This window comes from Enterovirga sp. CN4-39 (assembly GCF_049446235.1).
In the GTDB taxonomy this organism is placed as follows: Bacteria; Pseudomonadota; Alphaproteobacteria; order Rhizobiales; family Beijerinckiaceae; genus Enterovirga.
The window spans coordinates 1-114,020 of the sequence record NZ_JBMSEF010000016.1 but is presented as its reverse complement, the minus strand read 5'-3'; the positions used below and the strand labels follow the sequence as shown (position 1 = coordinate 114,020).

Sequence of the window (114,020 nt, the reverse complement as noted above, 5' to 3'; positions counted from 1 at the left end):
AGCCGAGGATCGCGCCCGGGCCAACCGTTTCACCGTCCTTCGCCACGATGTCGCCGAGCGTACCGGAAGCCGGCGCATTGACCTCGAGCGTGACCTTGTCCGTCTCGAGTTCGACGAGCGGCTCGTCCGCCTTCACGGGATCGCCCGGCTTCTTGAACCAGCGGCCGATCGTGGCTTCGGTGACGGATTCGCCGAGCGTCGGGACTGTGATGTCGGTTGGCATGTGGTTGCGCCTGAAGCGGCGTCCTTCTCGAGGGCGGCCTTGGCCTGGCCTGGGGGAAGCCGCGAGACGACCCCGCGACGTGGAACTGGTCCGTATCTAGAGCCGTAGCCGTCCCGCGTCACGGGCCTTCTTCAAAAACGCGGGACAGCCATACGAGGTGAGCCGGGGTTGCGGATCACCCCGGCGAGGCATCACTTGCCGATGGCGTCATCCAGGAACGCCTTCAGCTGCTCCTGGTGCTTCGACATGAGGCCGGTCGCGGTCGCGGCCGAGGCTGCCCGTCCAGCGTAGCGGGGGCGGCTGACCTTCGACTTCGCCTGAGCCAGGACCCACTCGAGATAGGGCTCGATGAAGGTCCATGACCCCATGTTCTTGGGCTCCTCCTGGCACCAGACGACGTCCGCGTTGGGGAAGCGGGACATCTCCGACGCGAGCGCCTTGAGCGGCACCGGATAGAGCTGCTCGACGCGCAGGAGATAGACGTCGTCCACGCCGCGCTTCTCGACCTCCTCGAGCAGGTCGAAATAGACCTTGCCGGTGCAGATCACCACGCGCCGGATCTTGTCGTCCGCAACCCGCGTGCCGTCGTCCCAGAGCACGCGATGGAAGCTCGACCCCGTCGCCAGCTCGTCCAGCCGCGAGACGCAGCGCTTGTGCCGCAGCAGCGACTTCGGCGTCATCAGGATGAGCGGCTTGCGGAACTCGCGCTTCAGCTGCCGGCGCAGGATGTGGAAGTAGTTCGCAGGCGTCGAGCAATAGGCGACCTGCATGTTGTCCTCGGCGCACATCTGGAGATAGCGCTCCAGGCGCGCGGAGGAATGCTCCGGCCCCTGTCCCTCGTAGCCGTGCGGCAGCAGGCAGACGAGGCCGGACATGCGCAGCCACTTGCGCTCGCCCGAGGAGACGAACTGGTCGAACACGACCTGGGCGCCGTTGGCGAAGTCGCCGAACTGCGCCTCCCAGAGCACGAGGGCGTTGGGCTCGGACAGCGAGTAGCCGTACTCGAAGCCGAGCACCGCCTCCTCCGAGAGCATCGAATTGATGACCTCGTAGCGGGACTGGCCTGCCCGGAGGTGGTTGAGCGGCGTCAGGCGCTCCTCGGTCTCCTGGTCGATCAGCACCGAATGGCGCTGGGAGAAGGTGCCGCGTTCGACATCCTGGCCCGACAGGCGGACGGGATGCCCCTCGATGAGCAGCGACCCGAAGGCCAGCGCCTCGGCCGTGGCCCAGTCGATGCCCTCCCCGGTCTCGATCATCTTGCGGCGGTTTTCGAGAAAGCGCCCGATGGTCCGGTGGACCTGGAAGCCTTCCGGAACGCTGCAGAGCTTCCCGCCGATCTCCCGGAGGAGGTCCGCATCGATGCCCGTCTCGCCACGGCGCGCGTCGTCGTCATGCTCGCGGACTGCCTTGAGGCCCGCCCAGCGCCCGTCCAGCCAGTCGGCCTTGTTCGGCTTGTAGCCCTGAGCGGTCTCGAACTCGGCATCGAGCTTCGTCCGGAACGCGGCGCGCATGCCGTCGAAATCGCTCTCGCCGACGACGCCTTCGCTGATGAGCTTCTTGGAGTAGAGCTCGAGCGTGCTCGGATGCGACCGGATCATCCGGTACATCTTCGGCTGGGTGAAGGCCGGCTCGTCGCCCTCGTTGTGGCCGAACCGCCGGTAGCAGAACATGTCGATGACGACCGGCTTGTGGAACTTCTGCCGGTACTCGGTCGCGACCTTGGCGGCGAAGACCACAGCTTCGGGATCGTCGCCGTTCACGTGGAAGATCGGGGCCTCGACCATCTTGGCGACATCAGACGGATAGGGCGACGAACGCGAGAAGCGCGGATTCGTCGTGAAGCCGATCTGGTTGTTGATGATGAAGTGGATCGAACCGCCGGTGCGGTGGCCCTTCAGGCCCGAAAGGCCCAGGCACTCGGCCACGACGCCCTGCCCCGCGAAGGCAGCATCGCCGTGGATCAGGAGCGGGATGACGGAGGTCCGGCTCTCGGGAGCGTCGTTGTGCTGGTCCTGCTTCGCGCGGACCTTACCCAGCACGACGGGATCGACGATCTCGAGGTGGGACGGGTTCGCCGTCAGGGACAGGTGGACGTTGTTGCTGTCGAAGGTCCGGTCCGACGAGGCACCCAGGTGGTACTTCACGTCGCCGGAGCCCTCCACGTCCTCAGGCGCGTAGGAGCCGCCCTTGAACTCGTGGAAGATCGCCCGGAAGGGCTTCGACATCACGTTGGAGAGCACGTTCAGGCGGCCGCGATGGGCCATGCCGATGACGATCTCCTTGGCGCCGAGAGCGCCGCCCCGCTTGATGATCTGCTCGAGCGCCGGGATCATCGCCTCCGAGCCGTCCAGCCCGAAGCGCTTGGTGCCCGTGTACTTCAGGTCGAGGAACTTCTCGAAGCCCTCGGCCTCCACGAGCTTGTTCAGGATCGCCCGCTTCCCCTCCGGCGTGAAGGTGATCTCCTTGTGGGGACCCTCGATGCGCTCCTGAATCCAGGCCTTCTCGGCCGGATCGGAGATGTGCATGAACTCGACGCCGAGCGTCTGGCAGTAGGTCCGCTCGAGGATCGCGACGATCTCGCGGATCGTGCCGAATTCCAGGCCGAGGACGTTGTCGAGGAAGATGGGGCGATCCCAGTCCGCTTCCGTGAAGCCGTAATGGGACGGATGGAGTTCCTCGTCGGCCCCGCGCCGCTCCAGGTGAAGCGGGTCGAGATCGGCCTTGAGATGCCCGCGCATCCGGTATGCGCGAATCATCATGATGGCGCGGACGGAGTCCCGGGCGGCCTGGTACACCTCCTCCGAGGTGAGCACCTTGCCCTTGGCTTCCGACTTGGCCCGGATCTTCTCGCCGACGGCGCCTTCGATCTGGGCCCAATTCCCGTCGAGCGCCGAGACGAGCTCGCCGTTCATCGGCACCGGCCAGTTCGGCTTCTGCCAGGAGGCGCCACGCGCGTTCTTCTCGACGAGCGCCGGATCCTCGTTCATCCCGGCGAAGAGCGTCGCCCATTCCGGGTCGACCGAGCCCGGGTCCTGCTCGTAGCGGGCGTAGAGCTCGTCGATGTAGGTGGCATTGCCTCCGTAGAGGAACGCGGTTTGCAGCAGCTTCTGATTGGCTTCCTGACGAGACATGCTTTCACGCGTCCTGGTGGCCCGGAAGGGGCCACCGCTGGCGGGAATCAAGCTCGGCGCACAGGCGTGCAGTCCGACGAGACCCCGAGGAGTTTTCCGGTCCGGACTGAGCCTTTAGCAGCACTATCTGAACCCGACTATAACATCGGGTCAGATACCCGACATTTCACCCCTTGAGGACCTCGACGAGGGTTTTTCCGAGGCGGGCCGGCGACGGGGAGACGCGGATCCCTGCCGCTTCCATGGCGGCGATCTTGTCCTCTGCCCCACCCTTGCCGCCGGAGATGATCGCGCCGGCATGGCCCATGCGGCGGCCGGGAGGGGCCGTCCGGCCGGCGATGAAGCCGACCATGGGCTTCTTGCGGCCGCGCTTCGCCTCGTCCTTGATGAACTGCGCGGCATCCTCCTCGGCCGAGCCGCCGATCTCGCCGATCATGACGATCGACTCGGTCTTGGGGTCGGCGAGGAACATCTCCAGCATGTCGATGAACTCGGTGCCCTTCACGGGGTCGCCGCCGATGCCGACCGCGGTCGTCTGGCCAAGGCCCTCGTTCGAGGTCTGGAACACGGCCTCATAGGTCAGCGTGCCCGAGCGGGACACGATGCCGACATTGCCGGGCTTGAAGATGTTGGCCGGCATGATGCCGATCTTGGACTGGCCGGCCGTCACGATGCCGGGGCAGTTCGGCCCGATCAGGCGCGACTTGGAGCCGGACAGCGAGCGCTTGACGCGCACCATGTCGAGCACCGGGATGCCCTCGGTGATGCAGACGATGAGCGGGATCTCCGCATCGATCGCCTCGCAGATGGCATCGGCCGCGCCCGGCGGCGGAACGTAGACGACCGAGGCATCGGCGCCCGTCTTCTCGCGCGCTTCCTTGACGGTGTCGAAGACCGGCAGGCCGAGATGGCTCGAGCCGCCCTTGCCCGGCGAGGTGCCGCCGACGACCTTCGTGCCGTAGGCGATCGCCTGCTCGGTGTGGAAGGTGCCGTTCTTGCCGGTGAAGCCCTGCGTGATGACGCGGGTGTTGGAGTCGATCAGGATGGACATCGATATTCCCCTCAGCCCGCCTTCTTGACCGCTGCGACGATCTTCTGCGCCGCGTCGTCGAGGTCGTCCGCCGGGATCACGTTCAGCCCGGACTCGCGGATGATCTGCTTGCCGAGTTCGACATTCGTGCCCTCGAGCCGGACGACGAGCGGCACCTCAAGGCCGACGGTCTTCACGGCCGCGATGACGCCCTTGGCGATCACGTCGCACTTCATGATCCCGCCGAAGATGTTGACGAGGATGCCCTTCACGTTCGGGTCGGCCGTGATGATCTTGAAGGCCGCCGTGACCTTCTCCTCCGTGGCGCCGCCGCCGACATCGAGGAAGTTCGCCGGCTCCTCGCCGTAGAGCTTGATGATGTCGAGCGTCGCCATGGCGAGGCCCGCGCCGTTGACCATGCAGCCGATCGTGCCGTCGAGCGCGATATAGGCGAGGTCGTACTTGGAGGCCTCGATCTCCTTCTCGTCCTCCTCCGTCAGGTCGCGGAGCTCGACGATGTCCTTGTGCCGGTAGAGCGCGTTCGAATCGAACGAGATCTTCGCGTCGAGCACCCGCAGGTGGCCGTCCTTGGTGACGATCAGCGGGTTGATCTCCAGCATCGACATGTCCTTGGCCAGGAACGCCGTGTAGAGCTTGGAGACGACGTCGGCGGCCTCCTTGGCGAGGTCGCCCGTGAGGCCCAGGGCCTTGGCGACCACGCGGCCGTGATGCGGCATCACGCCGGTCGCGGGGTCGACCGCGAAGGTCAGGATCTTCTCGGGCGTGTCGTGCGCGACCTGCTCGATGTCCATGCCGCCCTCGGTCGAGACCACGAAGGCCACGCGGCCCGTCTCACGGTCGACCAGGAGGGAGAGGTAGAACTCGGACGCGATGTCCGAGCCGTCCTCGATGTAGAGGCGGTTGACCTGCTTGCCGGCCGCCCCGGTCTGGAGCGTGACGAGCGTCGAGCCGAGCATCTGCTTGGCGAATTCCTTCACCTCGTCGATCGACTTGGCGAGCCGGACGCCGCCCTTCTCGCCCGCGGCGGCTTCCTTGAACTTGCCCTTGCCGCGTCCGCCGGCATGGATCTGGCTCTTCACCACCCAGAGCGGGCCGCCGAGCTCGCGCGCGGCCGCCTCGGCCTCATCCGGCGAAAAGATCGCCCGTCCTTTCGAGACCGGAAGCCCGAACTCCTTCAGGACCGCCTTGCCCTGGTACTCGTGGATATTCATCCGCCCTACCTCGCGTCATCCCGCCCGGACGTGACCTCCGGTTGGCATTATGTATACCACCAACCGGAGCCGGGCGTAAGTAGCTCGGCCGCAGGATTATGCGGCCGCATGGATCCCGTCCGGCTTTAGGCCAGCGACGGGTTGATGCCCTTGCAGGCCTCGACAAGGCCCTGCACCGAGGCCACGGACTTGGCGAACATCTCGCGCTCTTCCTTGGTCATCTCGACCTCGAGCACGCGCTCCATTCCGCCCTCGCCGATGACGACCGGCACGCCGATGAACATGCCGTCGATGTCGTACTCGCCCTTCAGATAGGCGGCGCAGGGGAGAACCCGCTTCTGGTCCTTCAGGTAGCTCTCGGCCATGGCGATGGCGGAGGCCGCCGGCGCGTAGAAGGCGGAGCCGGTCTTCAGCAGGTTCACGATCTCGCCGCCGCCCTTGCGGGTGCGCTCGACCATGGCGGCGATCTTGTCGTGCGTCGTCCAGCCCATCTTCACGAGGTCCGGCAGCGGGATGCCGGCGACAGTGGAGTAGCGGACCAGCGGGACCATGTCGTCGCCGTGGCCGCCGAGCACGAAGGCAGTCACGTCCTTGACGGAGACCTTGAACTCGTCGGCCAGGAAGTGCCGGAAGCGGGCGGAATCGAGCACGCCGGCCATTCCCACGATCTTGTTCGTCGGCAGTCCGGAGAACTTCTGCAGCGCCCAGACCATCGCGTCGAGCGGGTTGGTGATGCAGATCACGAAGGCGTTGGGGGCGTATTGCTTGATGCCGTTGCCGACGGCTTCCATGACCTTGAGGTTGATCCCGAGAAGGTCGTCGCGGCTCATGCCCGGCTTCCGCGGCACGCCGGCCGTGACGATGACGACATCGGCGCCCTCTATGGCGGCGTAGTCGTTGGCGCCGGCATACTTCGCATCGAAGCCGTCGACCGGGGCGGATTCCGCGATGTCGAGACCTTTGCCCTGGGGAATGCCCTCGGCGATATCGAAGAGGACGACGTCCCCGAGCTCCTTCAGGCCGGCGAGATGGGCGAGCGTGCCGCCGATCTGTCCAGCGCCGATGAGCGCGATCTTCTTGCGTGCCATGACGGGTTCCTTGGGAAAGCGATGCGCTTCGAAAGCGCCCAGAGCCGGGCTTCTCTGACTCAGAACCGGCGGGTCATCAAGCAAGGAGTACGGGCACGGCCGCCAGGGACCGGAACCGACCTCCGGTCACGCACCGGCGCGGGCCCGACCCGCGCAGCCTCGATGAAGCGGGACCGGCATAAGCTTCAGCATTCGCAAGTGAAGCAAAGCTACTTTGAAGTCCACGCAGACCGGAACGGAAATGGGGGCTTGGCGATTGACGGTACATAAGGGGCTAGACCTTCTACCCCTCGACCTTCAACTCGGGAGTTTATCATGCGATTGAAGATCCTGGCGGCTGCGATGCTGTTTGCAGCCCCGGCCTTGGCGCAGACATCCACGACCGCGCCGAGCACGACGGCGCCGAGCGTCGTCAATCCGGGCGGGCCTGGCGCGGTGAATTCCGGCCCCGGCGCAACCGGAAGCGTACGGACCGAAGGCACCGGCGCCGGTACCGTCTCGAACAATCCCGCGGGCGCGGGCAACGCCTCCCAGCCGGCGAAATCCAGCTCGACGCCGAGCGGCTCGAACTCCGGCGGCAGCGGCTCTCCGTAAGCTTCCGACGCTCACGCCAGCGGCCGCGGGTCCCAACGGGCTCGCGGCCGTTTTCGTTTCTATGTCTCGACGAGGCCCGTCGTGTCGCCGGAAACGGCGTGGCCGCGCCCACGCGGCAGCGCGAGGTAGTCGCGCGAGCGCATCTCGTGCAGGCGCGACGCGGTCCGGGCGAATTCGAAAGCCTCCGTTCCGCTCTCCCCGCCGAACAACTCGTCCGGCTCGACGGCCGCCGAGGCGAAGAGCTTCACGTGGCGCTCATAGAGCACGTCGATCAGGTTGATGAACCGCTTCGCCTCGTTGCGCTGTTCCCAGCTCAGTTGCGGGATGCCGTCCACGAGAACCGTGTGGTAGGCGCGGGCGATCGCGATGTAGTCGGCGGCACCGAGCGGGCGCCGGCACAGATCCGCGAAATCGAACCGCGCCACGCCCATCGCCTGGGCGGGCACTTCCACGGGATGGCCCTGCACGGTCAGGGTGGCGGGCTTCGGCCTGACGCCGCCCGTCAGGCGGGCGAACAGTCCATCGAGCTCCGCCCTGGACCGCTCGTCGGCGGGCGTGAAGTAGACCGGCGTCTCGCCGATCTTCTCCATGCGGAAATCGGTTCGCGACGCGAGTTCGCGCACCGCCATCCGCTCCTCCACGAGCGAGATGAAGGGCAGGAAGAGCGCGCGGTTCAGGCCGTCCCTGTAGAGATCCGCAGGCGGAACGTTCGACGTGGCCACGACCACGATCCCGGCTTCGAACATCGCCTTGAAGAGCCTGGAGAGGATCATCGCATCGGCGATGTCCGTCACGGCGAACTCGTCGAAGCAGAGGACCCAGGCTTCCTTCGCGAGCGCCGCCGCCACGGGCCGGATCGGGTCGTCCCCTTCCACCTCGCCCCGCTTCAGCTTCTGGCGCCAGTCGTGGATGCGCGCATGCACCTCCGCCATGTAGGCGTGGAAATGGGTGCGACGCTTCGCCGGGATGGTGAGGCTCTCGTAGAAGAGGTCCATCAACATCGTCTTGCCGCGGCCGACAGAGCCCCAGAGATAGAGGCCGCGCGGCAGCGGCTCGGCCTTCTGGCCGAACAGCCATCCCAGCGAGCTCGACTTCCGGGCGAGGCGCCGGCTGTTGAGCGTGGCGCTCAGGCGATCGAGCGCCCGCACGACCTCGCGCTGAGCGGGATCGCTCTCGATCGAGCCAGAAGAGACAAGGGAGTCGTAGCGGGCCGCGACCGCGCCCGATGCGAGAGGTAGTGTCATGGAAGGTCCCGGATCGGATTAGCTTCCCCCACGCCGCGGCGCAAACCCGCCCGATGCGACAAACGGGATCTCGCTCCCCGAATGCGGATGTGCGGAAGCGCACATGCAAGAGCTGCAGAGCTCCATATCTCAGCTCCATCAGCGAAGCGCGAAGCGCATAGCTCGCGTGGCCCTTTGGAGATGACGATGCGGAGAGTTGTCTTAGCCTTCGGGGTGGCCTTGATGCTCGCCCCGGCGGCAGCCTCGGCGCAGAGCGCAGCCGAGAACTTCAGCTACAAGGCCCCGTCCGGCATGTTCGGCGAAGGCACGGCCAAGTGGCAGATGTACAAGTTCATGCACGAGGACCGGGAACGCCGCGAGGCGCTTCAGCGCGACAACAATCTCGCCACCGGCTCGGTCGCCAAGGGACGCCCCGCACAGGGCACCGCCATCAACGACGAGCAGGTCGCCCGTCCCGGCGAACGCGGCGCCCGTCGCACCCGCTGAACGAGATCGGTCCGCCGCCCCCCGGACCGTACCCGGGGCCTCGGTCAACGCGACAGCGTGAGCGGGGCCCCGGATTTTGCCAGAACGCCCGTGAGCTCGCCGCCCGCTCCCCTAAGCCGCGCCGCAACCGCTCCGCCGGGCTGATAGAGATAGACCTCCCCTTCCCGGTAATCCCAGGCCGTCACCCGTCCGAGGTCCTTGTTCGTGCATCCGCTCGAAGACGCCTTGTAGAGGTCGAGCGAGGGCGAACTGGAGAGGCTGATCCGGCAATTGGCGCCCGAGGCGTCCCGCACCCTGTAGGAGCCGACCGCAGCCGAGCGCCCCGCACCCGCTGACGGCGCCACGCTCGGCGAGCTCCGGGGAGCCGACGGCTCGGCCGGAACACTCGGCATCGACGGTACGTCCGCCACGACCGCGCCGGCTCCAGACCCGGGCGGAGGCGCGAGCGGCTCCGAAAAGACCGAGCCCGACGGCACCGCCTCGACGGGCGGCGGCTCGTTGGCCTGGACGGGTGCCGGGCGTGCCCGGCTGCCGCTCGGCCCGAGTTCGCCCAATCGCGCGGAGCCGCAACCCGCGACGCTGCCCGCCACCGCCAGAACGAATGCGATCTGCCCGACCCGAACCATCATGCGTGAACCGCCATCAGGGCGCCCGCGAATCCCACGGGCCCGACCCTGAGCGTGCATAGCGGATTCCGGCAAAAGCGACACTGCTGGGGACGGCCGGCTCAAATCGCCCTTGCGATCATCATCTTCTTGATTTCGGCGATCGCCTTGGCCGGGTTCAGGCCCTTCGGACAGGTATTCGAGCAATTCATGATCGTGTGGCAGCGGTAGAGCCGGAACGGATCATGGAGATCGTCCAGGCGCTCGCCCGTGGCCTCGTCACGCGAATCGGCGAGCCACCGGTACGACTGAAGCAGCGCCGCCGGGCCGAGATAGCGGTCACCGTTCCACCAGTAGCTCGGGCATGACGTCGTGCAGCAGGCGCAAAGGATGCACTCGTACAGCCCGTCGAGCTTCGAGCGCTCCTCCGGCGTCTGCCGCCACTCCTTCTCCGGCGCCGGGGTTTCGGTCTGGAGATACGGCTTGATGAGCGCGTGCTGGGCGTAGAACGTCGACAGGTCCGGCACGAGATCCTTGATCACCGGCATGTGCGGCAGCGGGTAGATCTTGATGACGTCCGACTTGCAGTCGTCGATGCCGAGCGTGCAGGCCAGGGTGTTCTCGCCCATGATGTTCATGGCGCAGGAGCCGCAGATGCCCTCGCGGCACGACCGGCGGAGCGTCAGCGTCGGATCGACCTTGTTCTTGATCCACAGAAGCGCGTCGAGGACCATCGGGCCGCAATCGTCCCGGTCGACATAGAAGGTGTCGATGGTCGGATTCTTCCCGTCATCCGGGTTCCAGCGATAGATCCGGAATTCCGTGACGCGCTTCGCGCCCTGCGGGCGAGGCCAAGTCTTGCCTTCGGTGTAGCGCGAATTCTTCGGAAGCTGAAACTGGGCCATATCAGTAAACCCGCGCCTTCGGCTCGATATAGGCGATGTCGTTGGACATCGTGTAGGTGTGGACCGGACGATAGTCGATGTTCACTTCGCGCTTGTCCTCGTCGACCCAGGACAGCGTGTGCTTCATCCAGTTCTGGTCGTCCCGATCCGGGAAGTCCTCGCGGGCATGCGCACCGCGCGATTCCTTGCGGTTCGCGGCGCTTTCCATCGTCACGACCGCCTGGACGATCAGGTTCTGGAACTCGAGCGTCTCGATCAGGTCCGAGTTCCAGACGAGCGAGCGGTCGGTGACGCGGATGTCGTCGGACCCTCTCCAGACTTCCTTGATCAGGCCCCTGCCCTCTTCCAGCACCTCGCCGGTGCGGAACACGGCGCAGTTGTTCTGCATCGTGCGCTGCATCTTGTCCCGCAGCACCGCGGTCGGCGTGCTGCCGTTCGCATAGCGCGCCCGGTCGAGCCGCGAGAGCGCCTTGTCGGCCGAATCCTTCGGCAGGTCGGGGAGCTTGCCGTTCGCCTCGACGATCTCGGCGCAGCGCAGGCCCGCCGCGCGGCCGAACACGACCAGATCGATCAGCGAGTTCGAGCCCAGCCGGTTCGCGCCGTGCACGGACACGCAGGCCGCCTCGCCGATGGCCATCAGGCCGGGCACCACATGGTCGGGATTGTTGCCCTGCAGGGTCACGACCTCGCCGTGGTAGTTCGTCTGGATGCCGCCCATGTTGTAGTGGACGGTCGGGATGACCGGGATCGGCTCCTTCGTCACGTCCACGCCCGCGAAGATCTTCGCGCTTTCCGAAATGCCGGGCAGGCGCTCGTGCAGGATCTTCGGGTCGAGATGGTCGAGATGAAGGAAGATGTGATCCTTGTCCTTGCCGACGCCGCGGCCGGCCCGGATCTCCATCGTCATCGAGCGCGAGACGACGTCGCGCGAGGCGAGGTCCTTCGCCGAAGGCGCGTAGCGCTCCATGAAGCGCTCGCCCTCGGAGTTGGTGAGGTAGCCGCCCTCGCCGCGCGAGCCCTCGGTGATCAGGCAGCCCGAGCCGTAGATGCCGGTCGGGTGGAACTGCACGAATTCCATGTCCTCGAGCGGCAGGCCGGCGCGCAGCACCATGCCGCCGCCATCGCCCGTGCAGGTATGGGCTGAGGTCGCCGAGAAATAGGCGCGTCCATAGCCGCCCGTCGCCAGGATCGTCATGGCGGCCCGGAAGCGGTGGATCTGGCCGGTCGCCATGTCGATGGTGACCACGCCCCGGCAGCGGCCCTCCTCATCGATGATGAGGTCGATGGCGAAGTACTCGATGAAGAAGTTCGTCTCGTTCTTCACCGCCTGGCCGTAGAGCGTGTGAAGCATCGCGTGGCCGGTGCGGTCGGCGGCCGCGCAGGTGCGCTGGGCGATGCCCTTGCCGAAATGCGTGGTCATGCCGCCGAAGGGGCGCTGGTAGATCTTGCCGTCCTCCGTGCGGGAGAAGGGCACGCCCCAGTGCTCGAGCTCGTAGACGGCGGCAGGCGCGTTGCGGACGAGGTACTCGATCGCATCCTGGTCGCCGAGCCAGTCCGACCCCTTGACGGTGTCGTACATGTGCCACTGCCAGGTGTCCTCGCCCATATTGGCGAGCGAGGCGGCGACGCCGCCCTGCGCGGCGACCGTGTGCGAGCGCGTGGGGAACACCTTGGTGATGCAGGCCGTACGCAGGCCGGCCTGCGAGCAGCCGACGGTGGCGCGCAGGCCGGCACCGCCCGCGCCGACGACCACGACGTCGAAGGTGTGGTCGATGATCGGGTAGGCGTCGCCGTTGATCTTCGGGGCCGCCGCCCCGTTGCCGTTCGTGGCTGAGCCGTTGGTGGCCATTGTCTTTGTTCCTAGACGGGAGGCAGCGGGACGCGGCCGAAGCTGATCTTCAGGACGGAGAAGAGGCAGGCCGCGGCGATCACCGCCGCAAAGAAGTTGTTCGCGATGATGGAGACGATCTTCCAGCCGCGATCGTGGACGTAGTCCTCGATGATGATCTGCATGCCGAGGCGCATGTGATTCGTCACGGAGATGACGCACAGCCCCAGTAGGAGCGCGACGAACGGATTGGAGACGATGCGGATCACCTCCGCATAGGGGCGCCCCGCGAGGCCCGCGATGATGATCACGAAGGCGACCACGAGCGGGATGTTCGACACCGCGGTGATGCGATGCATCCACCAGTGCTCGACCCCGTGATGGGCCGCGCCGAGTCCCTTCACGCGCGAGAGCGGGGTCCGCATGTCGACGCGGGGATTGGGCCTGTTGTCTGCCATGGTGTCGTCCTCAGCGCGTCAGCAGCGCCACGGCCCAGATGAGGACCGTGAGCGTGACCGAGCCGATCAGGGTGAAGCGCGCCAGCTGCATGCGCGTGCCGGGCTCCATGCCGTGGCCGAAGTCCCAGACGAGGTGGCGCACGCCGCCGAGCAGGTGATGCATCAGCGTCCAAGTGTAGCCGAACATGATCAGCAGGCCGATCGGGCTGCCGAAGAACCAGGATACCCGGTCATAGGCTGCCGGCCCCGACGCGACCGCGAGCAGCCAGATCGCGACGAGTACAGTGCCGAAGTAGAGGGCGGTGCCGGTGGCGCGGTGGAAGATGGACATCGCCATGGTCCAGGTCCAGCGATAGACCTGGAGATGAGGCGACAATGGCCTCGGCACCTGCCGCGCAGCCTGGGCTTTCGCGTCGGCCATCAGAAACTCCGGAGCTTCAAGTGAGAACGGGTCGAATTTGGAAGGGTTCCTAACGGAGCCCTTGGGGTGCTGCAACGCGGTAAGTGCTTGGTCGACCACATGCCAGCGCTCTCACCTCCGATTCTTTTGCACTTCATGGCAGCGCTCCCGAAAGGCGCCACCAGACGAAGGCCAGAGGCGTGATCACGAGGAGTGACGCAAAGCCGAACGCCAGGGTGAGTCGGGCCGCCTTGCGGAGCGGCACGCCCCCCAATTCGGACGCCACGACGATCGGTGGAGCCTGGTAGGGCAGGAACACGGTCGAGAAGCCGATCACCTGGATCATCACGACCGTGAGAAGCGGCATGCCGGTCGCGCCGGCGAGATCACCCGCGAGGGCGGTGTAAAGCGCCGGAGCGCCATTCGCCGTGACGGCCAGCGTCAGCGCAGTGGCGATGCCGACGAGCACGGCGAAGTTCTGCGCCACGGCCCCCGGCTCGAAGGGGGCGACGGCCAGGACCGCCCGGCCGATGGCGGCCGCGAGCCCGGTCTCGTTCACCACGGCGATCAGGCCGATCACGCCCGCGATGTAGAAGCAGATGCGCAGGTTCACCTGCGCGAAGGCTTCGGCCGGCAGTACGCCGATCCTCGGCATGATGCAGACGACGGCAGCGGCGAGGCCGATCCAGGCTGGCTGGACGTGGTGCCAGCTGTCCGTGACCCAGAGAAGCAGCGTGAGACCGAGAATCACGGCGAGACGCCGCTCCTCCGCCGACCAGGGCCGGGCCGACCCGCCCTCCCCCGCATGGCGCTGCACCCGATCGGGGAACAGCCGGCAGATGAGGACGACGAGGAGCGCGCCCTTGGCCAACGCCAGGACCGGCGCGTGCAGAAAAAGGTAGGGAAGGTAGCGCAGCTGGATGCCGTGCAGCGTCTCCGCCGCGCCCGCCATGACGAGGTTCGGCACGTTCGCGGGCAGGATGGCGGCGGACAGGATGGGGGTCGCGACCCCGACCGCCAGGACGGCCCCGTACCGGCCAAGGCTCCCCGGCTCGAGCCCCAGTTCGTCCGACAGCGCGAGCACGATCGGGACCAGGAGGGCGATCCGGCCGAGATTCGACGGCATGACGAAGGCAAGCGCGAAGGCGAGCGTGACGAGGCCGGCGATGAAGACCGGGTAGGAGCCCGAGAGCGGGCGGGCGAGCCCGCGGGCCAGGCGGGCGCCGAGCCCCGTCCGGGTCATGGCTGCCCCGACGACGAGGCCGGAGAGCACCAGCCAGAAGGCGGAGGACGCGAAGCCGGAGAAGATCGTCGCGGGGCTCGCGACCTTGGCCAAGGTGGCGGCCGCGAAGAAGGCGAGCGTCGCCACGATCTCCGGCACGAGCGCGGTCGCCCAGAGAAACAGCGTGACGGCCGCGATGCTTCCGGCAACGATCATCGACGTGTTTCGATCTTCGTCATGCGCGAAGCAATTGGACCCGCTGGCCGCGTTGTGCAATCCTGAAAGGCCGAAAACAGCCTTCGCGATCGGCGAAGCCATGCTCCATTTCGACCTCAAGGACCTCAGCCTCTTCCGCCACATCGTCGAAGCCGGCTCGATCACGGGCGGGGCCGAGCGCGCCAACCTCGCCCTCGCGGCCGCCTCGGCCCGCATCCGGGGCATGGAGGAGGACCTCGGGGCCGCGCTCCTGCTGCGCAGCCGCAACGGCGTCACGCCCACGGCCGCAGGTCGCATGCTGCTGCAGCATGCCCGCATCATGCTGGCCCAGGCGGAGCGCTTGCGGGAGGATCTCGGCGCCTTCGCGGGCGGGAGCGCGGGCGAGATCCGCCTCCTGTCCAACACCAACGCGATCCTGGAATTCCTGCCGGACGCGCTCGGAGCCTTCCTGTCCGCCCATCCCCGGATGTCGGTCGTGCTGGAGGAGCGCCTCTCCGACGAGATCGTCGGCCTGGTCGCAGAGGGCGTGGCGGATATCGGGATCGTGGCCGGGACGGTGCAGACCGGCGGGCTCGAGACATTTCCGTTCCGGTCCGATCGCTTCGTCGTGGTGACGGGCCCGTCTCACCCGCTGGCACGCCGCGACAGCGTCGCCTTCGCCGAGGTGCTCGAGCACGATCTCGTGGGCCTGGATCGGTCCAGCGCCCTGCAGCGCTTCCTGTCCGCGAAGGCCGCCGCGCTCGGCCAGACGATCCGGCTGCGGGTCCAATTGCGGAGCTTCGACGGCGTCTGCCGCCTGGTCGAGGCGGGCGTCGGGATCGGCATCATCCCCGAGACAACGGCACGGCGGGCGCAGAAATCCTCCCGGATCAGCATCGTGGCGCTGGCGGATTCTTGGGCGGCGCGCGATCTCACCATCTGCGTGAGGAGCTATGCGGCCCTTCCACCCTCGGCGAAGAAGCTGGTCGACCACCTCCGCACCGCGCCGAAGCACGGCGACTGAGCCGCCGTGGGCGGGGGCAGATCGCGCAGGCTGGAGAAGTCCCTAAACACCTATGAGCCTTCAGCGTTCGCCCTAAGGATCAACACGAATTGCGCATTCGTTTGAAGAGGTGTCGATTCCACCCTGTCCTATGACGGGATAGGGAGGACGAAGATGAATAGGCTCTCTTCTCTTGTCCTTATCGGGGCCTGCGCTGCACTGACGAGCACTGTCCTTGCCCAGGATGCCAGCAAGTCCGTCTCGGCTGCGTACGGGAAGTGGGATGCCGCGTTCAACAAGGCGGACCCGAAGGCGGTGGCTGCCGCCTATTCCAAGGACGCGCTGATCCTCCCGCCCTCGCACGAGGTGCTCGAGGGCCAGCCGGGAGCGGAGAAGTTCTTCTCGGGCCTGTTCTCGTCGGGAGTGACCGACCACAAGCTCGACCTGATACGGGCGGTCGATGCCGGCGACATCGTGGTCGCCACGGCGAAATGGTCCGCCAAGGCCAAGGACCAGAAGGCAGGCGGCATGCGACCCATGTGTTCCGGAAGGCGCCGGACGGATCGCTCGTGCTGATCCTCCACACCTTCAACTGAGCAGCCGAGCCGAAGGAAGCCCCCGTCGGCGCTGGCTGCCGGGGGACCGGGCTCCACCCCGGCGATCACCTTCGCGCGAGGAAGGCGCGGCGGACCGTTGCATGGCGGCCGGGCAGACCCCACACGGCCGGTATGTACAAGGAATCCCGATTGACCCGCCTCGCCTTCACCGCGGCCGCCCTTCTCGCCACGTCCGGATGGGCCGCCGCAGCGGACCTGACCGTGCGCGTGACCGGCATTGCCGATGCCGCCGGTGCGATCCGCGTTGCGGCCTGCACGGAGGCCGAGTTCCTGAAGACCTGCCGCCTCGTCGCCTCCGCCCCGGCCAAGGCGGGCAGCCTCGACGTGCGGATCGGCGCCGTGCCTCCCGGTCCTTATGCCATCCAGGCCTTCCACGACCGCAACGGCGACGGGAAGCTGGCGACCAACATGCTCGGCATCCCGAGCGAGCCGTTCGGCTTCAGCCGCGCGCCGTCCATGAATTTCGGCCCGCCCGCCTTCGCGGATGCCGTCGTGGAGGTCGACGCCCGCGTGGTGATCGTCCCGGTCGCGCTGCGATCGTGAAGACCGGCCCTGCACGGGCGCCGAGGGGCGACTGAACCCTGGCGCTCGAGCGCTGCAATCGGAGAACAAGAGGCCCGCCGACGACCTCAAGGACACCCTCTCGACGGCCGCCATCTTCGCCCCATGACTTTGGCGACATGGTTACCAACTCGGTAACGTTTCGAACGCTACTCCTTGTGACTGTCGAATCGAATCGTCACAGGGGGTATCGTGAAGAGAGTTCTTTTGGCCGGTGTCGCGCTCCTTGCAGTGACCTCGGCCGCTTCGGCGGCTGACCTTGCGCTCCGCGGCGGGTACGGGCCGGAAGTCATGCCTTCCTACAACTGGACGGGCTTCTATGCTGGCGTCCAGGGCGGCGGAGTTGCAGGCGGGGATTTCCGCTTCCGTGATGCGACCCCGGGCGTCGTTGCCCCGATCTCGGGAGAGGCCTCGGTCGGAGGCTTCGTCGTCGGCGGCACGGTCGGCTACAACTGGCAGTGGGGCAGCTTCGTCCTCGGCATCGAGGGCGACCTCGCCTATTCGGATTTCGGCACCCGGCAGAGCATCGGGGCCCCCGGTTTCGGAACCGCTTTCGCCGAAGGAAAGGCCGAAGGCTTCCTTGGGACCGCGACCGGCCGCCTGGGCTATGCCTGGGACCGCCTCCTCGTCTACGCAAAGGGCGGCTACGCCTATCTGGGCGACGCGGTGTACCGCAGCGGCGCGACGGGCGTCCCCACATTCTCGCGCTCGACGGACCTGGACGGCTGGACGGTTGGCGGCGGCCTCGAATACGCGGTCACAAACAATGTGAGCGCCAAGATCGAGTACCAGTACATGCAGTTCAACCGCAGGACGATCAACTTCGCGACGGCTCCGGCCGTCCTGCCGATCTCGGCTGAACTCGACGCTCACCTCGTGAAGGCGGGCCTGAACTGGAACTTCAATTCCTTCATGGGCCTCTGATCCAGCAGCAAACTCCGGAAGAACCAAGTGGCCGCAGCAGACATGCTGCGGCCTATTTTCTTCCTGGCATCCAGGCCGATCGGGCGGCAATCGCTGCGAGTGGGAGAGAGCATCCGCGTGGGGGCCATGTGGCCATCGGGTGGCTGGCGTCCTATTCAGCGGCGACCGAGCCACTCCAAGGAACAGCCACTTGGCCGACCTGTCGCTTCCCGACCTCTATCGTGGCTATATCGCGTGCCTCAACGCGCAGGACTGGGCGAGGCTCGGGGAGTTCGTCGACGAGAAGGTCGAGCACAATGGCCGGCGGTTCGGGCTGTCCGGCTATCGCGACATGCTCGTGAATGATTTCGAGACGATCCCGGACCTTCGCTTCAACATCGATTTCCTGGTCTGCGAACCGCCGCGCATCGCGGCCCGTCTCCTGTTCGACTGCTCACCCAAGGGCGAATTCCTTGGCCTGAGGGTGGACGGACGCAGGATCCACTTCGCGGAAAACGTCTTCTACGAGTTCCGGAACGGAAAGATCGTGTCGGTCTGGTCGGTGATCGACAAGGTGGCCATCGAGGCACAGCTCGATTCCTGACCCCCTAATGATGCCCCCCGCCACCCCCCTTCTGCCATTCGCGAAATCCGTCTTCTTCGGCGCGGTCGCGGGGGCGGCCCCCTATCTGCTGTTCTCGATCCTGTTCGCGATCCTCGGTCTTCCGCGAGCCTTGACCGACCCCGGCGAGTTCCTTGCCATGCTGGCCCTGGCCGTCCTTCCCCTGGCGGTCGCGATACCTGTCGTCCTCACTGGCAGCATCATCGTCGGCCTGCCTGTGACCGCCGCCTTGAAGCGCTGGGACCAGGAGAGCGCGGCAGCCTATATCGGCACAGGGGCCGCTTCCGGGGCCGCCCTGACGCTCGTCCTTCTCTTCCTGATTGCGGCGCCGCCGGACAGCGAGTGGCTGGCCATCTTCGGGGCGCTCAGCGGCGCCGTAACCGGGCTGACCTGGTGGCTGTCCTGGCGAAAGCCGAACGTGATCTGAGGGCCTCCCGGAGAGATCAGTCGAAAGCCGTGTCGGTCCCGATCTCCGCCTGGGCGACGACGGGAGCGAGATTGGGCTCCACATTCTCGTGAGCCGGCAGCACCACCACCTTCGTGTCGAGGGGAACGCGGCCGTAGAGGTCGATGATGTCCTGGTTGAACATCCTGATGCAGCCGGAAGACACGTTCGTGCCGATCGTGTGAGGCTCGGTCGTGCCGTGGATCCGGTAGAGCGTGTCGCGCCCGTTCGCGTAGAGGTAGAGCGCACGCGGCCCGAGCGGGTTCTCGAGCCCCCCGGCCATCCCGCCGCGCCAGGGTCCGTTCTTCTCCGGCTCCCGGCGGATCATCGCGGCCGTCGGCGTCCAGCGCGGCCACTCCGCCTTCCGCTTGATCTCGGCCTTGCCGCTCCAGGCGAGGCCATCCTTCCCGACGCCGACGCCGTAGCGCATGGCCCGCCCGTTCTCCATGACGAGGTAGAGGAACTTGTTGCCCGGATCGACCACGAGGGTCCCCGGCTGTTCGCCGCGCGGGTAGGCGACCTCCTGGCGGAAATACTGCGGATCGACCTCGCTGAGGTCGGTGGCCGGAATGGGGAACTTCTCGTCCGGTCGTTCGCCGTACATGGCGAGATAGCTCGGGTGAACCTGGGGCACCGCGGCAGTCTGCACATCCGGCGCAGTCGCGACGCATCCGGCCGCCAGCATCGAGAGCATGGCGGCAAAGAGAGCCGGAAGTGGTGGGCAAGGGCGCATTGAAAGGACATCTCGCGGAGTGCGGGCGGGCGCTGGAATAACCGCGGCCGTCATGCCACGTCTATCCGTCATGGGGTAATGAGCCCCATAACCGGATGGCATGGATGGATCTAGCTCTTGCGCTTCGTGCCTTCGTCCGCACCGTCGAGCGGGGCTCGGTAACGGCCGCCGCCCGGGACCTCGCCGTCTCCCAGCCAGCCGTCAGCAAGCATCTGCGCAACCTCGAGGCCCATGTGGGGGCACGATTGCTGGAGCGCTCGGCGCGGGTGGTACGAGCGACGCCGCAGGGCCGGCGGCTCTACGACGCATGCCAACCCGCGCTGGTATCGATCGATGCCGCCCTCGAAGACAGCAAACGGGAGGCCGGCCGCATCGAAGGCCGGCTCCGGGTGCATGCCCCGACCTGCATAGGCACCCGGCACATGCATCCGATCGTGTCCGAGTTTCAGACCAACCATCCGGGTGTGGCCGTGGACCTCTTCCTGGAGGATCGGGTGGTGGACGTCGTCCACGAGGAATTCGACCTCGCCCTGCGCTACGGTCGGCCCGAGGCTCAGGACGTGGTCGTGCGCCGGCTGGGCTTCGTGCGACGGATCCTGGCCGCCGCCCCGTCCTACCTCGCGCGGGCGGGGAGGCTGGACGAGCCGCGGCAGCTCGCGGAGCTCGATTTCGTCACCGCCGTCGGGGCCCACACGCCGCGGGACGTGCTCGTCCTCCACCATGACGGCGGAACACTGGAGGTCCCGATCCGTCCGATCCTGAGGACCAACAACGCACAGGTGCTCATCACGGCTCTCTGCGAGGGCCAAGGTGTCGGGCCGGTCCAGCACCCGCTCGTGGCCGACGAGCTGGCGAGCGGGAGGCTGGTCCACGTCCTCCAGCCTTACAGCATCCGCTCGACCGAGGCGTTCCTGGCCTATCCGTCCGTCCGCTACATGCGACCGGTGGTGAGGGCGTTCACCGACTTCCTGGTGCCGCGTTTCCGCGCGATCGAGGGCATCGGCAAGACCGCGTAGCGGCCTCCCCGCCCCCGAAAGTCGGCGCTCCGTCGGGGCCCGCCGGACTACCCGCACAACCGGGCCGGCAGAGCCTTCGGGTCGGCTGTCCGTCCTAGCGACCGACCGTGCCGGGCTCGGAACCAGAGCCTGCTCCGGACAGCCCCATGGCGGCGAAGATCTCCTCCTTCTCTCGTCGAGACGGAGCGAGGCTTGCGCGCGCCTTCTCGATCACGGCGGGCGGCGCACTCTCGGGCGTGCCGGCGTTGAAGGGCGGCGCCGGCGCATATTCCATGTAGAGCTGGATCTTCTCGGCCTCTTCCTGACCGAAGAGCTCGGCCACCAGCGCGAGGCCGAAGTCGATTCCAGACGTGACGCCCCCGGCCGTGATCACGTTCCCGTCCCGAACGACCCGGCCCTGGACCGGGATAGCGCCGAACTTCTCCAGGAAGTCGTGCGAGTTCCAGTGCGTCGTAGCGCGCTTGCCCTGCAGGAGCCCCGCGGCGCCGAGCACGAGCGCTCCGGTACAGACCGAGGTGACGAACCGGGCGCCTGCAGCCTGTCGCCGGATGAAGTCCAGGGTTTCGGCATCCTGCATCAATGCGTTCACCCCAGCGCCGCCCGGGATGCAGAGAACATCGAATTGAGGCGCATCCGCAAAGGTAGAGGTGGGCTGGAGCATCAGGCCTGTCGCCGACTGAACAGGGTCCAGGCTCTTCCACACGAGGTGAACGCGAGCTCCACTGGCCGATGCAAAAACCTCGAACGGACCGGTCAGGTCGAGTTGCTGGACGCGTGGAAAACACAAGATCCCGAACTGCACGGTGAGTAGCCTCCCCTTCGTTTCTGAAGAGCAGGCTAGCTGGCGCAGACGGCATGCTCAATGCCGCACGCGCCTCGCATGCCGGTGATCGGCGGGTCGAAGCTCACCGCCGCAGCTACGTCCGGCGAAGCGCTCCGGCTATCCCGGCATGGTGAGGACCAGCGGCCCGTTGCGGGTCGCGACCACCGTGTGCTCGTACTGCACCGTCAGCGCCCTCGGCTGGCTGTAGAGCGTCCAGACATCGTCCTCGCCGCTCTCGGCGATCTCTGCGCCGAGGGACAGGAACGGCTCCACGGTGAACACGAGACCGTCCCGCATGATCCGGCGCTCGGAGGGATCGGGCCAGGTCGCGATCTCCGTCGGCTCTTCGTGCAGCGAGAGGCCAACGCCGTGGCTGGCGAGGTTGCGCACCAGCGTGTAGCCGTTCTTCTGCGCGAAGGCGCCCACGGCTCGGCCGATGCCGGCCAGGGGCTTGCCGCTGCCCACCTGGCGCAAGCCCGTCCACATCGCCCGTCGACCGTCCTTGCAGAGCCGTTCGACGGCGCGCGTCACCGGCGGCACCGCGAAGGATGCCCCGGTATCGGCGAAGAAGCCGTCCTTCTCCGCCGAGACGTCGATATTGACGAGGTCGCCCGGCCTGATCGTGCGGTCGCCGGGGATGCCGTGGGCGATCTCCTCGTTCACGCTGATGCAGGTCGCACCGGGAAAGTCGTAGACCATCTCCGGGGCCGGGCGTGCCCCGGCAGCTTCCATGAACCTCCGCCCGACCTGGTCGAGCTCGCGCGTGGTCATGCCGGGCTCGATCGCCTTGCCCATCGCCTCCAGCGTATTGGCGACGATGCGCCCGATCTGCTTCAGCGCGTCCAGGTCGTCGTCGCTCGACACGGTCATGTCAGGTCCATTTCGCAAGGCGGGAGGAGACCGCGACGGGGCGACCCTGCCGTGTGAAGGCACCCGGCGAAGCACTCCGCCCGGTGGAGGGCAGCCGCCCGAGCGATAGCGGCGGATCCTCGCGGAATAAATACGGCATGGACGCACGGCCGAGTTTCGTCGTGACCGACGCAGCGGGCCTGCGAGATCTGCCAGAGCACGGCGCGGCCATGTTGTGGAGCCCGCACTCCGGTCTCTACCTTGAGGTCCGGGTGGGCTCTCAAGCAGCCTCTTTCGACGGGTGACGGATGCAGCGGGAACGGTGCGTGCCGATGTTGCGCCTCGCGGCGCGAGCACTTGTGCTGGTGTTGTTCGGCACTCCCGCAATGGCGCAGACGCCCCCGCCGCCGGCGGTGTCCGTCGCGAAGCCGGTCGTCAAGAAGATCGTCGAGCAGGACGATTTCATCGGCCGGTTCGATGCCGTCGACACCGTGGATCTCAGGGCGCGGGTCACGGGCTATCTGGAGAAGGTCCATTTCGAGGACGGCGCGATCGTCAAGGCGGGCGAGCTGCTCTTCACGATCGATCCGCGCCCCTACGAGACGGCGCTCCGTTCGGCCCAGGCGAGCCTCGCCTCGGCGACGGCGCGGAGCGAGTTCGCGCAGACCGACCTCGAGCGCGCGACGACCCTGCAGCGCACCGGCAACATCTCCGAGCAACTCGCGGACCAGCGGCGCCAGGCCCTGCAGACGGCGCAGAGCGAGGCCGACTCGGCCAGGGCCGCGATCGACAGGGCCAAGCTCGATCTCGAATACACGCAGATCCGCGCGCCCATCTCGGGCCGGATCTCCCGGCGCCTCGTCTCGGTCGGGAACCTGATCCAGCCGAACGAGACGCTGCTCACCACCATGGTGTCGCTCGACCCGATCTATTTCTACTTCGACGTCGACGAGCGCGCCTACCTCGCCTACCTCCAGGGCTTCGCCAGCACCCCGGGCGGCACCAACCACCGCGACCCGACCGTCACGGTGACGCTTACCAACGAGCGGGACGGCAGGCGGAAGGGCCGGATCGACTTCGTCGACATCCGGCTCGACCAGGCGAGCGGCACCGTGCGCGGCCGCGCCGTATTCGACAACAAGGACCTCTCGCTCACGCCCGGCCTCTTCGGGCGGATCCGGGTTCCGGGATCGGAGCCGTACGAGGCGATCCTCGTCCCGGACGAGGCGCTCGGCACCGACCAGAACCGCCGGGTCGTCTACGTGGTGGGGCCCGACAACAAGGTGGCCGCGAGGGCGGTGCGGCCCGGCCCGCGGATCGACGGCTACCGGATCATCCGCGACGGGCTCGGCCCCGACGACGTCGTGGTCGTGAACGGGCTCTCCCGGGCCCGCCCGGGCACCGTGGTGTCGCTCAAGATGACGGAGCTGCCGCCCAGCCGCGAACCGTCCAACTGAACGCGGGCAGAGGCGAGCGATGCGGTTCTCCCACGCCTTCATCGAGCGGCCGATCTTCGCGGCCGTGCTCTCGATCGTGATCGTGCTGGTCGGCGCGATCGCCTACCTGACGCTCCCGGTCGCCCAGTATCCGGAGATCGTGCCGCCGACGATCGTCGTGCGGGCGAGCTATCCCGGGGCCGATGCGAAGACGGTCGCGGCGACCGTCGCGACGCCCCTGGAGCAGCAGATCAACGGCGTCGAGGACATGCTCTACATGTCCTCCTACTCCACCGGCGACGGCAACATGCAGTTGACCGTCACCTTCAAGCTCGGGACCAACCTGGACACCGCGCAGGTGCTGACCCAGAACCGCGTCGCGATCGCGACGCCGCGCCTGCCGCAGGAGGTGACGCGGCTCGGCATCACGACCCTGAAGGCCTCGCCCGACCTGATGATGGTCGTGCACATGCTCTCGCCCGACGAGACCTTCGACCAGCTCTACGTCTCGAACTACGCGCGCAACAACGTGCGGGACGAGCTCCTGCGCCTGGACGGCGTCGGCGACATCTCGATCTTCGGCGAGCGCCAGTATTCCATGCGCATCTGGCTCGATGCCGACAAGCTCGCGACCTTCGGCATGACGGCGAGCGACGTCGTCGCGGCCGTGCAGGAGCAGAACGTCCAGGTCTCGGGCGGCGCGCTCGGCCAGGAGCCCGTGCCCGGCAACCAGGCCTTCCAGCTGACCGTCACCACCCAGGGCCGGTTCCAGAACCCGCGCGAATTCGCCGGCATCATCGTGCGCGCGACGGATGACGGCCGCCTCGTCCGGCTGCAGGACATCGCCCGGGTCGAGCTCGGCGCCCAGGACTACTTCACCAACTCGTATCTCAGCGGCAAGCCGGCCGTCGCCCTGGCGATCTTCCAGCGGCCGGGCACCAACGCCCTGCAGGCTGCCGCCCAGATCGAGAACAAGATGCGCGAGCTCAGGGCGGACTTCCCGGCCGGCCTCGACTACCGGGTCGTCTACAACCCCACGGAGTTCATCGCCGAGTCGGTCAGGGAGGTCTACAAGACGCTCTGGGAAGCGCTGGCGCTCGTCGTCGTGGTCGTCATCGTGTTCCTCCAGTCCTGGCGCACCGCCATCATCCCGATCATCGCCATCCCGGTCTCGCTCATCGGGACATTCGCGGCGATGGCGGCGCTCGGCTTCACGCTCAACAACCTGACGCTGTTCGGGCTCGTCCTCGCGATCGGCATCGTGGTCGACGACGCGATCGTCGTGGTCGAGAACATCGAGCGGAACATCGCCGAGGGTCGGTCGCCCCGGGAGGCGGCGCACCAGACGATGGACGAGGTCGGAAGCGCGGTGGTGGCAATCGCGCTCGTGCTGGCGGCGGTGTTCGTGCCGACCGCCTTCATCCCCGGCATCTCGGGACAGTTCTACCGCCAGTTCGCGCTGACCATCGCGGTCTCGACGCTGATCTCGGCCTTCGTGTCGCTGACGCTCTCGCCGGCGCTCGGAGCGATCCTCCTCAAGCCGCATGACGCACATCGCGGCAGAGGCGGCCCCTTCGGCTTCCTGCGCAGGGGCGCCGATCTCTTCAACCACGGCTTCGACCGGACATCCGGGGCCTATTCGCGGGCCGTCGGCGCCATCGTCCGGCGCAGGCTCATCGTGCTTCCGATCTATGCCGGGCTCCTCATCGGGACGGTGTGGCTCGCCGACCGCGTGCCGCGCGGCTTCATCCCGACGCAGGACCAGGGCTACGCCATCATCGTCGCGCAGCTGCCGGACGGCGCCTCGCTCTCCCGGACCGATGCCGTGACGCGCCGCATCCAGGAGATCGCGCTCGAGACGCCGGGCATCGGAAACGCGGTCGCCTTCGCGGGCTTCTCGGGCGCGACCTTCACCAACGCCACCAACGCGGCCGCCGTCTTCGTGCCGTTCAAGCCGTTCGGCGAACGGGTGCGGGAGAACCTCACGGCGAACGTGATCATCGCCGACATCTTCAAGCGGATGCAGGCGATCGAGGAGGCCTTCATCATCGCCATCCCGCCGCCGCCCGTGCGGGGCATCGGCAATGCCGGCGGCTGGAAGCTGCAGCTGCAGGAGCGCAACGGCGCCGAGGTCGACCGCGTCCTCGCGACGACCTACGAGCTGATGGCGCGAGGGCGGGCCGATCCGAACCTCGCCGGCGTCTTCACCACCTTCTCGGCCTCGACGCCGCAGATCTATCTGCGGATCGACCGGCAGAAGGCGCGCATGCTCAACGTGCCGGTCGGCAACATCTTCGACACGCTGCAGAACAATCTCGGCACGGCCTATGTGAACGACTTCAACGCGTTCGGGCGCGTGTACCAGGTTCGCGCCCAGGCCGATCAGCGCTACCGGCTGACCGAGGACGACATCAACCGGCTGCGCGTCCGCTCCACCAACGGGGCGCTGGTGCCGCTCGGGACCCTCGTCGAGGTCGACGAGATCTCCGGGCCCGACCTCGTGCAGCACTACAACATGTACACCTCCGTGCCCCTCCAGGGCACGCCGGCCGTGGGCGTCTCGACGACGACCGCGCTCGACACGGTCGAGCGGCTCGCGCGGGAGATCATGCCTCCCGGCATGGGCTTCTCCTGGACCGAGCTCGCCTTCCAGGAGCGGGCGACCGGCAACACGGCCATCTTCATCTTCGGCCTGTCTGTGCTGTTCGTGTTCCTGGTCCTGGCGGCGCAGTACGAGAGCTGGTCGCTCCCCCTCGCCATCATCCTGATCGTGCCGATGTCGGTGCTCTCGGCCCTAATCGGGGTCACGATCCGCGGCCAGGACAACAACATCCTGACCCAGATCGGCCTCGTGGTCCTGGTCGGGCTCGCGGCCAAGAACGCGATCCTGATCGTGGAGTTCGCACGCGACATCGAGGCCCGCGACGGCAAGGGGCCGATCCCGGCCGTCGTCGAGGCCTGCCGCCTCCGCCTGCGGCCGATCCTGATGACGGCCTTCGCGTTCATCCTCGGGGTGGTGCCGCTCGCAACCGCCACCGGCCCGGGCGCCGAGATGCGCCAGGCGCTCGGCACCGCGGTGTTCTCGGGCATGCTCGGCGTGACCTTCTTCGGCCTCTTCCTCACGCCGGTCTTCTACGTGGCGATCCGGTTCCTGACGATGCGCTTCTCGGGCAGGGCCGCCGCCCCGGCGAACGCCTCCGCCTCGCCGAGCGCGGCGGAATAGGGCCGGAGGCCGGCAGGCGCTCCTCGGGCGGCCGGAGGCCGGTCAGCTCTCGGCCGGGCTCAGCGGTCCACCCATCCGCGGCCGCCGAGGCTGATCTTGGGCTTGGGCTTCTCGACCCTCTTCTTCGGCTCGGCGATCGGCTCGGTCCCGAAGCTCAGCCCCGATGCCCGGCTCTGGCTGGCGATCACCTCGCCCAGCGTCCCGCCGAGCGCGGCCATGCGCTCCGGGTCGATCGTCGACGCGACCGTCAGCCCCAGGGGCCGAAGGTGAGCGCGGTTGTAGCAGTACAGGGCGAGCTTGATCCGCAGCTCCTCGGAGAGAGGCAGCACCGAGGCCACGACCTCGCGGGCTTCGGCGTTCTTCAGCTCCGCCACGGTCGCGAGGGGCAACGGGCAGTCGATTTCGCCTTGGGGCCCGTCCTTCATTCACCTTGTCCTTCCATTGTGCGCCGGTGCTGCCGAGCCGCTCCCCTCAACCCGGGCGGGCGGCCGAAGTTCACGGCGTGATGCCCCGCCCGTTACGCCCCTATGCGTGGAAGCTCCACCCCGATCCCGCCCTCCCGGACATTCGGGTGGGGATCGGCTTCCCGCCCTTTTTCTCTCCCGGCAGTCGCGAGACGGCATCGTCGTGCCGCCCGCCGGCGCTCGAGGGAGCGGCTTGAGCCCCCCCTGCTCTGGACGACGGAACGATGTCTGCGCCGAGCCGCGCAGATGCCGCGGCACGCGGGGCTGCGTCTCGGGATCGCACCAGCGCTCGACCTTCGAGAGGAATTCGGCTGACCCTCATGGCAGCATGAGCTTGCGCGCGAGCATCGCCCCTGCGCCGCGGACGCTGTCTCCTGGCCCTCCCGACATCGCTTCCCCGGCCTTGATCGAGAACTCGGTCATGACCCGGAGTATCTGCTCGTCCGTCTGGGTCACGCCGGCGGCATCGAAGTCCTTGCGGATCGTGCTGAACACGTCGCCGCGATCAGGATGGAAAGCTGCCCGGGCAAGCGCCTCCGAATACTGATCGGCGTCCCGGCCCGTCTTCCCCAGTTGGCCGGCGGCCCACCTGCCGAGGAGCTTGTTGCGGAGGATCATCCTCCCTGGATCGTCGAAGCTGGTCATTCGACATTCTCCAATCGCCGGATGGTGGTTGCGGGGAAATTGCTTCGTCCGGAGGGTCCTCGTCCCGACAGGTGTTCGTGGAAGATCGTACTGGAATGAGGGCGAGGGCGACAGCTCGACCTTGCCCTTGATTCAGAGGCGGAACGAGCGTCGGCCTGCGTCCAGGTTCCCGGTCAGTCCTTCCCCTCGGACCTCGGTGCTTCAGCCATTCACCTGGAAGGCCTCGTCGACCGGGATCTGCATGGTGGTGACCAGCGCGTTGGTCTGCGCCGCCATCCCGACGATCTGGAGAAAGTGCCCGTACTGCGCCTCCGTCATCCCCTTCTGGCGCGCGGCCGCCGTATGCGAGTGGATGCAGTAGCTGCAATTGTTCGTGGCCGAGACCGCCATGTAGATCAGCTCGCAGGTCAGGGGATCGATCGCACCGGGCTCGACCATGATGGCCTTGAGGCTCTCCCAGGTGCGCTTCAGCTGCGCCGGATCGTTGGCGAGGCCGCGCCAGAAATTGTTCACGAAGTCGGATTTCCGGGTTCTCCGGATGTCGTCGAACACGGCCTTCACGGCCGGATCGCCCTCGACCTCCGCATCGGACCACAAGCGAACCGTCGCCATCTCGTATCCTTCTTGCCTTGAACCGATGCCGGGCCGGGGGATGCCGGGGGCTCACTTCCTCAGGAAACGTTCCTGCATGATCTCGAGCTGGAGCTGCTGGATCTCGGCCAGGCGTTCCCACTGCCGCGTGACCATGTGGTCGATCTTCTCGTGCAGGTGCCTGATCTCGAGCTCTGCCTTCAGGTTCACCTGATAGTCGTTCAGCGACCGGAGACGGTCCTTCGCCTCCTGGCGCTTCTGGCTCATCATGATGATGGGCGCCTGCACGGCCGCGAGGCAGGAGAGCACGAGGTTCAGCAGGATGAACGGATAGGGATCGAACGCAGACCTGTCGGCGAGATAGGAATTCAGCGCCATCCAGGCGACCAGGACGACCGCGAAGGAGATCAGGAAGGCCCATGAGCCGCCGAACGTGGCGAGGCCGTCGGACAGGCGCTCACCGAGGGTCCGGCGCTCGGCGAAGTCCTCCTCGATGTTCTCCGCGATCGTGTCCTGCCTGGCGATGCTCTCTGCGACCTGGCGGTCCAGTTCGCTGAACTCGCCATGCTCCTCTCTGAGCATCTCCTCCACGTATTTGCTGCGATAGCGGCTCACCTCCGCGCGGCTGACCAGCGCGTCTTCGGCGATGCCCGGGAAGTCCTGATGGATGCGCTCGGCCAGGGCAGGCCGGAGCGCGTCGAGGCGGACCAGATCCTTGCGCGAGCGTTCCCTGCCCGTGATGGCGCAGCGCTGCTTCTTGGCCGCACCACCGGTCTCGGCCGTCGCGGCGGGTTTTGAGACGTCCATCGGGCACCTCGGAAGGCAGTTGGTCTCGCGTGCGCTCGTCCTGTCGGATCGTCAGGTTGGGCTGGCCTCCGGCCTCATTGCCCTCAACTCCGGCCGGAAGAACAGGCCGGCTTGCAGGCTTTCGGCGATCCGCTCGGCCCGGTGCTGAAGGGCGGCGGCATCGGCCGGCTCCAGCACCTCGCGGCAGGTCTCGCCGAACAGCTCCAGCCAGCGTGCGAACAGCGCCGGCGTCAGGCCGGGCAGCCGGACATGCGCGCCGAACGGATTGCCCTTGTAGGTCCCGGTCTTGAACAGGACGGAGCGCCAGAATCCTTCGATCCTCGCCATGTGCTCCGGCCAGGAATCATCCAAGATGGCAGCGGCGAAGACCGGCCCGAGCGCCGGATCGCGCCGCGCCTTGGCGTAGAACCGGTCGAGCAGGGTGGCGAGGCTGGCCTCGTCGAGCGGCGCAGCCTCCTTCATCTCGGGGGATGAGGTATTCTGCATGGTGGCCCGCGCTCACCGCGGGATGAGCGCCCAGTAATCGAAGTCGAGAATGACGGCCGGGTGATACCCGCCCTCGGTCCGACCGGGGAAGTCCGTGCAGGGCTGGTTCTTTGTCGCAATGGTCCGGATCCTGAGCGCGCCGACATCGAGGCGCCCCGGCAGGTCGGCCGTCTCGAGGATCTCGCTCCAGGCATAGACCGTATCCCCCGCAAAGAGCGGCGCCACATGCCGGCCGCCATTGATGGCCGCCACATGGAAGGCGTTCGCGAGCCCGTTGAAGGACAGCGCGCGGGCGAGCGAGATGACGTGCCCGCCATAGATCAGCCGCCGGCCGAACCGCGTCCCTGTCGCGGCATGCGCGTCGAAATGCACCTTGGCGGTATTCTGGTAGAGGCGCGTCGCGAGCTGGTGCTCGGCCTCCTCCACCGTCATCCCGTCGACATGGTCGATGCGCTCGCCCGCCGCATAGGCGCCGAAGCGGTACGGCGAGCCGGACAGCTCGTCGTCCCAGGCCTTCAGGTCGATCGGCGGGCAGGCGAGCCCGAGCGATGCGGGCTGGACGGCATCCGGGAGGCTCGGCACCTCCTCGCGATGCGGCCTCGCGGCCTCGGAAAGCTTCCGGACCATGACCCAGCGGCAATATTCCAGCACGGGCGCCCCGTGCTGGTTGAAGCCGGTGGTGCGCACATGGACGATTCCGGTCTGCCGGTTGGAATTCTCCTTCAGGCCGATCACGTCCGAGACGGCCGTGAGGGTGTCGCCCGGATAGACCGGCTGCAGGAAGCGCCCATCCGCGTAGCCTAGATTGGCGACCGCATTCAGCGAGATGTCCGGGACGCTCTTGCCGAACACGACGTGGAAGACGAGGAGGTCGTCGAGCGGCGCGCCCGGATACCCGATGCTGCCCGCAAAGGCGTCCGCGGACTGCACGGCGAACCGCGACCCGTAGAGGGCGGTGTAGAGCGCCCCATCCGCGGCCGTGACCGTGCGCGGCGTTGCGTGCCGGATCGTCTCGCCGATCCGGAAATCCTCGAAATAGCGGCCCGGATTGGTCTTCATGCTGTCGCTCGCTTGCTCGGAGAGCCAAAGCTGTGTCCAGCCGACGCGACGCCGTCAATCTCCGAGCGGTCCCGCGGACACGAACCGACGCCGGAGGCGGCTCGCGCCGCCAGGCCGGAGATCCTCGCCTCGGGCGGCCTCTTAACGCATTCTGGCCCCGGGCCACCCGTTACGGTGTCGGCTCTTCTGAGGAGACCCTCTCATGTGCAACTGCGCGCATCATCTCGGCTTCTCGCGCCGCTCCCTCCTCAAGACGGCCGCCATTCTCGCTGCCGCCGGCCCCTTGCGGGTCGCTGCGGCCCGGGCACAAGCGGCAGGCGTGCCCGCCGAAGAGGGTCTCAAGCGGCTCATGGAGGGCAATGCGCGCTACGTCGCCAATGCCCCGAACGTGCGCGACTATTCGGCCCGCCGCGCCGCCTCCGTGGCCGGGCAGGCGCCCTTCGCGGCGATCCTGAGCTGCGCAGACTCGCGCGTCATCCCTGAACTGGCATTCGACCAGGGCCAGGGTGACCTCTTCGTCGTGCGCCTCGCCGGCAATTTCGTTCAGGATGACGGGCTCGCGAGCCTGGAATACGCCGTGCGCTTCCTCGGCACCCGCCTCGTCATGGTGTTGGGCCATTCGAATTGCGGCGCGGTCGACGCGGCCATCAAGGTGATCAAGGACAATGCCGAATTGCCGGGCCACCTGCCGGACCTGATCAACTCCATCAAGCCGGCGGTCGAGGTCGCGCGGAAAGCAGAAGGCGGCGATCTGCTCGCGCGCGCCATCGCCGAGAACGTGCGGGTGAACGCAGACCGGGTGCGCGGCTCGCACCCCATTCTCTCCCAGGCTGCGACGAGCGAAGGCCTGAAGGTAGTGGGCGGCGTCTATGAGCTCGCAACAGGAAAGGTCGAACTTCTCGCCTAGAGGGGCACCTTCAGGCCGCGCCGTGCGCAGGCCGCCTGGACCGTGTTGCGGAGGAGGCACGCGATCGTCATCGGCCCCACTCCGCCAGGGACCGGCGTGATGGCCCCGGCGACCTCGGCCGCCTCCGCGAAGGCGACGTCGCCGACGAGCCTCGTCTTGCCCTCGCCGGCCGAGGGGTTCGGGACGCGATTGATGCCGACGTCGATCACGGTCGCGCCGGGCTTAACCCAGTCGCCGCGGATCATCTCCGGCCGGCCGACCGCGGCGACCAGGAGGTCGGCCCTGCGGCAGACCTCCGGCAGGTCGCGCGTCCTCGAATGGGCGATCGTGACCGTGCAGCTCTCGGCCAGGAGCAGCTGGGCGACCGGCTTGCCGACGATGTTCGAGCGGCCGACCACGACGGCGTTCATGCCGGACAGATCGGGATGGACGCTCTTGGCGAGGATGATGCAGCCGAGCGGCGTGCAGGGCACGAGCGCCTGCTGGCCTGTCGCGAGGAGCCCGGCATTGACCGGGTGGAAGCCGTCCACGTCCTTGGCCGGATCGATGGCGAGCAGGACCTTCGCCGAATCGATATGCGCCGGCAGCGGCAGCTGGACCAGGATGCCGTCGACCGCCTCGTCGGCGTTGAGCTGGCGGACGAGGGCCAGGACCTCGGCCTCGGAGGCATCCGCCGGCAGCTTGTGGTCGAAGCTCCGCATGCCGGCCTCGACCGTCTTGGCGGACTTGTTGCGCACATAGACGCGGCTCGCTGGATCCTCGCCGACGAGGACGACCGCGAGCCCGGGCGTGACGCCCTGCCCCGCGAGGACGCGGACCGCCTCCGCGACCTTGCCGCGCAGCTTCTCGCCCTGGGCGTTCCCGTCGATGATCGTCGCGCTCATTCAGGTCTTTTCCGTTCCGCAGGCCGCCGCAAGCGCGCCCGCCAGTACCGCCGGATCACCCGCAATGGCCAGCGTCTTCAGGCGCGCGGTCGCGCCCGTCTCGAGCCGTACCGCCGATGTCGGGACGCAGAGCGCCTTCGCCAGGAGTTTCCGCACCGCCTCGTTCGCCGCCCCGTCCTCGGGGACGCTCCTCACCCGGAGCTTCAGCACGGCCCGTCCGTCGCTGAGCCGGTCGATCCCGTCTATGGCGTCGCGCCCCCCGCGCGGCGTGACCCGGACGACCACCGACAGGCAGCCCGGCGTCGCACGCCAGGGCACCTCCCCCATCAGAAGGCGACGGGATAGGCGTAGTCGCGGATCCAGCCCTGGATCAGGAAGATGAGCAGGAGGAGGATGATCGGCGAAATGTCGATGCCGCCGAGATTGGGCAGGATGCGGCGGATCGGCCGCAGGACCGGCTCGGTGATCTGGTAGAGGAAGTTCCAGATGGTGCGCACGACGTCGTTGCGCATGTTCACGACCCCGAACGCGACCAGCCAGCTCATCACGGCCGAGGCGATGAGGATCCAGACATAGAGCTGGAACGCCAGCATGATGACGTCGAGAAGCGCGCGCATGGGAGATCTGAACCGCCGCCGGAAGTGTCCAGGCCATGTATCCGGCCGACCCGGCCGGGACAACCCAGTGATGCGGATGCGGTGATCGGGCCAGCCGCGCCGCGCGGCGAGGTGCGCGAGACCATCCCGAGGTCAAGGAGAGGTCAACGCGAGCTCGCGCGAGGTCACGACGACCTCAAGACGAGGTCAACGGGGCAAAAAAGAGCGGATTGCGACGAGAAGAAGCCGCCCGGAGGCCGCGATCGCCGTTGACGCGCAGCGAAGCGCGCCCTACAAGGCCGGCGCCCTGGGGCTGTAGCTCAGATGGGAGAGCGCTGCAATCGCACTGCAGAGGTCAGGGGTTCGATTCCCCTCAGCTCCACCAGGGTATCTCCCCAAACTCCCCATTTCCTGGCGGCCAGAAATACGGCCGTGGTTTCCGCGACTTAGCCGAGATCCCTACCGGGCCGGGCGGTCTCCGGGCCTGAGTTCCGGTCTCCATGGGTCCGATCTGGGGCCCAGTCTCTGAGCCCTCCAAAACCGTTTCCAAAGATGCTGATGCGACGCGCCTTCATCCCCCTGTCGCTCGGCCTCGCCCTGCTCGCCTTCGGCGCGGCAGCGCTTCCCCTCCCCCGCGATGCGCTCTGGCTGGTGGTGCGCTCCTGCATCGTGGCGCAGGACACCTTCGGCAACCCGTTCCCCTGCCTGAAGGTCGATGCCGGTCAGGGCGCCGGGCCCGGCTACGCCATCGTCCGGGCGCCGGATCGCTCGACCCACATTATCCTGACCCCGCTCGTCCACATCCCCGGCATCGAAAGCCCTGAGTTGCTGCGGGATGGTGGGGGCGCCTATTGGCGGGCCGCCTTCGAGGCGCGGCGCTACGTGGTCGAGAGCGCAGGCGGGCGCATCCGGGAGAGGGACGTCGGGCTTGCGCTCAACTCGATGGACACTCGGAGCCAGGACCAACTCCACATCCACGCCGAGTGCTTCCGGCCGAATGTGCTCGCGACGCTGCGCGCCTCCGCTCCACCACCGAACGCAGGATGGGGTCGCCTTCGCGCAACGCTGGAGGGCGAACCGTATCTCCTTCGCACCATCACGCGAGCGGAACTCGAGGCCACGAACCTGTTTGCCCTGCTTGCCGCGATGCCGGGAGCCGGCGGCGATCCATCCCGCTCGAAGGCGCTGCTGATCGAGGTTGGCGACCTCCTCGTCCTCGCCGCGACGCGATCGAGCCGGCGCAGCATCGAGAGCCTTCTCGACCACGGCTGCGCACGCACTCTGAAGCAGGGCTGATCACAACCCGAGCCCCCGCTCCTGCTCGGCCCAGGATGCGGGCAGGTCGATCAGGGTCTTGAGGCCGATGCCACGAGGCAGGCGGCCATCGACGATCGCCTTGACGATGGCAGGCGAGAGGAAGGCGAGCGAGAGCGTCATCCGAACCGAGCGCTCCGTCAGGCTCTCGCGATTCGCGATCGCGTCCGTGCTGGCGACCGCCGACGAGGTCAGCTCGCCCATCCAGGACCGGGCTTTTGCAATCGCGCGCAGGATGCGGGTGCGGTCTTCCGCCTTCATCGGACGGAGCTTAGTGTTGGCCCCGGGCGGCAGGATGATCTCCCGTCGCCTGCGGGACGGGGCTTGAGTCCAGGCAACCTCGATCCTTTGATCATCGGACCGGGTGAGGATCAGGCATTCCGGCTGGACCGTCACGCTCTTGCAATGCTGCCCGATGAGATCCGCATCACCCTCGGGTTGCTTGTAGGCGGGGATGAGGGAACGCAGGGCCCCGATCACGGCAGCCTCGATCTCCGGCGCCGGGACCCGCGTGATGGTTGGACGGTCACGGCCCTGGAGCACGGCTTGCGAGACGTAGTAGCGGTAGCGCTTCGGCCCTTTCTTGGCATGGGTGGGGGTCATAGCGTTCCCACCCTCGTCCCGGATCCTGCCGACCAGGAGATGGTCGGAGGCAAGCCGCTGGCGGGCATGGTTGCGGGTGTTGCCTGCGAGCTGCGCCTGGACGGCCTCGAAGGTGGCAAGATCCAAGATCGCCGGATGCTGGCCCTCGTGCACCCGGCCCTTGTGCGTCAGCCGCCCGACATAGGTCGGATTCGCCAGGACCTTGTAGAGGTGCCCGCGGCTGAACGTCTTGCCGCCTGTGATCCTCCCCGCTCCATCCTTCCGTTCGGGCACAACGACGCCATCCCGGTCGAGGCTGTCCTTCAGCGCGCTCACGGACCCAAGCTCGCGGTAGCGGCTGAAGATCGTCCGGATCAGCTTGGCGTGCTCCTCCACGATGTGGAGCGCGCGGGTCTCGACCCGGTACCCGAGCGGCACCACACCGCCCATCCAGATACCCTTCTTCTTGGACGCTGCGATCTTGTCCCGGATGCGCTCGCCCGTGACCTCCCGCTCGAACTGCGCGAACGAGAGCAGCACGTTCAGCGTGAGCCGCCCCATGCTGGTTGTCGTGTTGAAGGCCTGGGTGACGGAGACGAACGAGACGGCGTGCCCATCGAACAGCTCGACGAGCTTTGCGAAGTCGGCGAGGCTTCTGGTCAGCCGGTCGACCTTGTAGACGACCACCACATCGATGCGGCGGGCCTGGATGTCGCCGAGGAGCTGCTGGAGGGCGGGTCGGTCCAGCGACCCGCCCGAGAACCCGCCGTCGTCGAAGCGGTCGCGGATCAGCCGCCAGCCCTCGTGGGCCTGGCTCTTGATATAGGCCTCGGCAGCCTCCCGCTGGTTGTCGAGCGAGTTGAAGTCCTGGTCGAGCCCGTGCTCGGTCGAGACCCGGGTGTAGATGGCGCAGCGGAGGGTCGGGCGGGCGTTCACGATTCCGTCCTCCGATCCCGTGATCCCTTGGCGTTCTCCTTCTGTCTGAGCCCGAAGAAGCGTGGGCCGTTCCAGTTCGTGCCCGTGATGGCGCGGGCCACCTTGGAGAGACTCTCGAACCTCTGCCCCTTCCAGCCAAAGCCCTCCTCCAGCACCATCACCCGGTGCAGACAGCCCTCCCACTCGCGCACGAGCAGCGTGCCGGGCTTGGTGCCGCGCAGCTGGGGAGGGGGCAGATCGCCCTCCCCTCGCCCGAGCCGCTCCAGGGCCCGGACCGTCTCACGGTCGAGATCGCCGAGCACGTCCGCCTGCACCCGGTAGGCCACTGCGCGCTGCAGGAGCGAACGTGGCAGGCCGTCCGGGGCCGAGCGCCCGAACAGAGTGCGCCAGCGACGCCGCAGGCCGGCAAGGTCCATCGCAGCGAGCCGGGCGAGATCGGCCTCGAGCCGATCTTCCGAGTTCCGGGACATAGCGGACCCCACTTAGGTCCGCGCCGCCTCTGCCCCTTCCGCCTGCTTGGCGCGCGATCGGCGCTTCGGTGCGGCAGGCTCCTCGACCAGGATCCGGTACGCCGTGGTGTCATCTTCGCGCGAGCTCTTCAGCAGCGGCTTGCCGGCTGAGCGCAGTCGCGAGAGTGCGGCCCGGGTCGTATGCGGAAGCCAGCCGGTTGCGCTCATCAGCTCAGCGATGCTCGCCCCCTCCGCCCGCCCCAGCAGTTCCAAGACCATCGTCCGCTTGCTGGCTTTACGCGGCGCGCCATCCTCGGTCCGCTTCTGCCGCGGCGGGCGAAGCCCGACGGCCCGGTAGCCGAGGAGGGTCAACACGTGCCTGTCCTCCTCGGCGCGGATGAGCTTCTCCCGTTCGAAGCGGCCCATGAGCCGCTGCTGGGTGGCCGGCTTGGTCGCCTCCGGGATCTCGATCGCGCCGCCTCGTTCGGCGGCCGCAAGGAGGATGGTCGTCTCGGTCTTGCTGAGCGTGATGGTGGTCATCTGGGTGGCTTCCCTGCCGGGACCAGCCCCGGCACCACCCCGGCCCCGCAATCGGCCAGGAGACCGGCGGGGCGGGGCAATGAGCGGGTAGGCGGCTAGGTTGGAGCAGTGCGGTCGGTCTCCCGGCCCATGCGGCCTACCAGGCACATGGCACCGTGCAGGGTGCCGACCTGATGAAGCAGCTCGTCGAGATCCATCGCGATCCGGACAGCCTCGCGCTCCGACCCGCTCTCGGCACATGCGACCGCACCCTTCGCGATCGCGGCCGCCTCGGTCAGCCTGGCGCTGATCTCGGTCAGACACCCCGTAATGCTCAGGCCCGCAGCGCTCATACCTTCGTCTCCCGTCACCCTCGACGGGACCCACACACGCTTGTATGGGGGCACCAGTCAAGCGCCGATCCGGACCTAAGTGTCTGCGTCTGCTCTATTTTCCGACTTCTCCTCCGCGTTCAGCCTCAATGAGCCACCTGCCTTGGGGTCAAGCCTGCGAGCCACCGCGACCTCACGGTCGCATAACCTTGTATCCGGTCGACCGTGCGGTCGAGACCATGATCTCTCGTCCATGCCACGAGAAGCAGGCCTGGGGGACGGACCAATCTCTGTTGCCGATACGAAGCCCAAGCGTGTGTCCGGTCACGTCCACCCCTGCAGAGACGACGTCGAGGACGTCGCCTATCCCTTCAGCGCCGCGCCGTCCGGTACGAGGCCGGTCTCGACGAAGCGCCACAGCGCGATCATCAGCTTGCGGGCGAGCGCCACGATCGCGACACGCCGCGTTCGGCCCTTCAAGGCCGCGACGCGCTCGTTGAACCAGGCCGCGAGCCTGCTCGTCGGCTGGTTCCGCAGCCAGAGCCAGGCGAGCTCGACCGCATAGTGACGGGCGCAGGCGTTGCCGGCCTTGCTGATGCCCTGGTCCCGGCTGCTCCCACCGCTGCTGTACGGCGTCGGGGTCAGCCCGACATAGCTTGCGACGGCCCGCCGATTGCCGAACTTGCGGTAGAAGACCTCCGTCGCCAGGACCGACGCGAAGGTCGGCCCGATGCCGCGGATCCGCATCAGGCTCTCGGCGACGGCGTGAGAGGCGGCCGAACCCTTCGGCTTGCGAACCCTTCCTGAGACGCTGCCGACCAGCGCGTCGATCTCGGCAACGACCTCACGCAGCATCTTCCTCACCGCCTCGAGAAGCTTCGCCTCTCGCCTGATCTCCCTCATCAGGTGCACCGGAAACAGTCGGCCATCCCGTGTCTTCAGGTCCGACAGGCTGCCGAGCCAGCCGTCTCGGAGGGGTTCCACCCCGAAGATCCCCTGCAGCTTGAGAAGAGCCTTGATGCGGTTCACGTGCCGAACGCGTTCGCGAACGAGGTTCTCACGGGACCGGTGAAGGCGCTTCGCATCCTCCTGCTCCGGCGTGGGAACCCGCACAACGCTGCAGACCTTCGCCTCCCCCGTTGCAGGGCCATGAGAACCCGGACCAGAGCCTCCGCGTCGATGCGGTCCGTCTTGGCGTTGCGGCGGCGCCGGCTGACCTGGATGCTCGCCGAGTCGAGCACCTGGTTGTGAATGCCTTCCGCCACGAGGAAGCGGTGCAGCCAGAAGCCGTCGTACCCGGCCTCGTAGCAGCTATGAACCTGCGGCTTATCCGCTCCCGCACATGCGGCGCGAGCCTGGGCACCTCGCAAGGTGTTGAGCAATGCCTCGGCATCACCCGACGCTACGCGCGCGAAGCTGATCTTCGGCCGACCCGGGATGTGAAGCGCGATCACCCATGAGGTCGAGCTGAGCTCGATCGCAGCGAAGATATTGCTGGTCGACGAGACCGGTTCGTCGTGACGACTGGTGTGCATGATGCGAACTCCGCCTTCGGGTTGTCCGAGGTGAAGGATCGCCGAAAACCGGTCAGGCCCCCATGGAATCTCTGCTCGCCCCAACAGTCCAGTCGAATGTGCAGACCTCTCGAAAAATCTGCGTGGTTGGCGACCAGTGAACCTCCTTGACCCACAGATGTTGGGTCAAGGTAACGCTGCTTCGTCAGCAAGGAGGCATACTTGCAGGGCCAGGACCAAACATCGGCGAACGATCTTCAGTTTTTCACGGCAGAACTTGTCGCGTCCTATGTCGCGAACAACCCGGTTCACATCAGCGATCTGCCAAACCTGATCTCGACGGTTCATGCCGCCCTGAGCAATCTGGGCCAGCCGAAGGCAGCGGAACCTGAGAAGCTGACCCCGCCCGTCTCGATCAAGAAGTCGGTCACGCCGGACTACCTGATCAGCATGGAAGACGGTCGCCGCTACAAGGCGTTGAAGCGCCACCTCGCGGGCAAAGGCCTGACCCCGGCCGAGTACCGCCACAAGTGGGGTCTGCCGTCCGACTACCCGATGACCGCGCCGGCCTATTCCGAGCGGCGATCACAACTCGCCAGGACGCTTGGTCTCGGCCGGAAGAAGGAAGAGTCGCCTCCGACCGGGAATAGCCGGACCAGGAAAAAGCCGGCCGGCACGTCCGAGACGGCGTGATTATCCGGTGGCTAGGTACGTAGCCTGCCACCGGACCTTAGCTCCCGCTACTCTGAACGAGTTCGAAGGCAGCAATGCTCCTCCAGAGTCGCGCCTCCGCAACGGGCAGGATTGACCCTAAGCGGGCATTCGGAGTGTCCGCTATAGGGCGGGCCAGTTTCGATGTCGTCGAGCAAGCAACTCTGACCCATGGCACGAATTGAGAATGTCCGCCCCGCGGCGGGCTGATTGGCAGTCCGCTCAATCAGCAGACCTGCCCTACTGAGATTCGGGGCTTGCGGGAGGCTGGCCCCGTGTCGTCCTGAATAGCAGCACCCCTATGAAGCTCGCTACGACCACCCCCATCGCAAAACGGAACACGGTCCACCGCGACAACTCTTATTCCAGAGCGGTCTCACTCCCCCGCGCCGACGCCCGTCCAACGATGCACGAGCGTCCTCCAGTCGATCGCGCGTGAACTCGTACCCGTCCACACGGCCCAGAAGTCTGGATCCGACGATTGCGGCCGATGCGCTTCCGGGAGTTCGTCCATCTCGACAAGGAGCGGTATAGGCGTTGCCCAACCGAGTAGTACTGCCTGACGCGAAGGTAAGCTCGGTAGCTCCTTTAATAACCCCGCCACGTTATCTGGCACCAGTCGAGAAACGAGGGCTTGATCGAGGTCATTCACGATTCGATGCAGGAGGAAGGTATTGCACTGCGCTAACATCGTCGGAGACAGCTCAGATGGACGCTGCGAGGAGAGCATCAGACCCAATCCGAACTTACGCCCCTCTCTCGCGATCTTCTCGAAGGCTTCGCGGCAAAGCTGCGCCGGGTTTTCCGCGGGCCCGTCCTCATTTGAGCCCCGCCTAACGAAGCTATGCGCTTCCTCTAGGACGAGAGTCGTTGGAAGCGGCTTCCCGTCGGGATGCATCCGCCGGTAGCGCTGCAGCGTTTCGAAGATGAGGCGCCCCAAAACCGCAACGACGACGTGAACGATCTCAGACGGAACGAGAGAGAGGTCGATGATCGCAACCTGGCCATTGGATGAACCATCAGTGCCGATGATTGCATCCAGCCAGGCGTCAAAGGTCAGAGCTGGCTCGCTGCCCACTACTTGGCCTAACCGCGGGTCCGCCATGATCCCGCGGAGACGTATACCGAGCGTAGTAACGAACCCGGCGAGCGCACCCCCCTCAGTCGCAGCGATACGTTCCAGGTGCTCTGGTAGCAGATGGACGTTGAATGGTATCGGCGCGTCTTCAGTCAGCTGCGCCGCCGAAAACGCATCTTCAACCTGATCAACGAAGCGCTGAAGCCTACTCCGAACCGACTCGATATCTTGGACGGAAAAGGCATTGAACCAGTCTCCAGACCGACGAGAGTCCGCTACCTCCAAAATCGCTGCGCCGATCTCCTCCACCAGCGTGCGCTGGTCACCATCCAGTGTTTCTCCGAAGCTCGCGCAATCAGCCGCCATGTTGTCCAGTAGCTCTCCGCATCGCCGCCGATTGCTTGCAGATCCAGCGTACGTCGTAGCGCCATCGGCCAGCATCGCGTCAATCATTAATCTGTACGAGTGGAGGTAACGCCGGACAATCACTGCCCGCGGCGTTCCCTCCAAGGCACCGTTCTTTAGCTCGCGAAGCGCCTGCAGCAACAGTGGACGCTGTGCGCCGGGTCGAGCGAAGGACACAGCTGTCCATTCGTGACCATTCCAGAGCCAAGCTGGCAATCGAAGTGGCCGTTCTCCTTTTCCATTATCGACTGGCGGCACGCGGAAGAGGCGGACGTTGTCAGGCTTGTCTGCGAATGCCTTCGCGTATTCGCCATTCGGATCAAGCACGATGAAGCGAGCATTCGGTCCCGCTATTGCACCTCTCGCCGCAGCTTGCGCTGCATCCAACGACCATCGGATAAGACCAGCGACTGAACAGGATTTTCCGCTGCCCGTGTTCCCAAGCACAGCGACGTGCCGACCGAATATCTTGTCAGGGTCCACCATGATGGCCGTGCCCGCAGCTAGAGGCGACGAACCTATCCGAACACGTCTATCTTGGTCCTTTGCTCCTACGATCGCTGCGATCTGCTCAGGCGTGGGGATAAGAATCTGATCTCCTACTGAGGGAAAGGCCACCACACCCCGAGATAATTCGTAAGTGCTGCTTCCTCCACGCCGCTCCCGGCGTAAGGTGAGCGTACCGATAGGTGTGAGTGACATCTTCCGTAGCGGGAACGGCAGATCGATAAGCCCGAAATCTCTGAACCCCGAGCGTTTTGGGTATGGCGAGCGCTCAATCCCGATCCAAGTCACGTAAGCGACTGTGGCGCCAGCCTCATTTGGGATCAGCACATAGCTATTGATCCGAGGAAAGCTCATCGGCGTGCCAGTGTTGAGCGCAGTCGCCTGTGGGGCATCGAGATCAAGCAGGACTCGGATCTCTTCCGATGAGATCGACTCAACGGTCCCGATGACGAGTTCGGAGAGCCTTTCGATCGGCGAACTCATCCCCATTCTCCCACATCAGCCACCGAAGATACCTGACTGGAAGCTGTCGACGATGTCTGAGGCCCCTCTGCGAAAGAACGGTTCTTCAACAGCTCAGACATCCGGCCTGTGATGTAGTCGAGCGCCGGCTTTGGGAGATAATCGTTTACGAGATGATGGAGCGCGGCGAAGTGTCGGCCCGCGAGGAAACTGACCTGGGCTGGGCGGGTCTGATCAAGAAACCTTTTGACACGATCATCGAGATCGAACGCCAGTATCACCAGATGAGCTGACGGGACGGATAGCATGTCAAGTAGAACTCGATTTATATGATCATCCCCAAATCCATAGCCATAAGTCACTACAACCGAATTCGGCCTGCATGTGGCTGACGCGAAATCACGGAACAGCTCGGCATAAGGGTATTGGGTGGTCTCCACATCCTTCGCCGGATTAGGATAGATCATGACCGTGTCGAGCGGCGAGTTTGGTAGGCTTGGATGACCGTCATCGGCACCAAAAGGTGTTTCCGCACGGTAGATGCTGCGCTCCGTCGGATCGAAACGCCAGTCGAGGCTTCCGTGAAGTTTTGTCAACCTCACAACGCCCTCCATGAAGCGAGGCTCGCCCCGGATGCCCGGCGGATTATAGTGATAGTCGAGTTCGATCCTGGTGTTCCGGAAAAGGGGACGCAGGGTGCCGACAAAGCGATCTATGATCCGGAGGCCGGCTTGGTCGCAACCCAGCTCAATCAACCGATCATAGTTCGTCGTAAAAACGTGCAGCCGCTCGCGGGAAGCCGCGCGGCTTGCGAAACTAAGCAGAAAAGATTGTATTGATGCTGAGGCTAACGTACTCTTTGCAGCATTGATGTCGCGTTCCGTTTTCAGTAATGAGAGTAAAAAGGTGCCAATTGCTTCGTTTATGTCAGCTCTTATCATCTCGGCTGACGTTTTGTCTATGATATTGAGACCTTCTAAGACCGAAATGGAGCTGCGTAGCTGATCCTCAATGTTCGCCGCGCCTCGACCCATCTTTTTAGCGCTGTCTGTTGCATGCTTTAAGATTGCCGCCGCGTGGGGAGATCTTCCGGAAGCAAGCTGCATGCCCGTAGCCTGAACCCCTGCTATGTGTGCAACTGCGCTGGTGAAACCGCTGCCGAGCAGGAGGTTGAGATGTTCGGCCTGAAACACCGCCGAAAGCCAAGGCTCAATCTTCCGGCGGTGGAGCGCAATGAAGTCACCCAGCTCATCCGCTTTGCTTGGCACCACCTCGAAGCTCTCGCTGGAGACGCCTACGCGATAGCTATGAGCCATACCACCCCCTTAACTTGCGTGTGCGCACGTCGGCGCCGCTTCTATGAGCGTCTAGGACGTGCACCAATTGGTCTGAAGTAACTCTTGCCTGATGTCACGCCGTCATTCGAGCGAGTCTGTCGTATCCGCATCGAGAGCTGACGATCCAACCGGGAATGACAGGGCTGACGCGCACTGAGGTGGCCCAAGCCTTGACGGTCGCGGCCAACTCTCGTGGTCGCGAAGCCCCTATGGGGCGGCGAGCGCAAGCCTGTCCCTCGACCGAATCGGCTTGACGCCCGGCTCAGGCGATCACGTCGCGTCCTTGCCATGACCTATTGGGTGCAACGGCCTTGGCCACAACGGCGGCTACATGGCCCCCGACATCTAAGGTCCGCTAACAGGCGGCGCCCTGATGTCGAGTGTTGGCGCATCTTGGCAGAAAGCAGCAGGTCCTGTGTGGATGGCTCCCGCGTTGCAAGGGGTTTTGTGACGTCTGGCGCTCTGGTCGGGTGCAGTCTTGTGTCCGGCCTGTTCGCGCGGTCATGGACCGCTGGCCCTGATGGTTTCCGCGGACGAGGTCCCATTCTGCTTACCGGGCTGTGACGCCCTGGACCTTACGGCGGGTTGTCCTCGTCCCCGGTCTGACCGGTTCGCCATCATCTCACATGGTCCTCGCAACCTCCTTCGCGCGGATACCGCGCCGGTCGGAGAGATCGTCCTCAGGTTGCTGCCGAGCCGAGTGCTGGCCTCCGGTAGACCTCGCCTCGGACCATGATGGCCCAGATCGCCCGGGCCGCTCGGTTCGCCATGGCGACCGTCGCGAGCCGGAGCGGCTTGCGGGCGAGCAGGGCATTGATCCGAGGATCTGCCGCGCTGGGATGATGCTTGTTGCGCCTGACGAGCGAGGTCATACCGGTGACCAGAAGCCGCCGCAGGTACTGATCGCCCATCTTGGAGATGCGACCGAGGCGTTCCTTGCCGCCGCTGGAGTTGTTCAGAGGTGTGAGCCCGAGCCAGGCCGCGAACTGACGGCCGGAGCGGAACTGGGTGGGGTCGGTGACGCTGGCCGCCATGGCGGTCGCCCCGAGCAAGCCCACGCCGGGCACCGTCGCGATGCGTCGTGCGAGATCGTTCGACCGATACCAAGCCAGTAGGTCTCGCTCGAGCCGCTGGATACGACCCTGGACCTCGATCGCCTGTTCGGCCAGGGCGCCGATCACCTTCGCGGCGAGATCCGGGACCTCAGGCGCTTTGTCGGTCACCGCTCGCCGGACGAACGCCAGGGCGTGCGTGATGCCCTTCGGGATATCGATGCCGAGCTCGGCTAGGAGCCCACGGATCATGTTGACGAGTTGGGTGCGCTGCCGAACGAGGAGGTCACGGGTCCGATGCAGCGCCAGCGCGGCCTGCTGCTCGACCGATTTGATCGGAACGAAGCGCATTGTCGGGCGGGTCACCGCCTCGCAGATCGCCTCCGCGTCCCCGGCGTCGGTCTTGCCCCGCTTCACGTATGGCTTGACGTAGGCCGGCGGCATCAACCGAACCTCATGGCCGAGACCGACCAGCTCACGCGCCCAGTGATGGCTCGTGCCGCACGCCTCCATGCCGATCAGACAAGGCGAGAGCTTGGCGAAGAACGGGGTCACCTGAGCCCGCCTCAGAGACCGCCGGACGACCACCTCGCCTGTGCTGCTGATCGCATGGACCTGAAAGACGTTCTTGGCCAGGTCGAGGCCGACTGTCGTGATCTCCATCGTGGCGGCTCCAAGCTCGTGCTGCGTGACGGCACCACCTTGGCGCTGCGACGCCGGGAGCGGGAGCCATCCACTCCATCTGCTTAGGAATGCCAGACGCTGAAGGGTTCGCCTCCTTTCTGGACTGCAGAGATGGTGGGCGTCAGAGACTGAAGCCGCCGTCGATCCCGAGCACCTGCCCGGTCACCCACGTCCTCTCAGGGTGGATGAGCGCGAGCGCCCAACGTGCGATGTCGTCCGGCACACCGCGGCGGCCAAGCGGGATCATCTCGATCTCCTTCGCCTTGATGGCCGCGATCTCCTCATCCGAGAAGCCCATGCGATCACGAAGGAAGTCGCTCTCCACCGGTCCGGAGGCGATCGCATTGACCCTGATCCCGAAGGGAGCGAGTTCGAGGGCCCAGACCCGCGTCAGATGTTCGAGCGCGGCCTTGCTGGCAGCGTAGGCCGAGAAGCCGGCGACCGGCCTGCGGGCAAGCGTGCTCGACAGGTTGAGGATCGAGCCTCTGGTTGCCTGAAGGTGCGGCACGGCAGCCCTGGCGAGCAGCGTGGGGCCAAAGACATTCGTCCGGAACGCGGTCTCAAGACTGTCCGGCGTGATGTCGGCGAGAGCCTCCGGCCGGCCCGCCCCTGCATTGTTGACCAGGATGTCGAGCCGCCCGGAGAGTTCGACGGCACGCGCCACCGTCGCCTCCGCTGCCTGGGGATCGCCGGCATCGGCCGCAAAGCCCGTGATCGCCGGATGGGCCGCGGCGGCGGCTTCGATGGCCTCCTGGCGGCGGCCCGTCACGAGCACCCGGGCGCCGCATTGAGCGAAGAGGCGCGCGATCGCGAGGCCAATCCCCGCGCCGCCGCCGGTGACGATGGCGGTCTTGTTCTCAAGCACTTTCATGGATCTGATCCTCGCCGCTATCCGAAGCCTTGGGCCTAGAGCCGTGTCACCTGTTCGGGATCGGCAGAGGCGAGGGCGGTGGCCCTTTCAGGGCGCGGCGGGTAAATCCAGACCGTGTTGATCTCGGCCTTGTAGGCTTTCGCCTCCGCGCCGACCAACTCGACCCGCCGGTCCCAGCCGCGCGTCAGGACGGCTCCCGCACCGCCGAGATCGAGGCAGGTGACGTACGCTTCCTGGTGGTAGGGACGGAGCGGGAGGCGGAGCAGATCGGCAGCGGCGTTGTTCCCCGCGAAGGCGCCGAGCCGGGTCGCATGCTGGCACGACATCAGCGCGTGGTTCCCGGCATTGTCGCAGGCCGCCTGCGCCGCATCCCCGGCCGCGAAGACGTCTTTCAGACCTGGCACCCGCAAGTCCCGATCGACCAGAAGGCGCCCGAAATTGTCGCGCTCCGCTGGGAGCTTGCCCGTCAGCGGCGCTGCCCGGATACCGGCGGCCCAGATCACGGTCTCGCTCTCGATGCGCCCGCCGTCCGAGAGCGTCACGCCGCCTTTGTCCAAGGCGGTCACGCCGACCCCGAGGCGGGTCTCGATGCCGAGCGTGCGAAGCGCGTCCTGCACGATCGGACGCGGCGTCGGCCCCATATCCGGCACGACGGCCGGATTGCGCTCGACCAGCACGACCCGTCCGGACCCGTTCCCCAGGATTCGGCGCAAGCGGGCGGGCATCTCCGTGGCCACCTCGATGCCCGTGAAGCCGCCGCCCGCGACCACGACCGTGTCTCGGCCAAGCGAGGCGGGCCGCGCGCCGAGGCCGTCCAGGTGCCGGTCGAGCTCGATCGCGTCCTCCAGCTGGTCGACGCTGAAGCCGTGCTCCTCGAGCCCGGGAATGGGCGGGCGGAACAGCCGGCTGCCGGTCGTGATCACCAGCCGGTCATAGGTCAGCGACCGGCGTGTGCCGGCGGCCTCGAGGATCCCGATGGACCGCGCGACGGTGTCGACCTCTTCGACCTCGCCCTGGACGAACGTGACCTCGATCGCGCCGAGGACGTCGCCGAGCGGGGCCGTCATGCGGCCGGGATCGGGTTCGTAAAGCCGCGGCCGAATGACCAGCTCCGGCTTCTGCGAGACGAGCACGATCTCGAGTTCGGTGGCGGAAACGTTCTCCTGCTCACGCAGCCGGGCCGCGGAGAGCGCCGCATACATGCCGGCGAAGCCGGCGCCGACGATCACAAGCCTCTGTTTCATGGTCGAGCTCCATCCTTCTCGAAGCCGCCCGGACCGCGTCCGGGTTGCGTGAACGGGGAGCCAGCAGGCCCGCCTCGCTCCTACGATGGGGAAGGTATTTGCTCGATGTTTCTGGAAGAACTATCCGGCAGGATAGTCCATTCCAGCGAAACGTCAGGCCATGTTCGCTGTAATCGGCAATGTCTCCCATGATCTAAGGAGCGCTGCCAACGTGGTGGCTTCCATCTTCCGCATTCCGTTGCTGCGATGGAGTTTGACCGTGACCTCGCTGATGCCGAGGTCGAAGGCGATCTGCTTGTTGACGCGGCCGCGGACGACGTTGGCAAGGACCTCGCGTTCCCGGGGGGTGAGCGTCTCGTACCGCTCGACGTTTCGCTCCACGACCAGGGCCTGGCGCCGGCGTGCGGCGTCGAGCTTGATCGCAGCGGCGACCGCGTCGAGCAGGGCCTGGTCTCGGGCGGGCTTGGTCAGAAAGTCCACGGCGCCCGCCTTCATGGCCTGGACGGTCATCGGGATGTCCCCATGCCCGGTGAGGAAGATGATGGGCTTGGACGTGCCGCTCTCGGCCAGGTGAGCCTGGAGATCGAGGCCGCTCGTTCCGGGCATGCGAACGTCCAGGATGAGGCAGCCCGGCCTGTCCAACGCTTTGGTGGCGAGGAGATCGTGCGTCGATGCGAAACACAGCGTGTCGAAGCCTGCCGACTCGAGCAGGTTCGCCAGCGCTTCGCGAACGGCCTCGTCGTCGTCGACGATGATGATGACCGGCATCTCGGCCTCGGCCGTGCGGCGCGCAGTCGGGTGGGCCGAGTTGCGAAAGAGAGGCTGCGCGGTTCTCATCGGTTCTCTCCGCTTTCCTGCTGGTTCAGAGCGCTTCCGACAGCCGCGAGCAGCGCTTTGCCGTCGAAGGGTTTTCGGAAAAAGCCGCTGATCCCGTGGGCCCGGCCCTGCTCGGCGAACTCGTGTCGACCGGTGATGAGGAAGACCGGCATGTCGGGACGCTCCCGGCTCACGAGGTCGCGCAGCTGGAACCCGTCGAGGCCGGGCATGCCGATATCGGTGATCAGCGCGTCGATTCCCGCCAGCCCGGCCTTCAGGAAGGTAGCCGCAGAGGTGAAGCTCACGGGCTCGTACCCGGCGGATTCGAGCAGGTTGCCGACCGATTCGAGCAGGCGTGGATCGTCGTCGACGATCGCCACGACGTAGCTGCGCGTGTTCAAGCCCAAACTCCTCAGGTCCGCCGCGAGTGGGTAACCGGTATCTCCAGCCGCTCTGCCAGGCGGACGAGGTCGGCGAGAGACGCCGCCGCCATTTTTCTCATGACGTTCCGGCGATGGATCTCCAGCGTCACTTCGCTGATGCCGAGCTCCGCAGCCGCCTGCTTGTTGAGAAGCCCGCTGATGACGAGCGCCATCACTTCGCGCTCGCGGGGCGTCAGGGTGAGGTATCGATCTCTCAGAAGTTCGCGGTCGGCCCGCCCGGCGCGGTCGGCCTGGTCCTGGGCGATCCCTGCCTGAACCGCCGCCATCAGGTCCGATCCCGCCACCGGCTTGATCAGGAAGTCGACCGCGCCGTGCTTGATTGCCTGCACGGAGGAGGGAATGTCGCCCTTGCCCGTCAGAAAGACGATGGGAGGATGCTCGCCCCCCTTCATCTGCCTTTGCAGGTCGAGGCCGCTGATGTCCGGCAAGGCGACATCGAGGATGAGGCAGGCGGGAAGGTTGGGTTTGTCCGCCCGCACGTATTCGCCGGCCGACGCGAAGGCGACCGCATCCATGCCGTGTGAGGCGAGGAGCTCCTGGAGCGCCTCACGGATCGCGCCGTCGTCGTCCACGATAAAGACAATCGAGCCACCACTCATCGTCACGCCTCCTCGGGAGCGAGGGGCAGCGTGAAGATGAAGGTCGCTCCGCGAGGGGTGCCGGTCTCCGCCCAGAGCCGGCCGTTGTGGGATTCCACGATCGAACGGCAGATCGCGAGCCCCATGCCCATGCCGTAGGTCTTGGTGGTGAAGAATGGCTCGAAGATCCGCTCCGGTGCCGCTATGCCGGGACCGCAATCGGCGATCTCCGTTCGAACGAGGTTCTCGGTTCGGCGCACGCGGATCGTCAGCACCTTCTCGCCCGTAGAGCCGTCCATCGCCTCCATGCCGTTGCGGATGAGGTTGATCAGGACCTGCTGGATCTGGACGCGGTCGAGAGCCGCCAGGGGCAGGTCCTTCTCGATAGCGACCGCGATGCGAACCTGTCGCCGCGCTGCTTCATCCGTGATGAGCCGTTCCGCTTCCTCGATGACGCTCGACAGCGCCGTATCGGCCCGCAGCTCGATTGACTGCCTGAAGACGGCGCGGATCCGGTTGACCACGTCCGCAGCCGAATTGGCGTCGCGGATGATGCGCTCGGCCGTGACCTTCGCGCGGTCGAGGTTCGGGGGATCGGCCGAGAGCCACCGGTAGCAGGCCTCTGAATTGGCTACGATGGCGGCGAGCGGCTGATTCACCTCGTGCGCGATGGAGGCTGAAAGCTCGGCGAGGCTCGAAGCCTGGCTTGCCCGGGCCATCCCCTCCCGCGCGCGGCGCAGTTCCTCCTGGGCGCGGACCTCGTTCTCGATGTCGAGGCAGATGACGTTCCATTGGACAATCTCGCCCGCGGCGTTCCGCATCGGGGCTGCGCGCGTCTCCACCCAGCGATACTCGCCGTCGAATCGTCGAAGGCGGTGCCTTCTTGCGTAGGGCTCGCCCGTCGCCAGGGAATGCGCGTACAGCTCCTTGACGCCCGGCAGGTCGTCGGGGTGGACGCCGGCATCAAGGGTACCGGCAAGCCGCGATTTCCTGGATCCGTCCAGCTCCTCAAGATCGTAACCGAGGAATTGGCGAAGTTGCCGGCTGCGGTAGACCGGCTCGCCGTCCGGCGCGGCGCAGTCGATCATCGCCGGCAGCGTCTCGACGAGCTGCGAAAGGGAGCGCTCGCGTTCTCGTAAGGCTTCCTCGATCCGGAGCTGGTCGTCGATGTCGTGGGAGAGCCCGTACCATTGCAGGATGCGTCCGGCCGGGTCGCGCATCGGCTCCGCGCGCCCGTCCATCCAGCGATAGACACCATCGGCCCGGCGGACGCGGTATCTCATGGCAAAGGGATCGCCCGTGGCGATGCTGTGCCTCAGCGCGAGGGCGAGGTCTTCGACCTCGTCAGGATGTACAATCGCCTCCAGAACTGCGCTGAGCCGGCTGCGATCCGGCTTGTCGGCATCGCCGACGCTCATCCCAACGAATGCGATCAGCCGCTTGTTGAAGAAGTTCGGCTCGCCATCCGACGAAAGACGCCAGAGGTAACTCGGAACCATATCGACGAGATGGGAGAGCTCCCGCTCTCGCTCGCGTAGCGCGTCCTGCGTGGCAACGAGATCATGGATGTCGACGCAGACGCCGTACCATTGTGCGATGCGTCCTGACTCATCCCGCAGAGCCTCCGCGCGGCCGTCCGTCCACCTGTAGGTTCCGTCTGCCCGCCGCTGGCGGTAGGTCATGGCGAAAGGGGCGCCCGTTTCGAACGAGCGAACGAGAGCCCGTTCCACCTCGCGCCTGTCGTCAGGATGGATGTCGGCAAGGGACCGAGAGCCTCCTTCCGTGAGCAAGTCCTCGGGACAGAGCCCGACTGCATCGGTCAGCCGCTTGTTGACGTAGTTGGGCGTGCCGTCGGCCGTGGTAGACCAGATCAGCGCCGGAACGGTCTCCGTGAGCTGCCGCAGCTGCCGCTCGCTCTCCCGCAGGACCTTCTCGGCCTTCATGCGCTCCGTGATGTCGATGAAGCCGACCAGACTCTTGTTGGCGACTGCGCCGGGACGGGCCGTCGTGAACAGGACATCGAAGACGCGGCCATCGATTCGGGCGACCTTGGTCTCCTCCTGGAAGACCTCCTCGCCGCGATAGCGCGCCTCGATTGAGCGGCGGATAGTCGGAAGGCTCGGCTCCCAATAGCGGGTGACCGGCCCGCGCATTTCCGTGGCGTCGCGCGCTCCGAACATGGCGAGGAGATGCTGGTTGGCCTCTTCCAGTTCGAGCGCTTCGACCGCCTGGCGAAGGACGTCTGGGTACTCGTCGATATACGGCCCGAGTTCCTGGACACCCTTCGCGCGCAGTTCGGTGAAGAGGGGGATGAGCTTGCTGGCATCGACCTGAGCGAGGCCGATCGGCATGTAGTGAAACAGGTCGCGATAGCGCCGCTCGCTCTGCCGCAGGGCCTCCTCGGCATGCACCTGCTCGTCGATGTCGACCATCGTTCCGTACCAGCCGACAACCCGCCCCTGCTCATCGTAGCGGGCCGTCCCGAAGCAGCGAAACCAGCGATAGACGCCGTCGAACCGGCGAAGCCGAAAGTTCGCGTCGTACGGATCGCCCGCATCCAGGGCCGCTCGGCGCCGGCTGAGCACCTCGCCATAATCGTCGGGATGAAAGACAGCCCGCCATTCGGTGTTGGTGAGCTCATGGAAGAGCCCCGCGCCCGGGTTGGGCCGACCGATGAAGCCGAGCAGGTTCGCGCTGACGAAAGTCCTCCGGCCATCGGCGGTTGCCGACCAGGTTAAGGCCGGCATGCTCTCGATGATGCGCAGCGCCTCCACGGCCTCCGGATTTCGCCACCCGGACGCGCTCGCCACCAGCGCGCCGAGGCAGGCCGCCGTAGCAAGGAAAGCCGACCAGGACAGCAAGGTCTCGCGGCTGTTCGCCGGGAGAACTTGGCCCAGGAGGGCCGAAGCCGCGAAGGCGAGAGCCAGCATCGCGAGCAGGGGCGTCTGCGCCTTCGGAGGCGCGTAGACGAAGGCCGCCGCGACCGGAACGGTGAGGCCGAGAAGCGATCCCGTCACGGCGGAGGTCGTCATTGCCAAGAGGGAGGCCAGGATGGCCACGGCCTGGGGCCGGTCCCGCAGCAGAGCTGTCACCGTCGCGTGCTCCTGTCCGGCAAAGGCTGGGGCGTGGAACCGTTCTGCACGGGCCTCGGCCCCTGGATTGGCGCTCATGCGGCGGGATCGTAGGTCCACGGCCCGCTGGCTGCACCCTATGGAAATCCATGCATCGCGCGCGATGGTCCCGCGGGAAGCCGACAAAAGCCCGACGGCCGGATCGGTCTACCTATCCCGGAGCATCATACCGGCAGGGCAGGATCTCAGCGACAAGCTCTCGATGCCAGGGCCGGCCTCCGCGCAGCCTGATCTGGCCAGCCCTGCGCAGCGATTGGATGCTAATCATGCCGGACAAGGCGATCCGTGACTCGGTAGTGGCCGCGCTAGCACAAGACGGGCCGCATCGCCTTGCCCGGCTTCTCCGTTCGCCTGGCGTGCCACGGCTGTCCGGGAAACAGACGCGATCCTGGGGGTGGAAACCCCGCCCTCCCGCGAAGCCGCGCCGCTCCGGCAATCTCGACAGCCGGGCCGCGGCCGCCCTAGCCGAGGAGCGGCAGCGGAGCGGCCGCACCGGAGCACATGCCCTGACGCTGGCCTATGTGGCCGTTGCGGTCTGGTGCGCCCTGGTCCACCCCTGGCCGGGGGCGATCTTCTATCTTGCCCTGGTTGCGGGGTTCATCGGGCTTGCCGCCGGGTGGGCCTGGCTTGCACGCCGGCCGACGCCCTCCTGGCTGGTGCTCGGCTTCGTGCTGGCGAACGCCATCCTGCTGACGATCACGCTGCTCGTTCCGAACCCGTTCGATCATCCTCCCTGGCCGATCCAGATGAAGCTTCGGCCTCCGGCCTTTCCGTTCTTCATCCTGCTGATCGCATGGGCAACCTTCACGCTCTCCCCGGCGCTGGTCATCGGGGCTACCATCATCATCGCGGCGACCTGGAGCTGCGGGGTCGCGCTCCTCGCGTGGCAGCCCGGAGCGCTGCTGGGCTTCGGACTGCCCGGCAGCGACCCGGAGGATCTCGCGCATTACCTCGATGCCCGCTTCATCGACACGGCCGGCTGGGCTTCCAATATTTTCACCGGGTTTTTGATCGCCGGAATCTTGGCCGTGATCGTCGGCCGGATCCAACGCCTTGTTGAGATCCAGGCACGCATCGAGCGCACGCGGGACAACCTTGCTCGCTTCGTCCCTGCAAACCTCGTCGACGAGCTCGCCGAGATCGACGATCCGTTCGGCCCTGTCCGGACGCAAAGGGTCGCGGTCCTGTTCGTCGACATCGTCGGCTTCACGGGCTTGTGCGAGACCATACCACCGTCCAGCGTCATTCGACTGCTGCGCGGGTTCCACCAGCGCATGGCCGATTGCGTCTTCGAGCACCGCGGAACCCTCGACAAGTTCGTAGGCGACAGCGTGATGGCCACCTTCGGCACACCGCGCCCAGGCACCCGCGATGCCACTGACGCGCTCGCCTGCGCCAAGTCGATGCTGGAACAGCTGGAGGCCTGGAACGCGAAACGGTGCGCAATCGGCGAGCCGCGGCTGAGCGTCGGGATCGGCCTCCATTTCGGGCCCGTGGTGCTCGGCGAAATCGGGAACGAGCAGCGGCTGGAGCTCGCGGTTCTCGGTGACACCGTGGACACGGCGAGCCGCCTGGAGTCCCTGACCCGCCGTCTCGGTACTCCGTTAGTCGTCAGCCAGGAGCTGATCGCACGCGTTCGCGAGGAGGTGGGCGAGCTTGCAGTCGAGCTGGTTCCCGCGGGGGCGCCGATCGTCGTTCGCGGACGGGCAAGACCGGTCGAGGTTTGGACGCTCGATCGCGCGTGCGATGCCCTACGTGCTTCGGCGGAACCCGAAGCCTGTCCGGAAGATCGCGTGTCTCACGCTCATTGCTGAGTGCCGGTCATTCGCACGGCGATGGTGGAGGCAGCAGGCCGCTCGCATCTGCCGCAAAACTCCGGGTGCATGGGCTGCACGCAGTTCGAAGGCTACACTCCGCGCCCTATGCCCTCGAATAGGTGAAGCTGTCCCTCGGCCCAATCGCTCTCATCTTCGCGCAAAGTTACCTTTGATCGTTGCCGTTCTTCGCGGCACCTGCAAGGAGACGATCATGGGACTGAACATTAACTCGCACGACGCCCGGCTGAGTTCGACGGAATTGGTGCCGTCGCGCTACGCGGTGCAGGTCGGCGACATCGACGTGCTAGTGATCAGCGATGGCGTCTTGCCGCTGCCGACCGAGATGCTGGGACATAACGTCGACAAGGCTGCCCGGACGGCCTGGCTGAACGACATGTTCCTGCCGGCGGATTCCTTCGATTGGTCGCTGAACGTCGTTCTGGTCCAAAGCGGCACGCAGACCATCCTCATCGATGCTGGGCTCGGGCTGGATCCTGATCTGAACCTGCCGCGCGCTGGGCAGCTGATCCAGCGGCTGGAGGGCGCCGGCATCGACCTCTCCTCCGTGACCGACGTCGTGCTGACCCACATGCACATGGACCATGTCGGTGGGCTGCTCGTCGACGGGGTGAAGGAGCGGCTCCGCCCGGACCTGCAGATCCACGTGGCAGCCGCCGAGGTCGCGTTCTGGAATTCGCCGGATTTCAGTCACGTACATATGCCCACCGGCTTTCCGGATGCGCTTCGAGCGGCTGCCAAGCGCTTTGTGCAGGAATACCGCAGCCAGCTCCGCCAGTTCGACGAGGAGCACGAGGTAGCCCCGGGCGTGGTCGTGCGCCGGACCGGCGGCCACACACCCGGGCATAGCGTCGTTCGTCTGGGGTCTAAGGGCGACCGCCTCACCTTCGCGGGCGACGCTGTATTCGCGGTCGGGTTCGAGCACCCCGACTGGCACAACGGGTTCGAGCACGACCCCGAGGAGGCCGCCCGTGTCCGCATCCGTCTTCTGACGGAACTTGCGGCGACCGGCGAGCAGCTGGTGGCCACCCACCTGCCGTTCCCATCCGTCGGTCGGGTCGCCGCCGAGGGCGATACCTTCCGCTGGGTCCCGGTCTTCTGGGACTATTAGCCGGCGTGCGCTCCGCTGTGCGTGGCGTAACGGCTAGTGTGGACGCTGCCCCTACCGGTCTGCCGGCCGCCAAGGGATTGTCTCAGCCACCTGACGCAACGCCCTGCTGGGGCTGGAGCGTGGCCACCACCCTTCTGATGCCAGCGGCCGAAGGCACCAGATCGGTGTTCGGCCGATCCCTCCCACTGCAAACTAGAAAGGAAGAGCGCCGATGAGCACGATCACCACCACCGATGGCGTAGAGATATTCTACAAGGATTGGGGGCCGAAGGATGCCCAGCCGATCATGTTCCATCACGGCTGGCCGCTATCAGCTGATGACTGGGACACCCAGATGCTATTCTTTCTGGCGGAAGGCTATCGGGTCGTGGCCCATGATAGGCGTGGACATGGTCGCTCGACACAGGTGAGCGACGGCCACGACATGGATCACTACGCAGCGGATGCCGCTGCTGTAGCCGAGCATCTTGACCTCTGGAACGTCGTGCATATCGGTCACTCGACCGGCGGTGGCGAGGCAACGCACTATGTTGCCCGCCACGGCCAGACGGCGGGCCGCGTGTCCAAGCTGATCATCGTTGGGGCGGTGCCGCCCGTTATGGTCAAGAGCGCTGCTAACCCGGGTGGGCTGCCGACCGAGGTGTTCGACGGCCTGCGCCGGGCGCTCGCGGCCAACCGCTCGCAATTCTATGTCGATCTGCCGACCGGGCCTTTCTATAGCTTCAACCGACCTGGTGCGACCCCCATACCCGCCGTGGTCCAGAACTGGTGGCGGCAGGGCATGATGGGCGCTGCCAACGCGCACTATGATGGCATTAAGGCGTTCTCGGAAACCGATTTCACCGAGGATCTCAAGGTCATCAACGTGCCGACCTTCGTTGTGCACGGCGATGATGATCAGATCGTGCCAATCGCGGATTCCGCGCTGCTTTCGATCAAGCTGCTAAAGAGTGGCACTCTGAAGGTGTACGAGGGATTTCCGCATGGCATGCTCACCACACATGCGGACGTGGTCAATCCGGATCTGCTTGCTTTCATCAAGAGCTGAACGTCCGAACGCGCTGGAGCCGGCTTTGCGGGTATCCGCCCTTTTGCCGGGCCCCTAAGACGGCGCCACCGCGATCGGCAGATGTTGGCCGCTGAGCTTAACCGCGCCTCGCCTTCTCCCGCGGCTTATCGCTCAGCGGATCATAGACGCCCCGCTACGATCAATTAAAGGGCAGAGGCATCGTGGTGGCACTCGCGCCGAATAGTCGGCGCACAGGCCAAGCACATCACATTAGGGGCCGCGTTTCTGGCACGCCCCTGGTTTTCGCCCGATCCGCCGCTCAACAGCCGCAGGTGGGCCGAAAGGCGAAGTTGCTGCCGGGAACCCCGCGAACTCCGTTCGCTACCTGAGTACGAGCTTGAGCCCGGTCAGAACCTAGGCCGCTTCGAAGGAGCCGGCCGGCTCGACTGGACAGCCGCTTCGGCGCGGAGCCGGATATGGGATCGGACACCTGACCGGAAATTATCGGCTCGATGTTACAAGGCCTAATCCTACCTCGTCCTGTCTTCGAGCGAGAGACCGAGCGCATTGTCCGCCTGGGAGCGTTCCGAGGAGCGAGTGCCATGAAGATCGTTGTGGTCGGCGGCAGCGGGCTGATCGGCAGGCAGGTGACCGCTGATCTGCTGCGCATGGGCCACGGGGCGGTCCCTGCCTCCCCCAGCACAGGCGTGAACGCCTACACGGGTGAGGGCCTCGCCAGGGTTCTTACCGGTGCCGAGGTCGTCGTCGATGTTTCTAATGCTCCATCATTCGCAGATACTGCGGTGCTCGACTTCTTCGAACGGTCCGGCCGCAATATCATCGCTGCCGAGAGGCAAGCGGGCGTGAAGCACCACGTTGCCCTCTCGATCGTCGGTACGGATCGCCTCCAAGGGAACGGCTACTTTCGGGCTAAGGTCGCGCAAGAGCGACTGATCAAGGCGGCGGGGATCCCATACACCATCGTTCGAGCCACGCAGTTCTTCGAGTTCGTCGCCACCATCTCCGAAGCCTCCGTCGCAGGCGATCGGCTCCTCGTGCCGGATGCCAACTTGCAGCCGATCGCCGCGAGCGATGTCGCCTCGGCGCTGGCGGACGTGGCCGTTGCGCCGCCCGCCAACGCCACTGTTGAGATCGCCGGCCCCGAGAGGTTGCCGTTCCGTGAGTTCGTCGCAAAGCGCGCCGCGGCTTCCGGCGATGGCCGAGCGGTGTCGGCCGACCGGACAGCCCTCTATTTCGGCACCCCGCTGGAAGTGGGCTCGCTCGTTCCAGCTAATGACGGGGCGGCACGTATCGGGCGCACGCGCTTCGACGCTTGGCTTGCCGAGCTCTGACGGCGGCTTCGCTCGCAACAGAACCATGCACGAGAGCCGAGGGACCTTCGGGCAGATCGGCGTCGACTAATTCATTTCCGCCGCCAGATGCTTCAACTTCTCAGGATTTCTGACGATGTAGATCGCAGTGATCGTGTCATTTTGGATGCCGAGCGCCGTCGTTTGAAGCGCACCGCCAGGATCGATGCTGATGTGGCCCGGCAGGCCATCGATGGAGACGACGCGCAGAAGCTTCGGAGGCACGGTTTGCTTGCGACCTTGCGCCGCGAACAGGCGCAAAGCTCGCTCGATGCCGTGGACGACGTTGCGGAAGGCGAGGACTTTCCCGCCGCCATCGGAATGGATCTCGACGTTCCTGGCCAGCAGTGCCGAGAGCGTCTCGACGTCGCCATCGCGTGCGGCGACGAAGAAGGCACGGGTGATCCGCTCCGCGTCAGCTGGCTCGACCGTAAACCGGGGACGCGCGGTCCGCACGTGCTTGCGGGCTCGCGACGCGAGTTGGCGGACGGCGGCAGGCTCGCGGTCGAGGGCGGCTGCCACCTCTGACAGCGGCACGTCAAACACGTCGTGCAGGAGGAAGGCTGCGCGCTCCAGAGGCGACAAGCGCTCAAGGGCGAGCATCAGCGTGACGGTGACGTCGTCCGAGACCATCTCGTTCGGCTCGACGGATCCGACCAGAGGATCGGGTAGCCAAGTACCGACGTAAGTTTCTCGCCGAGCCTGTGCCGAGCGGCGCGGGTCGATGCACAGACGCGTGACGATGCGGGTAAGATAAGCGCGAGGCGAACTGACGCCGCCGTGGACCCCGACCCACCGCAACCACGCGTCCTGCACGACGTCCTCCGCCTCGGCGATTGAGCCCGTCATCCGGTAGGCCAGCCGTGTCAGACGCTTGCGCTCCTCTTCGAAGTCGGCGGTCTGCCGGTCGTCCGCCGCGTCTAGCCGCATCGTATCCATGGCGACACCACATCCAGCGTTTTTGACGCTTGCGCATCCCGATCCCGAGGACAAGACGAGCGGAGATGCCCAGGCGTGACATCGGCCGCGTCCAACGGGAGCGCCCGTGGCATGTCACACCAGCGCCTGTCCGCAAGTCATGGCTGCGGACGCTGATCCCCGGCGTTTGGAGCATTGTATTGTTATGGGCCAGATCGACCGGCTGGTTTGGAACGAGGTGGCGCCGCAGGGTGCGAAGGCGCTCTTCGGCATCCACCACTACATCACTACGGGTACCGAGCTACCTCACGAACTGATCAACCTGGTTTTTCTGCCCGTGTCGCAAATCAATCGCTGCGCGCATTGCATCGACCTGCATACCCGAGACCTCCTCAAGACAATGTCGTTCGAGAAGGTCGTCCTGGTTCCGGTCTGGGCCGAGGTGCCCCACCTGTTCCCTGATCGGTATCGCGCAGCCCTCGCATGGGCGGAGGAAGTCACGCGGGTCAGCGAGGCACACGCTTCCGACGAGGCCTACGCGGCTGCGAGTTCGGCCTTTGCCGCCAAGGATCTCGTGGACCTCACGATCACCATCGCGGCGATGAACGCGTTCAACCGACTCGGCGCTCCGTTTCGCCTCCCGGTTAAGGCGCAGGCCTGATCCGCTTTTCCGCACCTTACCGATCAAGTGACGGCAGCATTCGAGGCTTCCGAGGGGGGAGGAAGACTGGAAGCTTTTCAGTCTCTTGTGGGCATACAAACCTCAGAGGCCGCGGCTGCTTTCGGGCGGAGCCGCGGCCTCTGGGAATGACTGAGTTGGGCGCAGTTCGAAATGTCCGCTCTCGGGCGCTGACCCAAGTTCCGCTGTTGGCGCATCCTCGCCGCAAGCGGAAGGTCCGCTCTGGAGAGGGAAACCGTCAAAGCCGTCATATGAAGTGAGCGGTGCGTCCAGCGCTGCAGTGGCACAGCAGCCTAAGCGGGCCTGGTCTCCCTCTGCCACAGCTGCGGCCTTGCTCTCGCCAGCGCCTGGGTGAGTATCGCGGCCAGAGCGGCTTTCACGAGGTCTCCCGGGACGAAGGCAAGAGTGAGCGCGAGTGCTTCCGCGAAGGGCACGGACAGCCGCCACGCCATGCCGAGGGCGCCGAGCAGGTTGAGGATGACGAGTCCGCCTGCGACGGACCCGATGAAGGAGGCGACGGCGATCGGGATGCGACCGCGGCGTTCGACGATTAAACCAATCACGAACGCGGCGATCGGAAACCCGATGATGTATCCGACGGTCGGGCCCGCCAGAACACCGAGCCCACCCCGCCCCCCTGCGAGCAAGGGCAGTCCGAGCAAGACCAGGGTCAGGAACAGCAACACGGCCAGAGCTCCCCGTCGGGCTCCCAGAACGCTTCCCGCCAGCATGACCGCGAGCGATTGCGCCGTGATCGGAACTCCCGCCGCGAGTTCGAGCCGAGGCACGATGCCAAGCACGGCGATCAGCGCGGCAAAGAGGGCAATTCGCGTAAGGGCGACGGTCATGCTTGGGAATGCCTCGATCAGGGCTCGGCGCGGCGGGCCCGCAGCGCCTCTGCCGTTCGGTCGGCGTCGTCGAGAGCCGATAGGGCGAGCGGAAAAGCGAGCCGCCATCCTGCGCGTCGCGCCGATCGGGCGCGCCACGCCAGCGTGAGGCGACTCGCACGGTCCAGCAGAACCGGGATCGAGCGAACGACAAGCGCAAGCGCAAGCGCCAGGGTCTCCGGCGACAACGAGAGCCGCTCGAGCGGACGGAGAACCCGCACGAGCACCGAGACGAGCGCATCGAGGCGCGTCGTGGCGGTGACCAAAGTGGCCAGCGATACGGTCGCAACCAGTCGCAGGGCCGGGGGTACCGCCTCCGATGGGGCGCCACGTAGCGCGTGCCAGCCGATGAGCAGGCCCAGAACGGGTGCGAGTGGCCAGGCAAGGCGGAGCGCGTGCTGGCGGAGCACGGCTCCTTCGGTGAGCCAAGGCAAGAGGCTGAGCGCTGCTGCAACGGCGAGGAGGAGAGGATCGTCGATCACGGCGAGAGCCGTCGCGAACACGGCCAGAATGGCGAGCTTCGATGCAGCCGGGATCCGATGCCAGCGCGTCGGCTGTGGCAGGGTCAGGGCAAGCATGGCCGCTCCGCGAGCCGGTCCATCTCGGCCTCGTATCGGGCGATCACGGTGGCTGGGGGACCGTCCTCCAGCACTCGTCCCCGATCGATCCAGATCACACGCTCCACGCCCCGGAGCAGTGCCATCTCATGGGTTGCCAAGACGGTCAGCGGATCAAGTCTCTCCAGCCAGTTGCGCAGCCAGCGGCTCGTCGGCCGGTCGACCCCCGTGAACGGCTCGTCGAGAAGGATGGCGCGCGGCTCCATCGCGGTGACGGCAAGCAGACATAGGAGGTGCCGTTCCCCCTGGCTCAGCTGATGGCAGGGCCGGTCGCGCCAGTCGGCGTGCCCTGCTTCGGCGAGCACCTCCATGGCCCGGGTTGCAGCGTCGCGGGCCGTCATCCCGATGCTGCGCAAGCCGAAGACCAGTTCCTCAATGACGGTCGGAAAGATGATCTGATGGTCCGGGTTCTGGAACAGCACCCCGAGCGCGGCGACCGCGCGGCGCCGATCCCGCGCCGGGTTGAAACCCCAGAGCCGCACCTCGCCGCGGTCCGGCGCGATCAGACCGGCCAGAAGACGTAGGAGCGTGCTTTTTCCAGACCCGTTCCGGCCGATGAGCCCAATCCGCCGCTCCGAGAGGTCGAGCGAGATTCCGTCGATCGTCGCTCGCCCGTCGAACGACACGCCAACGCCGCGCAGAGCCCCCCAGACCGGTTGCGGATCGGGACGCGCCTGCGCGCACTCAGCCAATCTTTTCTCGGCGAATCCGGATTCCTGCCGCCTCCCGATCCCAGGTATCCTGCGTGACGCCTTCTTCGCGCAGGACGTGCTTGCGGATCTTGGCCGTCGGCGTCCGGGGCAGAGCGTCCACGATCCGGACGTAACGCGGGATCATGAAATGCGCCATGCGGGGCCGCAGGAACTCGATGAGCTCGGCTGGATCAAGGCTCATCCCGTCCACGCAGGCAATGACGCAGAGAAGCTCCTCCTCGGAGAACTCGCTCGGAACGCCCACCACGCAGACCTCGTTCACGGCCGGATGGCTCGCCACCTCGGCCTCGACCTCGAAGGAGGAGACGTTCTCGCCCCGGCGCCGGATCGCGTCCTTCATCCGGTCGAAGAACACCCAGTCGCCCTCCTCGTTGATACGGAAGGCATCGCCCGTGTGGAACCAGCCATTCCGCCAAGCCTTCGCGGTCGCGGCCTCGTTGCGATAATAGCCGCTATTCAGCGACCACGGATCATGCGCGTGGACGATCAGCTCTCCGACCTCGCCCGGCCCAACCTCGCAATCGTTCTCGTCCACGAGCCGCACATGGGCGCCCTCGCGTGGTTTGCCGCAGATGCCGGTGCGCGGCGGATTGGGGCCGGAGACCAACTGCGTCGAAATCTCCGACATGTTGTAGAGGGTCCAGACGGTGACCCCGAACCGCTCAGAGAAGGCTTGGGCGTTCTCTGCCAGCGGTACGATGATCACGGTGCGCAGCGTGTGATCGCGATCGCGCTCGCTCGGCGGCAGCTTGACGATGAAGGTCGGCATCGCGCCGAGCAGCAGGACGCAGGTTGATTCCGTTTCGCGCACCTGGCCCCAGAAGTCGGACGTGCTGAACGCCTCGATCAGCGAGACGGACCCGCCGCGCGAGAGCATGCCCATGACCGGGATGGTGCCGCCGACGTGGAAGAGCGGAAGGTTGCAGAGATAGCGATCGTCCTCCCGCACCATCTTGAAGGCCTGCGGGCCGGACATCGCCCACAGGTGGGCGTAGCTCGACATGACGCCCTTGGACGGCCCGGTGGTGCCGGAGGTGTAGATGATCGATTGCAGGTCCCACGGCTCGATCGGGCGCTCGAGCTCGGGCACGGCTGCCGGATCTCCGTCCAGCGCGCTCTCGGGCAGCATCGTAAGCCCTTTGATCGCGGGTGAGGAGCCACCGACGACCACCACCGTCTTCAGGGCGGGGCACTCCACGTCCGTCAGTCGCTCGACCAGCCCCGCATGGGCAACGATCAGGCCGGCGCCGGAATTATTGAGGACGTGCTGGAGGACGCCACCGCGATAGGCGGTGTTGATCGGGACGTACACTGCGCCGAGCCAGTTGATCCCGAACCAAGTCTCGAGGCAGCGAACCCCGTTCGGAAGCCAGACGACGACGTTGTCGCCCTGCCTGACACCCAAGGCTGCGAGGCCCGCCGCGATCTTCATCGCGCGCTCGCGCATCTCCCGGAAGCTGATCGTCGGCCCGCGCCAGAAGACGGCGTAGGGCGCATCCGGACGATCCCCTGCCCACCGGTCGAGAAGGGAGCGGACCGTGCATTCCTCCCGAGCCGGAATCCGCGGGTCTTTCCGTCCCATCGTCATCCTCTTCTTCCCTCCCCCCCGTTTCGTCTCCCCGGCTAGGGGGAGACGCCGTACTTCGCCACTGGCTGCGGCTGCGCGCTTCGCCGCGAACGGGCGAGCGACAGAGCGTGCAGGATGTGACCCCGGGTCTCGCTAGGTGCGATCACGTCGTGAACCGTGAACCGGGCCGCGGCGTTGTAGGGGCCTGTCCCTCCGACGAAGCGCGCTTCGATCTCGCGCAGCGCCTGGGCCGGATCGGGAGCCGCCTCGATCTCGCGCTTGAACGCGGCGGCAACACCCCCGGACACCGGCAGCGAGGCGAAATCTGCCGTGAGCCAGGCCGCCACATAGCTCTGCTCGCCGCCCCAGCCCCCCATCGCGCATGCGGCGAAACCAAACGCCTTCCGGATCACGATCGTGACTTTCGGCACCTCGCTCCAGGCCAGGGAGTTCACTAGCGAGAGGCCGGCTCGCAGCGTGCCCTCCTTCTCGGCCTGGGGCCCCGTCATCACGCCCGGAACGTCCTGCAGAAAGACCAGAGGAACGTGATAGGCCGAGCAGAGCTCGATGAAATGCTGCGCCTTGCGCGCTGCGGCAGCCGTGATCGCGCCGGCATGGACGAGCGGCTGGTTCGCGACGATCCCGACCGGGTGACCATCCATCCGGGCCAGTCCAGTGATCATCATCTTCGCGTAGTTCGGCTTGATCTCGAAAAAGCTGCCCGCATCGACGATGCCACGGATCAGCATCTTCATGTCGTAGGCACGGCGCTTCTGCGCCGGGACGATCCGCCCGAGGTCGATCGCTTCCGGCTCGGCAGGAGTTCCGCGCTCGGGCCAGTTCCAGGCATTCTGGGGCAGGTACGAAAGGAAGCGGCGCGCGAGATCGAGGGCCTCCTCGTCCGTCTCGGCTTCGTTGTCGGCCACCCCGGAGACCTGCGTGTGGATCGCGCTTCCTCCCAGGTCCTCCTTTGTCACCTCGATTCCGGTCGCGGCCTTGACTACGGGAGGCCCCCCCGCAGCCATCATCGCCGTGCCCTTGCGCATCACGACGAACTCGCTGCCGGCGGCGACAAGCGCGCTGTCGCCGGCACAGGGGCCGAGGACGAGCCCGATCTGGGGCGCGGTGCCGGAGAGCCGTGCCTGCTCGAGGAAGTGCGTTACGTCGGGCAGGCCGTCGTTCATCAGTTCCTGCCCGCGTGCGCCTGCTCCGTCGAGCAGCCAGATCAACGGAACGCGCTCACGCCGCGCCATCTGGATCGCATGCAGCTTCTTGCGCGCGTTGATCACGCCATGGGAGCCGCCCATGATCGTGAAATCCTCACCGACTACGCAGACGTGGCGCCCGTCGATGAGGCCAAACCCCATCACGACGCCGTCTGCCGGAGTGATCGTCTCCACTGTCGGGATGTCTTGGGTATAGTGCGAGGTGAAGCGGCCGTATTCGTGGAAGCTGCCTGAGTCCAGGAGGCGCTCGATCCTTTCGCGAACGGTCAGCTTGCCCAGCGCATGCTGCCGCGCGACCTTCTCGGTGCCGCCCAGCGACATCGCCTTGGCCGTCCAGCGGCCGTGCTCGGTGACCAGTTCCTCCATGGTCGCGGGCTCCGCCGGCTTCGTGCTGACTCGTTGCATGTTCATCGAAGACTATCTCAAACTGGAGCAAGCCCGCCGGCGCGCCGTACTTTGGCTACAGGCGAGATATCCTGCGCCCGGCGCGACGGGCATGTGTGGGGCCAGGCCCGCAGATGTCGGCCAGGGTCAGCCGAGGGACAGGAGAATTTGGCCTTCCTGCACGACCTCGCCTTCCTCGACGTGGATCGCCTGCACGGTGCCAGCCATCGGAGCCAAGAGCGGCACTTCCATCTTCATCGACTCGAGGACGAGGAGTTCATCCCCGGCGCCTACCGCATCACCCGGCCCGCAGGTCAACGCCATGACCGTGCCCGCCATCTCGGCCTTCAAGTCCATCTCGCGTTCCTGCCCGCCTCCGCTCGCCAGCCGGACAGCACCAGCCTAAGAGGGAATAATTTCTACCCGTCAGTAGATATCAATGTACGCCGGTAGATGCAACCGCTGTGTCTTGGTAGCGGGTCGACGATTTACCTCCGCTTCGACCTTGCGCCGACTGCACGCATCGCGAGTAGAGCCATCTCGTCTGCAACGGCCTCGGCCGTCAGCCGGCCATCCGGGCGGAACCAGAAGAACGCCCAGGTTGTCATACCGGTGATCGCCTGCATCGCGACGAGAGGGTCGGAGATGGTGAACTCGCCCGACGCGCGACCTTCTTCGAGAAGATCCATCAAGGCGCGGTTGAAGCGGCGATGGTCTTCCTGGAGCTTCAGCCGTGCTGCCTCTGGCAGGTGCTGTTCCTCGCGAAAGTAGACGGCGAGGTAGATGCGGCCCTTGATCACCTCGTGAGCGAGGCTGTTGACGAATCGCCTGAGCCTTTCGGTGGGCGTGCCCCGGTTCTCGCGGGCAAGGCGCGCTCGTTCCGCGGCAAGGGCCGTCGTCCTCAGGCACACGTCTGCCAGGAGATCGGCTTTTGTCGCATAATACTGGTAGATGAACGGCTTCGTGACGGAGAGCGCCGTCGCGATCTCCTCCAGGGTGGTTCGCGTGAAGCCCTTTCGGAAGAAGAGCTCGCTCGCAACCTCGAGGATGCGGTTCTTCTTAAACTCAAGCGCTTCTTCCTTCAGCCCGACGGCCATGCACCTGCGCCCTTGATGGTGAGAGAAAACCCTACCGAGCGGTATTGATTCCGATCACCTGCGACAAGCCTCGAGCGGCGGTGATCGGCGGTGTGCCGCGGCAAACGTCCGGGCGATTTCGGCGTGGGTTCCCGATGCCGAATCAGGCGGCGTCAGGCGAGCCCGCCAGCACGGATCGCCGGAGGAGGCGTGCCGGAGCTTCGACCGGGAGCCCTGCCGCACGTGCGGCCTCTTCCTGGGCAGCCTTTGCCCGTCGCCATCCGTCCCGGTCGGTGACGTGCCTGAGATAGGCGCGCACTACCCCGGGGAGGTCAGCATCCAGTCCAAGGTCTTCGGAGAGCGACAGCGCGTAGCTAACGGCGATGTCGGCCATCGTGAATCGGCCGGCGCACACGTAGTCGCGGCTGGCGAGGGCGCTCGAGAGCAGCTTTAGGCGACCGAGGAACCAGCGCCGGTAATCCTCCGCCGCCTGTGGGAGCCGCCGATCCTCCGTCTCGAGATAGGCGTAACGGAGATGAACGGCCTGCGGAAAGGTGAGTGTCGTGTCCGCCTGGTGAAGCCAGTTCAGGTATTCGGCGCGCGCGGGCTCGTCTGTCGCCACGGAGAGCCTGGAAGCAGGATGCTGCTCCGCCAGCCATTCGCAGATCGCGCTGGACTCGGTCATCACGGTCCGGCCCGCCTCGAACGCCGGAACAGTCCCGAGCGGATTGACTTCGAAGATGCGGCGATCGCGGACCCGAGGCGGAAAACCGAGGAGGATCAACTCGTAGTCGAGCCCGAGCTCCTCGAGTGCCCACAGCACGCGAAACGAGCGTGCATCAACGCAGTGCCACAGCCTCATAGGCGCATCTCCCGCCGCCGATCCAGACTTGTTCCGACGCGTATAGCCTCTTTACACCCCAGGAACAAACATATACCCGTCGGTAGATATCGGAATTGCCCGGTCGGTCCGTTACGAGTGGGTCGAGTGTCGCTCGTGCCGCCGTATCGAGGCCTCGCCGCGGTTGATCAGAAAAGTCGGGTTTCCCTCTGGGGCGGCCCGTAATCACGTTCCAGGAAGTGCCCGTCGATGCCCACGCTCGACATCTCCCCGCCGCCGAACAACGCCCAATCGCGCGCCAACCGCGAGGGTCACTTGGTCCTGCTTGACGAGGTGCGGTCGCTGGAGGCGAGGGTCGTTGCCACCTCGGCGAAGGCCGAGGCGCGTATGCGCAAGCGCAACCAGTTGCTGCCGCGCGAGCGCGTGAGCCTGCTCCTCGACCGCAACACCAGTTTTCTCGAACTCTCGACGTTGTGCGGCCTCGGTATGCACGACGACGACGGCGTTGATCGCGTCATGGGCGCGGGCGTGATCGCCGGGATCGGCGAGGTGTCTGGCCGGCGCGTGATGATCATGGCGAATGATGCGGGCATCGCGGGCGGCGCGATGCATCCCATGGGCATCCGCAAGATCGTGCGCGCGCAGGAAATCGCGCTGGAAAACCGCCTGCCCTACGTCCAGCTGGTCGAGAGCGCGGGCGCCAACCTGATGCTCCAGGCGGAACTCTTTGTGGAGGGTGGGAAGCAGTTCGCCAACCTCGCGAAGCTGTCGGCCGCGGGCGTTCCCGTGATCGCGGTTGTGCACGGCTCGTCCACGGCGGGCGGTGCCTATCAGCCCGGGATGTCGGACTACGTGATCATGGTCCGCGGGCGGTCGAAGGTCTTCCTGGCGGGGCCGCCGCTTCTGCGTGCCGCGACAGGCGAGATCGCGAACGATGAGGATCTCGGCGGCGCGGAGCTGCACGCCTCGACGACAGGGCTCGCAGAATACCTTGCCGAGGACGATGGCGACGCCATTCGGCTCGCGCGCGAGCTCGTCGCCAAGGTCGTTCCCGAGCTCGCTCGCCCTGCTGTCGGCGGACATGCCCCTCTGCGGTCGGCGGACGACATCCTCGCGCTCGCACCCACGGATTACCGGCATCCCTACGATGTGAGGGCCGTGATCGCTCGGGTCGTGGACGGGTCGGACTTCCTCGATTTCAAGCCCGATTTCGGCTTCGCGACGGTGTGCGGGCAGGCTCACGTCGGCGGGCATGCGGTCGGTCTGATCGGCAATAATGGCCCGATCGACTCCGCCGGAGCCAACAAGGCCACGCAGTTCATCCAGGCCTGCTGCCAGGGCGGCATCCCGATTGTCTTTCTCCAGAACACGACAGGCTTCATGGTCGGCACGGAGGCGGAGGCTTCGGGCATCGTCAAGCACGGGTCGAAGTTCATCCAGGCCGTGACCAATGCCACCGTGCCGAAGCTCACGATCCAAATGGGCGGAGCCTTTGGGGCGGGTGCCTACGCCATGTGTGGCCGGGCCTTCGGGCCGAGGTTCATCTTCTCCTGGCCGACGAACCGGCTGGCCGTTATGGGCGGCGAGCAGGCGGCCAAGGTGCTCGGCTTCGTCGCCGAGGACGCGGCGCGCGGGCGGGGGACCGAACCCGACCGCGACGCCATCGAGGCCCGCGGGGCGGAGATCCGGGCCGCCTATGAGCGCGAGTCGACCGCGCTCTTCACCACGGCGCGCCTCTGGGACGACGGGATCATCGATCCTCGGCATACGCGCGACGTCCTCATCCACTGCCTCGACACGATCGAGATGGGAGCCGCCAAGGAGCCGCGCCCGTCCACGTTCGGCGTCGCCCGCTTCTGACCCCGCTACCGATGACATCTCCCCTTGTCCTGGAGCAGCGTCGAGGCTTCGTCCTCACGCTCACCCTGAACGATCCCGAGCGGCGGAACGCACTCACCGACCCCATGGTGGCCGCGCTCGACACCGCGCTCGCGCGTGCCGAGGCGGACGAGCAGCTGCGTGCCGTCGTGCTTCGCGGCGCCGGCAATGCGTTCTGCGCAGGAGCGGACCTTGCAGCCACCGTCGAACGCATCGGCGAGGGCGAAGCGGGGCGGCGTGCCATCCGGGCCGTAAATGCCGAGGCCGGGGCGCTCTTCGCTCGGCTCGCCGAGATGCCAGTTTGCACTGTCGCCGTCGTGCAGGGGCCGGCGATGGGAGGAGGCTTCGGCCTTGCGGCCTGCGCCGACATCGTGCTCGGAACTCCGGAAGCACGCTTCTCCCTGTCCGAGACGACGCTTGGCCTCCTGCCCGCGCAGATCGCGCCCCATGTCGCGAGCCGGATCGGCGCGAGGGCGGCCACCCGCCTGGCGCTGACGGCAGCCCGGCTCGACGGCAAAGCCGCTCACGAGATCGGCATTCTGGACGAGCTCAGCGACACTGCCGAGGCGTTGGAGCAGCGACTCGCCGAGCTGCTCGCCGGAATCGGGCGCTGCGCCCGGGCCGCGAATGCCGAGACCAAAGCGCTGTTCCGCAATCTCGCCTGGCCCGTCTCGGGCGAATTCCGGGAGCGCGCGGCCGAGGCTTTCCTGGCCCGGCTGGACCACGCCGAGGGACGCGAAGGCGTATCCGCCTTCCTGGAGAAGCGGCGGCCGAGCTGGGTAGAGCTGCCATGACCGCAACCAACGACATGTTTCGCTTTGACCGCATTCTGATCGCCAACCGCGGTGAGATTGCCTGCCGGGTGATCCGGACGGCCCGAGCCATGGGGTACGGGACGGTCGCGGTCCATTCCGAGGCCGATCGCGGCGCGCGCCACGTCGGCTTAGCCGATGCCGCGGTGGAGATCGGCCCGGCTCCGGTGAGCCGCTCCTATCTCAAAGGCGACGAGATCATCGCGGCGGCGCTGAAGAGCGGAGCCCAGGCGGTTCATCCGGGCTACGGCTTTCTGTCCGAGAACGCGGCCTTCGCCGAAGCTTGCGGCCAGGCCGGGCTCGTCTTCATCGGCCCGTCACCCGATGCGATCCGGGCAATGGGCGACAAGGCCCTTGCCAAGCGGCGGATGATCGACGCCGGCGTGCCCTGCGTTCCCGGTTATCAGGGCGACGATCAGGACGACGCTACCTTCGCGGCCGAAGCGAAGCGGATTGGCTATCCTGTCATGATCAAGGCGTCGGCGGGCGGAGGCGGGCGCGGCATGCGCCTGGTCAACGACCCGGCCGAGCTCGCCGCAGCCCTCAAGGCCGCGCGGTCCGAGGCCAAGAACGCATTCGGCGACGGCACCCTCCTGCTCGAGAAGGCCGTCGTCGAGCCGCGCCATGTCGAGATCCAGGTCTTCGGCGACCATCAGGGCAACGTCATCCACCTTGGCGAGCGCGACTGCTCGATCCAGCGGCGCCATCAGAAGGTGGTGGAGGAAGCCCCTTCTCCGGCCGTCGATGCGAGCCTGCGTGCCGCGATGGGCGAGGCTGCCACGCAGGCGGCACGCGCCATCTCCTATGTCGGCGCCGGCACGGTGGAATTCCTCCTCGACCGGTCCGGCGACTTCTACTTCCTCGAGATGAACACCCGCCTCCAGGTGGAGCATCCGGTGACGGAGCTCGTGACCGGACTCGATCTGGTGGCCCTGCAACTCGCCGTCGCGGCGGGCCGCCCGCTGCCCCTGCGGCAGGACGACGTGCGGATCGAGGGCCACGCAATAGAGGTGCGCCTCTACGCCGAAGACCCCGCGCGAGGCTTCCTGCCTCAGACCGGTGAGGTCGCCCGGTGGTCGCCCTCGGAAGCGCCGGGCCTGCGCACGGACCACGGGCTCAATCCCGTCGATCAGGTCACGCCTTATTACGATCCGATGATCGCGAAGGTGATCGCTCACGGGGCGGACCGCGAGGAAGCGCGGCGCCGCCTGGTATTCGGGCTCGAGGATACAACGCTCTTCGGGCTGACTACCAACAAGTCGTTCCTGCTTGACGTGCTGCGCGACGACGTGTTCGCGGCAGGAGCGGCGACGACGGGCTTCATCGCGAGCCGCTTCCCTCAGGGCTGGCATGATGCAACCGACGCCACCGATGCACTGGCCGTGGCAGCCGCCGTGTTCTGTGGCGCCGGCAGTGCGCCCAGCCTGCGACCGGCCTGGCTCGCTCCCACCCTGATCTTGCGAACGGGCGAGGCGGAGCTTGCCGCAACGGCGCGGGCAGAAGCGGACGGCTGGCGCGTTACGATCGGCGATGCTGTCCGAATCGTCGCGTTTCCACCCGGCCCCGACGCGCACGCCGTCACGATAGACGGCCTTCGGCGTCCCCTGCGTCTCCTGCGCCGCGGCGACCGGCTGTTCATCGATCTCGATGGCCGCACCCGGCTCGCCGAGGACCGAACATATGCGCCTGCTGCCGGCCGTGCTGCCGGCTCCGGCGGTGTGACCCGGGCACCCATGAACGGCCAGGTCACGGCCCTGGAGGTCGTCGAAGGCCAGACGGTCGAGAAGGGGCAACTCGTCGCCGTGCTCGAGGCGATGAAGATGCAGCAGCGCATTCTGGCGCCCCAGGCGGGAATCGTTCGCAAAGTCGCGGTCGCCGTCGGCGACCAGGTCGCGGCCCGCGATCTCCTCATGGAGATCGCGGACGAGAACGCTCCTGCCGCTACGAACTAATCGATTCGCGTGTCAGTCCGCGCCTTGTTCGGCCGCGGAACCTGCAAGAGATCATAATCGAGAGGGAAGAAACGATGCTCAAGGGTTGGAAAATCATACCGTTGCTGGCCGCGGTTGCGCTCTCGACGGGCGCACAGGCTCAGATTTCCGACGGTGTGGTACGGATCGGCGTGCTAAACGACCAATCCGGCCCGTACGTGGATCTCGCGGGACCGGGCTCGGTTCTCGCGGCGCGGATGGCTGCCGAGGATTTCGGCGGCAAGGTCAACGGGGCCGCCATCGAGATCGTGTCGGCAGACCACCAGAACAAGCCCGACATCGGGTCGGTGATCGTTCGTCAATGGTTCGATGAGCAACGCGTTGATGCCGTTGCGGACGTTCCAACATCTTCGGTTGCACTCAGTGTGCAGCAGCTCGTCCGAGACAAGAAGAAGGTGTTTCTTATCTCCGGCGCCGCCAGCGAGGCATTGAGCGGAGCCGCTTGCTCGCCCTACAGCATCCAGACGTCCGACGATACGCACGCACTGACGAACGGAACCGTCAAGGCCGTGGTCGAGAGCGGTGCCGACACGTGGTACTTCATCACGGCCGATTACGCGTTCGGCAACCTGATCGAGGCCCAGAGCCGCAAGATCATCGAGGCGGCTGGCGGGAAGGTCCTCGGTTCGGCCAAGCATCCTCAGAACACGACCGATTTCGGCCAGCAATTGCTTCAGGCCAGCCAATCCGGAGCAAAGGTGATCGGTTTGGCGAACGCTGGGGCCGACACCGTCAACGCCATCAAGCAAGCCGGCGAATTCGGCATCTTCGCAGGGGGGCAACGCCTCGTCGGCCTGATCATGTTCATCTCCGAGATAAATGCGCTTGGATTGCAGGCAGCCCAGGGCCTTCTCCTGACGGAAGGGTTCTACTGGGACATGAATGATCAGGCTCGGGCCTGGTCACGGCGGTTCGCCGACAAATTCGGCAAGATGCCGACCCGTGAACAGGCGACCACCTACGCAACCGTGGTCCACTACTTGAAAGCCATCGAGGCGGCGAAGACGGACGAGTCCGAGAAGGTCGTCGCTAAGATGAAAGAGATGCCAATGGAGTTCTTCGGCCAGACCGGACCAATCCGAGCCGATGGCCGCTTCATCCACGATCTGACGCTATACCAGGTGAAGAGCCCGGCGGAGTCAAAGGGGCCGTGGGACTTCTACAAGCCCGTTCGCAACATCCCTGGCAAGGACGCCTTCGTGTCCCTCGAAGCGAGCGAATGCCCGCTCGTCAAGAAGAAGTAGTCGGAAGGTGGACCCGCGCGGTGCCGGCAGGTACCGCGCGGTCATCTCGCGGCTAGCGAGGCAGCACTCAGCATCATCCGGGACGATTGAAAAAGACCATGCGCGCCCATGCCGTCGCCGAGTTCCGCCAGCCGCTTGTCGCGATCGACTGCTCCGACCCGATCCCAACCGGGACCGAGGTGGTCCTCGAGGTGACGCGGTGCGGGGTGTGCCACACCGACCTTCATCTACAGGACGGATACTACGACCTCGGCGGGGGCAAGCGCCTCAGCCTCGCGGATCGCGGCATCAAACCGCCCGTGGTGCTCGGACACGAGGTGCTTGGCCGGCTGACGGCGAAGGGACCCGACGCACCGATTGACGATGCGGAGATCGGCAGGACGTTTCTCGTCTATCCCTGGATCGGGTGCGGATCCTGCGAGGTGTGCCGCGACGGGCAGGACAACCTCTGCACGGCCCCGCGCTCGCTCGGCGTGTTCCGCCCCGGCGGCTACGCTGGGCAATGCCTGGTTCCGCATCCGCGCTACTTGATCCCCGTCGAAGGGATCGATCCGACGGTCGCGGCCACTTACGCCTGCTCTGGCCTCACGGCGTACAGCGCCTTGCGCAAGGTCGGGATCGACAGGGAGCGGGACCTCCTCCTGATCATCGGCCTCGGTGGCGTCGGCCTGAGCGCGGTCCAGATTGCACGTGCACTCGGTTTCCAGCGCATCGCGGGCGTGGATCTCGAGAGCGACAAGAGGACGACCGCCCTGTCGCAGGGCGTGACGTTGGCGCTCGATCCAGGGGACCCGGATGCTGCTGCTAAGCTCGCTCAGGCCGGAGGGGTTGCCGCTGCCATCGATTTCGTCGGGACCGGCAGCACTACGGAACTCGCTTTCGCCTCACTGAAGAAAGGCGGGACCTGCGTGGTGGTCGGCCTGTTCGGGGGCGAGCTGCGGATCCCGCTGCCGCCACTCGTGCAGCGGGCCATCACGATCCGCGGCTCCTATGTCGGCAGCCTGGGCGAGCTCAAGGAACTCGTCGAGCTTGTCCGGACGGTCGGTGTGCCCCCGTTGCCGGTCGAGCCGATCGCCTTTGACGACGTCAATATCGCCCTCGACCGGCTTCGCGCCGGCGGTGTGAGCGGCCGGTTGGTCCTGGCGCGCTGACGCGACGGAACCGGCGTTTCGGCCCAGAGTATTCGGGAGAGCAGCATGGCGGACCGTCCGAAACGCGTCGAGATCCACGAGGAAGGCCCACGCGAAGGCTTTCAGATCGAACCGGGACCGATCAGCACGGCTGCCAAGGTCGAATTCATCGAGGCGCTGGCCGAAACAGGTCTTCGAGAGGTTCAGTCCGCCTCCTTCGTTGATCCGCGTCGCGTGCCCGGCTGGGCCGACGCCGACGAGGTCGCCCGTGCCATCCGGCGTCGCCCGGACGTCCGCTACACATGCATCTGGCTGAACCAGCGCGGGCTGGAGCGAGCGGTCGCCACCCCGCTCGACATTGTCGGCAGCATCCAGCTGAGCGCATCCGAGACGTTCTCGCTGCGGAACACCAATCGCGACACCTCACAAACACTGGCGGAGCAGCGCAAGACGCTCGATTTCTGTAAGGCTCGCGGCATCGCCGTGACCGATGCGATCGTTATGACGGCGTTCGGCTGCAACTACGAGGGCTTCATCTCATCCGAGCGCGTACGAGAATGCGTCGGGGTGTTGCTCGATCTCGCGGCGGAGTATGAACTCCAGCTCAGCTGCGTCCGCCTCGCGGACACTATGGGCTGGGCGAACCCGACAACGGTCGAGCGCATCGTCGGCACGGTTCGTGAGCGCTGGCCCGACCTGCGCCTAGGTCTTCACCTTCACGATACGCGCGGAACCGGCATGGCCAACGCCCTCGCCGGGCTGCAGATGGGGATCGACTATTTCGACAGCTCCTGCGCGGGCCTGGGGGGCTGCCCCTTCGCTGGCCACCAAAGTGCGGCGGGAAACATCTGTACCGAGGATCTGGTCTACATGTGCGAAGAGATGGGCATTGAGACCGGGATCGACCTCGAGCGTCTTATCGAATGCGCGCGGATGGCGGAGCGAATCGTCGGCCATCCGCTGCCCGGCAAGCTGATGCACGCGGGTAGTCTCCAACCGTATCGTGCAAGGAATGACAGTTAACGAAGATCGAGTTCGCCCACGCATCCTCGCGTCGGAGCGTCGAGATCCAGTCCTCTACGCCGTCGTCTCGCGATCTTGCGGTCGATAACGACTGTGCCTTGGGAGCGCTCGTGCGTTGCGAGGCGGCGCGAATGTCAACTCTCGGGAGCAACGTCTAGTCTCGGGAGCAACGTCTAGGCGCGGGAGTAGCCGCTCTCGGCGCTTAGCGGAATGTCCGCTCCCGGGCGCTGATCCCAGTTCCGCTTCTGGCGCATCTATCACATAAGGCTTGCGGCAGTGCCGACCGTTCCTGAGCGACGTTACGCCCGCCGCGGCAAGAGGAAGGTCAGGAGCCCGATCGCCGGGAGCCATGCGCAGAGGCGAAACACGTCAACGATGCCGATCCGGTCAGCCAGAAGCCCGAGCCCGCCGGCCGCAAGGCCGCCAAGGCCGAAAGACAGGCCGTAGAAAAGCCCCCCGACAAGTCCCACCCGGTGAGGCACGAGGTCGATGGCGTAGATCAGTATCGCCGAGAATGCGCTGGCCATGATGAAGCTGGCGAGCAAGCTGAGCACCCCTGTCCAGAACAAGTCCGCATGCGGCAGAATGAGGGTGAATGGCAGCGCACCAAGGATCGAAATCCAAATGATGCGATCACGCCCAATCCGGTCACCCAACATGCCACCCAGGATCACCCCGACAGCCCCGACTAGCAGGAATGCAAACAGCATCAGCTGCGAGACTTGCACGCTCACGCCGAAACGCTCGATGAGATAGAATGTGTAAAAGGACGTGAAGCTCGCCTGGTAGGCGTTCTTTGAGATCAAGAGCACGATCAGGACGGCCATTGCGAGGGCGACGCGGCCAGCCGGCATCAGTGCCTGCGGAGCCTCCCCGGGCTTCTCTCCGGTAGGGACGTGCTCACGGTGCGAGTTCACGTAGAGCGACACGGTCCAGGCCATCAGGGCCATCGCCACGAGCGCTACGCCGGAAAACCAGGACAGACTCGCCTGGCCGTTCGGCACGACGACGGCGGCGGCGAGGAGCGGGCCGAGCGAATACCCGACGTGTCCGCCGATCTGAAACACGCCTTGCGCTAGGCCCTGCCGTCCGGCCGCGGCATGCCGGGCCATCCGAGTTGCTTCGGGGTGGAACACGGCCGAACCCAGCCCCACGAGTGCAGCCGAGACCAGCACCGTCCCGTAGCTCGTGGCAAACGAGAGTCCGAGTATACCGGCCAGCGTGGCTCCCATGCCGGCGACCATGGCATGCGGCCACGGCCGCCGGTCAGTGACGTACCCGAGCAGGGGCTGGAGGATCGAGGAAGTGACCTGGAAGGCGAGCGTGATGAGGCCGACCTGCGCAAAATCCAGGTGATAAACGTCCTTCACCAGCGGATAGATCGCCGGGATCATCGACTGAAGAGTGTCGTTCAGAAGATGCGCAACACTTAGAGCCGCCAGCACGGGCATAACAGGCCGGGCTACGGAGGGCGCAAGGGAAGCTGTCGACATGACCCGGCCTAGCGCTCTCGAGAGTAAGGGGCAAATGCGTCAGTCGCAGAGCAGATGGTCTTAGAGTGGCAGTCCGGAGACCGTTGAAGCGCCAGCGCTTCGCTGGCGCTTCTGGCGCGGAGAGGAAGGCGTTCCACCCCGTGTGTGGAACATCACTCCGGCCTCGTTCTCACGTAGTCGTGCGTCTTACCCCTTCCAGTTTCTTAGCGCAGCGAAGGGGCTGGCCGAAGGATCGGGAGCGGGTGGGTTGAGCAGAGGCTCGACCTGCGCACAGGCGTCCGCAAGCGAGAAGGCAGACCCGCTTGGAAGCTTGCCGCCGGCGGCGTCCTTGTGACCGCCGCCGCGGAAGGCCCGTGCACCACTCAGGGCAGTTTCGTCGTTTGACCTGAAGGAGATCGACCCGGTCCTCTGCACGTTGGCAACTCGCTTCGCGCCGCCCGTTTCCATGATGAGATCGGACACACGCTGGAACGTCCCCGGGTCCAACCCGAACGACAGGAGCGTTCCGTCCGACAGCGGCCTGAACAGTTCGCGTGAGTGTGCGAGCACCCGCGCGATCCTCATCCGGGTTGTAAGCGACCGGTCGTCTTCTGGATCCTCGCCAAGGAGCATGTCGAGGACCCGAGTCCGCATGGTCCCAGCCTCGCGCTCGAGCTCCGCCGGCGTCAGACCTCGCTGAAGCAGGCCGGCTGCGGCCTGAAGAAGGGCGCTGACGAAGCGGTCGTGCCAGGGGTGCCCGAGCGGCAGGAGATTAGAGACGTTGTCCCAAAAGACCTCGGCTAGCACCAACCCATGCAGAAAAGCCGGGGCGGTTTTTTGCCAAAGGTCAACGGCATCGATGGCCTCGGCCAGCGCCGCTAGTTCAGCCTCAAGCTCCGGTCCGACTTCGCGGGTCGCAAAGAGAGCGCGGTGCTCATACGCCATCCGTGTCGCGCAGCGGCTGACATCGATCAGAACGGCAATGTTCGGGGCGTCGAGGTTGAAGGTCCTCAAAGCTCCGACTTCCGATGCAGGCGCCAGGTTGTGTGCCTCCAGCCGATCGAGCGATGACGCGTGATGATCGAGAACGATGAGGCGATGTTGGACACCCGGGTGGCGCCGCCGGTTGAGACCGGCGAAGCCGCGGATGAATTTGACCGTTGCGTCCTCAAGCCCAAGATCCGTCAGCAGAAGCAACTCGGTTTCCGCTGCCGCGCCCAGGCGTTTGAGTTCGCCTTCAACAACCGGCCCAACGTCCGCGTAGCGGGGCACATGGACGATGTTCGTGAGCGGAACGTACGAGCTAGCGAGCGTAGAGGCACCATAGCCGTCGAGGTCGTGGTGCGTGATCTGGGTGGCGTTCACTCGGTGTGTCCAGTCGGCGCGGCAGGGCTCAGGCGAGCCAAATAAGCCCGCTCATTAGCTCTCTACATCGGACTTCGGAGGACAGCATCCTTCACGAGCTGTGTTGCCATGTCCGCTTCAGAGCGGCACGAGAGGTAGCTCGAAAGCCCGATGGTCCCCTTCTCGCGCGGTTCGCCCGGGTAGATCGGCAGATGCGAAACGCGCTTCTCGGCTCGGTGTCATTCTCGGGTGAAGGGACTCGCACCTGAAGGCAGCAGCAGCGGCTTGACACGCGACCCCGCGGCCGCCCGACTTACCGGCCAGGCATTTAGCGTCAACGGTGGCATCAGTGCGCCTAACCGGACTATGTCCGCGGGCTCCTCTCTTTGGATTACAAATCCTCCCACTCTCAACCGACTTCGTAGGTCCGCTGCTCGGGATGGCATGCAGTTCCGCTTCTGGGCGCGAAGCTGGTTCAGCCACTCTTGCGGCCTCCCCTTCCGTCAGGCGAAAGCAGTTGCCGAGGTCACCCTGGTCAGCTGGCCCGCAATAGACGAAAGCGGCGGCTAACATCGGCTAGCCGCCGCTGATCACCTCTACCCGCCCTTCGGGACGAGCGGGCACTCGCTCTGCGAGAGAGGTCGAAACGCCTTCTCGCCCGGGATGACGGCAAGCTGCTTGTAATAGTCGTAGTCGTATTTCGACTCGGCCGGCGACTTCACCTCGAATAAATACATGTCTCTGACCACCCGGCCGTCGACGCGCAGAGTGCCATTTTTGGTCATGAAGTCGTTGATCGGCATCTCGCGCATCTTTGCCGTGACCGCCGGCCCATCGTCCGAACTGGTTGCGGCGATCGCCTTCAGATAGTGCGTGATCGCGCCATACACGCCCCCCTGTACCATCGAGGGAACTATCTTCTGGCGCTCCAGGAAGCGCTTTGACCACGCTCGGGTATCCTCGGTCTGGTCCCAGTAGAATGGCGAGGTGAGGACAAGGCCTTGCGCCGTCTTCAGCCCAAGGCTGTGTACGTCGTTGATGTAGATGAGGAGCGAAGCTAGGCGCTGCCCGCCGGACACGATGCCGAACTCGGCGGCCTGCTTGATCGCGTTGATCATGTCACCGCCACCATTCGCGAGCCCGACGACCTTGGCGCGAGAGGACTGGGCCGTAAGAAGGAAGGACGAGAAGTCCGGCGTGCTGAGCGGATGCCGGACGGAGCCTAGGACCTTACCTCCCGCATTCGTGACAACTCGTCCTGTGTCGCGCTCCAAAGCGTGCCCGAAAGCATAATCAGCGGTGATAAAGAACCAGCTGTCCCCGCCCTGCTGAACGACCGCGGTTCCGGTACCCTGCGCGAGGGAATAGGTATCATAGGTCCAATGCACGCTCGTCGGCGTACAGCTCTTTCCTGTGATGTCGGACGAGACGGCGCTCGTGATCAGGAGCACCTTCCCGCGCTCCTTCGCAAGCTGCTGGACCGCGAGCGCGACGCCTGAATTCGGCAGATCGACAATCGCGTCCACGCCCTCCTGGTCCATCCACTGTCGCGCGATGTTTGAGCCGATGTCTGCTTTGTTCTGATGGTCGGCGAAGATAAGCTCGATCCGCTTTCCGGCAACGTTCCCACCAAAATCTTCGATCGCCATCTGGGCAGCGGTGACCGAGCCGCGCCCTCCGAAATCGGCGTAGATCGATGACATGTCCGTGAGAACGCCGATCTTCACCACATCGCCCGAGATCTGCTGTGCAGATGCGGGCTCGCCCGCGAAGCTCAGGCTCGCCAGGCAAGCCGTCACGACGCCTCCAAACAGATTAGCTCTCAACATATTCCTCCCTTGAGATCTTCTCGTTGAAAGTTCAGCCGGACCAAGCAAGCTGCGGCGCGAGATCAAGCCTCCGCGGATCCGCCCTTCCGGTCCCACGAGGCGGAAATCCGCCGACCTGCGTGGCACAAGGCGAGATCCGCTCCGGGATGGCCGGCCAGGATGCAGCCGAGCGGCAACCCGGCAGCAGAGGTCGTCGTGGGTATCGTCAGAATTGGGCTGCCCAGAGCGGTCCAAGGCGCAATCAAGCCAGGGTCACCGGTCGATTGAAGTCCCTTTGGAGCCGGGCCCGGAGCTGCGGGCCAAAGGAACAGGTCCACGTCGGCCAGTGCGGAAAAGAAGGCGCGGCGCATTGCATCCAGCTCCCTCCGGCACGCCAGGTACTTTCCGGTGGGAATTGCAAGCCCGTCGCGGACGCCCTCGATGAACCGGGGGCCGATCATCCCTTCCGGCTCGTCGAGAACGCATCGGTGGTTCCGCGCCATCTCGAACAGCATCACGGTCCTGAGGAGGTCCGTGATGCCTTGCATCCTAACCGGAGCAGGTCGCGTCTCGACGGCAAGGTCCGCGCCGAGCGCATCCATCATCGCCCGGCAGGCGTCGCGGGCCTCGCCTGTCGCTTGCTCAACCAAAGGGTCGTCCAGAAAGGCGACCCGCATGCGCCCGGTGACTGGCGAGAGCGGCATCGCGCAAGGCGGAGCGACGGCCTCGAAGAAGGATACCGCATCCTCGACCATCTGACCGAAGAAGCCGATGGTGTCGGAATAGGGAGCGAGCGAGGTGATCCCGAAGGTGCTCAACGAGCGCGTGCTTGGCTTGAAGGCAGCGACCCCGCAATACGCAGCCGGTCGGTTCACCGACGCGAATGTCTGCGTGCCAAGCGCCAGCGGCACGGTCCCGGATGCGACGGCGGCACCGCTTCCGCTGCTCGAGCCTCCGGGCGTATGGGCGGGCGCATGCGGGTTGTGGGTCGGAGCGGGGTCGAAGAAGGCGAACTCGGTGGTGTGCAGCTTTCCGAGTACGATCGCCCCCGCAGCCCGCGCGGCCGCGACGAGTTCGGCATCGGCGTGTGCTTGATGGATGTCAGCCCGGCTGCGGCTTCCACACCGGGTGGGCATGCCCGCAACATCGATTACATCCTTCACCCCGAAGGGGATGCCGTGAAGAGGCCCGCGGAGGGCTTGACGCTGCGCCTCCTCCTCACAACGCCTTGCATCGGCGAGCGCCTCGTCTGCTGCCACATGGACCCAGGCACACACTTCGGCATCCACCTCCGTGATCCGGTCAAGGCAGCGCTGAACGAGTTTAACGGGCGAAAGTGTGCACTCCGCTATGTTCCGCACGAGGGCTCGTACATTCCCGGCGTCTCTGACGAAATTCCGTTGCAAGTCGAGTCTCATGGCCTGCGCTTCCTGGGCCACCATGCATGGCTGAGGCTTCTGCATGCAAGGTACCATCCCCGTTTGCGGATACTCGGCACTGAGCGTTTCGGAACTCAAGGTGGAAGCCGCCCACGACCGGCACCACCTCTCCTGTCCCAGCCAGCAGAAGAGCGAGTGCCCCGGGTGACTGGTCCGGCGGCCCACCGTGCCGCTGCAGAGAAATCCTGTCGACTTCTTTACATCGCTGCCGCGATCCTCCTCGTCCGAGAAGCCCATGCAATCGTGGCAAGCGGCGGGGGCCCCCGACGCGAATGGGTCAACGCGCGTCCGCTTTTCGGCAGCGAGCTCATGTCCGCTGCTGTGAAGGGTTTCGGATGGCGGCCCTTGCACGACGATAGGGCTCGGCTCCGGGGCCGGCGTTCATTGGCGCATCTTACGATTCGACGTCGCCGCGTACCGCTGCCTCGATCAGGGCTATGTCGATCTTGCGCATGGTCATCATCGCTTCGAAGGCTCGTTTAGCTGCGGCCTTGTCGGGATTGCTGTTGGCTCGCAGCAGCGCGCGTGGCGTGATCTGCCAGGAGAAGCCCCATCGGTCCTTGCACCAGCCGCACGCGCTTTCCTGCCCGCCGTTACTGACGATGGCGTTCCAGTAGCGATCCGTCTCCTCCTGGTCATCAGTCAGGACCATGAAGCTGACTGCCTCGTTGGCCTTGAAATTGGGTCCGCCGTTCAGGCCGATGAAGGCGCGCCCAAGCACGGTAAACTCGAGCGTCAGCTCCGTGGCTTCCTTTCCACCAGGGAAGTCGGAAGGGGCGTGCATCGGCGTGCCGACAGAGCTGTCCGGAAAGGTCGATGCATAGAACTCCGCAGCCTTGCGGGCTTCGCCATGGTCGAACCACAGACATGTCGTGAGCTTATCGACTGTCACGAGATAGACCTCCCCATCTCCGAGCACCGGAACTGCCGCTTAAGCCGTTGCCATCGCTGGAACTCAGCCCTGCCGCGCTGCCCCGCCCGCAGACGGAATCGTGTTGACCATCCAGGGAACCCCGAACCGGTCCACAAGGGAACCGAAACCGGGTGACCAAAAGGTCTGGGAAAACGGCATCACAACCCGGCCGCCCTGGGCTAGCTGATCGAACCAACGCTGCCCCTCGGACTTGTCGGCCGTATGGAGGGTCACATCGAAGCCGTTCTTCGGCTTGTCGATGTTTGGCGCCCAAGCGACATCCATGTCAGCGCCCATCAGGGCCTGATCCCCGATGTCGAGCCAGCAATGCATCAACCAGCCTTTGTACTTCTCGTCTGATATGGGCATATCCGGGGGAGCATCGCCATACGGCATGGCCGCCGTGATCTTCCCGCCCAATACTCTAGCGTAGAATTCGAAGGCTTCCCGACACTGGCCCCTGAAGCTCAAGCTGGTCACGATCTTCATGCCATCTCCTCCCCATCACTTCCTCGTCGCTGGGCGGATCGGCTACGCCTCTGTGCGTCAGCCCATCAACGCCGAAGCAAATACGTTGATACCATCCTTCTTGACCCTTAGATGTCAATCCGGCAGATGCATTCGCCCGTGGCTCGGGTGCTGTTTCACCCCGACCGCGGCCTGCGCCACGCCATGCGCTGGTACACGGCGATGGGCCGGCTGGTCTGGCCCTATGAAATCTGGAACTTCTTCGTCCGAGACAGGCGGACCGCGTTGGGACCGAGAGTGGCCGAGTTCTGGGGCGAGTCGCAGGATGGGGAAGAGGAAGCGATGAGCCCGGGCCAACCCCGCAGCCCGAAGCGCAAGAGCAGCATGTAGGCACGCCGCTTGATCGGAGGGCGCGCCTTGCGGCGCCCCTCCAATCTCGGTGGTGGCGAGGATCAGACGAAGCGGAAGTCGTCTGCGGCAAGGCTCGCGAGCTGGACGTTGGACAGAGTCAGCGTGCTGTCGGCGTCCAGCGTGAACACGGTGTCGGCGCCGACCTGGCCGGCGGCTGCCATCGCGGCGTCGAGATCGGCGAAGATTCTGGTGGCGAATTCCAGCACGTCCGAGCTCGAGCCCGAGGTGCGGAAATCCGTGATCGTGTCGCGCCCGAAGCTGGCCGCGAACACGAAGGTGTCGTGGCCGGAACCGCCGGTGAGGATGTCGTCCCCGGCGCCGCCCTCGATGCGGTCGTCGCCCGAGCCGCCGTCCGCGACGTCGTTGCCGGCGCCCGCCAGGATGATGTCCGCGCCTGAGCCGGCGTCGACCACGTCGTCGCCCTCGCCCGCATCGATCCGATCGTCGCCGGAGCCAGCCTTGATCGTGTCGACCCCCGTGCCGCCCGTCACGACATCGTCGCCGGAGCCGGCATCGATAAGGTCGTCGCCGGCACCACCGTCGAGCAGGTCGTCGCCGCCCGCGCCCTTCAGCGTGTCGTTGCCCGCCCCGCCGTCGATGTTCTCCACGCCGTTGCCGCCCGTGACCACGTCGTCACCGGCGCCGAGCACGAGGCGCTCGATCCCCGTGAAGGTGTCGGTCCCAATGCCCGCGCCGGAAGCCCGACCGGCCGCGACATCGACCGAGACCGACCCGGTCGCGTCCGCCAAGTCGAGGATGTCGAAGCCCTCGCCGCCGTTGATCGTGTCGTCGCCGGCACCACCCTGAAGAATGTCGTCGCCGGCGCCGCCGCGCAGGGCGTCGTTGCCTGCCCCGCCGATGAGGCGGTTGGCCCCGCCATCCCCGATCAGAATGTCGTCGCCCGAGCCGCCGATGACCTTCTCAATGTCGACCAGCTCGTCCGAACCGGCCTCGTCGCCATAGGCCTCGCCGGAGGCGAGATCGACCGACACGCCGGCCGTGTCGGTCGAGTAATCCGCCGTGTCGACGCCCTCGCCGCCATCGAGCAGGTCGTCGCCCGCCCCGCCGATGAGCAGGTCGTTGCCGGCCCCGCCGATCAGCTGGTCGTCGCCAGCCGCCCCGCGAAGGGTGTCGTCGCCTTCGCCACCATCCAGGCTGTCGTCGCCCTCACCGCCATCGACCTCGTCCTTGCCGCCGAGCGCCAGCACGGTGTCGTCGCCGAGACCCGCCAGGATCACGTCGTCGCCGACCGTGCCGGACAGCATGTCATCGAAGGGCGTGCCGACGATCTCGCCACCTTCTGGCAGGGTGCTCTCGCTGGCGAGGTCGTAGACGATGACGTCGTCGAAGGAGACGCCCGCGCTGTCCCAGGAGAACAGGCCGATCGTGCCCTTCGTCTGGGCTCGATCCTCGATCGCATAGCCGAAAAGCGCCAAGCCGTCGACATAAGCCTGGATCCGGCCGTCAAGGACCTCGATCCGCAGCTCGAAGGCCTCGTTCGGCGTGTACTTCGCCGGATACTGGTTGAGGTAGCGCTCGACGCCGTCCTTGACCTGGATCAGCTGGAAGAGGCTGCCGGCGCCGTTGCCGGGCGACCGGTCGTAGACGCCGTTCGCGTCGAGCTCGAGCTTATAGTAGTTCTCCTGGTCCTGGTAATAGAAGAGCAGGCCGAGGGCGCCGTTGTCCGGCGTCTCGATCGTCGCCTGGACCGCGTAGTCGCTCCAGCCCTTCGCCGCCGGATCGTTGTAGAGCGCGTAGGTGCCCTTGCGGAGCACGTTCACGCCGTCGCCGAGCGGGCTCCAGCCGGTCTGCCACGGGTTGGAGTTCGAGGCTCCGCTCCAGGTCAGCTGACGGCTCTTGAGGTCGGAGAGCTGCACGAGCGCCCCGTCCTGGAGCTCCCATTGCGAGGCGGTCCCGTTCGGGCCGACGCCGCCGCTCTCGCCCTCGTCCACGATCGTCCAGGCCGCGAAGTCGCCGCCGCCGAAGCCCTCGGACAGGAGGACGCGGTCGATCGAGATCGCGTCGACGACGACCGTGTCGGTCGCGGTCCTGCCCTGGGCGTCCGTGACGGTCAGCGTCAGCGTCTGCTTCACGGCATCGAGCGTCACCAAGGTGCTTTCGCCCTGCGCGACGACGTTGCCATCGGCATCCGTCCAGATGTAGCTGACGATGTCGGCGAGCCCGTAGCTGCCGCCGGCGTCCAGCTCAACCGAGACGCGACCGTCGCCGTCGGTGTCGACCGGGCGGAGGTCGTCACCGGCATGCGCGGTGACGGCGATCTTGTTCACCGTGACGTTGTCGAACTGCGAGCTGCGCTGGTTGTGCGAGTAGAACCCGACCGAGCCGCCGGCCAGCGGGGCGCTGTCGACCACGTCCGCGAAGAGCACGCTGCCGTCCAGGAGGGCGCTGATCTCGTTCCCGGAGACCACCACCTTCACCTGGAAGTCGCGGCTCCACGGCATGCCGCCGCTCTCCCGCGCCAGGACGCTCTCGACCCCGTTCTGGACCTTGATCAGCGAGCGCGTGTTCGTCTCGCCGTCGAGCACCAGCCGGTAATAGTTCGACGCGTCCTTGTAGTAGAAGACGACGCCCGTCGTGTCGTTGTCGGTCGACTTCAGGGTCGCTTCGTACTCGTAGTCGGTCCAGCTGGCGGCGCCGTTGCCGGTCCAGACCAGCACCTTGCTGGCGGAGTCGGATTGCTCGTAGACGCGGCCTTCGGGGGCATCCTGGCCCTCTTCGACGGTGGAACGGGCCGCTGCGGTGCCCTTTACGATGAAGGTGCCGGTGCCGCTGTTGCCGATGGTGACGCTCCGGGCGCTACCCTCGCCGAACTCGTCCGTCCAGGCTGGCGTGCTGAAGTCGATCTGGACGGAGTTCTCGGTCGGCTTGGTGTCCATGATGCCGCCCGCCTTGACGCCGCCGAGCGCAGCGATCTCGGCCGCGGTCAGTATCTTGTCCGTGAACAGGAAGCTCGACGCATAGCCCGGCCAGGTCTCGCCGCTCTCGTCGGCGAAGAGCAGGAAGCCCTTGCTCATGTCGAACTGGTAGCGGCCGTAATTGCCGCCCGACTGGACGGTGTCCCCGACCTTCACGCCGTCGATGTACTTGTCGATGAGAACGTTGTCGCCGCGATCCGTGATCGTGAAGGCGATCCGGTGCCACTGCCCGTAATTGACGGTGCCCTCGTAGTCCGAATTGATGCCGATGCCGCCGCGGCTGCCGTTCACGTTCTTGAGCGCGAGGTCCTGGTCGCTCGTGTTGGCCAGGTCTGTCTGCAGGAAGGAGAAGTAGGACTGGACCCCCGGCGTGACGAGCAGGTCGTAGACGAGGGAGTAGTTCCGCGCCACCGTGCCGGTCGGAACGTCGAGCTTCACGAGCACGCCGCCGTCGACCTGACCGAGCTTCGGCAGGTAGGTGACGGCCGCATCGGCAGGCTGGTCGCCATTCGGCAGCGGCGCGATGCCGTACTGTGACGTGGTGCGGGTCGTGTATTGCGGGCCGAGCGAGGTCGTCCCCCAGCCCTGGGCATTGCCGTCGTTGAAGTTGTCGACGAGCAGGGTCCGGTCGGTCGAGACCACGAGGCGGACATCGTCCGTCGAGACGTTGCCGTCGCTGTCCGTCACGGTCAGCGTCAGCTGGTGCTGGCCGGCGGCGAGGTCGAGCGTCGGGGAGGCGCCGGTCGCGACGACGTTGCCGTCCCGGTCGGTCCAGGAATAGCTCAGGCCCTGGTCGTTGCCGGGGTTGAGCGTCCAGTCGCCGTCGAGCGTGACGCTGGCCGTGCCCTCGCCGGCCTCCGCGGTGACGAACTGGTCGTTGCCGGCCTTGGCGATCGCGAACAGGTCCGGCGTCCCCATGTCGACGCCGGTGATCGTCTCCTGGTGGCCGCGATAGGGACCGGTCAGGCCGTCGCGGTCGAACTCGCCATCGCCGCGGACGGAATCCAGGTGGTCGTCGAGCTCGGTGAAGTAGGTCGAGGTGTAGACGGCGTTGTTGTCCGGATCGATCGTGAGAAGGCGGATCGCGCCGTTGCCGCCATTGCCGCCGGAGCCCTGGCCGGCATCGCTCGTGATCTCGCTGGCGACGCCATTCTGGTAGTTCACCATCATCTGGTGCACCGGATTGCCGAACTGGTCGTAGCTCACCAGCGTCTCGGCCCCATCGCCGAAGATGTGGCCGGAGAACGTGAAGCTTACGTTCGAGTACTTCTGGATGAGCTCGCGATACATCGTCTCGCCGTCATTGGCGCCGTGCACGCTCGAGCCCATGCCGTAATCGTAGCCCGTGCCCTCGTCGTACAGCGGGGCGCCGGTCGCATCGTGGCGGCCGGCCCAGTTCATGTAGGAGTGGTTCGCCAGGATGACGCGGTGGTCGAGATGCGCCTCGATCACCTCGCCGGCCCAGCGCAGTACGTCGTCGCGCGGCCCAAATTCGAGGCTGAGGACCAACCACTTGGTGCCGTCGGGCGCTGTGAAGGTGTGGTAGTTGTTGGCGGAACGGTTGGGCTCCTGGTCGTAGACACCGCCGAAGGTGCCAGGATTGGTCGCGGCTTGCTTCTCGGGCGAGAAGCGGATGTCGAGCGGGTTGGTGGAGTGGTTGGCGGCGTTGCCGGTGTTCTGGTCGTGGTTGCCGGGCAGGAGCGAGTACGGGATTTTGCCGTCCAGGATGCGCAGAGCCTCCTCGGCGTAAGGCCAATGGCTGGCGTCGCTGTTGTTGGTCGTGATGTCGCCGACATGGATGACGAACTGGATGTCGAGGCTGTCCTTGTTGTCGACTAGCCAGTTGGTCATGTTCTTGAAGATCTCGACGCGGGCGGCGTTGGTGTAGTCCTGCGTGTCGGGCAGGACCGCGATCGTGTAGGCGTTCTCGCCGGCTACCCGCACGCGGACATTGTCCGTGACGCTGTGGCCGAGCGCGTCCGTCGCGGTGATCTTCAGGTCGGTATGGCCGAGCGCATCCGCGTAGTCGATGACGAGCTTGCCGCCCTGGATGGCGGCGGCCGCGACGCTCGGGTCGCTGCTCTGCACCGTGTAGGTCAGGCTGGTGCCCGAGAACATGGTCGCGAGATCGACGACGCGGTTCTCCGAGCCCCGCGTCGCGATGTAATCCAGCATCGGATCGGTGATCGTGGCCATGAACGGGTTCCTTGCTGCCGGCTCAAGATTGTTGTTGCCGGACCGGCCTGCTGCAGTCCGGCCGAGTTGTTCGACGGCGAAGAGCAATAGAAACCGTACATGACGGATCGTTGAACCCGGGCGCTAGCGAGATATCGAATGTTTCCATACCCACCATCGCTTGAGCTATAGGCTAGATCGACCGACATCAGGCGTAGATCTTGTCCACAGATCATGCAGCAGCTGTGGGACGGCCAAGGGCTGTCTTGTCACAAAAGCGCAGCAGCCGGGCATTAGCGTCCGGTGCCCGATGGGCGCAGCAGCTCATTGGCGCGAGTCTCTCAGTCATGGCCTCAGTCACCCAGCTTCGCGCCTTCCACCTCGTCGCGACCGCGGGCGGCTATTCCCAGGCGGCGCGCGAGATGGCCGTGAGCCAGTCGACGCTGTCCGGCCAGGTGCGCCAGCTGGAGGCGGCCTCGGGCCTCGCCCTGTTCGAGCGCGGGCCTCGAGGCGTCAGGCTGACGGAAGAGGGAACGGCACTCTACCAGGTGACGTCGCGCCTCTTCTCGGCGCTCGGGGAAGCGGGCGATCTCCTCAAGAGCCGGAGGACCGATGGCGGCCGGCTCCGCGTCGCCTCCGACGGGATGGTGCATTCGTTGCCGATCCTGCGGGCGCTCCGGCAGCGCAGGCCGAACCTCGTCTTCTCCATCCTCCTGCACAATTCGGACAACGTGCTCGAGCAACTCGCCCAGTTCCGCGCGGATGTCGGCATCACGGCGCAGCGGCCCAAGGACGACCGCTTCCACGTCCATCCACTCACGGCGATGAAGCTGGGCGTCTTCCTGCCGAAGACGCATCCCTGGGCGCAGCAGCGGAGCGTCGGTATCCGGGACCTCGAAGGCGTGCCGTTCGTGCTGCGCGAGCGCGGCTCTCGGACGCGCGAGGTGTTCGAGCAGCATCTCGCCGCGCACGGCGTCGTGCTCGGCGACATCATCGAGGTCTCCACCCGCGAAGGCGTACGCGAGGCGGTTGCGGCAGGGTTCGGAATGGGCGCGACCGCGGATCTCGAATTCGGCTTCGACTCGCGTCTTCACTTCCTGCAGTTGCGCAACCCGACGCTTACGATCGAAGAATATGTGGTCTGCCTCGACGAGCGCCGGCGCGTCCCGATGATCGCCGACTTCTTCGACTGCGCCGTGCAGGCCTTCGCACCTCCGGCCCAGCTTTGCTTGTCCGACTCCGAAGCGGCCTGAGCGGCGACAACAGACTCAGTCGTAGCGGAAGCTGCGGGCGATCTGATCCTCGATCGGCTTGGCAAGATAGGCGAAGGCCGTCCGCATCCCGGTCTGGATGTAGGCCTCGACCGGCATGCCGGGCAGAAGCGCCTTGCCGCCGAGACGGTCGAGCTGGGATGGGTCAAGGGTCGCACGCGCCGTGTAGTAGGACGCGCCCGTCTGCTGCTCGGTCGTGATCTCTGCCGAGACGTGCTTGAGGGTGCCGTGCAGATCCGGGGTCGTCGCGCTGTCGAAGGCCGGGAAGCGCAGCAGCACGGACTGGCCGACCCGTACGCGATCGATCATCGCGGGGTCGATCCGCGCTTCCACGACGAGCCCGTCCGTCTGCGGGACGATGAGCATGATCTGCTCCGCCGGCCCGATGACGCCGCCGATCGTGTGGACGGTCGTCTGGTGCACGATGCCGTCCTGGGGCGACCGGAGCTCCGTGCGCTCGAGTTGGTCGGCCGCGGCGATCCGGCGCTCGGAGAGGTCCGCGATCTTTCCATCGACGTCGCGCAACTCGGCCGTGACCTCGCGTCGGACATCCTGCCCGACCTGAAGGATCTGGAGCTCGATCTCCGCGATCCGGCCCTTGACGCGGGCAATGTCGGACAAGAGGCTTCCATTCTCGCCGGCAAGGCGCGACGCCTCCCGCTGCAGAGAGGTCAGCCGTGAGATCGCGACGAGGTTCTGCTTGTAGAGCTGCTTGACGCCCTCGAGCTCCTGGTCGATCAGCTCAGCCTGCGCTCGCTTGGCTTCGATCTGGGAGGTCAGTCCGACAATCTCATCTCGCGACTGCGCGATCCGCTCCCGGAATTGGGAGGTCTGGCCCTCCGCGGCCTCGCGGCGAGAGCGGAACAGCGACACTTCGCCAGCCATCGCCTGGATGATCGTCGGATCGGAGGCGAGTTGCAGCAACGCGTCGGGAAATTCGATCGCGGCGCGGCCGTCCCGCTCGGCCTCCAGGCGAGCCTTGCGGGCCTGGAAGCGCCGGAGCTCGATATCGATCAGCGCGAGGCTCGCCTTGGCATGGGTTTCGTCGAGGCGGACGAGCACGTCGCCTGCCTTGACGTGAGAGCCGTCCCGAACGCGGATCTCGGCCACCACGCCGCCGGCCGGATGCTGGACCCGGCGAACATTGCTCTCAACGACGACCCGGCCCGACGCGATCACGGCGCCCGCCAGGGGCGCGGTTGCGGCCCATAGGCCGACCGTGCCGACCAGTATTGCGGTCGTGGCCACGCCGAAGAGGCTCGCGCGGCGGATCGTCCGCCAGGGATCGGGAACGCGCATGCCGCTCTCTCCGGCGCGGAGTCCCTCCTGCCGGTTCTCGTTAGCTGCGGGCATCTGCGGTCCTGGGCATGGCGCGTGAAGGTGCGGGCGGGCTGGGCATCGCCGCGAGATTCTTGCGGAGGACATCCTCCTTCGGGCCGACGGACTGGGCTTGGCCCTCGGCCATGATGAGGACGAGGTCGATCCCGGCAAGGGCCGAAGGCCGGTGCGCGATGACGATCACGATTCCGCCGCGCGCGCGGACGCTGCCGATCGCTGAGGTCAGCGCCGCATCGCCCTCCGCGTCCAGGTTGGCGTTCGGCTCGTCGAGAACGACCAGGAACGGGTTTCCGTAGAGCGCGCGGGCGAGCGCGATGCGCTGGCGCTGTCCGCCAGACAGGACGCCGCCGCTCTCGCCGATGGGGGTCTCGAATCCTTTCGGCAGGCCGAGGATCATCTCATAGGCGCCCGCGGCCCTGGCGGCGGCGATCACGTCCGCCTCGGTCGCCTGTGGGTCGAAGCGAGCGATGTTGTCCGCCACCGTGCCGGCGAAGAGCTGCACGTCTTGCGGCATGTACCCGATCAGCGCTCCCCGCTGCTCGGGTGACCACTGGTCGAGTGTCGCGCCGTCGAGGCGCAGGCTTCCGCGGAGAAGTGGCCAGACGCCGACCAGCGCACGCGCGAGGGTGGACTTTCCGGATGCGGACGGGCCGATCACGGCGAGGCCTTGGCCGGCGTTGAGCGTGAACCCGACGCCTTTCACGATCGGGCTCATGCTGCCCGGAGCCCCGATGAAGACGCTCTCGAGGACGACACGCCGCGACGGACGATCGGGAGCCACCGAGACTTCCTGGCGCGGTTCAGCGAGGGCCGCGGTGAGTCGCTGCCAGGCCTGGCGCGCGGCGACAAAGGGGCGCCAGCTGCCAATGGCAAGCTCAATCGGCGCGAGTGCGCGGCTGCTCAGGATCGAGGCGGCGATCATCACACCGGACGAAGCTTGGTCGTTCATGACGAGCCAGGCGCCCAGCCCGAGCATCGCCGATTGCAGCACGAACCGGATCATGCGGGAGAGCGTGCCGAGACCGCTCACCAGATCGCTCGATCCGAGATTGGTCGCGATGTGCCGGTCGTTGACGCGGTCGAACAGGTTCGCGACGCGCCGCTCCATGCCGAGAGCCGCGATCGCTTCCGCGTTGCGCCGTGCGGCTTCGAGGATGGCCGAGCGTTCGGCGCCGACCTGGGCGGATTCCCGGCTTGGCGCCCGTGTCGCGACCTCGGTGATGAGCGCTATTAGCACCAGGAGCGCCGCTCCCGCAACGAGTAGCCAGCCGAGGTAGGGGTGCAGGAGAAAGCAGAGGCCGCCATAAAGCGGCATCCAGGGAAGGTCGAACAGGGTCGTCGGCCCAAGCCCGGAAAGAAAGCCGCGGACACTGTCCAGATCGCGCGAGAGTTGTATCCCGCCCGGTGCTCCGCGCCGCTGCGTATCCAGGACTGCTCCGACCACAGGCGCGGTCAGCTTGCGGTCGAGCGCGATGCCGATCCGGCTTAAGATGCGTTGGCGTAGCCAGTCGAACACCGCCAGCAGCGCATACAGGGCGACCACGATTATCGAGAGCGCGACGAGGGTAGGCACGCTGCGGGACGGCAGGACGCGGTCGTAGACCTGCAGCATGTAGATCGAACCTGTCAGCATCAGGATGTTGACCAGCGCGGAGAACAGCCCGACCGCAACGAAGCCGGCGAGGCACGACTTCAGGGCTTCCTTCGCCGCGTTCTTCTGAGATGCCAATAGCAACGGTACACTCTCGCACTTGACGTCCAGGCAACCACGGGGCCGGCACCTGAACAGCGGCCGGCCGACTATCGGTCTGTTACGTCACCTTCATGACAGTCGTGGGTTCCTTGGGCGATCGAAGCAGTGTCGGTTCTACAATTCCTGTCGTTGTGCGGATTTGCATATTCTACGCCTAGTTGCAGACGCGGAATTTGCCGGCAAGTTTCTCGAATTCGTTTCTAAACTGTTAACAGATCGTCATTCTCAGCCTCCATCTGCCTCGCCGTCGGCTTCGGCCTCCGAGCTGCACGGATGACATCCCCGTCCATCCGGTTCCGATCGTGCGTTTGAAGGAATCCAGAGAATGGCTGCTTCGACCGGTTCAGTTTCCTTTATCGGCTATGCTGCCGATGCGAGCGACGGCCTTGCCTTTGTCGTGCTCGAGCCTGTGCTCGCAGGGAGCGTGATCAACTTCACCGACGGCTATTGGGACGGCGCCGCCTTCAGTGGCGCCACCGCGAGCTGGAAGTGGACAGCCGCTGCGGACATCGCAGCCGGCACGACGGTGACGATCAGCGGCAACGGGACAAGCAACCTTGGCGCCGTGGAGTTCGAGGAGGGTTCGAGCCTCACCGTCGGAAAGCTGAAGGGCGTTCAGGCATTCGTCGGCAGTTCGACCTCGCCGACGATCCTCGCGACCTCCGCGGGCGAGGGATCGGACGTCACCGATTCCGGTTTGCAGGGCAACGGCCGGTCTGCGGCAGCCTCCTCCGGGGCGCCGCGGGCCCTGTCCGGTGGGGCAGAGAGTGGCGCGAGCGTTTTCCATTCACCCGCTGGCGCCCAGGCGGCTCCGTCCAGCTTCGCCTCTCAGCCTGCGGCGGCTCCAGCGACGGCGCAGCAGCCGGCGACGAGCGCCCTCGTCGCGCCCCCGACTTTCGGCGACGGAGACGAGAGCTTCACGAACGACGACGTGCTGGTCGGCGGCGTGTCGATGATGGGCGGCAATGATACGCTCATCAATTCCGGAACTATCGTCGCGACCGACGGCGCCGCGATCGACATGGGCACAGGCGACGATACCGTCGTCCTGGACGATGGCTCGAACATCTTCGGCCAGATCCGGCTCGGCTCCGGCAACGACACGCTCGATGCGACCGAGAGCGAGGGCGACCTCGACGTAGACGCGGGCGCAGGCGACGACATCGTCCGGACCGGTTCGGGTGACGACCTGATCCGCGGCGGTGCGGGCAACGACATGCTCGAGGGCGACGAAGGCGACGACGCGCTGCTCGGCGGCGACGGCAACGACCGCTTGGTGGGCGGCGAGGGTGACGACATCCTCCTCGGCGAGGCCGGCGATGACGAGCTCATCGGCGGCGAGGGCAACGACGTGCTCAGCGGCGGCACCGGCAACGACACGATTGTGATCGGCACCGATGACGGCACGGACACGATCGACGGCGGCGAAGGCGTCGACACCGTTCGCCTCGACGGCCCCGGCACCGGCGCCTTCGGCGTGGCTGCCAATGTCGAGAAGCTGGCGGTTGTCAGCGGCAGCTGGTCGATTTCCGAAAGCGCCTCTTACGACGAGATCCGGATCGCGAATGGCGGCACGGTCACGTCCGCGGTTCGCCGCAACGGCGACGATCGCCTCCAGATTGAGGCCGGCGGCAAGCTCGCCAACAGCATTGTGTGGGAAGGCAGCGGCAACGTCGTGGTCGACAATGCAGGCCTGGTCGAGGCGAGCCGCACGCTCGACACGGTAGCTGGCGTCGCCGGCACAATAGTGTTCAACAACGCGGCCGGCGGCATCGTGCGCGGCCAGGTCAGCCCGACCGGTGCCGGGCAGGCCGATGCCACGATCACACTTAACAACGCGGGCGTCATCGAGGCTTCCGCCGGCGGTCGGGTGATCGACTTCCGCGCCTTCGATGCCAGCGGCGCGAACGGGATCATCAACAACCTGGCGGGCGGCTTGATCACCAATGTCGGCCCGAGCCACGACAGCGCGGACCTGATCCGGGCCGGCGTGGACGGCGTCGTCAACAACTGGGGCACGATCAGCGCGGCGGATGGCCTCGTCGGCGGTGGTGATGCGATCGACTTCCAGGGTGATGCGGGCGGCGTGGTGAACAACCATGCCGGCGCCACGATCGAGGGCGCCAAGCACGCCGTCACGGGCGAGAAGGCCGTCACGATCGTCAACGACGGCGCTATGATCGGCCGCAACGGCTCGGCCGTGAACATCGACAGCGATGGCGGTGCCGAGAACACTGTCCGGATCACCAACCGCGGCACCATGGAAGGGCGCTCGGCCGAGTTCGCCGACAGCGACGGCGACGCGATCGACGTCGACGGGCTCGTCTATCTGCTGAACTACGGGCGGGTGGCTGGCGTCGGCCATCATGGCGTGAAGGACGGAGAGGCCAACATCTCCGAAGGCATCGCCGCCGGCGGCGGCACGATCCTGAACTACGGCGCGAATGCCGAGATCCGCGGCTACGGTCGCGCCATCCAGGTCGACAATTCGGGCAACAGCGACGCCCTGGGCACCACCTTCATCAACAACGAAGGCCTGATCCAGGGTGACGGCAAGGGGCCGGAAGCGGTGCCGGCGGGCACGCCTGCGATCGACCTGCGCGGTAACGAGGCGATTAATCTCGTCGGCAACTTCGCCGACGAGATCCTGAACCAGAGCAGCGGCCGGATCATCGGGGGCATCTCGATGGGTGGCGGGGCCGACCGGCTGAGCAATTCCGGCGCCATTACGGCGACGGGCGGCTCGGCGATCGACATGGGCGACGGCGACGACGTCGTGAACCTCTATGTCGGCTCCAACGTCACGGGCACGATCAAGCTCGGCGCCGGCAACGACCGCATCGTGGTCAGCGATTGGATCCTCAACGGTCACACGATCGATGGTGGCGACGGCAACGACGACATCACGGCGGGCATGGGGAACGACGTGGTCTACGGCGGGGCCGGCAACGACTACATCTACGCCGGAGACGGCGATGACGTGATCTATGCTGGCGACGGCGACGACACGATCCTGGCCGACGCCGGCAATGACGTCATCGACGGCGGGGCTGGCTACGACACCCTATTCCTCGCCCGTGCGACCGGTCCGATCTATGTCGACTTCGCCGAAGGCCGCGTCTCGGGGGCAGGCATCGGTGCCGACACCTTCACGAATATCGAGAACCTGCTATTCGGGGCGGGCAACGACCAGGTCATCGGCGGCAACGCCGACGACACGTTCGATGGCGGCGACGGTAACGACACCCTGACGGGCGGCGCAGGCGACGACACCCTGTTCGGTGCGGCAGGACACGACGTGCTGAATGGCGGCTCCGGCGACGACACGCTCGACGGCGGCGCAGGCGACGACGTGATGAACGGCGGCTCCGGCGACGACATCCTGCTTGGCGGGACCGGTAATGACGTGATCAGCGGCGGGTCCGGCGACGACCGGATCGTCGGCGGCGCCGGGAACGACGTCCTGACGGGTGGTTCGGGCCAAGACACCTTCGTGTTCGGGTTCGGCACCGGGCACGACACGATCCGGGACTTCTCGGCTTCGGGGTCCGACACCGATCTGATCGAGTTCGTCGGCGGCGGCAGCTACGCCCAGGCGATGTCTATCGCCCAGCAGGTCGGTGATGACGTGGTGTTCACGCTGGATGCGGACACCTCGCTCACGCTCACCCACACACAGCTCAGCACGATCACGGCGGACGACTTCCGCTTCGCCTGAGACACTCGCCGAGATCTGGGGCGGCGCGGCTTCGGCCGCGCCCCCTTTTTTTTGCTTCGACGCCCGAGAGGTTCGGGCAGAGAAGGCTCCGGACCAGCCGCTCGCCAGGGGCTGCGTGCAAGGCTCCTCCGGGCTCACGGTTCGCAGACCTGACTGGCCCCATCGGCCGCGTCCGGTCGCGAGCGTTCAGGATCGTGCTGCGGGCATCCTCATCGGGATGGCTGAGCGGGCGATGCAATTTGGGGCCCCGTGCTAGGTCAGATGCCCAGGTAGGCGCGCCGGACGTGGTCGTTCCCCAGCAGTTCCCGGCCGGTTCCTGATAGCCGGATCGCGCCGTTCTCGAGCACGTAGGCGCGATGTGCGATGCTGAGGGTTTGGAAGACGTTCTGCTCGACGAGCAGGATCGTCGTCCCGGTCTGCACGATCCAGTCGATCGTCCTGAATACATGCTTGACCATGATCGGCGCGAGGCCGAGCGAGGGCTCGTCAAACATCAGAAGCCTCGGCCGGGACATCAGTCCGCGCGCGATGGCGACCATCTGCTGCTCGCCCCCGGACAGGGAGCCTGCCAGCTGGTCGAGGCGCTCGCCGAGGCGCGGAAACAGGTCTACCATCTCGGCGAGGGTCTTGCCTGCCTGGCCCCGGGCCTTTCTGCTGTAGGCGCCCATCAGAAGGTTGTCCCGCACGCTCATGAACGGGAAGAGCTGCCGGCCCTCGGGTACGAGCGTGATCCCCTTCTCGACCACAACGTGAGGCGCAAGCCCGTCGATCCGATCGCCGTCGAGCGTGATGCTGCCGGCTTGCGGGGCGAGCAGGCCGGCGATCGTGCGCAACGTGGTCGTCTTGCCGGCGCCGTTCGCACCGACGATTGTGACGACCTCGCCCGGGGCGACATCGACCGAGACGTCCTGGAGGACGACGACGCCGCCATAGCCGGCGCTGACGTTACGAAGCTGGAGCATGGCTCGGATCTCGCCCGCGAGCAGGCGGGGGCGCCGGAACCCCTCCCACCGCCGGTTCGGATGCCGGGACCTCGTCCGTCGAGACGTCCTGTCCCAGATACGCTTCGACGACCACAGGATCGCGGACCACGTCCTGAGGCTTGCCAGAAGCCACGATGCGCCCGGCATTGATGACAATGACGCGATCGGAAAGCGACATGATTGCCTGCATCACGTGCTCGATAGCAACGATCGTCACGCCGGAATCCCGGATAGACCGCACAAGGTCGATAGCGAGGTTGACGTCAGTCTGGTTCAGGCCGGCCATCACCTCGTCGAGAAGCAGTATGCGTGGCTCCATCGCCATGACGCGCGCTATTTCGAGGCGTTTCAGCCCGCCGACCGTGAGACTGCGGGCTTCGGCGTCGCGGTAGCCCCAAAGGCCCATTCGCTCGGCCACCGAGAGGGCCTGCGCGCGGGCATCGGCCGGCGAGGCATGGCGGTGGAAGGCGCCCACCATGATGTTCTCGGTGACCGTCAGGGCCGCGAAAGGCTGCACGATCTGAAACGTCCGGCCGATGCCGGCCCGGGCTGAGGCGTGCTCCGTCCGCGGCTCAATCACCCTTCCATCAGCGAGACGCAGCTTCACCGATCCGGAATCGGGGCTGATCGCACCTGACAGCATGTTGAACAGCGTCGTCTTGCCCGCGCCGTTCGGGCCGATGATGCCGAGGATCTCGCCCTCGGCGAGTTCGAGGCTGACGTCGTTCGTCACGACGAGGCCGCCGAAGCGCTTGTCCAGGCGTTCCGCGACCAGGATTGGAGGTCTGCCGGCCGGAACGGCAGCGGAGTTACTGGCCGGCGCGACCGCGGAGGCCGGCTGCAGCGGCCCGGAATCGAAGGGCGCCGGCGCCGCATTTTCCCTGGTGCGCGCGAGCCGCTTGCGGATAAGGCCCATGAGCCCGTCGGGGATGAAGAGGACGATGACGACGAGCGTGAGGCCATAGACGAGTCCGTGCAGCCCCAGGGCCGAACTGCCGAGCCAGCCTCGAGCAAGCTCCGTCAGGGGGACAACCATTAGGGTCCCGAGAAGCGGTCCTGCAACGGTGCCTAGCCCGCCGATGATCGCGAACATCGCGATCTGGATCGAGAAGGCGAGCGAGAACATTGCCTGCGGCTCGACGAATGTCATGTACATTGCGTGGAAGGTGCCGACCATCGCGGTCAGCGCAGCCGAAACCCCGACGCCCCAAAGCCGGACCGCGACCGTGTTGATGCCCGCGGCGCGAGCGGATGCGTCGCGCTCGCGGCTGGCGATCAGGTAATAGCCGAAACGGCTTCGGCGGATCCAGCCGGCCACCGCGAGGGTTAGCGCAAGGAGCCCAGCCGCAATGAAGAGGGACGGCTCGCGCTCGCGGAAGATCATCCACGCCCAGCCGATGTTGAGGGGCACCATCAGGCCGGAGGCGCCTCCGGTCCAGGCGCTGAAATGGAGGGCGAGGAGCCGGAAGACCTCGATGAAGGCGATGGTCGAGAGCGAGAAGAACGGACCCCGCAGGCGGAAGCAGGGATAGCTGATCGCGAGGGCTACCACGACCGCCAACGCGACCCCGACGAACATCCCCGCCCAGGGCGAGATGCCCGCCTGGGCGAGGAAGACCGCCGCATATCCCCCGATACCGTAGAAGATCCCGTGACCGAACGAGAGCTGTCCGGCATAGCCGCCGACGATGTTCCACGCTGTGGCCAGGGCGCCGTAAAGGCAGATCGTGACGAAGACGTGGGTGACGAATGAGTTGCCGATGAGCAGCGGCAGGATGATGAGAACCGGCAGCAGGCCGAGGAGGAGCCTGATCTCGAGGTCCAGCGGAGGGCGCGCGGGCCGGACGGCCTTGCCGGAGGGCGAGCGTGACATCGCGACCTACTCGGAGCCGCGGCCGAGACCGAACAAACCGGTCGGCCGGAAGATCAGGATGAGAAGAAAGAGGCCGAACATGGTGACCTCCTTCAGGCTCGGGGCGATGTAGTAGCCGCTCAGGCTGTCGATCAGACCGATGATCAGTCCGCCGATGAAGGCGCCCGTTACGCTGCCCATCCCGCCCAGGACGACCACCACGAAGGCGATCAGGACGAAGTAGATGCCCGTCGTCGGCGCTACCGGGTACATCGGCGCCACGAGGGCCGCGGCGAGCCCTACGCAGGCCAGGCCGATGCCGAAGGTGATCATGTAGATCGCCTTGACGTCCACGCCCATCAGCTGAGCGGCCGGCCGGTTCTGCGCGGTCGCCCGGATGCCCCGGCCGAGATGGGTGCGGGTCAGGAAGTACTGGAGGCCGAGGACGACCACGACGCCGCAGGCAAACATGACGATCTGCCCGACGAGCAGGCGAAAAGGGCCGACCTGCACCGGCACGCGGGTGCCGCCCGATGGAGTCGCCCGGATATCCGCCCCGAAAAGCAGGAGGGCCAGGTTGATGAGCGCGATGGAGATACCCACGGTCGCGAAGATCTGGACGTGGGGATCACGGGCCTCCAGCAGCGGCTGGATCACGAAGCGCTGCACTGCGAGCCCCACGATGAAGAAGCCGACCACGAGGGGCGGCGCCGTGAGGTATGGATGGATTCCGAACGCCGTGGTCGAGAGATAGACAACATACATCCCGATCATCAGGAACTCGCCATGGGCGAAGTTCACGACCCGGACGATGCCGAAGACGAGCGTCAGACCGATGCTGACGATCGCGAACAATCCGCCGAGCATCAGCCCGTTCAAAACGAGCTGGAGGAACGTTGTCATGGTTCTGAGCGGAGCTTGGGACGGTGATGTCCGGCCAGCGCGGGCGACGTCACGGCGACGAGCCCGGCCAACCTATTTCGTGGGGCCGACGATCTGGCCCACCGCGGCGGCTTTCGGGAAGACCGTGACGAGCTTACCGTCCTGCCACTGCATCGCGAGCATCTGGGCGCGCTGGTTCTGCCCGTTCGGGTCGAACTTGAAGCCCCAGCCAACCGCCGAGGCGCCGCTCGGCAGGTCGAGCGCCATGACGGCCTGCCGAATGTCGTCGGCCTTCAGGAAGGGCGCCTTGCCGAGCGCTTCGAGGATCGCCTTTGCGCCCGCATAGTTGATGAGGCTGTGGCCGGAGCGTGGCGCGGCGCCGTACTTCTTCTTGTAGGCCTCGACGAAGGCGCCGAGTCCGGGCGCGGCGGCGGGATTGATGTCGTAATGAGCCTCGGCAACGACGAGCGCCCCCTGGATGACCTTGTGGCCGACCGCATCGGCGACCGGCTGCAGCAGGTAGCCGCCGCCCGCGCCGATCACCGCCTTCGGCTTGAAGCCGATCTCCTTGGACTGCTGCAGGAAGAGGACCGTATCCTTCTCGTAGGATGTCTGCAGGACGACATCGACCTTCTCGCTCTGAAGCCGGAGGATAATCGAGGACATGTCGACCACCCCCGCCGAATACGGCATCGTGGCAACGACGTTCAGGCCCAACTCCTTCGCGACTGCGACCTGGCCCTTGCTCACGGAAGAGCCGAAGGCGCTGTCCTCGTGGATGATGGCAACCCGCAGCGTTTTCGGATCCGCGCCGATCGCGGGCGCAACGAGCTCGCTGACGGCGCGGGCGGCCGCTGCCCCGAACTCGCGCGAGCTCGGATTGGCGCGGAAAACGTACTTGAAGCCGCGCGAGGTGATGTCGTCCGACACCGCGATCAACTCGAAATAGGGAACGCCGGAGAGCTCGGCCACCTGCGTGGCCGCCATCGACCGGGCCGAGGAGAACGTTCCGAAAATGGCCGCGACCCGCTCGACCGAGATCAGGCGGCGCGTCTCGCCGATGGCCTGGTTGTTGTCGACCGCATCACCCTTTACGAGGGTGATCTTCTCGCCCTTCATGCCCCCTGCCGCGTTGATCTCCTCGACGGCAAGCTCGACGCCCCGGAGGCTTTCCTCGCCCAGCAAGGCCAGCTCGCCGCTCAGGGGATAGAGCGCCCCGAACTTCACATCTGCCTTGGCTGCGGCCAACTGCATCCCCAGCGCCAGCGACGCGGCCCAGATCGCAACCATCGAGCTCTTTCTCATGTTGCTCCCCTTCAGTTTTGCGCTCGCCTGCCGCAGGCCCGGCGCTGCCCGATAATGACGCAAGCCCCGGCGTCATCGCTTTGCCAACATCTGAAGGAAACGCTAGCGAGGCTGTTTCAGCCCCACAATTAGAATAAATCAGACTTGTCGTTGCCGGATTTCGAACATTGCGCATCTGCTCGGTAGCTGGGCGGCATCTGCCTCGCCCGCGTGCATCAAAGCGCAGCCTTGAGGCAGGACAGGAGCTTCTCCGCCGGGAGCGGCGGACGGCGCCCCTGGGCGATGTAGACATCGGTCACCATCCCGCGGAGACGGGGATCCGCGAGCCGGACGCCGACGAGCCGGCCCGAGGCGAGATCCTCGCGCACGGCCAGGCTCGGCAGGAAGGTCACGCCGTGGCCGAGGCGGGCGAAGGCCCGCAGCGCTTCGATCGAGTTCGTCACCAACGCCGGCGAGAGCCGGTCCGGCACGCAGGCATCGACGAGGCTGCGTATACCGAACGAGGGCGGCGGTAGGGCGAAGGGAAACTGCGCGACGACCTCGGTGATCCTCACCGCGTCGGCCCGCCTGAGCTCGTGGTCGGGCGCCATCACGAGGAGCAGCGGATCTTCCTGGCTGAAGATCACGTCGATCCCATCCTCGTCCTTGGCGTTCATCGAGATGCCGATATCCGCCTCTCGCTCGAGGATGGAACGGGTGACCATATGGCTGCCCGCCGTCGAGAGCTCGAGCGTCACCCCCGGATAGCGCCGGCGGAAGTCGAGGCAGGCCCGCATCACGAAATCGGAGACCAGCCCCTCGACGGTCACCACTTTGACATGCCCGCGCTGCAGCCCCTTGAGCGCGTCCAGCTCCGAGTGGACGCGGTCGGCCTCCTGCGAGGCGTTGCGGACATAGGCCAGGTAGATCTCGCCGGCCTGCGTCAGCGCCATCCCCTGCCGGGCGCGTTCGAACAGCTCGATGCCGAGTTCGTCCTCCAGCATGGCGATTTGCCGGCTGATGGCCGAGGAGGCGATACGCAGCTGGTCGGCAGCCTTCCGCAGCGACCCGGTGGTCGCCACCATGAGGAAGTATCTGTCTCCGCGGTCCATCTCCGGCTCGATCGCGTCCCGTTGCCGGCCGAAGTATAGGATGGCGGGAGCGCCGGGCCACCCCGGCGGCTCCCGCGGCCCCGGGTCAGGCGTAGCGCGAGGCGTCGAACCCGTCCGGGACCCGCCCGGTGGGCGCGATGAAAGAGTAGGGGCCGCGGGGGAGGAAGCGACCCGATCCGGGCTGTGCGAGCACCTCGCCGTCGCGCGCGGTCACCTCGCCCCGACGTACCGTCACCGTGGGCCAACCCTTCACCTTCAGGCCTTCCCAGGGCGTATAGTCGATCGCGTGATGGAGGGCGGCGTTCTGCACGCTGCGCTCGGCATCGGGATCCCAGACCACGAGGTCCGCATCCGCACCCGGCACGATGCTGCCCTTCCCGGCGAGACCGAACAACCGGGCGGGGTTTGCGGCCGTGAGCCGTACGAAGTCGTTGAGGCTGATCCGGCCTTTCGACACGCCTTCCGAGAACAGCACCGGCAGGCGGGTCTCGATGCCCGGCACGCCGTTCGGGATCGCGTTGAAGGCCGGCATGCCGTCCGGGCGGGCGACCGCGCCGCCCTGGCCGTAGCTGCTGCTGCCCGGGTTCTTCTTCGCGCTGTGGAACGAGAAGCCGCAATGGTCCGAGGTGACGATGTCGAGCGTGCCGTCCTGGATGTGGCGCCAGACCCTTTCCGCCTCCCCCTTCTCCCGAAGGGCCGGCGAGCAGACGGCCTTCGCGCCCTCGAAATCGGGCTGCACGAGATCATCGTGCGAGAGCGTGAGGTATTGTGGACAGGTCTCGCCCCAGACCTTCACGCCGCGGGCGCGGGCGCGGGCGATCTCAGCTGCGGCCTCCGCGCAGGAGACGTGGAAGATCTGGATCGGCTGGTCGACGAGCTCCGCCAGGGCGATGGCCCGGTGCGTCGCCTCGCGCTCGACGACGGGCGGGCGCGACCAGGCATGCTGCAGCGGGTCCGTCAGCCCGGCCGCGAGAAGCGCCTGGATGCGCCAGCCGATCGCCTCGAAATTCTCGCAATGCACGGTCACCAGCGCGCCGAGGCGCCGGGCCGTCGCGAGCACCTTCAGGAACTCGCCGTCCGTGAGCCGGAGAGGGTCGTAGGTGAGGAAGACCTTCAGGCTCCGCACCCCGCGAGCGACGAGAGCCGGTATCTCCTTCTCGATCACTTCGGGCGTGGGGTCGGTGATGATCTGATGGAAGCTGTAATCGGCGCGCGAGCGACGGGCGCGTTCCTCGTAGCCAGGCGCGCTCTGCGCCAGCGTGTGCCCCTTCCACTGCGGCAGGAAGCAGATGAAAGAGGTCGTTCCGCCCGCGAGCGCCGCGGCCGAGCCGGACGCGAAGCTCTCCTCCTGGACGCCTCCGTCCTCGCCGAGTTCCTCCAGGTGGCAATGGGAGTCGATCCCGCCCGGCAGGACGAGGCGCCCCGTCGCGTCGACCTCCTCGGTGCCGCGGCCGAGATTGCGCCCGACCGCCTCGATGCGGCCGTCCCGGACGCCGATCTCGCCCTCGAACGTGTCGGAGGCGGTCACCACCGTCCCGCCCCGGACCACGAGGTCGAACTCACCCTTGCTCATCGGAACCCTCCGGTTTCTGACAGGACGTCGCGGAATTCCCCGCGTGACGCATGTTTCGGGCCGCGTAGACCGGCACCGGTCAGACCGGCGGCCAGGCGGGCAGCTTCGCGGGATCGGGGGCGGCTCCCGCCGCCCCCGATCCGAAGACGATGTCGTCCGGCCGCACGGGCGTGCGGGTGAGCGGCTTTCCGGTCGCATCCCGAACGGCGGCCAGGATCGCGGCGGTCGCGACGACCGTCGGCGGCTCGCCGACGCCCTTCAGGCCATAGGGCGCCACCGGCTCGGCCTCCTCCACGAGGTCGGCGGCTATCCGTGGCATGTCGAGCATCGTGGGGATGAGGTAATCGGTGAAGCTGGCATTGGCGATGACGCCGTCGTGGAGCTGGATCTCCTCCATCAGGGCGAGGCCGAGGCCTTGCGCGGTTCCGCCCTCGATCTGGCCGCGGACCGCGATCGGGTTGATCGCCCGCCCGACGTCCTGCGAGATGCCGATCCAAGCCACGCGCGTGAGCCCGAGCTCGACGTCGACCTCGACCACCACCCGCATCGCCGCGCAAGCGAGCGCGACCAGCGCCCGGTCGGTCGTGGCTTGGCCGTCCCGCGGGGCGAGCGGACCGGTCGGGACGTGCCGGTAGATCCGCTCGATGTCGATTTCGTCCCCCGGAGAGAGCCGACCTCCGCGCCGCTCCAGCTCCTCGCGGGCGAGGCGGCATACCTGCTGGACGGCTCCCGCCGTCATGAAGGTCTGGCGGGAGGCCGACGAGGAGCCGGCGGAGCCGACGCTCGCGGTCGAGGGCGGCGCGAGGACCACACGATCCACCGCCAGCTCTGTGTTCACGACCTGCCGGATGACGTTGGTGACGCCCTGGCCGACCTCGGAGGCCGCCGAGTGGATCTCCGCGACGATGCCCTCGTCCGGGTCCGCATGGAGCCTGATCCGCGCGGTGCAGTAATCGTCGTTGCCGTCCGAATAGCAGATGTTCTTGAACCCGACCGCGAAGCCGACGCCGCGGCGCACGCTCTCGCCCCGCGTCGTGTTCCCGGCCCCACCCGGCAGCCGGATCGGGTCCCGTCCCGCAGTCGGCTCGAGCGGCGGCATCGGCAGCGCGGCGCAGCGCCGGATGACCTCGGCGGTCGGCAGCGAGCCGGTGATCTCCTGCCCGATCGGCAACCGGTCGCCCAGGTCCATCGCGTTGCAGAGCCGGAGTTCGACCGGATCCATTCCGAGCGCGGAGGCCAGCTTGTCCATCTGCGCCTCGACGGCGAAGCAGGACTGGACCGCGCCGTAGCCCCGCATCGCGCCGCAGGGCGGATTGTTGGTGAAGACGGCGGCGCCCGTGATCAGCGCATTGTCGACCCGGTAGGGACCGACGCCGTGCTTGCAGGCGTTCGCCATCACGCCCGACGAGGTCGAGGCATAGGCCCCTCCGTCCATCAGGATATGCGCCCGCACGCTGACGAGGCGCCCGTCCCGGTCGGCGCTGTGCTCGTACCACATCCGGGCGGGATGCCGGTGCGGATGGCCGACGAAGGATTCCTCCCGCGAATAGACGAACCTCACCGGCCGCCGGGTCCTCAGGGCGAGCATCGCGGCATGGATCTGGACCGAGATGTCCTCGCGGCCGCCGAAGGCGCCCCCGACCCCTGCGAGATGCACCCGGACATCCTGCTCGGCGAGGCCGAGGCAGGGCGCGATCTGCGCCAGATCGAGGTGCAGCCACTGGCTGGCCACGTACAGGTCGATGCCGCCCCGCCCGTCCGGCGCGGCAAGGCCGGACTCGGTGCCCAGGAAGGCCTGGTCCTGCATGCCGACCTCGTAGAAGCCGGAGACGACGACTTCTCCGCGCACGGCCGGATCGCCATGCACGATGCGGAGCTTGCGCACCACGTTGCGCATCGGCTCTTCAACATACCCGATCTCCGGATCGGCGTAGATGGTCGGGTGGGCCTCGTGAAGGGGCTCCCGGTAGGGAGCCTCCTCGGGGTCCACGATCGGCCGGAGAGGCTCATACGCCACCCGGACCTTCGCGGCGGCGGCATAGGCCTGCTCCGCCGTCTCGGCGGCGACCACGGCGACGGGCTCGCCGAAATAGCGCACCCGGTCGAAGGCCAGGACCGGCTGATCGCGAAAGACGTGGCCGAAGAACTTCGAGCCGGGCACGTCGGCATGGGTCATGACCGCATGCACGCCGGGCATCGCGGCCGCCACGGCCGTGTCGACGGAGAGGATGCGGGCATAGGCGTGCGGGCTCCGCACGGTTGCGCCGGCCAGCATGCCGGGCGCGACGAGGTCGCCCGAGAAGGTGAAGGCGCCGCGCGCCTTGTCGAGGCCGTCGAGCTTGCGGGTGCTGTCGCCGACCCGCGCCTCGCGGGCGCCGCCCGCATCCATGTCGAGCAACGCGCTCATCGGGAGGCCGCCGCCTGGACGGCGTTGATGATGGCCCCGTAGCCGGTGCAGCGGCACAGATTGCCGGACAGCGCCTCCCGGATCTCGTCTTCAGTCGGGACGGAATTGCGGCGGTCGAGGAGCGTGGCTGCCGCGACCACGAAGCCGGGCGTACAATACCCGCATTGCACGGCGCCATGCTCGACGAAGGCTTCCTGCACGGGATGCAGATGGCCCACCGGCGCGAGGCCCTCGACGGTCACGACCTCGTGGCCGGCCGCCTGCGCCGCGAGGACGAGGCAGGCGCAGACGAGTTGGCCATCGATCTGGACCGAGCACGATCCGCACTCGCCCTGCTCGCAGGCGTTCTTCGCCCCGGGCAGCCCCAAGTCCTCCCGTAGTATCGTGAGCAGGCTCGCCCGTGGGTCGATCACTGCGGCGCGGCTCTCGCCGTTGACGGTCAGCTCGATCAGCATGTTTGGTCACCAGAACGGAGACGCGCCAGCGCGCGGCGCGCGAGGATTCCGAGCGCATGGCGGCGATAGGCGGCTGTGCCGCGGATGTCGTCGATGGGCGCGGCCGCGGCCGCGAGCCGGTCGGGGAAGCCGTCCTCCTGCCCGAGCGGCTCCTCCAGGAGGATCGCGGTCGGGGCGGCCGATCCGAAGGCCCCCCGGACGGTGCCCTTCGCCTCGTCGATCCGGATCGCGAGCGAGACGACCGAGATGACCATGGCGTTGCGGGGGCCGACCTTGAGGAAGGTCTGCCGCCCCCCGGTCCCGGCGGTCACCGCGGTGATGATCTCGTCGGCCGCGAGCCCGTTGCGCCTCGGCCCGAGAAGGAAACTCTTCAGGGGCACGGAGCGGCGTCCGCGGACGCTCGCGAGCTCCACCTCCGCGCCGTTCACGAGTAGCGGCGGCAGCGCGTCGCCAGCCGGCGAGGCGGTTCCCAGATTGCCCCCGATCGTGCCGCGATTGCGGATCTGTGGCGAGCCGACGCTCCGGGCCGCCTCTGCCAGGGCGGGCAGCAGCCGGGCGAGGTCGGGCGCCTGGAGCTCGGTATAGGTGAGCGCCGCACCGATCCGCACGACGTCGCCGTCCAGGCTCCAGCCGCGCAGCTCCGGCACCTCCGCGAGATTGAGCATCGCGGCCGGCCTGAGACGCCTGAAGTTCATCTGCACCATGATGTCGGTGCCGCCCGAGATGATGACGGCCTCCGGATGGGCGGCCCGCAGGGCGAGCGCCTCGTCGAGGGATCTTGGCGAGTGAATGTCCATGTCGGTCCAGTTACGGCGCGCCGGGGCGGCGTCCCTCCGCCTCGCGGACGAGCTTGCGGATGCGGGCCGGATCGAGCGGCATCTCGTCCACCTCGATCCCGAAGGGCGAGAGCGCGTCCTCGACCGCGGAGGCGAGGAGCGCCGCGACCGGGATCGTGCCGGCTTCGCCGACGCCCTTGATGCCGAGCGGGTTGAACGGCGAGGGCGTCTCGAGATGCAGGATCGTCGGGTTCGGAACCTCGGTCGCGTACGGCACGAGGAAGTCCATGAGCGAGCCGTTCGTCAGCTGCCCGTCCTCGTCATAGGCGATGCGCTCGTAGAAGGCCCCGCCGATGCCCTGCGCGAGGCCGCCGAGGATCTGGCCCTCGACCACCTTCGGGTTCACCACCCTCCCGCAATCGTGGACGATCGCGTAGCGGAGAAACGTGAGGTCGCCCGTCCGGGGATCGACCTCGACCACCGCGGCATGCGCCCCGCTTCCCCAGGCGGCGTTCCGGGCGGCGAAGTAGGAGGTGGCCTCGAGCCCAGGTTCCTCGCCGGCCGCAAGGGGAGCGGACTGGCCCGGCGCGGTGCGGGGCCAAGGCGGCGCCAGCGCCGCCATCGCGGCGATCTCCGGGTCGACCGCCCCGCCGGGGGGCGGCCAGCGGCCGGGGCGCGCCGCAATCGCGAGCTGGCGGAAGCTGAGGGCGAGGTTGCGCGAGCCCCGCGCCCTGACATAGCCGTCCGACAGCTCGAGCTCGCTCTCGTCGATCTCCAGCATCCGGGAGGCGAGGAGGAGCGCCTTGGCACGCACCGTCCGGGCCGCCTGGGCGATGGCGTTGCCGCTCATCACGAGCGCCCGGCTGGCATAGGTCCCGACCCCCCAGCGAAAGGCCTGCGTGTCGCCCGTGACGACCGTCACGTCCTCGACAGGAACGCCGAGCTCCTGCGCGGCGATCTGCGCGAAGGTCGTTTCGTGCGACTGGCCCTGCGTCGTCACGCCCGTCGCCACGAGGAGCCTTCCGTTCAAGGCCAGGATCTCGACCCTGGCGCCCTCGTACGGGCCCATCCCGGTCGCCTCGACGTAGCATGCGAGGCCGAGGCCGAGATGGCGGCCCTCGCGGCGCGCCGCCTCCTGCTCGGCCGGGAAGCCGGCATAGCCGATCGCCTCCAGCAGCATGTCGAGCTGCCGATGATAATCGCCGCTGTCGAGGGTGACGGTGCAGTCGTCGACCGTGGACAGCCCCTCGCGCGGGTAGGGGAACTCGTCTCGGCGGATGAAGTTGCGGCGCCGCACCTCGGCGCGGTCCAGCCCGAGCCTCCGGGCCACCCGGTCCATCACCCGCTCGTAGACGAAGCAGGCATGCGGCCGGCCGGCGCCGCGGTAGGGAGTCGACATCATGACGTTGGAGTAGATCCCGGCGACTTCCACATCGATCGCCGGCAGCCGGTAGGGCCCGCCGATATGGCTGGCCGAGACGCGCCCGAGCTCCATGCCGTAGGGCGTGAAGGCGCCGTTATCCATCAGGAAGGAGTCGCGGAGCGCCGTCACGATCCCGTCCCGGTCGGCCGCGACGTCGACGTAGTGGACCTGCTGGCGCTCGTGATGCGAGCCGATGAAGTGCTCGATCCGATCCTCGGTCCAGCGGACGGGCTCGCCGAGCCGCATGGCGGCCCACGGGATGAGCACCTCGTCCGGGTAGGGGACCGACCCCTTGACTCCGAAGCCACCGCCCGTGTCGGGAACGATCAGCCGGACCTTCTCCTCGCGCAGTCCGAGCATCGCGGCGATGCCCGACCGCAGCGGCGCGAGCGTCTGCGAATTCGTCCAGACGGTGAGATCCCCGGAGGCGGCATCGTAGCGGGCCGCCATGCCGCGCGTCTCCATCGGCATCGCGGCGCTTCGGTCGAGGGCGAGGCGCGCCGAGACCACGAGATCGGCGGATGCGAAGGCGGCGTCGGGATCTCCCACGACCTGGCGGATGCGGCCGGCGACGTTGCCGGGCGCCTCGGGATGAACGCGCGGCGCGCCGTCCGCCGCCGCCTTCTCGAGCCCGACCACGACCGGCAGCGGCTCGTACTCGACCTCGATGAGGTCGAGCGCATCCTCGGCGAGATAGCGGCTTTCCGCTATCGCCATGGCGACGATCTGGCCGGCATAGAACGCCTCTTCGCGGGCCATCGGGCGCGCCGTCACCGGATGGATCACGTCCGGATGCTCACCCCGCTTCATCGGCAGCGGCCGGTCCAGCGGCCCGAGGTCACGGTGGGTGAAGACGGCCCGGACGCCCGGCAGCTTCTCGGCCGCGGCCGTCCCGATGCCGCGGATGCGGGCATGCGCGAGAGGGCTCCGCAGGAAGGCGACATGGAGCGCGCCCGGGATGTGCACGTCGTCGACGAAGAGGCCCCGGCCGCGCAGGAGGCGTTCGTCCTCCAGGCGGGGCACCGGCCGGCCGAAGACCTCGACCCCCATGTCAGGCGGTCCCGTACATCCGCCGGGCGGCGAGCCGCACGGCCTCGACCATGCCCTGGTAGCCGGTGCAACGGCACAGGTTGCCGGAGAGCGCCTCGCGGATCTCCTCGTCGGTGAAATCGGCACGCCGCTCCTCCTCGAGGAAGACGGAGACGGTCAGGAGAAACCCCGGCGTGCAGAAACCGCATTGCAACGCATGCGTCTCGTGGAACGCCTGCTGCAGCGGGTGGAGGCGATCGCCCGCGAGCCCCTCGACGGTCCTGATCTCCGCGCCGTCGGCCTGCGCGGCGAGCATCAGGCAGGAGCGGGCGGTGACGCCATCGAGGAGGATCGTGCAGCAGCCACAGACGCCGTGCTCGCAGCCGACATGCGTGCCGGTCAGCCCGAGCTCGTGGCGGATGAGGTCCGACAGGAGCAGTCGCGGCTCGACCTCGGCGCTCCGACGCTCCCCGTTCACCCGCAGCGTGACCGTGATCCGCTCGTCCGTCACCGCGCCGCCTCCGCCCGGCTGCGGGCGAGGCCCAGCGCCTTCACGGCGAGCGCCACGACGAGCTCGCGCCGGTACTCCGCGTCGGCATGGATGTCGTCGCCCGGCTCGGCCGCCGCGGCGATGTCCGCAGGCTCTGGTCGGTCGACGAGGATCGGCCTCGGGCCGACGCCGGCGAGGGCTAGGCGGGCGCTGCCGTCCCGGACGACGGCCGCGACACCCGCCAGGGCGAAATCGCTGTGCCGGCGCGTGAACTCGGCGAAGCCGTAGCCGGTGCCCGCCGGCAGCGCCGGGAAGATCACCTCCGTGACGAGTTCGTCGGCGCCGAGGCTCGTCGAGAACGGATAGAGGAAGAGGTCGTCGGCCTCGATGCGGCGCGAGCCGGCAGGAGACCGCGCGATGACGGCCCCGCCCAGCGCCAACAAGGCCGCCGGCAGCTCCGACGCCGGATGGGCGTTGGCGAGCGAGCCCGCGATGGTGCCGCGATTGCGGATCACCCGGTGCGCGACGTGACCCAGCACCTCGCGCAAGAGCGGGCAGATCCGGAACGCGAGGTCGGACCGCTCGAGCGCATGGTGGCGGGTCATGGCGCCGACCGTCAGCCCCTCCGGCCCCTCCGCGATCTCCGACAGGCCCGCGATCCGGTTGAGATCGATCACCAGGGCCGGCCTGACAAGGCGCAGGTTCAGCATCGGGACGAGGCTCTGGCCGCCGGCCAGGAACACGGCGTCGGAGCCGTGCTCGGCCTTGAGCGCGACCGCCTCCCCCACCGAGGCCGGGGCGCAGTAGCGGAACGGCGCGGGCTTCATCGCGGGTGCGATCGCGCGCGGCGGGACCTTAGCGCCCGGCCCTCAGGCCGAGCCCAGCCCGGCATGGCGCAGAAGGAAGCCCAGCACGACCCGACTGTACTCCTCCGTCGCGTCGAAGATGGAGGAGTGGCTGGAGCCCCGGATGACGTATTTCTCGGCGCCCCGGATCGCCTGGTAGATCCCCTCCTGGCCGACGCCGTTCGGGCCCTGGTCCCAGCGGGTCATGTGGTCCTCGTCGCCGCCGATCACGAGCGCGGGCGAGGTGATCTTCGGCAGCCAGAGCGTGAGGTCCATCTCCATGATGGCCCGCGAGGCCGCCGTGAAGACCTCGACGTCGTTGTTCTCGCGCACGATGCGGGCAATGGTGGAGACGGCCTCCCGGCCGCGATCGGTCTCGAGATGCGTCTTCGACAGGGCTTCCCGAGCCAGCATCTCGCCTAGGATGGGGCTGGCCATCCCGCGGGAATCGATCGCCATAAGGTCGATGTAGTTCTTCAGCCGCAGCCGCATCGACAGGCCGGGCTTCGCGGCGGCGCAGTTGATGATCACCGACTTGGTCTTCTCCGGATATTTCCCGGCGAAGGCGATCGCGACCATGCCGCCCATCGAGGTGCCGTGGATATGCGCCCGCTCGATCCCGAGCGCGTCCATCAGCGCTGCCAGATCGTCTGCCCAGACCTCGATGCTATACGTTTGGTGAGGCCGGTCGGACCGGCCGTAGCCCCGCTGGTCGTAGTCGTAGACCTTGAATCGCCTGGCGAGGATGGGCGTGACCGGCGCGAAATTGCCATGGCCGAACCCTGACCCGTGAATCTGCATGACCGGCTCGCCCTCGCCGGAGACCCAGTAGGCCAGCTTCACGTCCTTGAGCTGGGCGAAATTCGTCTGGGTTACTTTCGACATATCGAACGTTCCGGATCGTGAGGCGCTGCTGCGGCCTAGCCGTCCGGAACCTACCCAGATATAGGCGCTCGCGGAATTAGAATAAATCGATCCGTTCGATGCAGGAATTAGAACACAGGCGACCGCCCGACGAGTAATCAGTCCGACTACACTACCCAGGGTGTCCACGGCGGAGCATGGTAGCAGCGGGTCTGCGCTTCCGCCTCGCTCGGTTACGTGGCGGCGCGAACGGCGGTTGCCATGTCCGCTTCGGAGAACTCCCGGCCGAACACAACGACCAAACAGTGCGCGCAGCAGACTGGTGAGTTTGCGCTTCGGCCACCGAGGCCGGTCAGGCGAATTCCCGAAAGCGGAGGATCGGGGTGCGGCGACCAGGAAATTTTTGTCCGCATACGGAGCATCCTCTGTTAGGAGGCGCGCGGGATAGATCGGTGCCACTCGGTCGCCTTCTGGTAGCAGTCCGCAGCGAGAGCAACGGCCGCTCAGGACCGTACTGCGCCACCATTCGAGCGAGCCTATAGCCTCCCTTCCGGCCTCAGATGTTGCAGCAGAGGCGGACGACACCGCAGGGATATGCGGCAAGCGTCTCGGGCGCGGGCACGCGGAGGCAGGCTCACGACGCGATGTCCCTCCCTTTTTTACCTCCGGCTCGCCCCAACGTAGGAACCCGCGCGAGACGAGCGCAGCCGTGCCGACCAAGCTGAGCACAGATGTGGGATGCTTCATCTCTGAAATCGCTGATTCCAAGCGCGGCATCCTGCCGAAATGAGGGGCTCCAAAAGCACTGAACCAGTGACATGATCGCAGGTGACCAGCGGCATCGTGCAAGTGCTGAGGTCGGCAGGTGATGGGCCGATGCTCCCCGAGAGACATACGGGCCGAAGAAGACGCTCTACGATCGCTTCGTGAGCTGCGCCTCGAGGGCGTGTGGACGGGATTATTCGAAGCGCTCGCGAGCGCCGACGTCCCCCCTCAAAGGTTGTGATCGACAGTTTGGGCGTGAAGGCTCACAATTGTGGGTCGGGGAGCAGAACCATGGCATCGGCCGCTCTCGCGGCGGCACGCCCAGGTCACGCCCTCACCGACCAGTTCTGTCGCCCGCTCGCCTTCTGGTCAGGCACCTCGCTGCTGCGTGCGTCGCAGCCACCGTTCGCTGTTGGATATCAGTCCCAGTCCAAGGGTGGATTTGAAGCCGACGGACAGCCTTCCTCGCTCCCCAAGAACCGCCCGCGCGCTCGTCTCCACATTCTGCAGGTGCGCTTTGTCTGCGCGACCAGTACGCGAAGGTTGTTCTCCGTCCGCTCGTACCCCGACCGGAGGACGAAGGGTGGGCGTTCGCGGCAAGCCAATCCCCTCCGGTGCGCAGCCGATCCTGCCCATCGTGGTCTAAACGGTGATCGGGCGCTTGTGGTAGGCTGGGCCGCGCCCCCACGAGATTAGGAGCCAGTCTATGAAGCGCCGTGTCTGAACCGACACGGACTTGGTGGTCGGCCAGACCACGTGAAACGCCATCCCGGTCGTCACTTCGAGACTGAATGGTCGCACCAGATGGCCGCTCGCGAGCTCGTCGCTCAACAAGGCAAGTTGACCAATCGCGAGGCCCAGACCATTCATAGCCGCGCTATAAGTCAAGAGCGAGGAATCAAACCCCATCATGTTGCGGAATGCGAGGTCGACCCCAGCATGCTTCGACCAGACCTCCCATTCATGCCGTCTGTATTTCGCCTGCAGTATCGTGGCGTCGTTCAGGCGACGAAAATCGGCCGGATCTCCTAGTAGTCGCGCATAGGACGGACTGCAGACTACGTCGACAGCTTCATCGAGCAGGTGAACGCTTCTTGCGTCCCGCCATGTCCCCGACCCAAGTTGGAGGGCCACGTCGAGCTGCGTGCCTCGAAAATCGAGCGGCTCGACGGTGGTGTCCAGACGCAGGCGATAATCCGGATAGGCACTCAGGAAGCCGCCGATCCGGGGCATAAGCCAATGCCGCGCCACCGTCGGATAGGTGCGGAAGTTTATGATCGTATCGGTCTCGTCCGACAGCAATGCGCGCGTCGCATGCTCGATGTCATCGAACAGACCTGCCACCTCCTGTCCGAAACGCCGTCCCACATCCGTCAGTACGATCGAACGGGAGCGGCGCTCGAATAATTGAACGCCGAGGTAGTTCTCGAGAACGGCGATCTGGCGGCTGATCGCGACCTGCGTGATGCCCATATGCTTGGCCGCGGCGGTGAAGGTGCGATGTCGCGAAGCGATTGCGAACGCCCTCAAGGGGTTCAGGGGCAGGTTCTTGAAGTTACTTTCCATGTGCGTCCCTTGTGTCTGCAGCGCGGGCAGCCGTCATCGGGAACGCCCTTCAATCCGGCCCAGGAGGCCGAGCAGCAGGAT

95 protein-coding genes, 1 tRNA gene and 4 pseudogenes (1 of these 100 running past the window's edge) are annotated in these 114,020 nt (G+C 66.5%); 30 read left to right on the top strand and 70 right to left on the bottom strand.

Going from position 1 to position 114,020, the window contains the following annotated elements; genetic code table 11:
• The 5 genes from odhB to mdh form a co-directional block, all read right to left on the bottom strand.
• A protein-coding gene (gene odhB / locus ACO2SS_RS22110) for a 2-oxoglutarate dehydrogenase complex dihydrolipoyllysine-residue succinyltransferase (RefSeq protein ID WP_423279987.1) crosses the window boundary here: on the bottom strand, positions 1-223 show its 5' end (the start). Its footprint begins 1,025 nt before the window's first position; only the first 223 of its 1,248 coding nucleotides appear in the window; the start codon lies at positions 221-223; the stop codon falls past the left edge of the window.
• A 191-nt stretch (positions 224-414) separates the two neighbouring features.
• Positions 415-3,354 carry a 2-oxoglutarate dehydrogenase E1 component gene (locus tag ACO2SS_RS22105; protein WP_423279986.1) on the bottom strand — a complete coding sequence of 980 codons (2,940 nt, stop codon included), beginning with the start codon at positions 3,352-3,354 and terminating at the stop codon, positions 415-417.
• Between the two features lie 166 nt (positions 3,355-3,520).
• Positions 3,521-4,405 (bottom strand): succinate--CoA ligase subunit alpha, encoded by an 885-nt coding sequence (sucD, locus tag ACO2SS_RS22100; RefSeq protein WP_423279985.1) that lies wholly within the window; start codon positions 4,403-4,405, stop codon positions 3,521-3,523.
• 11 nt (positions 4,406-4,416) lie between these two features.
• Positions 4,417-5,616, bottom strand: a complete 1,200-nt coding sequence (sucC, locus tag ACO2SS_RS22095) for an ADP-forming succinate--CoA ligase subunit beta (RefSeq protein ID WP_423279984.1) — start codon at positions 5,614-5,616, stop codon at positions 4,417-4,419.
• Between the two features lie 125 nt (positions 5,617-5,741).
• Complete coding sequence (gene mdh / locus ACO2SS_RS22090) at positions 5,742-6,704, bottom strand: malate dehydrogenase (protein ID WP_423279983.1); 963 nt, start codon at positions 6,702-6,704, stop codon at positions 5,742-5,744.
• A 315-nt stretch (positions 6,705-7,019) separates the two neighbouring features.
• Between mdh and ACO2SS_RS22085 the strand changes: the two genes are divergently transcribed.
• A complete protein-coding gene (locus ACO2SS_RS22085; RefSeq protein ID WP_423279982.1) occupies positions 7,020-7,298 on the top strand; it encodes a hypothetical protein in 279 nt (92 codons plus the stop codon).
• A 59-nt stretch (positions 7,299-7,357) separates the two neighbouring features.
• Here the strand turns inward: ACO2SS_RS22085 and zapE are convergent, their stop codons facing one another.
• Complete coding sequence (gene zapE / locus ACO2SS_RS22080) at positions 7,358-8,542, bottom strand: cell division protein ZapE (protein ID WP_423279981.1); 1,185 nt, start codon at positions 8,540-8,542, stop codon at positions 7,358-7,360.
• Between the two features lie 186 nt (positions 8,543-8,728).
• On the opposite strand from zapE, the gene ACO2SS_RS22075 reads away from it, so the two are divergent.
• A complete protein-coding gene (locus tag ACO2SS_RS22075; protein WP_423279980.1) occupies positions 8,729-9,028 on the top strand; it encodes a hypothetical protein in 300 nt (99 codons plus the stop codon).
• Between the two features lie 44 nt (positions 9,029-9,072).
• Here ACO2SS_RS22075 and ACO2SS_RS22070 read toward each other — a convergent pair whose 3' ends face one another.
• The 6 genes from ACO2SS_RS22070 to ACO2SS_RS22045 all read right to left on the bottom strand — a co-directional run bounded on the left by ACO2SS_RS22070 (position 9,073) and on the right by ACO2SS_RS22045 (position 14,662).
• Complete coding sequence (locus ACO2SS_RS22070; RefSeq protein ID WP_423280014.1) at positions 9,073-9,654, bottom strand: AprI/Inh family metalloprotease inhibitor; 582 nt, start codon at positions 9,652-9,654, stop codon at positions 9,073-9,075.
• 101 nt (positions 9,655-9,755) lie between these two features.
• Positions 9,756-10,538, bottom strand: coding sequence for a succinate dehydrogenase iron-sulfur subunit (locus tag ACO2SS_RS22065; protein WP_423279979.1), 783 nt, complete (start codon positions 10,536-10,538; stop codon positions 9,756-9,758).
• A gap of 1 nt (position 10,539) precedes the next feature.
• Complete coding sequence (sdhA, locus tag ACO2SS_RS22060; protein WP_423279978.1) at positions 10,540-12,387, bottom strand: succinate dehydrogenase flavoprotein subunit; 1,848 nt, start codon at positions 12,385-12,387, stop codon at positions 10,540-10,542.
• 11 nt (positions 12,388-12,398) lie between these two features.
• Positions 12,399-12,824: a succinate dehydrogenase, hydrophobic membrane anchor protein gene (sdhD, locus tag ACO2SS_RS22055; RefSeq protein WP_423279977.1), complete on the bottom strand. Its 426-nt coding sequence runs from the start codon at positions 12,822-12,824 to the stop codon at positions 12,399-12,401.
• Between the two features lie 10 nt (positions 12,825-12,834).
• Positions 12,835-13,245 (bottom strand): succinate dehydrogenase, cytochrome b556 subunit, encoded by a 411-nt coding sequence (gene sdhC, locus ACO2SS_RS22050; RefSeq protein ID WP_423279976.1) that lies wholly within the window; start codon positions 13,243-13,245, stop codon positions 12,835-12,837.
• A gap of 133 nt (positions 13,246-13,378) precedes the next feature.
• Entirely contained in the window at positions 13,379-14,662 is a 1,284-nt protein-coding gene (locus ACO2SS_RS22045) for an SLC13 family permease (RefSeq protein WP_423280013.1), read from the bottom strand.
• A 100-nt stretch (positions 14,663-14,762) separates the two neighbouring features.
• Here ACO2SS_RS22045 and ACO2SS_RS22040 point away from each other — a divergent pair, with 100 nt between their 5' ends.
• The 6 genes from ACO2SS_RS22040 to ACO2SS_RS22015 all read left to right on the top strand — a co-directional run bounded on the left by ACO2SS_RS22040 (position 14,763) and on the right by ACO2SS_RS22015 (position 18,774).
• Positions 14,763-15,665 carry a LysR substrate-binding domain-containing protein gene (locus ACO2SS_RS22040; protein ID WP_423279975.1) on the top strand — a complete coding sequence of 301 codons (903 nt, stop codon included), beginning with the start codon at positions 14,763-14,765 and terminating at the stop codon, positions 15,663-15,665.
• A gap of 153 nt (positions 15,666-15,818) precedes the next feature.
• Positions 15,819-16,220 carry a YybH family protein gene (locus tag ACO2SS_RS22035; protein ID WP_423279974.1) on the top strand — a complete coding sequence of 134 codons (402 nt, stop codon included), beginning with the start codon at positions 15,819-15,821 and terminating at the stop codon, positions 16,218-16,220.
• Between the two features lie 170 nt (positions 16,221-16,390).
• Positions 16,391-16,804: a DUF2141 domain-containing protein gene (locus ACO2SS_RS22030; protein WP_423279973.1), complete on the top strand. Its 414-nt coding sequence runs from the start codon at positions 16,391-16,393 to the stop codon at positions 16,802-16,804.
• Between the two features lie 210 nt (positions 16,805-17,014).
• Positions 17,015-17,746 (top strand): outer membrane protein, encoded by a 732-nt coding sequence (locus ACO2SS_RS22025; RefSeq protein WP_423279972.1) that lies wholly within the window; start codon positions 17,015-17,017, stop codon positions 17,744-17,746.
• 190 nt (positions 17,747-17,936) lie between these two features.
• On the top strand, positions 17,937-18,329 hold the full coding sequence (locus ACO2SS_RS22020) for an ester cyclase (RefSeq protein WP_423279971.1): 393 nt from the start codon (positions 17,937-17,939) through the stop codon (positions 18,327-18,329).
• Positions 18,330-18,336: 7 nt separating this feature from the next.
• Positions 18,337-18,774: a hypothetical protein gene (locus ACO2SS_RS22015; protein ID WP_423279970.1), complete on the top strand. Its 438-nt coding sequence runs from the start codon at positions 18,337-18,339 to the stop codon at positions 18,772-18,774.
• Positions 18,775-18,790: 16 nt separating this feature from the next.
• On the opposite strand, the gene ACO2SS_RS22010 is transcribed toward ACO2SS_RS22015, so the two are convergent.
• Positions 18,791-19,525: a L,D-transpeptidase gene (locus tag ACO2SS_RS22010; RefSeq protein ID WP_423279969.1), complete on the bottom strand. Its 735-nt coding sequence runs from the start codon at positions 19,523-19,525 to the stop codon at positions 18,791-18,793.
• A 104-nt stretch (positions 19,526-19,629) separates the two neighbouring features.
• Here ACO2SS_RS22010 and ACO2SS_RS22005 point away from each other — a divergent pair, with 104 nt between their 5' ends.
• Complete coding sequence (locus ACO2SS_RS22005; RefSeq protein ID WP_423279968.1) at positions 19,630-20,541, top strand: LysR family transcriptional regulator; 912 nt, start codon at positions 19,630-19,632, stop codon at positions 20,539-20,541.
• Positions 20,542-20,635: 94 nt separating this feature from the next.
• Here the strand turns inward: ACO2SS_RS22005 and ACO2SS_RS22000 are convergent, their stop codons facing one another.
• Together ACO2SS_RS22000 and map are read right to left on the bottom strand one after the other, a co-directional pair.
• Positions 20,636-21,391 (bottom strand): DJ-1/PfpI family protein, encoded by a 756-nt coding sequence (locus ACO2SS_RS22000; RefSeq protein WP_423280012.1) that lies wholly within the window; start codon positions 21,389-21,391, stop codon positions 20,636-20,638.
• Positions 21,392-21,481: 90 nt separating this feature from the next.
• Positions 21,482-22,234: a type I methionyl aminopeptidase gene (gene map, locus ACO2SS_RS21995; RefSeq protein ID WP_423279967.1), complete on the bottom strand. Its 753-nt coding sequence runs from the start codon at positions 22,232-22,234 to the stop codon at positions 21,482-21,484.
• A gap of 311 nt (positions 22,235-22,545) precedes the next feature.
• Here map and ACO2SS_RS21990 point away from each other — a divergent pair, with 311 nt between their 5' ends.
• Positions 22,546-23,670, top strand: coding sequence for an efflux RND transporter periplasmic adaptor subunit (locus tag ACO2SS_RS21990; protein ID WP_423280011.1), 1,125 nt, complete (start codon positions 22,546-22,548; stop codon positions 23,668-23,670).
• A gap of 19 nt (positions 23,671-23,689) precedes the next feature.
• A complete protein-coding gene (locus ACO2SS_RS21985) occupies positions 23,690-26,872 on the top strand; it encodes an efflux RND transporter permease subunit (RefSeq protein WP_423279966.1) in 3,183 nt (1,060 codons plus the stop codon).
• Between the two features lie 59 nt (positions 26,873-26,931).
• Here ACO2SS_RS21985 and ACO2SS_RS21980 read toward each other — a convergent pair whose 3' ends face one another.
• The 6 genes from ACO2SS_RS21980 to ACO2SS_RS21955 form a co-directional block, all read right to left on the bottom strand.
• Positions 26,932-27,297 (bottom strand): hypothetical protein, encoded by a 366-nt coding sequence (locus tag ACO2SS_RS21980; RefSeq protein ID WP_423279965.1) that lies wholly within the window; start codon positions 27,295-27,297, stop codon positions 26,932-26,934.
• 357 nt (positions 27,298-27,654) lie between these two features.
• The gene (locus ACO2SS_RS21975) at positions 27,655-27,981 is read right to left on the bottom strand and encodes an ATPase inhibitor subunit zeta (RefSeq protein ID WP_423279964.1); all 327 of its coding nucleotides are present in this window, start codon (positions 27,979-27,981) and stop codon (positions 27,655-27,657) included.
• A 201-nt stretch (positions 27,982-28,182) separates the two neighbouring features.
• On the bottom strand, positions 28,183-28,593 hold the full coding sequence (locus ACO2SS_RS21970; protein WP_423279963.1) for a carboxymuconolactone decarboxylase family protein: 411 nt from the start codon (positions 28,591-28,593) through the stop codon (positions 28,183-28,185).
• 51 nt (positions 28,594-28,644) lie between these two features.
• Positions 28,645-29,379: a DUF1003 domain-containing protein gene (locus ACO2SS_RS21965; protein ID WP_423279962.1), complete on the bottom strand. Its 735-nt coding sequence runs from the start codon at positions 29,377-29,379 to the stop codon at positions 28,645-28,647.
• Positions 29,380-29,430: 51 nt separating this feature from the next.
• Positions 29,431-29,865: a group III truncated hemoglobin gene (locus ACO2SS_RS21960; RefSeq protein ID WP_423279961.1), complete on the bottom strand. Its 435-nt coding sequence runs from the start codon at positions 29,863-29,865 to the stop codon at positions 29,431-29,433.
• A gap of 12 nt (positions 29,866-29,877) precedes the next feature.
• A complete protein-coding gene (locus tag ACO2SS_RS21955) occupies positions 29,878-30,924 on the bottom strand; it encodes a MaoC family dehydratase (RefSeq protein ID WP_423279960.1) in 1,047 nt (348 codons plus the stop codon).
• 202 nt (positions 30,925-31,126) lie between these two features.
• On the opposite strand from ACO2SS_RS21955, the gene ACO2SS_RS21950 reads away from it, so the two are divergent.
• Positions 31,127-31,831: a carbonic anhydrase gene (locus ACO2SS_RS21950; RefSeq protein ID WP_423279959.1), complete on the top strand. Its 705-nt coding sequence runs from the start codon at positions 31,127-31,129 to the stop codon at positions 31,829-31,831.
• On the opposite strand, the gene folD is transcribed toward ACO2SS_RS21950, so the two are convergent.
• From folD to ACO2SS_RS21935, 3 genes are read right to left on the bottom strand one after another with little or no spacing between them, the layout of a single operon-like run.
• A complete protein-coding gene (gene folD, locus ACO2SS_RS21945) occupies positions 31,828-32,715 on the bottom strand; it encodes a bifunctional methylenetetrahydrofolate dehydrogenase/methenyltetrahydrofolate cyclohydrolase FolD (RefSeq protein WP_423279958.1) in 888 nt (295 codons plus the stop codon). The genes ACO2SS_RS21950 and folD overlap by 4 nt on opposite strands.
• A complete protein-coding gene (locus tag ACO2SS_RS21940) occupies positions 32,716-33,042 on the bottom strand; it encodes a DUF167 family protein (protein WP_423279957.1) in 327 nt (108 codons plus the stop codon).
• Positions 33,042-33,332: a YggT family protein gene (locus ACO2SS_RS21935; protein WP_423279956.1), complete on the bottom strand. Its 291-nt coding sequence runs from the start codon at positions 33,330-33,332 to the stop codon at positions 33,042-33,044. The genes ACO2SS_RS21940 and ACO2SS_RS21935 overlap by 1 nt, the downstream gene beginning before the upstream one ends.
• 288 nt (positions 33,333-33,620) lie before the next feature.
• On the opposite strand from ACO2SS_RS21935, the gene ACO2SS_RS21930 reads away from it, so the two are divergent.
• Together ACO2SS_RS21930 and ACO2SS_RS21925 are read left to right on the top strand one after the other, a co-directional pair.
• Positions 33,621-33,696: transfer RNA gene (locus ACO2SS_RS21930), tRNA-Ala, on the top strand.
• A gap of 173 nt (positions 33,697-33,869) precedes the next feature.
• A complete protein-coding gene (locus ACO2SS_RS21925) occupies positions 33,870-34,607 on the top strand; it encodes a CDP-diacylglycerol diphosphatase (protein ID WP_423279955.1) in 738 nt (245 codons plus the stop codon).
• Here ACO2SS_RS21925 and ACO2SS_RS21920 read toward each other — a convergent pair whose 3' ends face one another.
• The 5 genes and pseudogenes from ACO2SS_RS21920 to ACO2SS_RS21900 all read right to left on the bottom strand — a co-directional run bounded on the left by ACO2SS_RS21920 (position 34,608) and on the right by ACO2SS_RS21900 (position 38,978).
• Positions 34,608-36,143 carry a recombinase family protein gene (locus ACO2SS_RS21920; protein ID WP_423279954.1) on the bottom strand — a complete coding sequence of 512 codons (1,536 nt, stop codon included), beginning with the start codon at positions 36,141-36,143 and terminating at the stop codon, positions 34,608-34,610.
• Positions 36,140-36,613 (bottom strand): DUF2924 domain-containing protein, encoded by a 474-nt coding sequence (locus ACO2SS_RS21915; protein ID WP_423279953.1) that lies wholly within the window; start codon positions 36,611-36,613, stop codon positions 36,140-36,142. Before ACO2SS_RS21915 ends, ACO2SS_RS21920 begins: the two co-directional genes overlap by 4 nt.
• A gap of 12 nt (positions 36,614-36,625) precedes the next feature.
• On the bottom strand, positions 36,626-37,132 hold the full coding sequence (locus ACO2SS_RS21910) for a DUF3489 domain-containing protein (protein WP_423279952.1): 507 nt from the start codon (positions 37,130-37,132) through the stop codon (positions 36,626-36,628).
• Between the two features lie 95 nt (positions 37,133-37,227).
• Positions 37,228-37,464: a hypothetical protein gene (locus tag ACO2SS_RS21905; protein ID WP_423279951.1), complete on the bottom strand. Its 237-nt coding sequence runs from the start codon at positions 37,462-37,464 to the stop codon at positions 37,228-37,230.
• Between the two features lie 342 nt (positions 37,465-37,806).
• A pseudogene (locus ACO2SS_RS21900) lies at positions 37,807-38,978 on the bottom strand (IS110 family transposase).
• A 201-nt stretch (positions 38,979-39,179) separates the two neighbouring features.
• On the opposite strand from ACO2SS_RS21900, the gene ACO2SS_RS21895 reads away from it, so the two are divergent.
• Positions 39,180-39,650, top strand: a complete 471-nt coding sequence (locus ACO2SS_RS21895) for a MucR family transcriptional regulator (RefSeq protein ID WP_423279950.1) — start codon at positions 39,180-39,182, stop codon at positions 39,648-39,650.
• A gap of 394 nt (positions 39,651-40,044) precedes the next feature.
• On the opposite strand, the gene ACO2SS_RS21890 is transcribed toward ACO2SS_RS21895, so the two are convergent.
• The 9 genes and pseudogenes from ACO2SS_RS21890 to ACO2SS_RS21850 all read right to left on the bottom strand — a co-directional run.
• Entirely contained in the window at positions 40,045-42,141 is a 2,097-nt protein-coding gene (locus ACO2SS_RS21890; protein WP_423279949.1) for an ATP-binding protein, read from the bottom strand.
• Positions 42,138-43,436 carry an SIR2 family protein gene (locus ACO2SS_RS21885; protein ID WP_423279948.1) on the bottom strand — a complete coding sequence of 433 codons (1,299 nt, stop codon included), beginning with the start codon at positions 43,434-43,436 and terminating at the stop codon, positions 42,138-42,140. Before ACO2SS_RS21885 ends, ACO2SS_RS21890 begins: the two co-directional genes overlap by 4 nt.
• A 701-nt stretch (positions 43,437-44,137) precedes the next feature.
• The gene (locus ACO2SS_RS21880) at positions 44,138-45,172 is read right to left on the bottom strand and encodes an IS110 family transposase (protein ID WP_423279947.1); all 1,035 of its coding nucleotides are present in this window, start codon (positions 45,170-45,172) and stop codon (positions 44,138-44,140) included.
• 142 nt (positions 45,173-45,314) lie between these two features.
• Entirely contained in the window at positions 45,315-46,064 is a 750-nt protein-coding gene (locus ACO2SS_RS21875) for an SDR family NAD(P)-dependent oxidoreductase (RefSeq protein ID WP_423279946.1), read from the bottom strand.
• Between the two features lie 35 nt (positions 46,065-46,099).
• Positions 46,100-47,308 carry an NAD(P)/FAD-dependent oxidoreductase gene (locus ACO2SS_RS21870; protein WP_423279945.1) on the bottom strand — a complete coding sequence of 403 codons (1,209 nt, stop codon included), beginning with the start codon at positions 47,306-47,308 and terminating at the stop codon, positions 46,100-46,102.
• Positions 47,309-47,461: 153 nt separating this feature from the next.
• Positions 47,462-48,145 (bottom strand): response regulator transcription factor, encoded by a 684-nt coding sequence (locus tag ACO2SS_RS21865; RefSeq protein ID WP_423279944.1) that lies wholly within the window; start codon positions 48,143-48,145, stop codon positions 47,462-47,464.
• Positions 48,142-48,525: a response regulator transcription factor gene (locus ACO2SS_RS21860; RefSeq protein WP_423279943.1), complete on the bottom strand. Its 384-nt coding sequence runs from the start codon at positions 48,523-48,525 to the stop codon at positions 48,142-48,144. Before ACO2SS_RS21860 ends, ACO2SS_RS21865 begins: the two co-directional genes overlap by 4 nt.
• Before the next feature lie 11 nt (positions 48,526-48,536).
• Positions 48,537-49,166: a response regulator transcription factor gene (locus tag ACO2SS_RS21855; protein ID WP_423279942.1), complete on the bottom strand. Its 630-nt coding sequence runs from the start codon at positions 49,164-49,166 to the stop codon at positions 48,537-48,539.
• A gap of 2 nt (positions 49,167-49,168) precedes the next feature.
• Positions 49,169-51,892 (bottom strand): annotated as a pseudogene (locus ACO2SS_RS21850) (PAS domain-containing sensor histidine kinase); the annotation flags it as partial.
• Between the two features lie 650 nt (positions 51,893-52,542).
• On the opposite strand from ACO2SS_RS21850, the gene ACO2SS_RS21845 reads away from it, so the two are divergent.
• The 4 genes from ACO2SS_RS21845 to ACO2SS_RS21830 all read left to right on the top strand — a co-directional run bounded on the left by ACO2SS_RS21845 (position 52,543) and on the right by ACO2SS_RS21830 (position 57,583).
• Complete coding sequence (locus ACO2SS_RS21845) at positions 52,543-54,090, top strand: adenylate/guanylate cyclase domain-containing protein (RefSeq protein ID WP_423279941.1); 1,548 nt, start codon at positions 52,543-52,545, stop codon at positions 54,088-54,090.
• 214 nt (positions 54,091-54,304) lie between these two features.
• Entirely contained in the window at positions 54,305-55,222 is a 918-nt protein-coding gene (locus tag ACO2SS_RS21840) for an MBL fold metallo-hydrolase (protein WP_423279940.1), read from the top strand.
• A 211-nt stretch (positions 55,223-55,433) separates the two neighbouring features.
• The gene (locus tag ACO2SS_RS21835; protein ID WP_423279939.1) at positions 55,434-56,270 is read left to right on the top strand and encodes an alpha/beta fold hydrolase; all 837 of its coding nucleotides are present in this window, start codon (positions 55,434-55,436) and stop codon (positions 56,268-56,270) included.
• A 563-nt stretch (positions 56,271-56,833) separates the two neighbouring features.
• Positions 56,834-57,583, top strand: coding sequence for an SDR family oxidoreductase (locus ACO2SS_RS21830; protein WP_423279938.1), 750 nt, complete (start codon positions 56,834-56,836; stop codon positions 57,581-57,583).
• Between the two features lie 66 nt (positions 57,584-57,649).
• Here the strand turns inward: ACO2SS_RS21830 and ACO2SS_RS21825 are convergent, their stop codons facing one another.
• The gene (locus ACO2SS_RS21825) at positions 57,650-58,540 is read right to left on the bottom strand and encodes a sigma-70 family RNA polymerase sigma factor (protein ID WP_423279937.1); all 891 of its coding nucleotides are present in this window, start codon (positions 58,538-58,540) and stop codon (positions 57,650-57,652) included.
• Positions 58,541-58,724: 184 nt separating this feature from the next.
• On the opposite strand from ACO2SS_RS21825, the gene ACO2SS_RS21820 reads away from it, so the two are divergent.
• On the top strand, positions 58,725-59,180 hold the full coding sequence (locus ACO2SS_RS21820; protein ID WP_423279936.1) for a carboxymuconolactone decarboxylase family protein: 456 nt from the start codon (positions 58,725-58,727) through the stop codon (positions 59,178-59,180).
• A 311-nt stretch (positions 59,181-59,491) separates the two neighbouring features.
• On the opposite strand, the gene ACO2SS_RS21815 is transcribed toward ACO2SS_RS21820, so the two are convergent.
• The 8 genes from ACO2SS_RS21815 to ACO2SS_RS21780 form a co-directional block, all read right to left on the bottom strand.
• Positions 59,492-60,046 (bottom strand): biotin transporter BioY, encoded by a 555-nt coding sequence (locus tag ACO2SS_RS21815; protein WP_423279935.1) that lies wholly within the window; start codon positions 60,044-60,046, stop codon positions 59,492-59,494.
• A 17-nt stretch (positions 60,047-60,063) separates the two neighbouring features.
• Positions 60,064-60,663: a CbiQ family ECF transporter T component gene (locus ACO2SS_RS21810; protein WP_423279934.1), complete on the bottom strand. Its 600-nt coding sequence runs from the start codon at positions 60,661-60,663 to the stop codon at positions 60,064-60,066.
• Positions 60,651-61,328: an energy-coupling factor ABC transporter ATP-binding protein gene (locus tag ACO2SS_RS21805; protein WP_423280010.1), complete on the bottom strand. Its 678-nt coding sequence runs from the start codon at positions 61,326-61,328 to the stop codon at positions 60,651-60,653. The genes ACO2SS_RS21810 and ACO2SS_RS21805 overlap by 13 nt, the downstream gene beginning before the upstream one ends.
• Before the next feature lie 58 nt (positions 61,329-61,386).
• Positions 61,387-62,997 carry an AMP-binding protein gene (locus tag ACO2SS_RS21800; RefSeq protein WP_423279933.1) on the bottom strand — a complete coding sequence of 537 codons (1,611 nt, stop codon included), beginning with the start codon at positions 62,995-62,997 and terminating at the stop codon, positions 61,387-61,389.
• A 41-nt stretch (positions 62,998-63,038) separates the two neighbouring features.
• A complete protein-coding gene (locus tag ACO2SS_RS21795; RefSeq protein ID WP_423279932.1) occupies positions 63,039-64,619 on the bottom strand; it encodes an acyl-CoA carboxylase subunit beta in 1,581 nt (526 codons plus the stop codon).
• Positions 64,620-64,739: 120 nt separating this feature from the next.
• Entirely contained in the window at positions 64,740-64,949 is a 210-nt protein-coding gene (locus ACO2SS_RS21790) for a biotin/lipoyl-binding carrier protein (RefSeq protein ID WP_423279931.1), read from the bottom strand.
• Between the two features lie 131 nt (positions 64,950-65,080).
• Entirely contained in the window at positions 65,081-65,689 is a 609-nt protein-coding gene (locus tag ACO2SS_RS21785; RefSeq protein WP_423279930.1) for a TetR/AcrR family transcriptional regulator, read from the bottom strand.
• Positions 65,690-65,831: 142 nt separating this feature from the next.
• A complete protein-coding gene (locus ACO2SS_RS21780; protein ID WP_423279929.1) occupies positions 65,832-66,530 on the bottom strand; it encodes a glutathione S-transferase family protein in 699 nt (232 codons plus the stop codon).
• A 228-nt stretch (positions 66,531-66,758) separates the two neighbouring features.
• Here ACO2SS_RS21780 and ACO2SS_RS21775 point away from each other — a divergent pair, with 228 nt between their 5' ends.
• From ACO2SS_RS21775 to ACO2SS_RS21750, 6 genes are all read left to right on the top strand, one after another.
• Positions 66,759-68,369, top strand: a complete 1,611-nt coding sequence (locus ACO2SS_RS21775; RefSeq protein ID WP_423279928.1) for an acyl-CoA carboxylase subunit beta — start codon at positions 66,759-66,761, stop codon at positions 68,367-68,369.
• Positions 68,370-68,380: 11 nt separating this feature from the next.
• Complete coding sequence (locus tag ACO2SS_RS21770; RefSeq protein WP_423279927.1) at positions 68,381-69,181, top strand: enoyl-CoA hydratase/isomerase family protein; 801 nt, start codon at positions 68,381-68,383, stop codon at positions 69,179-69,181.
• The gene (locus ACO2SS_RS21765) at positions 69,178-71,151 is read left to right on the top strand and encodes an acetyl/propionyl/methylcrotonyl-CoA carboxylase subunit alpha (protein WP_423279926.1); all 1,974 of its coding nucleotides are present in this window, start codon (positions 69,178-69,180) and stop codon (positions 71,149-71,151) included. The genes ACO2SS_RS21770 and ACO2SS_RS21765 overlap by 4 nt, the downstream gene beginning before the upstream one ends.
• Positions 71,152-71,225: 74 nt before the next feature.
• Complete coding sequence (locus ACO2SS_RS21760; RefSeq protein WP_423279925.1) at positions 71,226-72,434, top strand: ABC transporter substrate-binding protein; 1,209 nt, start codon at positions 71,226-71,228, stop codon at positions 72,432-72,434.
• Positions 72,435-72,532: 98 nt separating this feature from the next.
• Positions 72,533-73,585: an alcohol dehydrogenase gene (locus tag ACO2SS_RS21755; RefSeq protein WP_423279924.1), complete on the top strand. Its 1,053-nt coding sequence runs from the start codon at positions 72,533-72,535 to the stop codon at positions 73,583-73,585.
• A 45-nt stretch (positions 73,586-73,630) separates the two neighbouring features.
• Positions 73,631-74,587 (top strand): hydroxymethylglutaryl-CoA lyase, encoded by a 957-nt coding sequence (locus ACO2SS_RS21750; RefSeq protein ID WP_423279923.1) that lies wholly within the window; start codon positions 73,631-73,633, stop codon positions 74,585-74,587.
• A gap of 299 nt (positions 74,588-74,886) precedes the next feature.
• Here the strand turns inward: ACO2SS_RS21750 and ACO2SS_RS21745 are convergent, their stop codons facing one another.
• The 6 genes from ACO2SS_RS21745 to ACO2SS_RS21720 form a co-directional block, all read right to left on the bottom strand.
• Positions 74,887-76,080 (bottom strand): MFS transporter, encoded by a 1,194-nt coding sequence (locus ACO2SS_RS21745; RefSeq protein ID WP_423279922.1) that lies wholly within the window; start codon positions 76,078-76,080, stop codon positions 74,887-74,889.
• A 186-nt stretch (positions 76,081-76,266) separates the two neighbouring features.
• Complete coding sequence (locus ACO2SS_RS21740) at positions 76,267-77,424, bottom strand: dimethylmenaquinone methyltransferase (RefSeq protein ID WP_423279921.1); 1,158 nt, start codon at positions 77,422-77,424, stop codon at positions 76,267-76,269.
• A 575-nt stretch (positions 77,425-77,999) separates the two neighbouring features.
• Entirely contained in the window at positions 78,000-79,232 is a 1,233-nt protein-coding gene (locus ACO2SS_RS21735) for an ABC transporter substrate-binding protein (protein ID WP_423279920.1), read from the bottom strand.
• Between the two features lie 62 nt (positions 79,233-79,294).
• Positions 79,295-80,887 (bottom strand): amidase, encoded by a 1,593-nt coding sequence (locus ACO2SS_RS21730; protein ID WP_423279919.1) that lies wholly within the window; start codon positions 80,885-80,887, stop codon positions 79,295-79,297.
• A 157-nt stretch (positions 80,888-81,044) separates the two neighbouring features.
• Entirely contained in the window at positions 81,045-81,542 is a 498-nt protein-coding gene (locus tag ACO2SS_RS21725; RefSeq protein ID WP_423279918.1) for a VOC family protein, read from the bottom strand.
• A gap of 63 nt (positions 81,543-81,605) precedes the next feature.
• On the bottom strand, positions 81,606-82,052 hold the full coding sequence (locus ACO2SS_RS21720; RefSeq protein WP_423279917.1) for a VOC family protein: 447 nt from the start codon (positions 82,050-82,052) through the stop codon (positions 81,606-81,608).
• Between the two features lie 111 nt (positions 82,053-82,163).
• Between ACO2SS_RS21720 and ACO2SS_RS21715 the strand changes: the two genes are divergently transcribed.
• On the top strand, positions 82,164-82,421 hold the full coding sequence (locus ACO2SS_RS21715; protein ID WP_423279916.1) for a hypothetical protein: 258 nt from the start codon (positions 82,164-82,166) through the stop codon (positions 82,419-82,421).
• A gap of 62 nt (positions 82,422-82,483) precedes the next feature.
• Here ACO2SS_RS21715 and ACO2SS_RS21710 read toward each other — a convergent pair whose 3' ends face one another.
• The gene (locus tag ACO2SS_RS21710) at positions 82,484-87,574 is read right to left on the bottom strand and encodes a family 16 glycoside hydrolase (protein WP_423279915.1); all 5,091 of its coding nucleotides are present in this window, start codon (positions 87,572-87,574) and stop codon (positions 82,484-82,486) included.
• Positions 87,575-87,900: 326 nt separating this feature from the next.
• On the opposite strand from ACO2SS_RS21710, the gene ACO2SS_RS21705 reads away from it, so the two are divergent.
• The gene (locus ACO2SS_RS21705) at positions 87,901-88,806 is read left to right on the top strand and encodes a LysR family transcriptional regulator (protein ID WP_423279914.1); all 906 of its coding nucleotides are present in this window, start codon (positions 87,901-87,903) and stop codon (positions 88,804-88,806) included.
• A gap of 15 nt (positions 88,807-88,821) precedes the next feature.
• Here the strand turns inward: ACO2SS_RS21705 and ACO2SS_RS21700 are convergent, their stop codons facing one another.
• The gene (locus tag ACO2SS_RS21700; RefSeq protein WP_423279913.1) at positions 88,822-90,123 is read right to left on the bottom strand and encodes an HlyD family type I secretion periplasmic adaptor subunit; all 1,302 of its coding nucleotides are present in this window, start codon (positions 90,121-90,123) and stop codon (positions 88,822-88,824) included.
• 40 nt (positions 90,124-90,163) lie between these two features.
• Positions 90,164-91,891 carry a type I secretion system permease/ATPase gene (locus tag ACO2SS_RS21695; RefSeq protein ID WP_423279912.1) on the bottom strand — a complete coding sequence of 576 codons (1,728 nt, stop codon included), beginning with the start codon at positions 91,889-91,891 and terminating at the stop codon, positions 90,164-90,166.
• A 349-nt stretch (positions 91,892-92,240) separates the two neighbouring features.
• Here ACO2SS_RS21695 and ACO2SS_RS21690 point away from each other — a divergent pair, with 349 nt between their 5' ends.
• Entirely contained in the window at positions 92,241-95,633 is a 3,393-nt protein-coding gene (locus ACO2SS_RS21690) for a calcium-binding protein (protein ID WP_423279911.1), read from the top strand.
• Positions 95,634-95,890: 257 nt separating this feature from the next.
• Here the strand turns inward: ACO2SS_RS21690 and ACO2SS_RS21685 are convergent, their stop codons facing one another.
• The 13 genes and pseudogenes from ACO2SS_RS21685 to ACO2SS_RS21625 form a co-directional block, all read right to left on the bottom strand.
• The gene (locus tag ACO2SS_RS21685) at positions 95,891-96,595 is read right to left on the bottom strand and encodes an ABC transporter ATP-binding protein (RefSeq protein ID WP_423279910.1); all 705 of its coding nucleotides are present in this window, start codon (positions 96,593-96,595) and stop codon (positions 95,891-95,893) included.
• 85 nt (positions 96,596-96,680) lie between these two features.
• A pseudogene (locus ACO2SS_RS21680) lies at positions 96,681-98,489 on the bottom strand (ABC transporter permease subunit); the annotation flags it as partial.
• 6 nt (positions 98,490-98,495) lie between these two features.
• On the bottom strand, positions 98,496-99,371 hold the full coding sequence (locus ACO2SS_RS21675; protein WP_423279909.1) for a branched-chain amino acid ABC transporter permease: 876 nt from the start codon (positions 99,369-99,371) through the stop codon (positions 98,496-98,498).
• Between the two features lie 72 nt (positions 99,372-99,443).
• The gene (locus tag ACO2SS_RS21670) at positions 99,444-100,655 is read right to left on the bottom strand and encodes an ABC transporter substrate-binding protein (protein WP_423279908.1); all 1,212 of its coding nucleotides are present in this window, start codon (positions 100,653-100,655) and stop codon (positions 99,444-99,446) included.
• Between the two features lie 215 nt (positions 100,656-100,870).
• Positions 100,871-101,746 carry a LysR family transcriptional regulator gene (locus tag ACO2SS_RS21665; RefSeq protein WP_423279907.1) on the bottom strand — a complete coding sequence of 292 codons (876 nt, stop codon included), beginning with the start codon at positions 101,744-101,746 and terminating at the stop codon, positions 100,871-100,873.
• 85 nt (positions 101,747-101,831) lie between these two features.
• On the bottom strand, positions 101,832-103,319 hold the full coding sequence (gene hydA / locus ACO2SS_RS21660; RefSeq protein WP_423279906.1) for a dihydropyrimidinase: 1,488 nt from the start codon (positions 103,317-103,319) through the stop codon (positions 101,832-101,834).
• Positions 103,320-103,398: 79 nt separating this feature from the next.
• Positions 103,399-105,726 (bottom strand): molybdopterin cofactor-binding domain-containing protein, encoded by a 2,328-nt coding sequence (locus tag ACO2SS_RS21655; RefSeq protein WP_423279905.1) that lies wholly within the window; start codon positions 105,724-105,726, stop codon positions 103,399-103,401.
• Positions 105,723-106,181 carry a (2Fe-2S)-binding protein gene (locus ACO2SS_RS21650; protein WP_423279904.1) on the bottom strand — a complete coding sequence of 153 codons (459 nt, stop codon included), beginning with the start codon at positions 106,179-106,181 and terminating at the stop codon, positions 105,723-105,725. The genes ACO2SS_RS21655 and ACO2SS_RS21650 overlap by 4 nt, the downstream gene beginning before the upstream one ends.
• Complete coding sequence (locus ACO2SS_RS21645) at positions 106,175-106,978, bottom strand: FAD binding domain-containing protein (protein WP_423279903.1); 804 nt, start codon at positions 106,976-106,978, stop codon at positions 106,175-106,177. The genes ACO2SS_RS21650 and ACO2SS_RS21645 overlap by 7 nt, the downstream gene beginning before the upstream one ends.
• A gap of 10 nt (positions 106,979-106,988) precedes the next feature.
• Positions 106,989-109,430: an aerobic carbon-monoxide dehydrogenase large subunit gene (gene cutA / locus ACO2SS_RS21640; RefSeq protein ID WP_423279902.1), complete on the bottom strand. Its 2,442-nt coding sequence runs from the start codon at positions 109,428-109,430 to the stop codon at positions 106,989-106,991.
• 1 nt (position 109,431) lies between these two features.
• The gene (locus tag ACO2SS_RS21635; protein WP_423279901.1) at positions 109,432-109,920 is read right to left on the bottom strand and encodes a (2Fe-2S)-binding protein; all 489 of its coding nucleotides are present in this window, start codon (positions 109,918-109,920) and stop codon (positions 109,432-109,434) included.
• The gene (locus ACO2SS_RS21630; RefSeq protein WP_423279900.1) at positions 109,917-110,726 is read right to left on the bottom strand and encodes an FAD binding domain-containing protein; all 810 of its coding nucleotides are present in this window, start codon (positions 110,724-110,726) and stop codon (positions 109,917-109,919) included. The genes ACO2SS_RS21635 and ACO2SS_RS21630 overlap by 4 nt, the downstream gene beginning before the upstream one ends.
• A 42-nt stretch (positions 110,727-110,768) precedes the next feature.
• Positions 110,769-111,629: an alpha/beta fold hydrolase gene (locus ACO2SS_RS21625; protein WP_423279899.1), complete on the bottom strand. Its 861-nt coding sequence runs from the start codon at positions 111,627-111,629 to the stop codon at positions 110,769-110,771.
• Positions 111,630-112,433: 804 nt separating this feature from the next.
• On the opposite strand from ACO2SS_RS21625, the pseudogene ACO2SS_RS21620 reads away from it, so the two are divergent.
• Positions 112,434-112,739 (top strand): annotated as a pseudogene (locus ACO2SS_RS21620) (IS5/IS1182 family transposase); the annotation flags it as partial.
• Between the two features lie 276 nt (positions 112,740-113,015).
• On the opposite strand, the gene ACO2SS_RS21615 reads toward ACO2SS_RS21620, so the two are convergent.
• Complete coding sequence (locus ACO2SS_RS21615) at positions 113,016-113,939, bottom strand: LysR substrate-binding domain-containing protein (protein WP_423279898.1); 924 nt, start codon at positions 113,937-113,939, stop codon at positions 113,016-113,018.
• Between the last annotated feature and the right edge of the window lie 81 nt (positions 113,940-114,020).

What these genes read in the sequence shown, in the direction of transcription:
- ACO2SS_RS22105 (WP_423279986.1), bottom strand. Translation starts at nt 3,354, where the DNA reads ATGTCTCGTCAGGAAGCCAATCAGAAGCTGCTGCAAACCGCGTTCCTC.
- sucD (WP_423279985.1), bottom strand. Translation starts at nt 4,405, where the DNA reads ATGTCCATCCTGATCGACTCCAACACCCGCGTCATCACGCAGGGCTTC.
- sucC (WP_423279984.1), bottom strand. Translation starts at nt 5,616, where the DNA reads ATGAATATCCACGAGTACCAGGGCAAGGCGGTCCTGAAGGAGTTCGGG.
- mdh (WP_423279983.1), bottom strand. Translation starts at nt 6,704, where the DNA reads ATGGCACGCAAGAAGATCGCGCTCATCGGCGCTGGACAGATCGGCGGC.
- ACO2SS_RS22085 (WP_423279982.1), top strand. Translation starts at nt 7,020, where the DNA reads ATGCGATTGAAGATCCTGGCGGCTGCGATGCTGTTTGCAGCCCCGGCC.
- zapE (WP_423279981.1), bottom strand. Translation starts at nt 8,542, where the DNA reads ATGACACTACCTCTCGCATCGGGCGCGGTCGCGGCCCGCTACGACTCC.
- ACO2SS_RS22075 (WP_423279980.1), top strand. Translation starts at nt 8,729, where the DNA reads ATGCGGAGAGTTGTCTTAGCCTTCGGGGTGGCCTTGATGCTCGCCCCG.
- ACO2SS_RS22070 (WP_423280014.1), bottom strand. Translation starts at nt 9,654, where the DNA reads ATGGTTCGGGTCGGGCAGATCGCATTCGTTCTGGCGGTGGCGGGCAGC.
- ACO2SS_RS22065 (WP_423279979.1), bottom strand. Translation starts at nt 10,538, where the DNA reads ATGGCCCAGTTTCAGCTTCCGAAGAATTCGCGCTACACCGAAGGCAAG.
- sdhA (WP_423279978.1), bottom strand. Translation starts at nt 12,387, where the DNA reads ATGGCCACCAACGGCTCAGCCACGAACGGCAACGGGGCGGCGGCCCCG.
- sdhD (WP_423279977.1), bottom strand. Translation starts at nt 12,824, where the DNA reads ATGGCAGACAACAGGCCCAATCCCCGCGTCGACATGCGGACCCCGCTC.
- sdhC (WP_423279976.1), bottom strand. Translation starts at nt 13,245, where the DNA reads ATGGCCGACGCGAAAGCCCAGGCTGCGCGGCAGGTGCCGAGGCCATTG.
- ACO2SS_RS22045 (WP_423280013.1), bottom strand. Translation starts at nt 14,662, where the DNA reads ATGATCGTTGCCGGAAGCATCGCGGCCGTCACGCTGTTTCTCTGGGCG.
- ACO2SS_RS22040 (WP_423279975.1), top strand. Translation starts at nt 14,763, where the DNA reads ATGCTCCATTTCGACCTCAAGGACCTCAGCCTCTTCCGCCACATCGTC.
- ACO2SS_RS22035 (WP_423279974.1), top strand. Translation starts at nt 15,819, where the DNA reads ATGAATAGGCTCTCTTCTCTTGTCCTTATCGGGGCCTGCGCTGCACTG.
- ACO2SS_RS22015 (WP_423279970.1), top strand. Translation starts at nt 18,337, where the DNA reads ATGATGCCCCCCGCCACCCCCCTTCTGCCATTCGCGAAATCCGTCTTC.
- ACO2SS_RS22010 (WP_423279969.1), bottom strand. Translation starts at nt 19,525, where the DNA reads ATGCGCCCTTGCCCACCACTTCCGGCTCTCTTTGCCGCCATGCTCTCG.
- ACO2SS_RS22005 (WP_423279968.1), top strand. Translation starts at nt 19,630, where the DNA reads ATGGATCTAGCTCTTGCGCTTCGTGCCTTCGTCCGCACCGTCGAGCGG.
- map (WP_423279967.1), bottom strand. Translation starts at nt 22,234, where the DNA reads ATGACCGTGTCGAGCGACGACGACCTGGACGCGCTGAAGCAGATCGGG.
- ACO2SS_RS21990 (WP_423280011.1), top strand. Translation starts at nt 22,546, where the DNA reads ATGTTGCGCCTCGCGGCGCGAGCACTTGTGCTGGTGTTGTTCGGCACT.
- ACO2SS_RS21985 (WP_423279966.1), top strand. Translation starts at nt 23,690, where the DNA reads ATGCGGTTCTCCCACGCCTTCATCGAGCGGCCGATCTTCGCGGCCGTG.
- ACO2SS_RS21980 (WP_423279965.1), bottom strand. Translation starts at nt 27,297, where the DNA reads ATGAAGGACGGGCCCCAAGGCGAAATCGACTGCCCGTTGCCCCTCGCG.
- ACO2SS_RS21975 (WP_423279964.1), bottom strand. Translation starts at nt 27,981, where the DNA reads ATGACCAGCTTCGACGATCCAGGGAGGATGATCCTCCGCAACAAGCTC.
- ACO2SS_RS21970 (WP_423279963.1), bottom strand. Translation starts at nt 28,593, where the DNA reads ATGGCGACGGTTCGCTTGTGGTCCGATGCGGAGGTCGAGGGCGATCCG.
- ACO2SS_RS21965 (WP_423279962.1), bottom strand. Translation starts at nt 29,379, where the DNA reads ATGGACGTCTCAAAACCCGCCGCGACGGCCGAGACCGGTGGTGCGGCC.
- ACO2SS_RS21960 (WP_423279961.1), bottom strand. Translation starts at nt 29,865, where the DNA reads ATGCAGAATACCTCATCCCCCGAGATGAAGGAGGCTGCGCCGCTCGAC.
- ACO2SS_RS21955 (WP_423279960.1), bottom strand. Translation starts at nt 30,924, where the DNA reads ATGAAGACCAATCCGGGCCGCTATTTCGAGGATTTCCGGATCGGCGAG.
- ACO2SS_RS21950 (WP_423279959.1), top strand. Translation starts at nt 31,127, where the DNA reads ATGTGCAACTGCGCGCATCATCTCGGCTTCTCGCGCCGCTCCCTCCTC.
- folD (WP_423279958.1), bottom strand. Translation starts at nt 32,715, where the DNA reads ATGAGCGCGACGATCATCGACGGGAACGCCCAGGGCGAGAAGCTGCGC.
- ACO2SS_RS21940 (WP_423279957.1), bottom strand. Translation starts at nt 33,042, where the DNA reads ATGGGGGAGGTGCCCTGGCGTGCGACGCCGGGCTGCCTGTCGGTGGTC.
- ACO2SS_RS21935 (WP_423279956.1), bottom strand. Translation starts at nt 33,332, where the DNA reads ATGCGCGCGCTTCTCGACGTCATCATGCTGGCGTTCCAGCTCTATGTC.
- ACO2SS_RS21925 (WP_423279955.1), top strand. Translation starts at nt 33,870, where the DNA reads ATGCGACGCGCCTTCATCCCCCTGTCGCTCGGCCTCGCCCTGCTCGCC.
- ACO2SS_RS21915 (WP_423279953.1), bottom strand. Translation starts at nt 36,613, where the DNA reads ATGTCCCGGAACTCGGAAGATCGGCTCGAGGCCGATCTCGCCCGGCTC.
- ACO2SS_RS21910 (WP_423279952.1), bottom strand. Translation starts at nt 37,132, where the DNA reads ATGACCACCATCACGCTCAGCAAGACCGAGACGACCATCCTCCTTGCG.
- ACO2SS_RS21905 (WP_423279951.1), bottom strand. Translation starts at nt 37,464, where the DNA reads ATGAGCGCTGCGGGCCTGAGCATTACGGGGTGTCTGACCGAGATCAGC.
- ACO2SS_RS21890 (WP_423279949.1), bottom strand. Translation starts at nt 42,141, where the DNA reads ATGAGTTCGCCGATCGAAAGGCTCTCCGAACTCGTCATCGGGACCGTT.
- ACO2SS_RS21885 (WP_423279948.1), bottom strand. Translation starts at nt 43,436, where the DNA reads ATGGCTCATAGCTATCGCGTAGGCGTCTCCAGCGAGAGCTTCGAGGTG.
- ACO2SS_RS21880 (WP_423279947.1), bottom strand. Translation starts at nt 45,172, where the DNA reads ATGGAGATCACGACAGTCGGCCTCGACCTGGCCAAGAACGTCTTTCAG.
- ACO2SS_RS21875 (WP_423279946.1), bottom strand. Translation starts at nt 46,064, where the DNA reads ATGAAAGTGCTTGAGAACAAGACCGCCATCGTCACCGGCGGCGGCGCG.
- ACO2SS_RS21870 (WP_423279945.1), bottom strand. Translation starts at nt 47,308, where the DNA reads ATGAAACAGAGGCTTGTGATCGTCGGCGCCGGCTTCGCCGGCATGTAT.
- ACO2SS_RS21865 (WP_423279944.1), bottom strand. Translation starts at nt 48,145, where the DNA reads ATGAGAACCGCGCAGCCTCTCTTTCGCAACTCGGCCCACCCGACTGCG.
- ACO2SS_RS21855 (WP_423279942.1), bottom strand. Translation starts at nt 49,166, where the DNA reads ATGAGTGGTGGCTCGATTGTCTTTATCGTGGACGACGACGGCGCGATC.
- ACO2SS_RS21845 (WP_423279941.1), top strand. Translation starts at nt 52,543, where the DNA reads ATGCCGGACAAGGCGATCCGTGACTCGGTAGTGGCCGCGCTAGCACAA.
- ACO2SS_RS21840 (WP_423279940.1), top strand. Translation starts at nt 54,305, where the DNA reads ATGGGACTGAACATTAACTCGCACGACGCCCGGCTGAGTTCGACGGAA.
- ACO2SS_RS21835 (WP_423279939.1), top strand. Translation starts at nt 55,434, where the DNA reads ATGAGCACGATCACCACCACCGATGGCGTAGAGATATTCTACAAGGAT.
- ACO2SS_RS21830 (WP_423279938.1), top strand. Translation starts at nt 56,834, where the DNA reads ATGAAGATCGTTGTGGTCGGCGGCAGCGGGCTGATCGGCAGGCAGGTG.
- ACO2SS_RS21825 (WP_423279937.1), bottom strand. Translation starts at nt 58,540, where the DNA reads ATGGATACGATGCGGCTAGACGCGGCGGACGACCGGCAGACCGCCGAC.
- ACO2SS_RS21820 (WP_423279936.1), top strand. Translation starts at nt 58,725, where the DNA reads ATGGGCCAGATCGACCGGCTGGTTTGGAACGAGGTGGCGCCGCAGGGT.
- ACO2SS_RS21815 (WP_423279935.1), bottom strand. Translation starts at nt 60,046, where the DNA reads ATGACCGTCGCCCTTACGCGAATTGCCCTCTTTGCCGCGCTGATCGCC.
- ACO2SS_RS21810 (WP_423279934.1), bottom strand. Translation starts at nt 60,663, where the DNA reads ATGCTTGCCCTGACCCTGCCACAGCCGACGCGCTGGCATCGGATCCCG.
- ACO2SS_RS21800 (WP_423279933.1), bottom strand. Translation starts at nt 62,997, where the DNA reads ATGGGACGGAAAGACCCGCGGATTCCGGCTCGGGAGGAATGCACGGTC.
- ACO2SS_RS21795 (WP_423279932.1), bottom strand. Translation starts at nt 64,619, where the DNA reads ATGAACATGCAACGAGTCAGCACGAAGCCGGCGGAGCCCGCGACCATG.
- ACO2SS_RS21790 (WP_423279931.1), bottom strand. Translation starts at nt 64,949, where the DNA reads ATGGACTTGAAGGCCGAGATGGCGGGCACGGTCATGGCGTTGACCTGC.
- ACO2SS_RS21785 (WP_423279930.1), bottom strand. Translation starts at nt 65,689, where the DNA reads ATGGCCGTCGGGCTGAAGGAAGAAGCGCTTGAGTTTAAGAAGAACCGC.
- ACO2SS_RS21780 (WP_423279929.1), bottom strand. Translation starts at nt 66,530, where the DNA reads ATGAGGCTGTGGCACTGCGTTGATGCACGCTCGTTTCGCGTGCTGTGG.
- ACO2SS_RS21775 (WP_423279928.1), top strand. Translation starts at nt 66,759, where the DNA reads ATGCCCACGCTCGACATCTCCCCGCCGCCGAACAACGCCCAATCGCGC.
- ACO2SS_RS21770 (WP_423279927.1), top strand. Translation starts at nt 68,381, where the DNA reads ATGACATCTCCCCTTGTCCTGGAGCAGCGTCGAGGCTTCGTCCTCACG.
- ACO2SS_RS21765 (WP_423279926.1), top strand. Translation starts at nt 69,178, where the DNA reads ATGACCGCAACCAACGACATGTTTCGCTTTGACCGCATTCTGATCGCC.
- ACO2SS_RS21760 (WP_423279925.1), top strand. Translation starts at nt 71,226, where the DNA reads ATGCTCAAGGGTTGGAAAATCATACCGTTGCTGGCCGCGGTTGCGCTC.
- ACO2SS_RS21755 (WP_423279924.1), top strand. Translation starts at nt 72,533, where the DNA reads ATGCGCGCCCATGCCGTCGCCGAGTTCCGCCAGCCGCTTGTCGCGATC.
- ACO2SS_RS21750 (WP_423279923.1), top strand. Translation starts at nt 73,631, where the DNA reads ATGGCGGACCGTCCGAAACGCGTCGAGATCCACGAGGAAGGCCCACGC.
- ACO2SS_RS21745 (WP_423279922.1), bottom strand. Translation starts at nt 76,080, where the DNA reads ATGTCGACAGCTTCCCTTGCGCCCTCCGTAGCCCGGCCTGTTATGCCC.
- ACO2SS_RS21735 (WP_423279920.1), bottom strand. Translation starts at nt 79,232, where the DNA reads ATGTTGAGAGCTAATCTGTTTGGAGGCGTCGTGACGGCTTGCCTGGCG.
- ACO2SS_RS21730 (WP_423279919.1), bottom strand. Translation starts at nt 80,887, where the DNA reads ATGGGCTTCTCGGACGAGGAGGATCGCGGCAGCGATGTAAAGAAGTCG.
- ACO2SS_RS21720 (WP_423279917.1), bottom strand. Translation starts at nt 82,052, where the DNA reads ATGAAGATCGTGACCAGCTTGAGCTTCAGGGGCCAGTGTCGGGAAGCC.
- ACO2SS_RS21715 (WP_423279916.1), top strand. Translation starts at nt 82,164, where the DNA reads ATGTCAATCCGGCAGATGCATTCGCCCGTGGCTCGGGTGCTGTTTCAC.
- ACO2SS_RS21710 (WP_423279915.1), bottom strand. Translation starts at nt 87,574, where the DNA reads ATGGCCACGATCACCGATCCGATGCTGGATTACATCGCGACGCGGGGC.
- ACO2SS_RS21705 (WP_423279914.1), top strand. Translation starts at nt 87,901, where the DNA reads ATGGCCTCAGTCACCCAGCTTCGCGCCTTCCACCTCGTCGCGACCGCG.
- ACO2SS_RS21700 (WP_423279913.1), bottom strand. Translation starts at nt 90,123, where the DNA reads ATGCGCGTTCCCGATCCCTGGCGGACGATCCGCCGCGCGAGCCTCTTC.
- ACO2SS_RS21690 (WP_423279911.1), top strand. Translation starts at nt 92,241, where the DNA reads ATGGCTGCTTCGACCGGTTCAGTTTCCTTTATCGGCTATGCTGCCGAT.
- ACO2SS_RS21685 (WP_423279910.1), bottom strand. Translation starts at nt 96,595, where the DNA reads ATGCTCCAGCTTCGTAACGTCAGCGCCGGCTATGGCGGCGTCGTCGTC.
- ACO2SS_RS21675 (WP_423279909.1), bottom strand. Translation starts at nt 99,371, where the DNA reads ATGACAACGTTCCTCCAGCTCGTTTTGAACGGGCTGATGCTCGGCGGA.
- ACO2SS_RS21670 (WP_423279908.1), bottom strand. Translation starts at nt 100,655, where the DNA reads ATGAGAAAGAGCTCGATGGTTGCGATCTGGGCCGCGTCGCTGGCGCTG.
- ACO2SS_RS21665 (WP_423279907.1), bottom strand. Translation starts at nt 101,746, where the DNA reads ATGGACCGCGGAGACAGATACTTCCTCATGGTGGCGACCACCGGGTCG.
- hydA (WP_423279906.1), bottom strand. Translation starts at nt 103,319, where the DNA reads ATGAGCAAGGGTGAGTTCGACCTCGTGGTCCGGGGCGGGACGGTGGTG.
- ACO2SS_RS21655 (WP_423279905.1), bottom strand. Translation starts at nt 105,726, where the DNA reads ATGAGCGCGTTGCTCGACATGGATGCGGGCGGCGCCCGCGAGGCGCGG.
- ACO2SS_RS21650 (WP_423279904.1), bottom strand. Translation starts at nt 106,181, where the DNA reads ATGCTGATCGAGCTGACCGTCAACGGCGAGAGCCGCGCCGCAGTGATC.
- ACO2SS_RS21645 (WP_423279903.1), bottom strand. Translation starts at nt 106,978, where the DNA reads ATGGACATTCACTCGCCAAGATCCCTCGACGAGGCGCTCGCCCTGCGG.
- cutA (WP_423279902.1), bottom strand. Translation starts at nt 109,430, where the DNA reads ATGGGGGTCGAGGTCTTCGGCCGGCCGGTGCCCCGCCTGGAGGACGAA.
- ACO2SS_RS21630 (WP_423279900.1), bottom strand. Translation starts at nt 110,726, where the DNA reads ATGAAGCCCGCGCCGTTCCGCTACTGCGCCCCGGCCTCGGTGGGGGAG.
- ACO2SS_RS21625 (WP_423279899.1), bottom strand. Translation starts at nt 111,629, where the DNA reads ATGTCGAAAGTAACCCAGACGAATTTCGCCCAGCTCAAGGACGTGAAG.
- ACO2SS_RS21615 (WP_423279898.1), bottom strand. Translation starts at nt 113,939, where the DNA reads ATGGAAAGTAACTTCAAGAACCTGCCCCTGAACCCCTTGAGGGCGTTC.